The sequence below is a fragment of the Mangrovibacillus sp. Mu-81 genome, from assembly GCF_036867415.1.
In the GTDB taxonomy this organism is placed as follows: Bacteria; Bacillota; Bacilli; order Bacillales; family Bacillaceae_B; genus Rossellomorea.
Genome location: NZ_JBAJHU010000007.1, coordinates 115,344 through 197,424 on the forward strand (window position 1 = coordinate 115,344; position 82,081 = coordinate 197,424).

The window sequence follows — 82,081 nt, forward strand, 5'->3', positions numbered from 1 at the left end:
CACTATCACAAAACCTACTAATCCAAGAAAATAGAAAATCGTATGCCACGAAGCGAAAGGCATCAGAAGGATAACCCCGCCAGTAATCGGAGCAACCATTGGCGCAGTTGCATTGATCACCATTAACAAGGCGAAGAATTTCGTCAGCTCCCTCCCGCTGAATACGTCACGTACTACTGCACGTGAAAGGACGATCCCCGCTGAAGCAGTGAACCCCTGGATAAAACGCGCTGCAATCAGCACGGAGATATTCGGTGCAAGCGCACATAGAATGGAAGATACGCCAAATAGAAAAATAGAGATTAACAGTGGCTTCCTTCTCCCTTGAGCATCACTGATCGGTCCGATTACCACCTGGCCGGCAGCAAGCCCGATCAAGCATGCCGTCAAACTAAGCTGCACCATTGAGGCACTGGCATTCAAATCGGACGCTATACCCGGGAAACTCGGCAGATACATATCAATGTTAAGGGGACCGAGGATTCCGAGCATTCCCAGAAGAAACGCGAATCCGACCCGTTCTTTACCGGTTGGTTGATGGTTCATTTGAGTAAACACCTTTCTGAAGATGAAGTTGCGTCGTAATAAATCTTTGTTGATTCTAGCAGAGGAAAGAGGTGTTTACAATTGTTTTGTCTTGGATTTATTAGTTGATGGCCCGTCCAGTTTTATAAAATGGACAAAATGCAGGGACAAAGCGCCCCTGCATTGTCAAATTTCTATGTTTTCTATAAAAGGAGTTGGTTTTCCTACACTGAATAAGTGGAGTTCATGCATCGCCCTTGTACAAGCGGTGTAAAAAAGGCGGCGCAGGCTTTCATCCCCATACTTATGCGAAGATGCATCATAGATGATGACGGCATCGAACTCGATCCCTTTTGCCAAATAGGACGGGATGACAACCACACCCTGTTCGTATTCCAAAGAGCCGATTTTCATGAGCTTGAGATTTCCCATATCACTTAATTCTGCAAATGCAGATTCGCTTTCAGCAGCTGTTTTGCATATGATTGCAATGGAACCATAAGAACGTTTCCGCAGTTCATCAATTTTAGATATTATCCTGTGATGTAGTTCACGATGGTCCTCTACCTCCGTCAGCTCCGGCTTTTGTCCTTCCCTTTCAAAAGCTGTTATCTTGTGCCCATCCGGTACAAGGTTTTTCGTGAATTCAATGATCGGCCTGGTTGACCTGTAGCTTTGTGTCAGCATGATCGCATCGGTGTCGGAAGGGCCGTACAAGTCTGTCAATATGCTGAAGTTCCCTTGTTCACTGGCATGGGCAAAGATGGCCTGGTTGAAATCTCCGAGCACCGTCATTTTCGCTGCCGGAAACAACCTCTTCAGGAATTCAAATTGAAAAGGGGAATAATCCTGTGCTTCGTCTATTAACACATGCCTGATCGACGTATTCGTCTGAAAGCCGAGAATCAGTTCCTTTAATAGCAGGAATGGAGTCGCATCTTCATAATTCAACTTCCCTTCAGAAAGCATTCGAACAGTCAAACGGCAAATCTGCTCCCATTCTTCAGGTGGTGCGCCTGCCATCAAGGAGTGGATAGCAGTTGGTTCGTCAAAAATTTGAAGGTAGATCCCTTTTATATCTACATGAAGCAGTCTATCTATCTTTTTTCGAAGCCTTTTAAACCTCTTGCGGACAATCAAGCGTGAAAACGCAGCGTACTCTGCTTCATAATTATCAAACAAACCTTCATTAGTTGATTTATTCTTTTGTAAGTGTTTATACACTTTTTCATATTCTTCTTTGCTCAACAGCTCGATTTTTTCCTCAACCCACGGTTTGGTCCTTTCCCGCTTCTCTGCTTCATCAATATGTTTATTCAGCCATTCGTTCAGCATCTCTATTCTATTGTGAAATTTGAGACCTGTATCATGAGTATAAAATTGTTCTGTAATTTGTTCCGCAGTGACAATCGATTCACCTCTGAATTTGATCCCCTTGAACTTCATTCCGAATGATTCAAGTGACTTCCGGTACGCTTTGATCGCTTCAAAGAATCTGGTCGATGCCTTGAACCGGATGCTCTCGGCCTTCGCCCTATATAAAGGGGAATCCATTTCTTTCAACATATATTCCAGCTGGTCATATGGGCCCTCGAGTTGGAATTCTGTGCTTAATCGATGATTCAAATACTCCTGGAAAGTCACTTGTTCCATGTTTTCCTCACCGAGTTCAGGCAGTACATTGGACACATAGCTGTTGAACATGGCATTGGGTGAGAATAGTATGACCTGATCTGCATTCAGAGTGCCTCGATACTTATAAAGCAGATACGCTATGCGCTGCAGTGCGGCAGATGTCTTTCCACTCCCCGCTGCACCCTGGACGATGAGCAGCCGCCCCTTATCGTGTCTGATAATATGATTTTGCTTGCGTTGAATGGTTGCAACGATGCTGTGCATATAATTGTCAGTTCTCTTCCCCAGTACTTGCTGCAGAATTTCGTCCCCGATCGTCAGGCTGGTATCAAACATGGCATCAATACTTCCATCCTTGATGATATATTGCCATTTTTTCTCCAAATTCCCTTTAACTGTGCCCCCCGGAGTTTCATATTCAGCGGGGCCCGGGGAATAATCATAGTACACACTTGAAATAGGTGCCCGCCAGTCATAAATTAGAAAGTCTTCACCAGATTCGTCCGTTATTGTGGCAATGCCGATATACACCTGTTCCGCTGACGATTCACCGTCTTCCAGAAAATCAATGCGCCCAAAATATGGTTTTTCTTTCATGCGCCGGAGAGAGGAAAGTTTTTTCACAGCCTGACTGTGCGTGCTATGACTTACAGTCAATACCTGTGCTTGCTGCCTTAAACTGAGTACCGTCTCCAGAAAGTCATCGAAAGTGTCAGTATTCACTTTGACCTCATCCCAGAAATTTTTGCGGATTTCCCTCACTTCATCTTTCCTACGTCCGGTTTCTTTGGTCAGACTTCCAATTTGATCATTGATTGTTTCTAATACTTGATTCACACGTTCTTGTTCTTGCACAATTTCAGCTTTCATTCAAGCACTCCTTTTCAAAAAAATTGGGGGTTGACTCATTAAATGGTTTTGATATATAATTAATATTGAGGGAATATGTTTTATTTTCCCATTTTATGTGTTTCTGTTCTAATTTATCACACTTCCAACTCTATATCAATAGAATTTTTACGACTTCCAGAAGATTGAACTTCAATATTCCGGAAGTTTTTTATATCCGACCAGGACAAATGCTTCCAACATGCATTCTCCACCGCGCATCCTTTCTGTTCTATCGTCAATTAATGCATTGACAAACATAAGGTGAAATAAATAAAAACACAGACTTCCCCTCCTGGCGAAGAAGGGTTTTCCTGTGTTTTTATTACTTTTAAATGTTGATCTTGACTTCTATGTTACTTTTTATATTGGCCGATGGGCATGTCATCATATCTTCTCATAGCCCAATGCAAATCTGATTTCCTTCAAACCCAACACTGCTTTACCACACTACACTACATCTTCAGATCACGCTTTCTGTAATACCAAAAAGTAGTCACTGCCAAAACGAAGATCATCACGGAGGATAATGCTACAAAAAAGGGTTCGAGACCATCATCGAGCAAATTTTTTGCTTCAAAATATTTAAATGGAGTGAAGTATTTTAACGCTTCTATTTTTTCGCTCAAGTCGATGGCAAATGATAGTATGAATGTAACTAACAGAATACTGGTTGCCCAGACGGATGCTTTACCAGGACGCTTGGTGACTGCTGCAACTGCTGTGCCGATCACAAGGAATAATACCTGCAGGATGAACATACCCGCCATGAGTCTGCCGATACCGCCTGTGATGCTCTCTCCTTCGGCAAAATGTCCCACGATCACAAGGGAGACTCCAAAGGTGACAAAGGTCAGTATCAATGAATTCGTCAATGCGGCCATTATTTTCACTGCCACCACCTTCCTGCGGGTCACCGGCTTAACAAATAAGAATTCAACTGTCTTATCCCGTTCTTCTTTTGATAGAATCGATGCCCCGAGCACGGCCGCATGGATCGTCGCAATAAGGATGATGTACAGGAACAACAACCCGTAGTATCCAACGGCAGTAGACATATCCAGACCACCACCGCCCATAAACGATTGCATCGCTTTCGGCATACTTTTCATCAGGTCATTTATTGACTGTCCAGATGAAGTGAAAGCTCCGTATTCGCTCATGCCTGCACCGATCAGCGCAACCATCCCGATGCACCAAAAAATTAATGATTTACGATGTGCCTTCAATTCTCTCCAATAGATATTCACGGCTGCCCCCTCCTTTTATACCGTGTGAATGTCTTTTTTCTTATAGACAATGAAGCTCACAATGAATGCCAGAACAATAATGATGAATCCAACAACCAGGAATGGCCATTCATATGTCTCTTTCTTCATCACATACGCATAATCCACATATTTGAACGGCGAGAAATAGCGCCCTGATTCCTCGAGGCCCGCCACCATGCCTAGTACGAAGAATCCGAATACCACGCCAAGCGAGACGCTGATGACAGATTTTATTTTCGGAAAAAGAACCGCAAGCATTGTACCCAATGCAAACATGATTAAACTGATAATCAAAAGGCTCAGAGAGATTAATAGAAATGCAGTCAAACTGAATTCCCCGGACGCTACCGCCTTTGCAATAAGAACAGCCGCCCCCAGGTACACAATGTTAGTAAACAGAATACATGTTAATGCAGCAAGTAATTTGGAAGCGAGTACATTCGTACGTGTTACCGGTTTTGTCAAAAGGAAATCCGCCGTCTTCTCCCGGACTTCTTTCGAGGAAATGGAAATCCCGAGCGTCATCGCCTGGATGGCCCCGCATAGAGCAATGTACATAAACGTATAGGAATAGTAACCATTGACAGAGCCGATGGTTTCCACCTGTAACCCCAGTGCTTTCCTCACACCTTCCGGAAAACCTTCCAGTGCCTTTTTGAACTCATCAATTTCTTTTGCAATAGGGGGGAACATTGACATGAATAGCAGTGCGAGCCCTGTGAGGGCAAGTGTCCACATGAGTGTGTTTTTACGATAAGCTCTCAGTTCAAACAAGTACATATTCATGGAGGAATCACACCTCCTTTTCGTAATAATGCATAAATATTTCTTCAAGATCCGGTTCTTCAATCCACAGGTTGGCAATGTCGATCTCAGCGATTTTTTTCATGATTTCATTAATGTCGCCCCTGAATAGGAAGCTGATGTGGTGTTCGTGAACCTCCAGATTATTCACTCCTGTCAAGTCAAAATATCCGGCGCTGATATCGCTTTTCACTTCCAATTTGAATTTCTTGTGATTGTTTTCCTTGAGTATACTGATTTTCTCAACCTGGACGATCTCACCTTCCTTGATGATCGCAACCCGGTCACACATACGCTGCACCTCGCTCAGGATATGCGAGGAAAAGAGGACTGTCGCTCCTTTCCGGTTCTCTTCCTTCAATAGATCAAAAAAAGTCTGCTGCATGAGCGGGTCAAGTCCGGAAGTCGGCTCATCGAGGATGATCAGCTTTGGTTCATGAACGAGACCCTGGATGATGCCGACCTTTTTTTTGTTTCCAAGTGAAAGATCATCGATTTTCTTCGTCAGGTCTAAATCCAGTTTCTCCGCAAGTTCCCTGATTCTTCCACTGCAATCTTTTTTATAAAAGCTTGCAGAGTACTTCAGTAAATCCATGACCTTCATGTTGTCATAGTAGAACACCTCGGATGGAAGATACCCCACATCTTTTGCAATATCAGGAGCAAACTCGACACAGTCCTTCCCAAAGATTTTCGCGCTGCCTCCTGTCGGGTGGATCAAGGAAAGAAGTGTACGAATCGTCGTTGATTTCCCTGCTCCATTCGGTCCGATGAAGCCGAAAATTTCCCCTTCTTCCACGTTGAAGCTGATATTGTTAATGCCCCTTGATGAGCCATATGTTTTTGTCAGTCCGTCTATTTCGATTACATTCATCAACTGCCGCCTCCCTTTTTCAGGTCTATCTTGCCTATATAAATGATTATCATGAACTCTACTGGTGCAGAATTTCAGGTCTGAGCTTTTTTCGCATCAAGTCGAACGAGCTGCCGACGGACAGTCGGATAACCTAATTTTTGTTGCTTACCACAATAGAACCTTATTTATAAAATGATTTCTTTAGAAGATCCGTATAGGAATCAAGCTCTGCAAGGACATCCTCTTTATAGATATCAGCAACCGACATTGATTTTGCTTTTGCCTGCTGCTGGTTGGCAAATCCTTCAAATGTCCAATAAATCACCTGAATGGCCTTCGCCGCATCAATGCCTTCCCGGAATTTGCCTGCATCGATATTGCTGAATAATTTTGTGAAGCTGCTGTCTGTCAATGACTCCCTTATCGTCTCAACCTCTTCCTTCACTTCCGCTTCATCTTCATGAAAAACACTGTTCAGAAAATTGATTAAATCGGGGTATGTCTTAAACAATTCGAGCTTGATGACCGACACCTGCCGGATGATTTCAAAGATGTCCCGTTCTTCCCAATCCAGGCGGGCATATATCTTTTCTGCAAACATATCGGAAAGGTGTTCATACAGAGACAAATACAAATCTTTCTTACTTTTGAAGTAATGAAACAAAATACCCTTCGAAATTCCGGCTTCCTTCACGATTGCGTTCGTCGAAGCTCTCTTATACCCATTCTCCGAGAACACCTTCGTTGCCGCATTGATAATTCTGTCTTCTTTTTCTGAATCTATATTTAATGAATGGAACAAAATGAAAGGATCCCTCCTTCAACGGACAAGTTATTGACCACTATGGTCAATTCCATATTACACCTTTTGACCAGGTTGGTCAATGAAGAATTTGAAGGCACGCCCCAGAGTTAATCACCACATTAACGTGGTCCGGGACGCACCTTCAATTTATGGTGCAGTGCAGTATTGGTCAACGATCTTGAGCAAGCGCCCGCTTCTCTCAGATGAGACGTTTTCTGAGAGTCTTGCCCCAGCAATGATTGGCCCCCAATCGAGTACTTGTTCTTTTTGCAGTCCACTCTTTTGGCAGTAGAGCCGTAAATACAATTCAGCGAGTTTTGATGAAACCTGGGAATATAGAAGATAGGACCTGTAGACATCTGCAGGTATATTGCCGCTGCTTGAATCAACCCAGTCGATAATTGTCACATCATGTTTACTCATGATTAAGTTATTGAGGTGGAAATCTCCGTGGCAGAGTCTATTATTGTTTGACATGGATGCCAATTTCCCTAATAAAAGATATTTTTGTTTTTGCGACAATTCCCCCGAAGCATTAATCTGTCTGGTTAATTTTTCAGACATGGGCTCAAGTGAATCAGCGGAATTTGTATGGATCTTCAACTGAACGTCGACAGAAAGACTCATGAAATACTCTGCACTTGCCCTGTCTGCCTCAGCGAGCTCTCCCAATGTCCTGCCTTTAACATATTCCATGATGATCGCCTGTCTACCGTCTATTTTCGTGACACCTACTATTTCTGGAACCGGAAGACCGCATGAATGTGCAAGGATCTGTTTATTTGCTTCTACGGCAGCTTCTCCTTCAGGTAAGTGACTGTGGAAAACCTTGACCACCCTGTTTTCATGGAGATAGACTTTGGCGGTATTTCCTGCAGCGATTGGATCGGTTAAATTCATTGCTTCTCCCCTCTAATCTTAACTAAGGCTTATGAAATAGCTTTCGCTGTTTCATATAATCGACCGCCTTGGTCTTATTTTTCTGGTTGGCGACATGTGCTGTTTCGTTTTTTTCTCTATAGAAGGCAATAAACCGCTCCTCGTGAAGTACTCCCTCTGCAATAGCTTTTTGGACAGCACATTGAGGCTCAGTTGTATGAGTACAATTTGAGAATTTGCATTGAATGGACAGAGCCTTTATATCTTCGAATCCTGCCTCTGTATTTTCTACGGAATAGACCATGTCAAAATCATCTTTATTAAACTTCATATTATTATTCACCTTTCATTCTTAAGGAAGTTTATGCGAATTTTTCTGGATTTTTCACTTTTAAAGCCAGTATCAACCCGCATTGCAAACAAAAATCAGCCTCCACTTCTGAACTTTTAATTATCGCTCGTTTCTTAAATAGTGAACCATACCCTTTAAATTCTCCCGTTCTCATTTCATTTGAACCACAAGCAGGACAAGTATCTTTTATCATGACATTCCCTCACCTTTAGAATGAATTTGATCATGTACGATGTAATTATTTTCAGCTGAAAATAAAGGGTACTCCCTTTGACCTTCACTTCTGATTCAAAAAAACCCTTGATTTCAATGGATCTCAAATACTTTTTCCCTCTTCTTCATGACATACATATTCCATCTTAAGGAACTCAAAAGTATCACCATTCGTATTCTGATTAAAAGTTTCCACATCCTGAAATCCAATCTTTCTGTAAACCTTTATTGCCCTCTCATTGAATCTGGCGACGGATAAAGTGATTTTCACAGGGCTAAAACGGAATTTCACAAATCCCATCCCAGCCGTCAGAAACTTTGAGCCCCTGCGGTTGCCGGTCAAATCCGGCCTCATGCCAAGTCCGATATCATAGATTCCGGCACCCGTTTTGTTGATGCTGAAAAAGCCGGCCAGTCCTTCGCCTTCATAAACCGAGAACATTGTGTCACCTCGTGATTCGGGGTCTAAAAAGTCGACAAGATCTTCTTTATCCGATTCCATATCGTAAAAGGAATACTCTCCTTCATAGTGCCAATGGTAAGCAATGAATTCTGCTTGAGACTGTGTCATCGGCTTAAATGTATAGGTCACTGTTATCCCCTCACACTTTCTCTAGACATCGTTTAATGCTTTCCTGGATTGATCCATATTTTGACTCCGCACTTATTTTCACATAAAAACTTTTCAAAAAAGCCTTGCAGTTAAATACAAGGAACCAATACTCTTCTTCTGAAAGTTCTTCTTTTTTGGTTTTCAAATCTTCCGGTACGTTCTGTAATAGGCTTTCGATTTCTTCCACGTTCAACCCATTATTCAGCATTTCAATGATTGGGGTTACCATCCGTTCGTCCTCATGATGGATATAGACGGTGTCAGATACAAACATCTTATTCCAGAGCGGTTCGAGTATTTCAGGATACAGGTCATTACTGATTTTTGGATTTTTGACAAGTTCATCGAACGTGTCGGCTGCATGCGCAACACTGTGTGCCCATCCTTTGCCAGGGACATATCCCCTTAAATCCTTCTCTTGATTTAAATATATGATCAACTGATCCTTTACCTTTTCAATTTTCGTATGCGTCAGTAAGTTATCCTTATTATCTTTGTATAAAATAAGCGCCATCAAGAGAGTAGTAAAAGATCTTGTAAACACGGAATCCGTGCCATTTTCACCCAATCCCTTATGTAAGAGCTCATTTAAACATATATCCAACAATTCTATTAAAAGATCAGATTCTATTTGGTTATCCTCAATGATCATTCGGAAAAAAGTGGTGTAAATCAGTTTATCCCTAAGTTCAGCATCCGTTGATCCGATATGCGTTATCATAGATTCTACGGATAATAATTGGTCAACGTCATTCCATGTATTTTCACCTGAATTAATTTCAATCAAAATTTTCTTTAGTTCGTTTTCATTAAGTACCCTTTTATTTAATTGAAGTTTCATAGACATTCTCCTTTTTAGTTATGATTCTGAGAGGACGAAAAAAAGCTCAATACCAATTATTTCAAATATTGTTAATTTTCTCAATGATTAATTCAAAAAAAGAAGCTTACTATTTTATTTTCAGCTAAGCTTCTTTCGTACAGAGGCGATTGCTCCCCCTTATATTTTGCTATTGGCTAATACTTCCGGATTCTGACATGACCGGGCTTTTTACAAATTTCACAAATAGAAACCGGATGAACGGTCCCATGACGATCAGCTGCAGCGGGAGGGAAAAGATAAAATTCTTGAATGCAGTCGATGCGTAATGTTCCAAAATGGACCCTTCAGAAAGTCCGGTAAATATATAAGAAGTTACCAAACCGAATAAGGACATCAAGCAGACCATTCCTATCACCATACAGCAGGACATGGCCAGGATCGCATTCAGCCCATTCGATTTATCAAAACGCAGTAAAGAAGTAACTTTATGTGCTACCGGTCCTACTACGAAAAGCTCCAATAAGAATGCCACCGCAAACCCTAAAACGAATTGCATAAAGATTCCTTTAATTGATATGATTCCAATCAAGTCATTGATGACTAAGTTGTACAATGTCATGACGATTACCATCCCTGTACACATCATTAATCCAAAATAAACGCTCTCTTTCTTCGTTGTAGGCAAATTCCATCATCCCTTCTGTTAAACACTTAGTCATTATAGCTATTTAAGAACGGTCTTCATAAGTGAACGTTGTGTGAACAATTTTTTGCCGGGTGAAATCAATTAATCTATTCTAAACGCACGCAATATGGATTATTTTTTCCATAAAAAAGAAGAGGCTGGGACGAAACAAAAAAACAACTGCCTAAAGGCGAACATTAACAGTGATGACCACTGAATACCGCTAATGATTTCCGTGCAAGACTTCGCTTTCCGCGGGTAGTCCGTGAGTCCCCTAGGCACAAAGCCTGCGGGGTCTCACTTGTCTAGCTGCAGGTCTTTGAGCAAAGCCCTTCCGCTTTTCAATAAGCTACTTTTCCCGCAGGAGTCTTCATCTTGCACTCCAATCAACCGCTCGAACAAGCTATTTACAAAATGGATATTTAAACAAAGCTAATAAAACCCGAACTTACTTAAACTTAGAGTTCAAATTAGTTCGGGTTTTATTCAGACTAAAACACTTTTGTCCCAGCCTCTCCTCCAATCATTCAGATACCGGGAGTTGAATCAAGTTCCGGTCAATAAAGGGGGCAATCGCGATGATTTCCCTGAGCCCTTTTTTCGAAATCGCATCCAGGGCAAGTTCGTTCAAAAATTCTCTTTTAATGAAAGGTGCGATGGATACAAGGGATCCTATTCCATGAGATTCATAACTTAATGCTGCACATGAGCTCAAAACATCTTTCCCGATAAATGGCGCCATCGCTGTTAATCCTGCCAAGCCGTTTGCCTCAAAGTTTTTTCTGGCGCATTCATCAATGACATTCTGACTTATGAATGGCGCGATGGCAGTCAGACCTTCCAAACCGTTTGCTGCAGCTTCCTTTTCCGCACACTCATCAATTACCTTCCGACTGATGAACGGGGCAACCGCCGACAGGACACTTAAATCTTCATTCTCTATGGACTTGATCGCACCAGCATCCAAGATTTCCTGACTGATGTAGGGTGCGATTGGCGCGAGTTCCTTAAGTCCGGTAGATTCAAGTTTATTCTTTGCTAGATCGTCAATTAACTCCTGGTTGATGAATGGAGCAACCGATACAAGATCTTCAGGAGAAAAATCACCTTTGAGCGTCTGATAAACCATGTCTGCCTGATCTTGGGTCAAAATAGGGGCAGCTTCAATAAATTCCTCTTTCCCGATTTGATTTGATTCTATTAACGTGTCATTTTCGACTAGATCCCTCACAAGCCTCGTCCCTTTGCTTTCAGTCAGGATTTCATCAATGCTGACTCCAAAAATCACAGCAAGCTCAGGAAGCTTTGATATATCCGGCATCGTCTGCCCCCGTTCCCAGTTACTGATCGCCTGAAAGCTCACACCCATCAAATCAGCCAGCGCCATCTGGGTAATCTTCTTTTCCTTCCGTAACAGCGCGATTTGTTTTCCAACTTTTTTCATATCAAACAATGCAATCACCTCATTTCAAAGAATAAATCAAGTGTAACGTGCCACGGGACGTATTGGTATCAAGTGATAGTTGAGTTCCTCCATTTGTTTTCAAGTTTGAGTTGATGTAAATGTAACATGTGTACCTGCTGAGTTATTCTAATACTTTTTTATTATTCTATGAGCTTTCGAACATAATCTTTGACTTTTTCCAATAAACCTATGGATTTCAAGGAATAATCTATGAGTTCCAAACAATAATCTCTGGATTTCCCAATTAACCGCATCCATCAATAAAAAATTCAAAGCCAGTCCCTCCTCGCACCCAGGGACTGGCTTGTGTTTTGTTCACTATCTGATTATCTATGCTGGTCAATTAGTATCGGATTCCCATCAGGGTCTTCCAGCGTGATGCTGGCAGGACCTTCAGTTGTTTCGTCAGCTTCTGTCAAGAGGGTGAGCCCCTTTGCTTTGAGCTCTTTTTGGAGATCTCGAATATCTGTGAATGATTCCCGGTTTTCAGCTTCCTGGTTCCAGCCAGGATTGAATGTGAGAATGTTTTTTTCGAACATTCCTTGGAATAATCCGATGATATGTTGATCGTTTTTCAAAATCAGCCAGTTTTGGGAAATGTCTCCTCCAAGCGTTTCAAAGCCCAATTTCTCATAAAATTCTTTGGATTTGTTAATGTCTTTTACACTTAGACTTACTGAGAATGCTCCTAGGTTCATTTGAGGACCTCCTGGAAATTGAAATTATTACCACAATTCAAGTGTACACTATTGCACGGAATAAGACACATGGATTTTCAGGAGATTCATCAGACATTCTATCATTTACGAGCTTATTTAATAAAAAAATTACCTGTAATACTTAAACCGTCATTCTCCAACTGGACAACGACAGCCATCTTTCCTTTTCCCGGTATTCCGGCATGATTTTTCCGACGAGCCTCCAGAAGGATCGGTCATGATTCAGATGGACCATATGGCACATTTCATGGACCACCACGTAATCAATGACTTCCAGCGGGGCCATGGCCAGCTTCCAATTGAATGTCAGCTGCCTTCTTCCGTCGCAAGTGCCCCATGTCGTTTTACTGTCAGAAATGCGAATGGAGCGCGGTTTCGTTTTAAAGTGGTGCTGATGGAAAGTGATGCTCTTTTCAACTAAAACTTTACACTGCTGGTAATAGAAACGTTTTAGAGCTTGCTGGATACTTTTATTTTCAAGCTGTTTCACATGAATATGCAGAGTATCTTTTTCAAACTGGACGTAATCTTTATTAATTGATCTATTTTGATGAACTTGTATAGGATAGGCGTTTCCAATATATAGAAAAGGCTCCCCATGAGCATAAACCTTTTCCTGAGGCCCATTCAACCGGGTCTTCATTTCTTTTGATTTATTCTGAATAATCTCCCATTTATCTTCTAGCATCCTGTAAAGTGCTTCTTCCTGTGTTCCTTTAGGTGCGTGGATTTCTACTGTTCCATAGATGTCCAGATAGATTTCTGTGGTAGACCGGTTTTTGTAGTTGCATTTAAAATGAAGTGTTTCACCTAAGTAGGTATGGAACATGTCCTTCATGCCTTATCCTCTGTATTTCAAAGTCAGGCCTTTTAGGAAATTTCGTGCATAACGGTCCCCGCACACCTTGTAATTCTTATGTCCTTCTCTTCTCAGAAGACCGCTTAATTCCCCTTTTGTAATCTTGACACCAGCTAACTCCAGAGTGTCGATCATGTCCTCGCCTGTCAAGGATAGTGCAATTTTCACTTTCTTTAAGAGAAGATTATTCACATGTTCATAGGACAGTTCCGGTTTATCAGGCTGCCCTGGTTTCGGATCTTGTGTTCCTCTTTTGAACGTAATCAAGCCATTCAAAAAAGACTCGAACATCTCGTCATCACAGGGAATATGACCTTCATCCTCAACGATTTCATGATTTTCAACATCTTGTGACTTTGTCAGCACCTTCAGCACTTCTTCTTTCGTAAGATCGAGGCCTCCAAGATTGAAGATTTCAACCATTTCTATATTTTTTATATCCAATGCATATCGAAGACGAATCAAAATATCATTATTATCTATATTCATTTTTAACCTCCTAATATCCCAAGGCAATCGGCAATCCTATAAGGATTTATCCTGCCCCGATACTTCCCTTTAGCACTTTAGTTCACTGGGAAGAACAGTATTTAAATACAGTGTTGGCTTTAAGTTTTTAGCTTAACACGTTGAGGGGATGTTTGATAGGATTTCTTACAAGGATGGGGACGACTCTATGCTTTTGAAGCAAATGAGCCGTCCCCATGTTTTTTTACTATCAATTTTTTTCGTCCCCAGATCTCTATTTTACAAGATCACTCGTCTTTCAGTCCATTCAAATTATAGCGGCGCATTCTGATGAATTTGACGGTATTGACAACGATGGTCTTGGCAACCGCATAAGTTGGAATGGCCAGGATCATACCGAGTATGCCTGCGAGATTGCCTGCCACCAGTAACAGGATGATGATGGTGGCAGGATGGGTGTCAAGGCTTTTCCCAAGGATAAGCGGTGATAGTACATTACCTTCAATTTGCTGGGCAATCAGGATGACGATCACGACCAGGAGAGCCTTAGTCGGTGAATCGAACAGTGCAATGATGACAGCAGGGGCCGCTCCAAGGAAGGGTCCAAGGTAAGGAATGATATTCGTGACTGCCCCGATCAATGCCATGACCAATGCATATGGAAGACCGATGATCAAGTAACCGATGAATGTCAGGGTACCTACGAATAATGCCACGAGAAGCTGCCCCTGGATGTAGGATGCAAGCGTATTATTGGTATCATGCAGCGTCTCTAATCCTTCTTCGCGGTATGCTTCGGGCATGAACCTCGCGATGGCGTTCGGCAGTTTGTGTCCATCTTTGAACATGAAGAATAGCAGGAATGGAACCGTAACAATGGTAATCGCTATACTTGTCAGAATGCCGAACGCCCCTGTAATGGCCGTAGTGATCGTATCAGGCAGCGTATTTGCATATTCGCCCAGCCGTTTCTCTATATCCTCAAGCGGGACATAGTCCTGATTCATCATCCACTTGAACTGTTCAGTCTCGGACAGATACATGATGAAATCGCGCGTCTGCCTTACATAGTCAGGTACATCATTGATAAGACCTGTAACCTGACGGCTGATGACAGGTGCGATATTACCGATGATCAAACTGATCGCACCGATAATCAGCCCGTATAAGACGAGGATGGCCACTGTCCTTGGCAGTCTTGCTTTTTCCAATAAATTCACCAAAGGATTCAACAAAAAATAGAAGAATCCGGCGATGATGATCGGAAAGAAGATCGTTGAAAACAGGACTCCGATCGGTTGGAATAAAAATGGTACTTTCGTTGCTACATAAATAATGGTCAATATTATCAGAATTTGCAGGCTCCATTTGTAAAGTTTGTCCTTCTTTGCCAATCGTTTCACCCCTTCTTATGTATGAAATAAGCAACCGGTCTTATACCAGTTGCTGTCTTCGATCTTTATTGCTTCGTTACTTCTAAATAGCGAAGCTGGATACCATCTTTCTCAATGACTTTGAAACGGTACCCCTCTTCTTCAATGAAGCTCCCGATCTTAGCGTTCAGTTTATGTGTCATGAACCAGCCGCCAATCGTGTCGATGTCGAGTTCTCCAATGTCGATCGATGTATTCAGAAGAGCGTTGACCTCACTGATAAGAACTTTTGAATCCAGCAGGTAGTGACCATCTTTCAACTTCCTGATTTCTGCCACTTCATCCTCATCAAACTCATCGCGGATCTCACCGACAATTTCTTCCAGGATGTCTTCTACTGTCACAATTCCTGACGTTCCTCCGTATTCATCGACAAGAACAGCGATATGGACACGCTCTTTTTGCATTTTCACCAGCAGGTCATGAATCGGAATCGTTTCTATAACCGTTATGATCGGATTGATGAAGGAACGCAAAGTAAAATCCCCCTGGTCCGGATCATTGACCATGGTCTCTGTCAGGAGTTCCTTCATATTAACGAATCCTTTAATATTATCTTTATCCCCGTCAACGACAGGGTAACGGGTAAAGTTCTCTTTTCTTATTATATCCATGATTTCCTGGAGATTAACCTCAATGGAAAGGGAAACGATTTCTTTGCGCGGTACCATAATTTCCTTGGCGATCCGCTCGTCAAATTCAAAAATATTATTGACGTACTTCAACTCGTTCTTATTGATTTCCCCGCTTTTGTAGCTCTCAGACAGAAGGATCCTGATTTCCTCTTCGGTATGGACCTCTTCATGCTCAGATGCAGGCTTCAGTCCGAAGACACCGACGAAGATACGCGCAGAGCCGTTCAGGAACCATATGAATGGGTACATGATCTTGTAAAACCAAATAATCGGACCTGCGAATAACAGTGTGACGGCTTCGGCTTTCTGGATCGCTACTGTTTTCGGAGCAAGTTCCCCTACTACTACGTGCAGGAATGTCACAAGGGCAAAAGCGATCCCGAAGGACAGGATTTGAGTGACCGCTTCATTTAGCTCAAAATAAGCAAATAGCGGGTGGAGTATCTTCTCCACTGTCGGTTCCCCCAGCCATCCCAGGCCAAGTGCCGTGATTGTGATACCAAGCTGGCACGCTGATAAATACTCATCAAGATGAGACACGACTTTCTTAGCGGCGATCGACCCTTTTTTACCTTCGGCGATGAGCTGATCAATCTTGGATGAGCGCACCTTTACAATAGCAAATTCAGTGGCCACGAAAAATGCGGTTAAAGCAATCAATAATACAATTAAGATTAAATTTACAGACGTTGTCAATTAGCAGCCTTATACAAAGATAAGGCTTACACCTCCATCATGATTAGTTTCATTCACAAAGTGAACGGCTGGATTGATGAAAGCGTGCATGACTCTCTTGAAGGGATTCCATAGAACCTGACCTGAGAAGCAATACGTACAGCTTTCAACAGTCCGGATTGATCCATTGAACCATTTGTTACACAACATATATTTACTGATTCGCTTCTCAGCTTCTCTGTCCCATTTTCATCCCCCCAAGCAGAAAAAAATAATATAAATCGATTTTACTTAATTATAAGTATGGAATCAAATAATCTGAAAATCTTTTTTTCTAGTATGTCACAGTCATTGTATAGGATTCCATTTTTTTCAAAACATAAAAATCAAATATCTGTTAATAGGAATATCTATTAACACTTATTCAATCGTCGTTTGGTGCTTATTCCCCGCCATTCCGGTTTAAAAACATATATGACACCATTCCCAATAAGAGAATCTTGTTCTGTTCAGAAAGACGATCGGACATCTCAATGATATCGTTATAAACACCGCGGAAGATCGTTGTGTATTCATGAGGGAATCTCCCATTATAGAAGTGTGCCCAAAGGTGACCGTTACCATCATGAAGGGTGAAGTCACCTGTGAAGCCGGAGCTTTTGACTTTTAGAAGTAAATCTCCTTCATTACTCCTCAGTTCCCCTTTTATATGAACCAGGCTCTTGAAATCTTCCTGGATGTATGACCCGGCCGGTTCCCCGCCAGGACCGAAGATTTCCACTATACTTTGTTTGAAGCCTTTTCGAACGCATTTAAATACAACATTCCCCTTGCTTGAGGTGAAGACGATTTCAATCGGGAAAAATGTGATCAAAGAAGTCTTATAAAAGATGACCGGGTAAGCCCACCAGGGAACCTTTTTCAAATGGACTGTGCCTATGAAACTACCGGTCTTTTCGAATACAAGCAGTCTTGGCAGCCAGGAAGCGTCCTTTTTTATCACAATATGATTCAGATCCACAATGTCTGCCTTTGATTCAGGAATGGCTGCATCCTTTACTTTGTTGAAATTACGCCGGCTGGCGATTGCCATTCCAAGCATCATAAATGAAGGTAATAACAGCAGAACCGACTCCATCCATTGCTCAGCCGAATCGGGTTTGGTCATCGCAACAAACCCGCCTCCAAACATCAGGAGGGCGATGAATACGATACTGGCAGCCTTTTCCCTTCGTTTGTACATATTTGCAATCATAATAGATCCTCAACATAAAAGATAATCCGGTTCGTAACAGGATCGGTCATTCTTAGCTCAATCAGTGAAATCATGCGATGGCACTCCTTTATTCACTAGTTTCATATGTACAACTTTCTATAAATCTTCTACATACCCCTTGTACTCACTACCCGCCAGTATCTCCCCGGCATCCATATCTGTCCATTCATTTATCGGCATATCTCCATTGTCTTTTAGGTAACTCTGCAAAATAAGAAAGCCCATCCGGTAGTTAGTCCACTTTGGAATGTTCATGGAGGCATATCCACTTTCCCACACATAGTAAATCTCGAACTGAGACGTACTGCCGTAATCTTTTAATAGAGAAAAAGAAACTTCAAGCCCCTTATCATCGCCCTTTTTAGTCCAAGGGACTTCAACTCCCCTCAAAAACGACAAAGTCCAACAAAGAATCATAACCTAAACCGGCCTCCATCAGTACCGAATGGTGGTATTCATGCGCAGTCGTATACGACTGCCTTCCAACTTGATAAGAAGGGGCAAGCATGAGCAAAATCACGTTATCATCCAATGTCCAAGCCGCGAAGCCACCCATGCCCTTCATCGTGGCTTCAGGATTGACCGGCAGGATATAGACGGTTATGTCCCCACCCTCAAAAATCTTGATGATAAACCGTCACTGACCATGATATCCCCATCAAAGTTCTTTAAAATCCCGGACAGAATCTTCATTAATGTCGACTTCCCGGCCCCATTTGGGCCCACCAATCCATAGCAGCTTTTCTTCTTCAATTGTAAATTGAATACCGCTCAGTGCTAAGTTCGATCCATATCGCTTACTGACGTTGACAACTTCAATCAAAGCACGCACTCATTTCATCACTTGGAATTTAATAAAAGTATTACGGTTTACTGGATATACGAATAGTGCATGGCAAAAGTTTCAAGCAAGCAGTATTTTTACTTATTCTTGAGAACAACCATTGATTTTTGCCTTAATTCAAATTTCCAAACACGATTATGTTAAAATTAAGTACACATTCATCAGAATAGGAGAATGACCATGAAAAAAACGTTAGATCACATCGGCGTAGCCGTCAGAAATATAGAAGACACCATTCAATTCTATGAAAATGTACTCGGGGCAACCCTGATCGACAGATACAGAAGTGATGCTAAAGGCGTCGAAAGCGAAATCGCAATTATGGAAGTGGAAGGTGCAAGGACAGAATTGCTTGCCCCGACGAATAATGTGACATCGCCTATTGCCCGCTTTATCAAACAAAAAGGGAAAGGTGTGCATCATATCGCTTACCGTGTAAATAACTTGGATGCTGCGATGAAAGAATTGGAACAGCTGGGAATTCGAGTTCTACAGGACAGTCTCCGAATCAATAAGCACGGAAGGCGATTGATTTATTTAAATCCTGCTGATACGGAAGGCACGATTGTGGAATATTGTGATTATCCGGATTTGTCATGATGTGAAAACAGGTTTAAGGAATGGTTTGCTTGATTTCATTCCGTACCTTGTCTTAATCATAATAACCAATCCCCTAACAGCGTTTCACCATCGTCTCTACCATCAACTTCATGAAGGAAACTGTCCTCTGATCTTCATTCCCTAATTCTCTCTGAATCCATTGAAACTCATCTTTTAAAAGAATCGCAATGCATTGAGCAGCCCTATTGTGTTGAGACGGCGTCATCAATTCGTAAATTTCAAGGATTTTATCCTGTTTCTCATTAGGCAAATCCCTATGGATGGTTTTTAATCCAAGGAGGGCTCGTTCACTTGCATACCCCGCCAACAGGATCGTCGCTACATTCCTCATAGAATGACGCAGCATTTCAGTAGCCCACGTATGATTTCCTCTGTCTGCTGCTTTATTATGTTGAAACAGAAACCAAGAGGCGTCCAGCACACAGTTCCGGAAATCTTCATTGGTAATCGTCAGATGTTGAACTGCATTATATTTTTCCATGAGGTTGTCTGGATCATAGAGGACCTTGAAGAAATCCTTCTGTTGTATCGTTTTTTCCGTCACGGTGAACAAGTCGATATGAAGCCAATCATCATAGATTGCAATAATTTGTGGAGCAATGATGAAAATATCATCGTAGAATATTAAGTCTTTATAAGCTTTGAGGTGATCGAGCCGCCTACCCAGAAAAGCCTTCTCCTCACCTTCTTCTACCAGGCAATAGAGATCTATATCAGAATACTGATCATGCTCACTTCTCCCCATTGATCCCTTCAAGAAGATACTCAGGACACTTGGGTCCCCTTTTAAACTGACAGCCACTTTTTCTACCGCGATTTCCTGCCTCATTTCCCTTCTCCCCTCTGTTCATAATAAATATCATGCCATTATACCAATTATTGGTTACGTTTCATAGATGTGAGAGAAATAGATTAATATAAAAGGATTTATGGATATTTATGTTAAAATTAGAAGGAAAACCAGAAACGAGATGATGGTTCATGCTGAACTTTGATTGTCTGAATGAAATAACAGACATACAAAAATGGCAAGAAGCGTATACAGTGGAAATTGACAAACTCGATCAACTGTACCAAGAAGAAGAGCGTTTATATTATGAGATGTATTCAGAAGGAAAACAGTCTAACAGACTAGGTGAAATTACCACATTAAAGTATGAGTTAATGACAAATGAAAGACTTCTTGCAACATTGTCATCATGGAGAAAGAAGCTTTGGGAGGATGAAATTTGGAATAGGAGACTGGATGTATTTATATCCAAAATGAAACTTGAATCGCTGGATAGTCACCCGGAAGTTATAGAGATCCAGCAAAAATTACAAAAAAACTTAATGGAATACACGGTTGATTTAAATGGGAAAGAATATAATCTTGGTTTGGTTCATTCAAATATTATGGAGAATCCCGACAGGGAGCTTAGGAAGAAGCTGTTCCTTGAAGCGAAGAAAATCGGCAGAAATAATGAATCGTTATTTAGAATATTGATCCAAACCAGAAACAAATTAGCAAGAGCCCAGGGGTATACGGACTACTATCATTTCAGGTGCAGCATAAAGGAAATGAACATGAAAACATTCTTTAAGGAAATGAAAGAGTTAATCAAACATTCAGAAGAAACAATAGCTGAGTGGGATCAAAGAATTATCGAGAAGTTTGGATGGGAAAAGATTCATCATTATGACCAATATTTTTCAGCTTTTCATTTCAATACAATTCATAGCACTGCTTTTACCTCAGATCGTATGGAAGAGGTGCTAAGCGATATAGTGAATGGCCTTGGACTCTCTATGGATCAGTTACCGGTAAAGATTGAGTGCATGGAGATACCCTATGGCGGTTTCTGCATAAATATCAATCCGGACGATCTTCGTCTGATTGTGAATAAACGAGATTCCTATTCAGTTTTCTTGTCAGGAATACATGAATTGGGTCATGTACTTGATGGGCATTTCAGTTCATATCATTATCCTGAACTTTACCGCTTCTATTCATCCATAGCCGCAGAAACAGTCGCAGAATTATTCCAAACCATAATGACGGACCATGATTTTCTAAAAAAGAATTTTGACATACACGATGACGTATTTTCGCAAATAAAAGAAATCAATCAATTAACAGATATCACAATGTTAAAAATGAATTATTATTACAGTCTTGTGGAATTCGAATTATATAATGCTCCCGAGCGACCTATGCAAGATATAGCAAATGAGTCATACCGAACTGTATTCGGGTATGAGGGAGAAACATTCCATCCTGCCAGTGAGATGTTTTATATTGAAAACCCGGCATTTTTCCAAGATTACAATTATGCTTTGGCGATTCGGGACATGATCCGTGACAAATTCCAGGTAACAAGCATCTATAAAGAAACTTACTTATTTCAAGAGCTTATTAAAACGTTCATTAAACCAAACCAGCAATACACTTGGAATCAACGCTTAGAAAAGCTTTGTGGTGAACCTCATACCTTCGCGTATTTGAGGAATTCATTGGGAAGTGTGACAAATCAATAACTGCCAATCTATTTAGCATACTCAGACCAAAACGATATGGACAAATCCAACTCATTGCAGTAATGAATAATAATAGCGTGCATCCTGAAATGCAGCGGTCACATCAATGGATGTGACTATGCTGTTGTAAAATGCGATACCTGCTAATGAAGCAATGATAATGAGATGGCTTCCTTTAAACATTTGTTTATTTTTCTTAAAAATAACGAGTGTCGTAATCAATACGAGCAAGAAGTAGACGGCCGAAATGATTAATTCAAACAGGTGTAAATTGATATCTTCGACAGAATTTCTAAAACGTTCCAGTTCTATTTCATTTCCTTTGGTCTCTTTAATAACCATAAGATGATCTTGATGTCCGACACTCCAGGTAAAAGAGTTATTATCTTTTATTACGGAATATTGGTAGCCTCCAGCTTTTTGTGAGGCTACTACAAATGGGGCAGCCGCAAACGTTTTAGGCATGAGTAAGACAGATGCCATCATGAATAATATTATCATTTTAGTTTTCACATACTTCGGCTCCATCCTTATCTAACTATAATTCATTTGTACACTTTCATGAGAGATTAATGCTAAGCGAGATAAGTCAATTCATCTTAATAATAATACTCCCACTGAATCATTATTGTATCATGATTTTGGATTATAAGTTCTTTGAATCAACAAACTTCCCCACTATTTCGAAAATTGCATATCTAATAATCACAGGGAAGTCCCCCATTTTTTCGGTCATGATGTTTTTGATTAAGCTTTCCTTTTATGAAATAATAAAAACTTATTCAACAAATTTCATTGAAGATATTACTACTATATTAATTCCCCCCGGACGATGGAGGTATCATTTTGTTCGCAAAGCTTACCAGATTAAAATTACAAAAAACGTCAATTAAACAACTTTTCTTCTACATAATCCTCACACTTAGTGCTACCACTTCACTATATTTCGTTTTTCATAATCATGACTTCTATGATCGCCCAATTGCGGAAGTGATCAATACTAAGACAGAGAAGACAACTGAAATGACTGACATGAACGGAAATAATGATCGGCAGTACTTCCAGAAAATCGTTGCCGAGATGAAAAACGGAGAGTATAGCGGTTTCGAAATTCAATTAACTAATGAGTATTCAGACTCCGGTGCATATGATCAAGAGTATCAGCCTGGGGACGAATTATTCGTTTCGGTTGACGATCTAAAGGATGATAACAAAGTTCTGACCGGCTACATAGAAGACGTTAAGCGGGATAAATACCTGATGATCATCGGTTGGGTTTTTATTCTCCTCTTATTGTTTGTAGGTAAGAAACAGGGGTTATTCTCCTTGATCACTCTGGGCGTGAACTCCATCATATTGTCTTATGCATTGGACATTTACCTGAGATCCGAGGGTATCAGCCTAATGATTGTATGCGGTATCGGCGTCATATTTTTTACCGCCATATCTCTGTTATTGGTGAATGGCTTTAATGAAAAGACTTATGCCGCAGTGGCGGCGACGCTGATTGTCACATTCACGACACTATTGATCAGCTTTATCGTTGTGAAGGCAACCTCCGGAAATGGGCTCAAATATGAGGAAATGCAATTTTTAACCCGTCCGTATGAAATGGTGTTCATGGCGGGAATCCTGGTAGGCTGTTTAGGTGCAGTGATGGATGTGGCGATTACACTATCCTCCTCCATCTTCGGTTTGTATGAGAAGGATCCCGCAATTTCCATTAAAGCCTTAAGAAAGTCAGGGTTTGATATAGGCAAGGATATTATGGGGACGATGACGAACATCCTATTTTTCGTTTATATAAGCGGTGCCATCCCCATGCTCATATTATTTTTTAAAAATGCTTCACCACTTGGTTTCACACTATCCATGAACCTTTCACTGGAAATGGCAAGGGCTTTGACCGGCGGTATCGGCATAACACTGGCAATCCCGATCGGCATCTATACTTCCATCTTTTTTGTCAATCGAAAGAGGGCTGGACAATGACTGTACAACTGTGGCTTGCAGCCATTCTTTTCATATTAATGGTAGGAATCGGAGGGAAAAAGGGAGCAAGGTCCTTTGTTGCCTTATTCCTGAACTTCGGGGTGCTCCTTTTAGCCATCATCCTGATGAATGATCCACACATGAATCCAATCATCCTGACGCTATTCGCATGCGTCCTGATCAGTTGTATTTCCCTGTTTTTCATCAGTGAAATCAATATCAAGACGGTGACCGCTTTCATTTCCACAATCATCACTACCGGTGCATTGCTTTTCTTCATTCTGATGTTGACCGACATGGCTATGATCCAGGGCTTCAGCGAGGAAGAAATCGAAGAAATCGGTGCGTTTTCCCTTTTTGTTGGAGTGGATTTTGTGAAAATCGGTGCAGCTATGATCATCATGAGTACGATCGGCGCTATCATTGATTTATCGATTTCCATTTCATCCCCGATGCGCGAAATCTATTTTCACAATCCATCAATCAGCAGAAAAGACCTTTTCATATCTGGACTGAGTATCGGAAGGGATATCCTCGGGACTAGCACCAATACATTGTTCTTTGCCTTCTTCGGAGGATACATGGCCCTTCTGATCTGGTTTAAGGACTTGTCCTATTCCATAGGAGAAATCGTCAATTCCAAGGTATTCAGTTCGGAAATGATCTTTATTGGATCTGCCGGCATCGGGGTAGCATTGGCAATACCGGTCACTTCTTGGATCACGGCTTATTACTTGGTAAAGAAGCGTTCTGGATAGCAGGGACGCCTCTGCAGTAATGGCTGAATGCTGCACTGATCAATACACCCTAAATAATGTCATCTGGACAAGGATAAAAATTAAAAAGTGACGGTTCTCTTCAGCAGAAGAACCGTCTTAACGCCTCATTCCCAAAGACCACCAAAATACTTCCGCCCCTGCTCCGCGTACTCAGCAGTCATCGCATCGGCTTTCGTTTCATGGATAGTACCTTTCGGATGTTGAGGCGGTGCATAGATCGAGTATAGCTTCAGTTGCTCATTACCGGTATTGGTGAGGTTATGCCACGTCCCAGCTGGTATCACAATCGCGAAATCTTCCTCCACGTAACGCTTGTATCTCAAGTTATTCTCGCCATCTCCCATCTGAACAAAACCCTGCCCTTGTTCGATACGAAGGAATTGATCAAGCTCAGGATGCACTTCAAGTCCAATATCTTCGCCGACATTGATGCTCATCAACGTTACTTGCAGATGTTCGCCGGTCCAGATTGCTGTACGAAATGTATTGTTTTGCACTGTCGCGTCGTCTATGTTCACTGTGAACGGCTCAGGTCCGAAATCCAGTCGATTCCCCCCCGTTGTTCCCATGTGGCTTAACTGCTTTGCATGTTCCCATTCCCTCTTGCAGGCTTCCGAAAACACTTCATAAATCTCAGGATGCTGGGTGATCAAGGTGCCCACCCTGTAGTGTTCATAGCTCTCCAATTCTGCTTCATAACCTTTTTCTAAGCCATCCTGATAGCTTTGAAAAGGAATTTGCACAAACTGATACGTAGGCTGCACACCCGTCATTAAAGTGTAAAAATTCGTCAATTGCACCCACTGTTCTCTTTCGTTTTCAGCTATCTGAACAAGCTGATTTCTGTGCTCTTCATCTGGCGCTGCATGGGCTAGCCGGCTGTAAAAATCAACTGCAGAAGCCTTGCCTATGATACCTTGGAGGAGGATCTCCGCTGTCTGCTGATGGCTTCCCTGACCTGCCGCCATAAAGTTCAGGTGGTTTTGATTCAAGTAAGTATGATATGGATCATGCATCTTCACTCATCCCTTTCAAATTTCCACTCGATATCATATGCTGAACTTGGGCAGATGTGCTATTGCTAAAAATCGAAAATCGTCCATCTGTGCAATAAAGACACTGATGGACGGTTTCATTATATGATCTCTTTCTCATTCTTTGCCTCCGACACTGGAAAGGACAAAATAATTGAGGTTCCTTTATGTTTTCTGCTCAAAACTTTCACCACCCCGTTCATTCCATCGACCAATTGAAAGACGGTCATCATTCCAAGACCCGTCCCATTCTTTCCTTTTAGTGAAAAGTAAGGTTCTCCGAGTCTGGTGACTTGTTCCTCGGTCATCCCGATTCCGTTGTCAGTGACAACAATATACAGCCTGCCATCTTCTTCATAGCTGATGATTTTCAACGTCCCTCCTGATTCCATTGCTTCGATTCCGTTTTTCATGACATTGATCAGAACCTGCTGCAGCTTGTTGGGATCGCCTTTAATCAAGCGATGATGTAAGAGTTCTGCTTCCACAATGATGCTTTTCTTGGTTGCAAGCGGCATGATGATTTCTTTTGACCTCTTGATTTCTCCAGTTACATCGACATCGATTTCCATTTCGGGATGAGGTTTGGCGAAGTTCAGGTATTGATTGATGACTTCAGTCGCCCGGTCGATTTCGCTGACCGCTATTTTTGAAAGCTCTGTGTTGGTTGGCGCATCCGATGGATTCTCGTTGATCAATTGCAGAAATCCTTTCACTGTAGTCAACGGATTCCTTACCTCATGGCTCATACTCGCGGCCAAGTGGCTGACAACTTGCATCTTTTCGTATTTAATCGATTCTAATTGAAGAATATAAGTGGTCCGTATCATTTCACACAAGTAAAACACAAAGAACGTGGAAGCTGTCAAAGTGGCTGAATAGATAAAGAATGAAGAGTAATCACTGAACCCAAAGAACAACGAGGGCATCAAGAAACCGAGTATCGAATAACAGAATGAGAAAAACGTAAACCAGTAAACCCTTCTCACCCAAGGTTTTGCAGCCAGTTTGGGGGACAAATAATAAATAGCAAGACATGATACGAATGTGAGCGCCACCGTAATAATGAATCCGGAGCCCATGAACGGCAAACGCACCGCGATCATTGTCACCGCAAGCCACGGAAGCACCTTTCTCCCTCCATATATTCCACCCAATAGAAAAGGGATGAATCGTAAATCATAGATAAATCCGTCGTTGAATTCAACGGACAATAAGAGACTCAAAAATATCAGGAAGGTAGCAATAATAAACACCGGAAACGATTTAATCTGTACTTTATAGACTCTTTTATTTGATAAATGATAGAAGTTTACTAATAATATGATGATTAGTATGACAAGAAGGTTGATCAGTAAACCGTTTAATAACTCTGAATGGCTCATGGGAATGCCTCCGTTATTTCAGGTCAGAATAAATTCGAAATGTAATACAATCAATATCAATTACTATTATAACGGAGATTCAATAGTTTAGTAGCGTAACTTTTGTGAGAAGCCCGTTCCTCTAAACTTTGCGGCATTTTCGCACTGGGATAATCCTTTGATCTAATCTGTTTTTCCTCCTGCCGGCAGCCATAGGCTGACTGATGTGCCCCATCCCGCTTTACTTTTCACGACCATTTCCCCACCGTAGTCTTTAATTAGCTTGAAACAGATAGTGAGACCGATTCCTGTCCCTTTTTCTTTATTAGTAAAATAAGGTTCCCCTATGCGGGAAAGTCGTTCCTTGGTGATCCCTTTCCCATTATCTGTAATACTGATGCGAATCTTCCCATCAACAGCATCCAGCTTAATTTTAATTGCACCTTTTTGTGAGAGTGCTTCGAGGCTGTTCTTAAGGATGTTGATCACCACTTGTTTGAAGTGAGATTTCGACATTGCGGCCAATGCGGTTGATTGCAGTCTGCTGGTGATTATTATTTCTTTATTCTGCTCAAGTGATGCTCCCTGAAATAGTTTGGATACATTCATAACTTCCTGGTAAACATCGGCGTTAAGGTCCTCCTGGTCTATTTCTGTTGATGCCTTGGCTTCAGGTTTTGCCAGGAGGAGGAGTTCTTTCAGTACCTCATTGATGCGGTCGATTTCCTCGAGAACAATTTTTTTATACTCACCATTTGGATTTTTTTCTTTTGAAAGCTGCATGAAGCCTCTTACCGTCGTTAATGGGTTGCGGATTTCGTGGGCGATGCTGGCAGCAAGCTCACCGATGACCTTTGACTTTTCTGAAGAAAGCTGCAGAAGTTCATTTTCTTTTTGATTGGTATAATCGATTCCATAGAAAAGGGTATATTCTTCCTCGTTTTTATAAGCGAGAAACTTGAAACCGAACTGTATGTAATGAACCACCCCATCCATCAAGCTGATTTTCTGAAGTTTGCCTGTTTCGAACTTCTCATCATTCCTTCCCTTCAAAAGGATAGAGAAATCCTGTCCGATCACTTCTTCTCTGGTAATTGACAGGAGCGTGCACATGGATGTATTGACTTTGATGATTTCATTGGCTTTATTCAAGACGACCAGGTAGTTCGGATTGATGTTCATAACTTCTTCCATCAGATCACTTTGCTTTTCAAGATTTTGATTTGCAAGATTCAGCCTTTGTGATTGCATCTGAAAGAAACCAAGGAATAAAATGATGGCAACCAGTATCGAATTGAAGCTGGACACGTACAAAGGAATCACACCGAACCCGCTGATCACCCCATTGATGAATACAAACACGGCTCCAAGCGCAAGCTTCGTGAAGAATAGCTTATAGAAAGCGTTCTTGAGCTTTGAAGTAAGAATTAGGATGAACAATGTATGGATGAAAACAAAGACGATATTAATTAAAAATGTAGAATTCAATTCTCCGTATTCCGGTATAAGATGGGAAGGTGAAAAGGCAGTCTCCGGAATTACAGAATACGAGACGATTCCGATGCTCGTGAAATTGATGACATAAACAATCAAGCTGAATACACATACAACAACAAGCCCTGCTTTGGTGAAAATTTTCCTGAAGGCCCCCAATTCCTTATTTATTTTGATGATAAGGTAAGCAAAATAATACATAAGAGGCATAATCATAATCGGTCCGATCCTGAATAGACGGAATGCTCCATCAATGACTTCTTCCGACATGAAATCATTTGCATAAAGGAATGCAATATCGATTTGCCAAAAGCATAAAAGCACTAGAAAAATGGACAATCCATTGGTTATTTCGCTTTTCGAATAATATAATAATGATCCTGATATAATCACTGGAATCAACGATATCGCAATTAATAGAACAAATTCCATCTATCTCTCTCCCTTATTTACCATCATGCAGCTGTTGATTCCCCCATACCCCTGGGATGTGATCAATACACGCTCGACGTCTTCGTTTCTGGTTTCTTTCACAACCAACAGTCCGTCGATGGATTTCTGCCCGTATCCGATAACAGGAGGTATGAACTGACTTTCTATACTAATAAGGCTTGATATGAGTTGAAACATTCCGGAAGCACCCATTGCATGACCGACCATCCCTTTAATGGAGGTAATCGGGATATTCTCATTCAAAAACTTCTCTTTATATATATCGGATTCGAGCTGATCATTTTGACTGATCCCCAACGCCTGACTGTTTATGTATGTGGGCATTCCCTCCAACAGGCAATGGTCAACGGCTTCCCTTAGCTTTATTCCGGATGAATCTGATTTATATGGAGAAACGGCATCCTGGTTTGTCATAGCCAATCCGATTTCCCCGCGTATTACACCACCGCGCCGCTTGGCGACTTCTTTCCTTTCCATCACCAATACCCCTGCCCCCTCAGACATTGAAAATCCTTTTCCTCCTGAGAAAGGGCCACATGTGCAGGATTCATCCGCACTACCTAAAACGTGTAACCGGGAAAAACCTTCGAAGACAACATCTTCCAAGGTAGAATCCGCTCCACCCGCTAAACAAATATCCAACTGACCGGAATCAATCAGCATCTTCGCAAGATTGACTGCATCCAAAGCCGAAGTACAACTGTTATTCAATGTATAAGATAGACCGTTTATATGAAAAGCCGCGCATATACTTGAAGCAAGGGTATAGGCATTCATGTTCCCTATGGCAAATGGATGATTTTTCCCATTTGCTGAAGTAAGTATATCAGAAATCGCCCCTCCGGAGGAACCGACGACCACACCAACCCGCAATCCCTCCCTGGGAAGCTCTGACATGGCAACAGCTTCACTGGCAGCATGCAGCAGCATCTTCGCTGTCTTCGGCAGCCTTTTGGAAAAAGATAAGAGTCCATCGAAAATAAGATCATTTTCGGACACTCTTCCTATATAAAGCTGCCTTCTATGAATCTCTTCCTTTTTCAGAACATTTCTCTTATGGAGTAAAATATCCTTAAATTGATCTGTATCGGACATCCCCGGGCCAATGATCCCATACCCCGTTATGACAACATTCCCCATCTAACCCCTACTCTCTCCCTGTTTCTACTATTAGTTTACTGCTATTTCCGACAAAACTATATACCTATTTTTCCAGGGAACACAAATACCCCTTCCGGAGAATGTTAACTACCTTGCTGACAATCTCGGGACGGGTATTTGTGTACTGGCAAGTTTCAGACAAAGAAACAGCGGGAATATGATTCTTATTAACAACTATTTAAATATCATTGGCTAGGAGGAACTTCAATGCTTGGAACAACAGGATTCTCTTTATTTCTCATTCTTCCTTTGATCTTGATTTTAATTCTTATTGGGGTAACGATAAAGTTTTTCAAGTATAAATCGAAGAAGGATAAGGACTTTTGATTGGTCCTGCATACTTTAAGAGGACAGGTCAGCATGCAAGTCAGCCGGGTGATCTGTCCTCCTTTTATTATTGAAAAATTGTGTTCTATAAAGATGGGGGTGGGTCAGGCAACGTATTTGCAAGAATTATATAAATCAGTATATTCGCGGGCAAAATAATGAATAAAATTCTGACCATGAAAGAAGAGACACCGAAGTACTCAGCAATCCCTCCACACACACCGGAAATCGACTTATCGGCGGTTGATTTTCTTAGTTTTTTGTTTATATTGATTCCCCCTTAGCTTCTCCTATTTTCAATCTGTTATCGATATACTGACTAAATGTAAAGAGTTCCTTTTTGGTGAATTGAACAGAACCTTTCTCACCACAATAAATGGTCATAACGCTCTTAATGGTCCTTTGTATCTCATCAGGTAATCCTGACAGACCCCACGTACCCGCTTCATGCTTTGATACAATCATTTCGCTTTTAACGTATAGATAAACTCTCATCATATTTAAAACACAATAAATTGGATCCTCTTCAATCTTTTCTAAACATTCTAAGTAATCTCCTTTAATAGAAGAAAGGTAATCCTGTTCTGGAATGAGAGGAAACACGTCAACTATTGGTTTCCCTTCGATACAAATCCCTCGATGATTTGTGATCATGATGTGTGCAGCCAAATCAGAATCGTGCTGTATCTGTTCATTTATATATAAATTTGCACTTTTTGACATATCATTTTTGTATCGTTCTCTCCAAAATTCACTGTAATGAAATTCATAATAGAGAGGGTGAATCCAATTCCCAATATGTTTTTCATTCAGGAAACTTATTTCTACAGGATACGGATTGGCAGAGTAATGTAAAAAGAACTTTGCCAGCTCTCTTTTTGTCTGAACACTAATGGATTCGCTAGTGACAACCAATATGTCTATGTCACTCCGGCTCGGATTATACCCTCCCATGGCTAATGAGCCGTGCAAATAAAAACCTACAAAATCGTCATTTAACAAATTTTTGATACCATTCAGTAAATTCAGAACAAAATCTTTCACTTTAATTGGACAATCTAGCCAATTGTATGGCATTTTGCAAACCTCTTTCTGACCATGCTATATTATCTGATTTAGTTATGGCCGGTTAAACGCTGTGGCAGATATTTTCTGCTAAATCTTTTTCACAAGAATTTTAAATCCTTTCACTGAATATATTAATGCAATGACGTGCCTTTGGAATTATAAATTCTCAATAGGAACCCCTGCTTCGATGTAACTTCTGATCAGCTGCCATTCGTTTTCAACCGATTTCTTGAATGTGTCAAAGAATATATTCGCTGTTTCTAGGGTTTTTCCTTCAATGATGATGGTTGCTGAGAGTATGGCAAGCATTTCATTTTCTCTTAGAGTGATGATGGAGACTTCGTTAATTTCCCATTGTGCTCTGTTTTCCTTTATAAAATTAAACCCTTGTTTCCAGCCATTTATCGATTCTTCATAACCAAAGTCAACTATGTCACCGCCGGTGATCTCCCTGGCTTGATAATCATTGGATATGAACTTTTCCATACTCATTATTGATGACTGTTTCCAGGCATCAATAAATGTATCGAGAAACGGCCTGAATGTGTCGTGGTTCATACTTCCCCCCTTAAAATACTCTATTCCATTCACCCTCATCACATTTTTCTCGCTTTAATAATCATTGTAGTAGGAAATTTCTTTGCCTTGTATAAAGAGTAATAGCGATCAGAGACTTCTGCTTCCATTGCTTGATGGATTTCTGAGACATCGCTTTCTATGACCGATTCAATCGAGAACCCCGCTTGAATCAATTCGTTGATGTATGTGCTCATTTTTCGTTTTGGAATGACTACGGGGGCATCTTCACCTTTGAAGTTGGGGTAGGTTGTCACTCCTTCCTTTTGGTAGGATCCGTCAAGGCGAATTTCACCATTGTCACTTTTCATATGGGGGTACAAGGGATGATCCCAGCTGAAGATGAAATACCCGCCTGGCTTTAAATATGAGTGAATCAGTCGGTATGTACAAGATAAATCGGTTGTCCAGCCTACTGCGTAGATAGAATACACCACGTCGAAATACGACTTTGACAGACCTATGTCCTTTTCCATTGGAGCGCAATACAGTTTGTGACTATGTTCTTTCAGCGTTTCTTTCGCCGCTGCGATTTGATTAGAAGACAAATCGACACCCCATAATTCACCGGCACCCTTCTCTGCCATATACAGCAAAGAGTGTCCGCTCCCGCACCCTATTTCGAGTACTCTCTTTTCTTTTAAATCTTCAAACAGGCCTAATTCGTCTTCCGTTTGCGTAAATGGGCCGTAACTGGGCAGGGCATCAATCCCATTGAAATGATGGGCTACTTTATCCCAGCTCTTTTTGTTTTGATTTAGAATCGTTGTAGTCATATTAACCCCTCCGCCTATCATATCTGAAACTAGTATCCTAATTTTACCACAAACTCAACTAAGAAAAGGGACAGCCTTTTTCTTTTTTTAAAAGACTGTCCCTTTCTCTATTTATATATGCTCAAGAAACATGATCAATCGCTGACCCGCCAATCCCGACTTCTCTTCCAAACAGTCGAGAGTATACACCCTTGGTATTTAATAAAAGATCTGCATGTTTTCCTTGTTCAACGATTTTGCCATCTTCCAAGACCACAATTTTATCCGCAGCCAGGACGGTTGATAAACGGTGGGATACGATGATAATGGTTTGATTTCTCCCTGCTCGGAGCACTGTCTCATTGATCTTAGTTTCAGTGATAGGATCGAGAGCGGAACTTGCTTCGTCAAGGATGAGAATCGGTGAACCTTTAAGGATCGCCCTTGCCAGTGACAGCCGTTGCTTTTGCCCGCCTGAAAAGAGACTTCCCCTTTCACCCACCTCGGTGTCGAGCCCTTTCGGCAGGGTTTCGATCAGGTCACCGAGTCCGCTGTCATTCAATGCTTTCATGCATTCCTCATCGGTTGCATCGCGTTTGCCGATTCTCAAATTATCCGCTAAGGTACCACTTCTCAATAGGACGTCCTGGGTCACAATCGCCATTTGGGAACGCAGCCAAGCAGTGTCCCATTCCCGGATGTCGCGGCCGTCTAATTCAATGGTGCCGGCACCGTTATCATAAAGCCTGAACAACAGGTCGACAATCGTGGATTTCCCTGAGCCGCTCGGGCCGACCAGCGCCAACTTGTCACCAGCATTAATGGAAAAAGAAATTCCCTTTAACACATTTTCATCCTTTCCTGGATAAGCGAACGACACGTCCTCAAGTCGAATGTTCCCATTTGCCCGGTCACCATGGAGTCCTGCTGACACCTCTGCTTCTGAAGCTTTTTCAGACAAGAGGAGTTCACTGCGGTCCAGTGCCGGCCCCGTTCTTCTGACAGACAACCAGTTTCGGAGGAGGCGCTGCATTTCATTCGCAGCGATGGTCACAAGCCCTCCAGCTGTCAGCATCTGTCCGCTTGTCAGGCCTTGATTCCAAATTAAAAGAGTACTGATCAGATAAACAAGTCCGAGTGCAAAACCGTTATAACTTGCAATGACAACAACCGACTGCATCCGTGCCTTCAGTTCCTTGATAGAGTGCTCGACGAATTTGTCGCGGATCGAAATGACACTATCAACCTCACTATCAGAGACCCCCATCACACGTGATAAATGAACACCTGTCACAGATTCTCTCAATCTCTCTAGATATCTCGATGCTTCTTTTCTGGCATCTGCTGAAGCAGACCTCGTTCGTGCTCCTACATAATTAGAAGTCCAGTAAAATAACACACCGAGAACAACGCTGGTAATCATCAGATACGGATGGATCCACAGGAGTACCAGGCTGTAAATGAATACACCTTGCACACTAGCCATGAAGGTAGATCCTTCCCAGGCAAGGAAGTTGTGGAGTGTATCCGGATCATCAGACACCCTCGCAAGCATTTCCCCTGTGGAATTGTTATGGTAAAACGAATACGGCAGAATCTGGAGGTGACGGAAAAGACGCAGCTTCTGCCAATTGGTCACGGTCTTCGCTGTCTGATGACAGAAATATTCATCGATGACCATCATGACCAGATCAAGTACGGCAGATAGAATCAAGAGCCACATTAATCCCCATAGCCAGTTATAATTTTCATTGGGTATGATCGTATCAACAAGCCAGCTAAGAGCGAGCGTCGGGATCAGCGCAGAAAACACCTGGCTGATGGCGATGACGATCGAGTCTGCGATTACCCATTTTTTATATGGTCGCAAAAAGGAAAGTACCCTTCTGCCGTCACGATTGTTCTGTTTGGAGACCGCATTCACATTCATCCGATCATCTCCTTTTCTAGCTCGCTGTATTGTGCTTTATATAGTTCATAGTACTTCCCTCTCTGTAGGAGCAGTTCCTCATGTGTTCCTTTTTCAGCCACTGTTCCCTGATCAAGAAGGATAATCAAATCTGCGTTTCTGACCGTCACTAGCCGGTGCGCGATCGTGATCGTCGTCCTGCCGGGAATCATTTGTTCAAGGGACGCCTGCACCCGTTCTTCCGTTTCACCATCCAGTGATGAGGTCGCTTCATCAAAAATCAATACTGATGGCTGTCTTAGGATCGCGCGGGCAAGTGCCACCCGCTGCCTTTGCCCTCCAGAAAGCTTCAAGCCCCTCTCGCCGACAATCGTTTCATACCCTTCTTCAAGTGAATTGATCAATTCCTTTAACCCAGCCGCATCCACAGCCCGGTCCAGTTCATCAATCGTCGCATCAGATTTTCCATATAAGAGGTTTAGGCGCAGAGTGCTGTTTAATAGAAACGTTTCCTGGGATACAACGCCGACCTGCTTTCTAAAGCTGTTTCGATTATATTCAAATAGATTCTTATCATCGATTAGAACTGAACCTTGCTGAGGTTCATACAATCCGAGTAAAAGCTGGACGAGCGTGCTTTTACCGCCTCCGCTCGTACCTACGATCCCGATGTGGTCACCCTCTTTAAGAGATAAGGAAACACCTTTCAGAATCTGCTTATCAGTTCCCGGATAAGCAAACCAGAGATTCTCAAGTTGGATTTTCCCATTTACTTCATCAATAGAAGGAAGCTTAAGATCATGTTCCTCAGGCAGATCAAAATATTCATAGATTCGCTGCAGCGCAGGAATCGCCTGCTGAATCGTCAAAGCATGCTCTGCCATCGAACGGACGGGCAGGAACATGATGGGAATGAAACTAAGACATGCAACGAGCGTACCGATTGTGATCTTCCCGTCCCAGATGGCCATTCCGCCAATCAGCATCACGACACCGGGAGCAGCAATATTGAATAAGTTTCCAAGGCGCCAATTGACCTTGCCGATCAATGCCGCACGGATCGAGAACGTTTTCCAACCCGTCAACTTCTTTTCCTGGGTTCTCAATTCTTGATCCTGAGTTTGATAGGTCCTCACTAAACGGACGCTCTCTATACTTTCCTGGAGGTGCTGATACATATCTGCACTCATCTCGCGCTGGACCGCACTCATCTTCCGCATCTTTTTACCGAGCGTAAAGGACGGGACGATATAGATGGCAAACACCGCAAACATCACGACCGCCGCCGGCCAGAATAATACAATTACAGTAGAGAACGCGGCAGCCGCTCCAACGACTTGCTGCAGGATACGCGGCACAACCGTATTATTCAAGTTCTGAATCGACTCGACATCATGCGTCAGACGGAATAACATATCCCCCCTCGGTGTCTTCGAAAAAAACGACATTGGCGTCCGGTGCAGCCTGCTGAACGCACGAATCTGCATATCCGTAATCACATCCAGCCCGATTTTCACCTGCACATATTCCTGCATCGTCTCAAACAGGGATTTCCCGAGGTATGCACCAAGGATCCCCCCGACCACCCAGAACAGAAAATTCAAGTCTCCTCCAACGATTACATCATCAACCAGCCGCTTTACAAGAATGGATGGCACAACTGTAAAAAGACCGCCTATAACGGAAAAGACAAGTGCAACAAGCAGCATTCTCCAGTACGGTTTAAAATGGTTTATAGTAGTCTTTAATAAATTCATGTTGATCCCCCTCACAAGATTCAATTTTATACCAATAAATGAAAATATTCACTAAAAACTGAATTAATTATAGTCATGAACAATAATAGTTATTTTCAGTGTGCCTGTGCTAATCAATCCGCTCACTGGCTATATTTTTTATATTATCCAATATGGAAGTGGATCTCTTCATTCTATTGGTCAAAGGTTTTCTACAACTTTTGAGGGAGAAGGTTTGTATAAGTTCAGGCATACAAAAAAGAACGGATCTCCCACTTGTCATAGGCAAGCAAAAGACCCGTTCCTATCCAACCCATTGAGGGGAAGACACTTCATATAAAACTAAAATATACCATGTTCATTCAGCGAGTTCTCCGGGACCGGTTGACCTACATCCCAAAGTTCAGCAATCCTGTCATTTTCAAATCGGAAAATATGAATGACAACCGCTCCAAGATCATCTGGATTCTGCTTCACATGTGAATGAACTGCAACGGTATCTCCCTCTTCGATCGCCCGTTTCACTTCAAAAGTCTTGTCCGGGTTTGCAGCAGCGTTCTCTTCCATCGCCGCCAAAAGTGACTCTGCATCTCCGCGAAAATAGGGATTATGATGAAAAAAGTCAGGACCGGCGTGACTTTGGAAGGCTTCCCGAACGCTCCCTGATGCTGCTAGTTGAAGAAACGACACTGCTCTCTCTTTCTTTGTTAGCGTACGATCAACCTGAACTGTTTCTTTCATTTCAACCATCCTTTCTTTACTATCTATTTTAAAGGAAATATACGGTTTAAGCGAATATTAATTCGGTTGTCACTTAACTAATGCAGCACGAAGGTTCACTCCAAATTCCATATAGCCTTTTAAACAAGTCAACATATATACCCAGCCTTCTTTGTTGTCCAATAATTGATCGATCAGATACTCATCATCCCCATTAAATCCTTCCTCGTTCACTTCTACGATCGTGCCTCCCTTTTCTGCAGGATAAAAATTAATTGTCACCAGACGACTGCCTGCCCATTCACTTTTTCATTCTTATGGATTTCTTTGATATGTATATCTCCCTGCGCATTATATTCCTCGTATTTTAGTGTGATCGTTTTCCCTTCTTCCCACCTTTCAGAACTTGAAGAAAACCAGAAGTTTCCGATTTTCAACGGATCAACAAATGCCTCAAAGATTTCATTTGCCTGTTTTTGAATGTGGATTTTAGTTAGATTGTTCATTTTTTAACAGCTCACTTTCTTACTTATTGGGTTCAAACACTATTCTATACAACTACATATTGGATATATCTAATGCCAGATACATCAGGGATAACGAGTTGCGAAAAATAAATGTTGTGGTTACTTATTCTTCAACATGCAGATATAATCCTACTAGAAAAAGTACCTTCATAAATTTTTCAGGGAAAGGGGTAAGATGTTTAATGGTTTCCTCCTCTGGCCTGCCATCCACTCTGTTATTCAAATTGCATCGTGCGGGACAGGCTCACCTTCACCATTGAGAACATCTTTACCCGTTTTAAAAAACATGACCACAGGACACTTATTCAAGTTTACAATCACTTATTTTCCAAACTAACCTCAAACAAATCAATTATTTCTATGAATCTTTCAGCTTCTCTAAATGTATGATCTGCTAAAAGAGGATGAATATTACTCTTTATACGGCATGCTTCAATTAATTCCCTTGCTGTTTTCTTGAAGTCCCTTAAGGAGGCAACTGAAACTCTATTCTGGTTTAAAAACTGACTTAGGATCGGTTTGGTTTCAGATTGGGGGCGCATAGAACTTAAATCAAGTGCCTGAAACACCAACTGATCGAAATCATGGCTGAATTCCCTTGCTTGTTCTACCAGTTTTCTTTCTGACGGATCTAATAGGTGACCTATAAACTTTGCATGGTCTGCCATTATCTTTAAAAAGAATACATTCTCTTCAATCACGGTATCTGGTTCCGGTACCAGCTTGCCTTCATTGAGTTCTTTTAACCGATTGGCGAAGTATGCCGCTTCTCTGCTAATATGATCCACTAATAATGGGAAATTGTTGGTTCTGATTTGGCAATTAAGAGTTAACCGCAATACCTTCCGTTTGTAACTCCATATTGCCGCTGCAGCTTGATAAACCTCACTATTAAATGCCTGAACTTGGTGCAGATCTGAGTTTACTGAAAATCCAGTCAGCTTTTCTTCGATTCTCTCAAACATTGAGATATACTGCCGGGCCTCTTCTATCAATTGTGACTGTTCATAAGTAAAACCCAAACTCAAAAATAAAGCATGCTCTTTCATAATCCTTGACCAGAAATGTATTTCGTCCAATGATCGTTCAACAATCGGATTAGCCATGCAATACCTCCTTATTATCATCTCCTTTCAACTATATGTTATGATTTATTGTCCTCATTCCTTTTTCTCGTTAATGGAAATAATACACAATCTTTGATCGTATCACTATCCGTCAGAACCATTAATAATCGTTCAATTCCAAATCCCCAACCAGAAATAGGCGGCATTCCATACTCCATAGCTGTTAAATAATCTTCGTCCATCTCCATAGCTTCCAAATCCCCATTACTTTTCAAAAAGGCTTGAGCCTTGAGCCTTTTTCTTTGTTCAATCGGGTCGACCAACTCAGAATATGCGTTTATGATTTCAGCACCATTCACGACAAGTTGGAACCGGTCAGTTAGTGCTGTGTTAGCATCATTTGCTCTAGCGAGAGGTGATAAATCGATAGGATGCTGGATTAAAAATGTTGGTTTAACCAGTTTTGGCCGGCACGTTTTCTTATAAAGATAATCAATGTAGTTACCCCTGCCCAAGGTTTCAATGTCAGGATGATCTAATTCAATTTTTCTCCTTTTCGTTTCTTGATGTAATTCTGCAACAACAGGATAGAGGTCAATATCAATCCCTGTTTCTCGCATGATTAAATCCCTGAAGGAAATGACGTCCCATTCAAGTGAAAAGTCAATTGTGCTCCCTTGGATTGTGATAGTCGTTGCATTGAATGCTCGATCCAGAATGAATAAAACCATATTCCGCATTAGTTTCATTGTATCTTCATAATTCCAGTAGGCTGCATAACCTTCGACCATAGTAAATTCTTGTAAATGTTGAGGACTGACCCCTTCATTCCTAAAACACTTTGCAAATTCAAACACTTTGGTAAAACCGCCTACGATTAACCTTTTCAAGTAAGTCTCGGGTGCAATTCGTAAATTCAACTCCGTATCTAAAGAATGATGATAAGTCATGAAAGGTTTCGCTAATGCACCAGAAGAGGTATGTTGCAATACCGGTGTTTCTACTTCAAGGAATTCTTCATCCTCAAAAAACCTGCGGATCGCACGTACCATTTTACTCCTGGTGAGTAATCGGCTTTGTGTGTCTTTTGTCATCATCAGATCCAAGTAACGCTGTCGATATCGAACATCGATATTGTTTAAGCCGTGCCACTTTTCCGGAAGGCTTCTCAAAGCTTTCCCAAGGAAATCATAACTTTCAATACGTAAGGTTTTTTCGTCCGTCTTCGTCGTGTACATCCGGCCTTCTACACCAATAAAATCACCTATATCAAACAATTCTAGAAATCGCTTAAATAGTAACTCACCAATCTCTTCTTTTTTTAAAAGAAGTTGTAAGCTGCCCTGAATGTTTGAAATAGTTATAAAGGTTAGTTTTTTAAAGTTCCTGATACTCATTATTCTTCCTGCAACTCTTACAGCAGAAGTTCCGTTTTCTAGCCGTGAAGCTTCACTAAGTTCATAATTTGTGGAAAATCTATCAGGAAATACTGGAACCCCCTGTGACTTTAACGATACTAATTTCTCAATTCTACCTACTGATTGTTCATGATTCATGATTTTTCCTCCAATATTAATAAGGTTTTCCGCCTTTGGAATTATTCTTAATCAACAAAAAAACCCTCACCCCCAAGATTATTCATCTTGAGGACGAGAGTTTATAGCTCCGCGGTACCACCTCAGTTTATTGACATGTCGCCATATCAACCTCTTCGGGTACGGCATTTTATTTAACTTTGAATATACCCTATCTCTTTAACGGGAGAAACCGTCGCAGTATCACTAAGTAATATCTTAGATCCGTGCGAAGCTCCAAGCCTTTTTTCGTTAAGATCATTATTACTCCTTTTCAGCAACTGGAGCTCTCTGGAAATAATGCATCAAAATTACTTCTCTCTTCACAGCCTTATATTGGAAAATTAAAAATAGTTTAAACTAGATGACCTGAGTTGTCAAATGCTATTATGGTGATTGATTAGACCCCGCAAGGCATTACAGGCAAATGAACTCTCCTACTTTTGTTTAATATTTTTGAAAAATGTTTGAATATTTAGACAGTAGTTAGTATAATAGAAAAAAGGTCAAGGAGTTGAATTATCATGAAAAAACATTTGCTTCATTCCCCGCAGCCTGAAACCAACAGCATAGACTCTTTACTGGCAGAAATGGTACTGGACGAGGCTCTGATGACATTTCGTAAAGAGCAAATTACACAACAAATTGACATCTCATTACGTAATCGGAACAAAGAAGAATTCCAGCGATTGACAGATGAATTAATACTCATTCGCAATACAAAGCAGCGGTATTAGAAAGTATCAGGTAAACGAAGCCAGTTGGCAATTTAATAGATAGACATTTTGTAAAAAATACAATAAGGGATGGTATCCTTGCTTTATACAGCAGGAGTGCCATCCCTTTCTGCGTGATCCTGATAGGGTTTTTCCTGATTCAGGAAAGGAATAATCTCCATCTCTCCTCGATACCTTATAGAAAGACCTCTAAATACAATGTGAGGAGAATGCACAATGAAGAAAATTATTTTGTTTGCCGACCCGGGCATTGATGATTCGATTGCCATCATGTATGCCCTCCTTAATCCTGAAATAGAAGTCCTTGCCATCGTATCGAGCTATGGCAATGTCGATAAAGAACAAGCTACTGAAAATATCGCTTATTTACTGGAACTGGCGGACAGAACCGACGTCCACATAATCGGAGGAACCAACGCACCATTATCTGGCGAGATCCCCAAGTTTTATCCTGAAATCCACGGACAGGAGGGACTTGGTCCCATCCGCCCGCCCGAAGATCTTTCGTTCGAACTCACCAACTTCTCAAAGATCTATGACATTATCGAAAATAATAAGGATGTTACAATAGTGGATGTAGGACGGAACACATCCCTTGCATCCCTATTTCTCCTGGGGGAAAACCTTACGGATGCCGTACAGGAATTTTATATTATGGGCGGCGCATTTATGGTACCGGGGAATGTGACCCCTTCAGCGGAAGCCAATTTTTACGGCGACCCCACTGCTTCCCATTTGGTCATGACGAACTTTGACAACCTTTATATCGTACCGCTTAATGTTTCCAACAAAGCCATCGTGACAATGGAACATATTCTGGCCATTCTTGAAATGACCAACCACCCGCTTGTGCAGATCATGGATGAAGTCATGAAATACTATATCGACGCTTATAAAAAGCTTGTTCCCGGCATCGAAGGAGCCCCGTTGCATGACGTAGTGACCCTCTCCCTAATGGTGAACCCCGACATGGGCCGTACGATCAGAAGGGAAGTAGAAGTTTTGACCTCGGGAGAAGGAAAAGGCACTTCCATTGCCGATTTCAGGGTCAGCTCAACGCCTTCAGAAAAAAATAGTAATATCTATCTGGAGGTTGACTATGAGATGTTTTTGAAGGATTTTATGAAGGTGATGAGTTCTGCAGGGAAATGATATACTCCCTCACCATGAATCAGAGAACGATAGTTCAGCCTGAAGTCATATATTGAATCATAAATCAAAATCCATGCACAAACATATCCTATAAGGTCAAATTCTTCAAAGGTGGTGGATCATGTGAATCACATTGTAAAACGCGGTGAAACACTAACCCAGATCTCAAGGGACTATCGCATCCCGCTTCAAACCATTATTCGGGCAAACCCGGCCATTAATCCCAATATCATCTACCCCGGCCAGCCAATCGTCATACCCGGTTTCCCCTCACCTGATACCCTACCATATAAAATTGACGTGTCTGTAAATAACCGGACGTTAAAGCTGCTCAGGAAGAATGGCACACTGCAAAAGCAGTATCCGATTGCGGTCGGTAAAATACTGACGGGCACACCGGTAGGTAACTACATCATCATTAATAAGGCGCCGAACCCAGGCGGACCATTCGGCACCATGTGGATGAGTTTATCAAAAGAGCATTATGGCATTCACGGAACCAATGACCCGAGTTCAATCGGGAAAGCCGTTTCGAAAGGATGCATCAGGATGCAAAATAAAGATGTAGAAGAATTGGCTCGGACAATCCCGATTGGTACACCTGTATTCATTCATCCGTGATCATGCATGTAGTGACTTGAACTCTTCGTTAGTAATTTGAAGGCAGAATTTGGGGGATGAAATATTCCTCCATCTATCTTTCTACCATCAGAAATACACCTCTATTACTCTTCTCAAAAGCAGCTGCACCGCTACAGTCTTCCATTTACCAAGCGTTCCCTTCGTAATAACTCAATAAATAAAAGGGATAAGTTTCTTAGTCCCTCTTTCATATTGGCGAAACGGTTCCCCATATTTCCCCCGCATATATCGGTCGTGAACCGGAATATTATAAAAAACAAATAGGCAGAACAAAGCAATTGGTATTATTATTGACCAGCCATTTCTAGTCAATAAAGCAAAGCCGCTCACCCATACCAGATCACCGAAATAATTGATATGGACGGCATATTTGAACAAACCCCCGGTATAAAGCTTTCCCTTGTTCCTCTTATCTTGTTTCCAGACATCCCTTAAAATTTCTGATAAGGAATTGATCCCGGAACCAGCCAGAAATATAAATATAGCAAAAGAGTCGATCGAATCTATCGGTTTATCTACAATTCCGCCCAAAATAGAAAACCCAATGAAATAAAGAGCAAAAGCAAATGGCACATTCAAAGCCTCTCCCCAGGTAATCCCCCTTCTCAATAGAAAAAACACCATGTAGTTCATCCGAAAGAAGGTAATGATACTAAAAGCGAATAATACGATATTTCTGGTCACATCCCCCTTAGGAAGATGAAAGAATTGATTGCCTTCCATGAACAGAAACCAAAAGGCGATAAGCAGAAAAATACACTCCAAAATCAATATGAGAAACCTTTGAGGCATTGATCGGTCTGTTGAACCATACATATTAACCCTCCTATATCAAACAAATATCACTGACATCTTAGCATCCATGATAATGAAGAAGTAGTTATGAATATCATATATTTAGAAGATAAAATGGCAGTAAGAATAAGAACTATCGTGATAATCAGTTTGACCCTGCTATGTAAATGTGGAAATCATCAAGCATGGAGCAAGGAATCAACAATTAAATCGCGTGTTCTCTCAGGAAATTACGAAAGGGGCTGGCGTGACCTGATTTTGACCCATTTAGACGGTTCTTCCTCAAAGAAACCGTCCAGCTTTGGATACCTGTGCTTCCCATCAGGACACAATGGCCAACATTATCGGGACCGTTATGATACTCATTAATGTAGTGATAAGTGTACTGGCAGATACTAAATCAGGTTCCGTATTGAATTGAAGGGAAAACATTGTTGTATTAGCAGCAGTGGGCATGCTTGCCAAAATGATGAGAATCGAACCAAGCATAGGCGATATCGGAAGAAATGAGACTACGACTAGAGCAATGAGAGGTGAAGCCACCATCCTCATGACGACGATAAAAGATAATGCGCTTCTTTCTACCTTTTTCCCTCCAAGCGTAGCAAGCTGCATACCGAGTACCACCATGATCACTGGAATCGTTGCCTGTGATATCAAATCAATGGTTTGATTCATGAACAATGGTACATCCAGTTGAAGCAACTGAAATCCCAGTCCAAGGAATGCACCGTGAAGTATCGGCATCTTGACAATTTTCATCCAGATTTCATTGGGATCCCTTGTTTTGTCACTGCCGCTCACAGCATAATATAGCCCGATGGTATTCATAAGGAACGACTGAATCACCATCATAATGACCGCATAGCGAAAACCAAGTTCACCGAACGCGAACAGGATCACAGGCACCCCGTAGTTACCGCTATTCATAAAGACCCCGGAAAGGATCATGGCTGACTCTTTAGCTTTTGAATAATGTCTGAGGCCCGCCACTATCTTAATCAAAATGATTAGTATTACACAGAGGGCTGCACAAAAGAGAAAAATATAAAAATAATCCATGTTCAGGTCATTCTCGTAAAATGTCTTAAATGCGAGAAAAGGATACATTAAATAGATGGCCATCTTCGATATCGAATTGATTTCGAAGCCCAATTTCTTTTGGCCTATATAACCAACGGCAAAGACTAATAATGCAGGCAGTACAATTAATATGACGTCCATTTATTTCACCACAATCCAATAGAATAAAAGATAGGCTTGACTACTAGAGTCAAGCCTTAGTGTATCACAATTACAAGAGTGGTATAATCAATCCTGCTAGCAGCAAGATCAAGGCACCGCCTAACCGTGAAGAAATTTGTGCGAATGGCATAAGCTCCATTCGCTTTGATGCTGATAAGACAGCAACATCTCCAGTCCCTCCCATATTAGCCATACATAATCCTGCTGTAATCGCTGCTTCAATCGGATAAAAACCAACAAGCTTGCCCAGAATCGCCGCTCCGATGATCGCCCCTACGACCACTCCGAACACAGTTAATATATACTGAAGAGTCAACGCTTCAAGAACCGTATTTAAGTCAGTATAAGCGACACCGATTCCAAATAATAGGGCGAATGTCCAGTTACTTGCTACAAATTGATACCACTGACTCGCCCCTTCTACTACATTTGATGGAATGATATTAGAAACCTTGGCTGCTGCCACGAGAATGATCATGATAGCATATGGATGGAGCGGAAGAACCGACCCCAGCAATGTTCCAACTGTGAAGAATGTAAGGGCAGCTATAAGTCCTACCCCCATCTTTTCGATATTGTATTTTTGTTTCGTTTTTTCATAGGTGAAGCCTTTCATGAGCTGGCCATTTCCGGTCAAGGAAGGGACTTTCCTTCCGATCATATCGAGCACGGATGCTAAAATGATCGCAAAAACATTCCCTAATGCAAGAGCCGGTACAAGCATCGAAATATAGTAGCTCGGATCATTTCCCATCATTTCAGAATAGATTTGACTCATCGGAACCGCACCAGCTCCCATTCCTCCGCCCATAATCGGCATCGTTATGACAAGAATGGCCTCTTGGAGCGTAAAACCTACAAGGGACCCCAGTATTCCGGCGATAATGATGGCGCCTGCAACCGCTCCAAATATCGGAAGGAAATATCGCAGTCCCACTTTAACAAGGACTTTCGAATTCATTCCCAATATACTTCCTGTGATTAAGGCAGCAATATAAAAATTCAAGAATCCGCCTGATTTCATAAAGTCTGTCATTGACGTGACCGTTGCTTCAGGAAGTAAACCCGCGTAGACCATAAATGCAGATCCGAAAATCGCAATGATTGCCCCTCCGCCTAAGAATGTTTTCACGATAGGTGTCCGGTCGCCTGCCCAGCCAAATAATTCACCGAGTACCATCATGACAAGCAGACTCCCGATCATTCCTCCTGGAAGATTTCCTGTATACAAGCTTATGAGGGTAACGCCCGTGAAGATCAGAAACCACAGTATCGGCATATTGAATATTTGAATCGATCGACCTTCTGTAAATGCAGTCCTCTCTTGTGCTTTCTCATTCTTATATGCAATTGTTGATGTTGCTTGTCCCATCTTGTTCATCCCCTTCTCCCCAAAGTAATCGCTTACAATGTAATCATCATATGAAAACGTTTTACAATTTCAAAGATTATGAAATTATTGTTTAACTTTTGAAATTAAAAAAAGCAGTCGAATGGACTGCTTACAAATAATGATTGATACGGGAGAGGTTCAATTTATTGAAGGAATACTGATAGACCGGCCTGCCGATTCCATAAACCAAGGTTTCATCAACAACCCCAATATCTTTTAAAAAAGTAAGATATTTCCTTATTGATACCCGTGAAATGGTCGAAACCTCGGCAATATCATCTGTTGAGAATGACTCATCCTCAAACTTTAATGTTTCTTCGTAAATGACTGATAACGTGCTGGTCGTCAACCCTTTTGGTAAAGGCGTTTTTGTTTCAGACTCTTGTACATCTTTCAATAAAAGCAGATCCAGTTCATTATGATCGATGGTTGTTTGCTTTTGAAGCATCCGATTATTTTCCCGATAAGAAATTAAAGCTTTTTTAAATCGTTCAAATTCGAAAGGTTTAATCAAGTAGTCAACCGCTCCCATACGAAGAGCGTTTTGAATGTTATTCACTTCGGATGCAGCGGTGATGAGAATCACGTCTGTTTTACGCTGTTCATCCCGTATCTGCTTCAATAAATCCATACCGGTTTGATTTCCGGGCATATAAACATCCAATAGAATCAGATCGATCTTGTACTCCTTTAATTTCTTCTTCGCATGTTCGATCGAATTCGATATTCCTATTAAATAAAACCCTTTTATCCCCTCTAAGTAGGTTTGATTAAACTTCGCTACCATGGGATCGTCTTCCACAATCAACACGTTAATCATTCTTATCCCCCTCCTCGTATGCAGTTTGAACATATACTGTCGTACCTGAACCTTTCTTTGATTCTACGTGAAGGTTACCATTCAGTTTTTCCAAACTTTTTTTTACCAGGAAGAGACCGTAGCCTCTTCCTTCTCCCTTTAAAGAATATCCTTTAAGGAAAATATCCTGGATAATGTCTTCGGAGATGCCTTTTCCCGTGTCAGTGAGTATCAGTTCAAACCGGCCATCCTGATAGAATAATTCCATCAGCACCTCTTTATCTTTACAGTCGGTTGTGGCTTCGATGCTGTTGTCCAATAGGTTTCCAATCACAGTGATCAACTCATGAGTAATGGCGGGGTCCCTTGGTTCCGGGATAAAGTCGTGACATTCTATGAATAAGGCGATACCCTTTTCCCTTGCATAGCTCAGTTTCCCCATAATAAAACCGGCCAGGGCAGGATCCTTGATTTTAGAAGTAACGGTGCTCACTTCATCGACTTGGAAAGAAACAAGCTCATTTATATAACGATTTAATCTTATATACTCTTTCATCTTCATTAATCCAAGAATCACATGCATCTTATTCATGAATTCATGTGACTGCGCACGCAGCGCTTCTGCATAAGACTTTGCCCCAGTCAACTCCTCAGCTAAAAGATTCACTTCCGTCTTGTCCCTGAAGGTAGAAATCGCACCAACCACTTCTTTGTTCACAATTAAAGGAACACGGTTTACCAGAATAGATACTCCATTGATCGTTTGCTCTTCATCCAGTTCAGGTTCCCCTGTCTCCATGACTCGCTCAAGCCCGGTCTGAGGCATGTATTCTTTGATAGGCAATCCAATTGGATCGGAATTTAATCCCGCTTCACTGAAAATCTTCAGTGCAGACTTATTTACCAATGAGATGGACGTATCCCTATTAACAGCCACGACTCCTTCATGGACTGATTGAAGCATGGTATTTCGTTCTTCTAATATCTTGGCAATCGTGATTGGCTCTAATCCAAATAATATCTTTTTTATGTATCTTGCAATAATGACCGCTCCGATGATTCCGACAATGATCCCAATGACAGATCCCACCAAAATATTGCGGTGACTTTGCTTTAAGGCTTCCTCCACACGATTCAGGGAAATTCCGACAGCAACGGCTCCAATTTGCTGATTATTTTCATTATAAACTGGAGAAAAGGCTCTGACTGACTTTCCCAGGGTCCCTTTTGAAATAGACATACTTTCCATACCTTGTAGTACGTCCTTCTCATCCCCGCCGACAAAGTGTTTGCCGATCCGTTCAGGATCAGGATGGGATTTACGTATTCCCTCCATATCCATCACAACGACGAATAAAACTTCAGCTGATTTTTGGATATCAAGTGTATATTCTTGTATTTTATTTGTATCGTCTTTATTTTCTAAACCATTCTTTACGATTGTTGAATGGGAAACCGTGCGTGAAACGACCTTTGCCTTTTCTTCAATCGAAGCTTCAATATTATCGTTGATCGTCCTTGAAATAAGCAAATCGGTTATCACAAGGGAAACCAGGACAATGATGCATACGAAGAGAATGATGATGGTGCTTAGTTTAAGCTGTTTCTTTTTCACAGGAGTCACTCCAGTGCATGTTAATATAATTCTCTATTCTACATGATTTATCAAGAATAACCAGAGAGGTGCTCCCTTTACTCTTGCCAGTAATAAGTAGTATACTGATAATGCCTCTCCCGAACATTCGCTTGTTGCGGGACACTTAACCACTGTACGGACGGGAGGGGCCTCGTTTTAGTCAAGACATCATGCTTCAGTGAATTTCTGTAATGACACAGGATTCATTGAGGCTTTTTTTAATTCTTCGCAACATAGTAAAAAGCCAGTCCCCGTATGAGAACTGGCTTATCTTGTGAAATTGGAGCCACATTTGCCGTAATGTTGGATAAGAAAGTTTTAAACCACCACTCCTCAAAGTGGGTGTTTGCAGAAGACTTCCTGTCGTCCTCTATCGTGGAGGCATGACATTCCGGCTTCGATATAAAACTCCCTGTTACAGTTTAAAGGTTAAAACTTCGTTATGATTACGTACAACGCAGCTTATAGTTTATATATTATATGATATTGGTCGAAGTTTCAACTGTTAAATCATCTTATCATGGATGATTATTCGTCGAAAACTTCCACTTTCTCCATTACATCGCCATTTTTCATCGACTTCACGGTATCGATTCCTGAAGTCACTTTACCGAAAACAGTATGAACACCGTTTAAATGAGGCTGTGGGTCATGAACGATGAAGAATTGGCTTCCTCCTGTATCTTTACCTGCGTGTGCCATTGAAAGGGAACCTTCCTCATGCTTGTGAGGGTTTCCTTCCGTTTCACATTTGATCGTGTAGCCTGGTCCACCCATGCCGTTCCCATCTGGGCATCCGCCTTGACTGACAAATCCAGGAATTACACGGTGGAACGTCAATCCATCATAAAAACCTTCTTTTGCTAATTTCTCAAAGTTTTCAACTGTTGCCGGTGCTTCATTCGGGAATAAATCAAATTCAATCTTTTCCCCTGTTTGAAATTGTATGTATCCTTTTTTAGCCATTATTAACAACTCCTAATCATATATTCATACATATTTTATCACTGTGTGTTTTCATTGTCACTTCTAAGATAATACCCGCAAGCAAGTCTGTGCGCAAGGTCTGACTTTTGTCCTGAATCTCGAATAAGATTGAACAACAGTCATGAATGTAAGTTCTTACAGAATAGAATAGTGATAGCCATATTCAAAGGGGGATTCATTTCATGACAGAGCTTTTGAATGATGTTACGATTCATAATCAATTGACGGTTCTTGTTCCTGTACTGTGGGTATTGGGTTTTGCATTGAAAAAGACACCTCATATTCCTGATTGGTTAATTATCTGGATATTGTTAGCCGTTGGAGTTGCGGCGAGCGGATGGCGTTTAGGCTTCGATTTTAACGGGATAGCGAATGGGTTCATTTGTACTGGAGCCGCCATCACCACTCATCAATCCATTAAACAGACCTTTTTTGCACGGGTGGAGGATCAAGACATAAGACCAACTAATAAAAAGTAACAAAATAAGGACCGAAATAATTGCCTTTTCTGGATGGGCTATTTATTTCCGGTCCTGAATATCTATCTGGACATGACGTCGATAAACTCTCTCATATAGTTGGGTAAGTCCGGCGGTCTGCGGCTCGAGATGATGTGACCATCCACCACAACAGGTTCATTAACCCAAACAGCACCGGCATTTTCCATATCATCTTTAATGCCCGGGGTACTGGTGACTTTGATTCCATTCAGGATTTTTGCTGAAATCAATACCCATCCTGCATGACAGATTTGGCCGATTGGTTTGGCATATGAATTCATATCTTGAACCATTTTAACCACTTCAGGAAATCTCCTTAGTTTATCTGGAGACCATCCTCCGGGTACTAATATGGCATCATACCTTTTTGGATCGACCTCACTAAATGACATGTCGGATACAATCGGCACTCCATATTTTCCGATATACTCTTCGTCCGCCTTTTCTCCGACGATATGTACTTCCGCACCTTCTTCCCTCAAGCGAAGCACCGGATACCACAGTTCCAGGTCTTCAAAGTCCCCACTGACCAGCTGAATGATCTTTTTGCCTTTGAGTTTCATCATTACATCCCTCCCTTTCTTCCATTGTCCTTACAATCATTCCACTTTGCAACTAATAGACCTTAGTTATAAGGACTGTACTTTTTTATTGATTTAATGAGTACATTGGTTTGAAAATAAGAAACGCAAACAAATATAACTGTCATAATCGCCATGCACATATACAAGATGGGTGTAAATGGTTTTCCAGCTAACTTTCTCATTCAATTCACCTTCCTGAAGTTAAACGTACTGTTATTATGCCAATTATTAGCAGGGCTATGAATAATCTCTTTATACAAGTGTTGTTGCATTTATAAGGCAGTAAACAACGGTTCGATTAAAATGTTTAAAGAAATGCATCAAGGGAATAACAAAAACAACTAAGAAGCAAATTAAGATTCATTTTCTAGGAGGAGAGTATATGAAAGTAAATAAAACCTTATTAGTTGGAGCTACTGTTACAGCAGGGTCTTTAGGCTGGTTATTGTCTTCTAAAGAAAACAGAAACCATCTGCACAATATGAAGGAAGGAATAATGACGAAGATCAAAAAAAGGAAAGTTGAAGACCTGCCTGTAGAGAAAGGCGGTAATCCCGACCCGGAGAATATCGAGGATAATTCAATGGTCAGTGAAGGTGCAATGACTTCAGTCCAATATTATAATGAAAAGAAGCAGAATTAATGAGGTTAAAGCAGCAGGTGGTAACAGCCCCTGCTTTATTTTTTTGATGTGTATTTGATTTCAACTCAGTATAAAAAAATGCTGATTCATTTTTATTGAATCAGCTTTTTTTATACTGAGTAACACGGGAGTTTTGTTCAATAGAAATACATATATCTCTTTCCGAATCCATTAAATGGGCCCCCGCCTACAATCTGCCCTCCTATAAACCCTAATCCGAGTCCAATCAATCCAGCGCTTAACGGGTTTAAACCATACCCATATCCGAAACCAGTGCCAGGACCTTGTATCGGCGGAGGGTATCCCTGAAATCCGAAACCGTATCCAGGAGGTCTTCCTGCGGGGCCATATTGAGGATATCCTCCTTGGTATGGCTGATTTACAGCTGGGAATCCTTGGTTTTGATAAAGGTTTTTTCTATATAAATAATGTTTACAATTCATAGCTGCCACTCCTCTTTATTAGCCTATTATCAAAACTCGAATCCGGAAGGGCTTTTGACCAGTGCCAATAAGTTATTGGTTTATCCTGAAAATTGGAGAAAAAAAGAAGTCCAGAATAATCTGGACTCATTAAACAGTTATGCAAAAAGGTTCTTTATTGACTTAAATAAATCGGCTATCGCATCCAATAATCCCGTGAAGAAGTCAGATACCTTCTGACCGAAGCCTTCATCATTCACGATATCTTTGATGGTTGATTGTATGTCTTCAGTCAAATCCTGAAGCTGCTGTTGAACATTATCAAAGTCGATATCGAGTGACCTGATCTTGTCAAATAAATCAACAAGTAATTGTCGATCTTCAGGACTGAGTTTGATGTTCATGCTCTGAAGCTTTTCTTCTACAATTTTTTCTACTTCTTCTTTTGTTGCAGGATCCTGTTCTGAAATTTCCTTTTTGATTTCAGTCAAAAGTTCACTAACTTTTTCTTTGTCGATACCCGCATCCTCAGCAAGCTGGGTAGCTACATTCAACTCTTCATTCGCTACTTCCATACGTACTGAATCCAGCTTTTCACCACTTACATCATATGCTTTATAGATTCCAGTCAAAGCTGAATGACCGCTTACCTTCACAGGAGATGCAACCTCTACGTTTGCATTTTCCACCCCAGCCGTAAGCAAGGCATTTGCATACATTGATTCAGTTACTTCTGTAATCTTTTCAGGAGTGACAATTTCCACATTCAGCCCTTGGCCTTTTTCTTGCCTGGTTATTTTTGCTGAAGAAAACATTCTGGCATTTCTGTTTTCTCCCTCGATATATTTCACAAGGTCTTCCCCTGTTGCTGTAAATTCTTCTACATCTTCATTTTCGTCAAGACCAAGTTGTTCCTGTACGCTCTTCTTTTGCTCCGCGGTGAGTGTTTCACCATAAACGACTATCGGAACTCCGAATTTTTCATTAATACTTTTTTTATCACTGTTGTTATCTGACGCCGCTGCCGGATGTGCTAAACCAATTAGCAATAGACTGATCAGAACTAGACTAAATATCTTTTTCATGTTGATTCTCCTTTTTTACTGCTGTCAAAGTTTATCCTATTACAGATAAACTTTTATCCATTGTACAAGGCTATTCTTCCATAAGCATCCTTCTCAGGTCTTATTTTTTGTACAATGTAATAGACGTTTATAAAGAAAAAAAGTTTCAATCTTTTTCATTTCATGTTTTTATAAGTAAATAACAGGTAGAATCCTCCTCCGTCTTTGTTTGAAATTCAACCAATAAAAAATACCCCTCCAAAGCTTCGATAATGGATTAACGAAACCGTAGACGGGTATGTTGAAAACTCTTATAGGATATCAAGCCAAATCTTAAGGGCTGTGCCAAGGATTAATACTGCCAGAATAGTTTGCAGTAATTTCGTATTCATTTTCTTTCCTGATGCTGCACCCAGCGGAGATGCAATTAAACTTGCAACGACCATGATTAATGCAGGCGCATAATCTACTTGACCTGTAGTGACCTTCCCTACAGTTGAACCGATAGAAGAGATCAAAGTAATAGCAAGAGAAGATGCTATAGTCATTTTAGTAGGGATTTTAAGCACAACAAGCATGATTGGTACTAATAGGAATGCTCCTGCAGCACCAACGATCCCTGCTCCAACGCCGACGATTAATGACAATCCGGCCGCGAGCCATTTATTGAATGTAACATCCTCAAACTTGATATCATCAATCCCTTTTTTCGGGATAAACATCATGATTGCAGCTGTTAATGCAAGAACGCCATATACAAGGTTTATTCCATCCTCGCTCATTGAACTTGATTCATATCCACCGATAAAGCTTCCTACCAAGATGCTCACACCCATATAGGCGATGAGTGTCTTGTTTAAATATCCGCCTTTCCGATAGGCCCATACCCCTCCGAGTGTTGCAAAGAATACTTGGACTGCACTGATGCCAGATACTTCATGTGCGGAAAATGACGCCACTCCAAGGAACGGTGGAATATATAGAAGCATTGGATACTTGATTATACTGCCTCCGATCCCTACCATTCCGGAAATGTATGAACCCAAAAAGCCAACTAAAAAGATTGTTATGATAAATGCCAAATCCATCGTACAGCTCCTCCTTTACTGTTTAATGGGAACCAGATACAACTGGCCCCCATTTCTACATCATTTATTGAAACTCAGTTTATCGAACTGCACAACGATTAGGTCCGATTTCCATTTCACGCTGTTTTTCTTCATCAGGAGTGAGTTTACCCATATTTGTCTCACGAATTTCTTTATATGCATTTGGCTGAGGAGGAAGATTTTCAGAAACTAATTTTCTGAATTCCCCTTCATCAGAAATATTGAGACCGTGGTTTTTCGCATATAGCGTACCGAGTTTATCTCCTACAGTACCATCTTCATTTAATTCATCTATGATCATGAAGTGTGCAGGCAGAACGATCAGGTCCATAGATAAGTTCTTATAGCGTTTGTATAGACTTTCTCTTAAATCTGATACCCAATCCTGTGCTTTTCCGGCCAGGTCTGGCCTTCCGATGCTGTCTACAAACAGGATATCTCCTGATAATAAATATTTCTCATCGATCACAAAAGAAGTAGATCCGATGGTGTGACCTGGAGAATATAAAGCATTGATATCGATTGTTGAGTTACCGATCGCCACTTTATTTCCATCTTCTAGTGCTGCATAGTCGAAAGTAACGTCTTCAGCATCTTTAGGTGGTAACCAATATGCTGCATTGGTCTCTTCTGCAATTCTACGACCGCCTGAAATGTGATCCGCGTGTAAATGCGTATCAAAAATATTTGTAATGATTGCATTCTTTGCTTCTGCAAAATCGATAAAGATATCAGCCATGCGCGTTGCATCTATAATTGCTGCTTCACCATCAGAAATAACCATGTAAGAAAGACAACCCTTACCTAGACGGACGAATTGATAAAGTTCACCGCCTCCCGTCAGGTCACCGACTTTCAATGGCTCAAGATGTTCACTCCATGCCTTCATTCCGCCTTCTAAATAAGATGCATCTATCCCTGCGTCTGAAAGCATTTCTGCCACCATTACAGATGACCCTTCTTTCGCACATACAACCAGGATATCCTTATCGCTTGGAAGCTTTTCTACTATTTCTTCCACTCCATCTAATAGATCGAAGTAAGGAATGTTCAGGTATTCAAAAGAATTCCCGTCAATTTTCCACTCTTCAAACGCATCCGTGTTACGTACATCTAAGATAAACAACTCTTCTTTATTGATCACTTTTTGTGCTGTTTCTTTAGGACTCATAGCTTTAACTGACATTATTTCTACCTCCCATGTTAATTTGCACTCATCTTTATTTAATGTCCGATTCTACGTCGCCTGACCATTCGCTCATCCCAGGGACAACGTTTATCACGTTGGTAAATCCTTTTGCAGTTAATAACTGTGCAGCCATGTCACTGCGGGTGCCAGTACGGCATACAACATAAATGTTCTTATCTTTCGTTAGTTCGTCAGCTTTCGTTTCTAATTCCCCAAGGGGAATAGACACTGCTCCGGGAATGTGTTTGAAAGCATATTCTGCTTTTTCACGGACATCAAGCACTAGCGTATTTTCATCCCGAAGCATAGTCTCCAATTCCTCATTATTCGTTACACCTTCATACTTTCGTTCAACCTGCTCTTCCCCGCTTGATTTACGAACGAAATGCATTAAAATATCCCCTTCTTCAATTGTGCCAAGGTATTCATGCCCGGCGCTTGCTGCCCAAGCTTGCAGATCCGCTTTGGAACCTTTATCAGTTGCCTGAACCTCAATAACCTGACCTGCTTCAAGATTGTTTATGGCTTTCTTTGTTTTTACGATTGGCATCGGACAAGCTAATCCTTTTGCATCTAATACAACATTCACTTCAATATTCATTCAGAAACCTCCAATTACCTCATAGGGTATATTTTTCTTTAAAAAAATTTATATGAATAAGTTTACATTCCCGTTTTCAGCATCCGCTAAGTAAGCAGCTACGCCTGCATATTCAATATCATCCATTATCTCATCTTTATGAAGCCCCAATAGATCCATTGTCATTGTACATGCAACCAGTTTTACTTCCTGCTCTTTAGCCATGTCGATTAAATCTGGCAACGGCAATGCATTATGCTTTCTCATGACACCTTTCATCATTTTCGGTCCCATACCCGCAAAGTTCATATTGGACAACCCTAATTTATCTGCTCCGCGCGGCATCATTTTACCGAACATTTTTTCCATGAAATTTTTCTTTACGGGTACCATTTTTTCTTTTCTTAGAGCATTTAGACCCCAGAACGTATGAAAAATCGTTACCTCGTGATCGTATGCTGATGCACCATTTGCAATGATATAAGCAGCCATTGCTTTATCGTATTCTCCGCTAAAGAGAATAATATTTGTTGTTTTTGTCTCAGACATCTGTTTTCCTCCTTTTATACAATAGGGGGTATTACACCCTTTTAAAAAATTTATCCTTTTTTAATCCAGAATGTAAATACATCGTTTTCTTCTTTAGACTGTACAAGTTCATGTCCAGTTGAGTTAGCCCAGGCAGTTAAATCACTTTTTGCACCCTTATCTGTTGTTTGTACTTCCAAGATCTGTCCTGTCTCAATTTCCTTAATTGCTTTTCTTGTTTTTACAATCGGCATTGGACATGCTAATCCTTTTGCATCTAGTACTTTAGCTGCGTTCATTCATAATTCCTCCTACTAATTGTTTTTAAATACCTTTACGGGTATGTTAAATGATAAAAAAAAGTTGTCAACTCATTTTATTATCTGCTTTTCACTAACAAGTTCACTGCTTCTTTCACAAGTTCTTCTGTATTTTCTCCTGCTTCAAGTGAATCTCTTACGCATTCAACAAGATTTAAACTTACAACCAATCCTGCCGAACGATCAAGAGCTGTTTTAGCGGCTGAAAGCTGTGAAATCACATTTTTACAATCTTCACCTTGCTCCATCATTCGTAAGATTCCCCGAAGCTGTCCTTCAACCCGTTTTATTCGATTTTTCACTTGAATATTGTATTCCATAATGATTCCTCCCAGTACATGGCTTTTTGCATTGTATTTCCTGCTACATCCACTACAATATACCCCTAAAGGTATTTAGTCAAGCAATTCAACCAAGATAATTGCTTTCATGCAAAAAAAGTCCGGAAGAGCTCCTCCTCCGGATCACAAGTCTTTCTCCCTTTACTTTGATTAAAACTTATACGGTATTTGCCAACTCTTTCTGTAGATGCTGAACGAATTTTTCAAGGTGATCGACTGAGCATACATCTTCTTCCAATAAAGGAATTTCGAATAAGGTCTGTTCTTTAAACTTTCTCTTTATCAACTGCAGGTAACCTTTTTCCTGTTCTTTTCTTTTCTCCAGGAATTGTCCGTCTGCAGAGAGAGGAAGAACTTTATTCACTATCAGACCTTTTATCTTCAACTCATGTTTATTCATCATTTCTATTGCTTTTTCCGTTTCAAGAATGGGGAGCCTTTCAGGAATTAAAACAAATATAAAACCTGTTATTGATGAATCTAAAAGGATAGAACGTACACTTGCAAACTTGTCTCTTCTATTCTGCAGAACATCATAAATCGGATCTTCCACCGGTTCTCCATCATTTAACAATTGAGAGTAATTCTTATTAGTTTTCTTCCTTCTTTCAAGCATACCGTCCATCCAGATACCCATCAGTTCTGGAAGCGAAAGCAGCCGGATTGTATGTCCTGTCGGTGCTGTGTCAAAAATTATTTTATCAAATTCTTCTTTTTCGTCTAAAATAACAGACACAATCCGATCGAACAATGCTGCTTCTTCCGCGCCAGGTGCAGATGCAGCCATATCGATTTGACGATGAACCTCATTGATCATTGCCGGCTTGACCATCCCTTTTAAATTGTTCTTAACTCCTTTGATATATTGACGCGTTTCGATTTCAGGATTGATTTCTAGTCCCCACAAATGCTTAAGTAAAGGTGTTTTTTTCTCGCCGATTTTCTTATGAAAAATATCACCTAGATTGTGAGCGGGATCTGTAGAGATAATGAGTGTCTTCAAACCACTTTTTGCAAACATCACTGCTAATGCAGAAGCGGAGGTGGACTTTCCAACTCCTCCCTTTCCCCCTACAAAAAGAATAGTCTGGTTAAGGATCTCGTTCATTTAGCTTATCGCCCCTTTCCAAGCATCAACAGCATCTGATTCCATCAAGCGGTGAATGGTCCATACCCATACGTAAATGCCAATCATGAAATTTCTCAATCATATATGGATACAGTTCCAATGTGTAGTAAAAAACCGGATTTGGAAGCCCGAGCATATCAGAATAGAGAAGTAAAAAGAACAAGTCATCTTCATCTCTCAGTTCCCTGGCAATTTCTGTTTTATGGGGATGCTTGATAATCTCGTCATAAAGATTGATGATTCGTTTGAATTTTTCTTTCATTGTTGAATCAATCAATAGGCACCCTCCCTAAAAAATTTCACCATATAATGGTATACCAACCCTAGAGTTCACAAATTCATGCCACTTCAGTAACTCTTTCGGTTATTTAACTTTGTTTAAAAGGACTCCCTGTTCATTTAGTCAGGCAGTGAATTGAGTCGGATCTTCCCCCTTTTTAGAGAGCGATGAAGCAGCTGTAATCAATATCCAAAGTGTGAATATCAATATGATGCTGCCAAAGATAAATAACAGCATATTTCCTTCTGTTTCCCCTATACCGGACCATTCAAAAATTACCTGATTAATCATTGCCCACAGGGTCATGAACATCAAAAACAGCATCGGTATCAATGTAGCAATATAATTTCTTCCCTGTCTCTTGAGCCAGATGGTGATCAACAGCAAACTGATTCCCGCCAGTAATTGATTCGAGGTGCCAAAGAGCGGCCACAGAAGATATCCTCCGGATCCGAATCCTTTTGGACCTTGTGGAAGAAGTGTCAAAGCTGCGCTGGATACCACGGCTATAGTGGTAGCGACATGGGCATTCGTCAAAGGCGTTACGTTATATTCCTCTCCCAATTCAGAAATAATGTACCTCATTAACCTTACGGAAGAATCAAGAGTGGTAGCCGCAAAACTCACTATGATGACGGATACGATGGTTGCTGCAATATCGGCTGGAATTCCCAGACCTGCAGCAAGTTGTCCTGCACCTTGGATGAATACGCCCAAACCTGCACCGCTTGCTGCTGCAAACCCGCTGTATGTAGCTTTGAATTCTTCGACATTCGGGAAAAATGTGATGCATGCAATAATGGCAATCAGTGCAAGTGCCCCTTCACCAACAGCCCCTAAGTAGCCTACAAACCTGGCATCCGTTTCCTTATCCAGTTGTTTGGATGAAGTACCGGATGATACTAACCCATGGAAACCTGATATTGCCCCGCAGGCAATGGTTATGAATAGTAATGGAAACCAAGAAACATCGGCCGAACTATTTGTCATCGGCGCTGTAATCTGAGGATTTGTAAATAATAACCCTAAGTACAGTAATCCGAGACCGACTACTAATTGGTGTGAATTGATATAATCCCGTGGCTGCAATAACTTCCATACAGGCAAGGTTGATGCAATATAAACATAAATCATCAAGATGATGATCCAGACAAAGAATGCCATACTTGTGGCACTTAATCCAAACAGAGCAGATGCCTCTTCACCGCCAAAATATTTAACCAGGTCGACCTGAAGGAATTCAACCCTGCTTGCCACAATGGCAGATAAATACATCACTCCTAGTGCGACAATGGAGGGAAGAAGCATACTTCCACTCCGTTTATACACTCTATATCCAATCCAAATTGCCAAAGGTATTTGGATGAAGACTGACAGCACACTTGCTGGAAATGTAATGAATAAGTTCGCGATGACCCACGCAAAAACAGCGTTTACCATAAGGACAAGGATCAATATAATACACAGAAAAAGAACCTTCGCTCTTTTGCCAATCAGTTTACTGGCCAAAGTTCCCACCGATTGTCCTTTATTTCTGACTGAAAGGACAAGCGTTCCGAAATCATGGACACCAGCCGCAAAGACCGTTCCGAGAATGACCCACAGGAAAGCCGGCAGCCAGCCCCAATATACAGCGATTGCCGGTCCCACTATCGGTGCTGCACCAGCTACCGATGTAAAATGATGTCCCCAAAGAATGAACTTATTCGTCGGGACAAAGTCAACACCATCTTTATACTGATGAGCAGGTGTGACGTAATCGGGATCCAGTCGATAGATTCGTTCAGCAATCAATGTTGAGTAATATTTGTACCCCAATAAAAATACAATACCTCCTATTAAAGCCAGCCAAATTCCACCCAAAAAATCTCCTCCTTCAAACTTGAATACACCCATAGCATTCGCTAATTATTCATGATGCGAGTCAAGCGGATAGAAATTACTGAATATTTAGAATGTATGCGCTTACTTCATTTTACATTGGCCTTTCCAGGAATTCAACGGGAATTTATCATAGTCAAACATATATGAAAGCAAACAGGTTTACCCAGATGCACGTATAAGCGAAGCAACAAAACAGCCGGATTCCATAGGGGACCCGGCTGCATCTATTAATTCACTATAATACTATCTTCATCCGTTGGGTCCACTGCCTGCGGAATATCAACGGTAGTCCTTAATATGGTTTGATTTGATTCCGTAGTCTTAGGATGATCACGGTCTGTTGGAAATTGAAAACTGATTGCTTTCTTTTCCCCCGCTTTAATTGTTCCGATATCTTTTAAGATAATTGTCTTTATCTCTTTTTCGTGGTAAGGGAAATCACTATCTTCCTTATCTTCTTCATATTTAAACAAAAGGAGCAATTGAACTTCATTTACCTGCTGATCTGCCATTCCACCTTCAATTATTACTTCACCATTGATGTTATCACCAGCTGTAATGGTTGCGTTTGGAACAACGGTATCTACTTTTACATGTCCGATCCCGATACTCGACAGGAATTTTTCTAACATGGATATGACCACCTTCCGCAAAAAAGTATTGTTATCTATTTACTTTGATCAAATATAAATACCTATACATATATTGCTAAAATTATGAAGAAACTATCAAAGAATCTTTATGAAAGAAGGGATATTAATGAAAAAAATGATCTTTACACTCATTACCGCCTGCCTGCTCACTTTTAATTTCCAAGGTTATGCATCTGCTGAAAGTCAGCAGGTGGCTCCACAGAGAGTAAATTTATCGGATGCACAGAAGCAGGAACTCGACAAATTACATCAGGAGCTGTTCACTACAAAAAAAGAACTGATTAATAAATATGTAGAGTACGGCGTGTTCACCAAGGAACAGGGAGATATGATGATCCAAAAAATGAACGAGCGCTACCAAAAACTGAAAGAAAATGGATTCATGATGAGATGGCACCATCACCAAGGTAAAATGCTCCACCCACAAAAAACCAATTAGAAATACCAGGCTGGTTCGATGCTCTGCATCTTTCCAGCTTTTTTATTCATCTAGAGAGACTTCAATATTTTTGCTACCAATTGGATTTCTTCCATAGTTAGATCGTAGTGTGTGACAAACCGTACAGTATCCACTCCAAAGCCACCGATTAATATCCCTTTATCTTTCAGGACTTGAACAAACTCTTCTGACGAATACCCTTTTCCCCGAACGTTCGCTACTACAATGTTCGTCTCAACATCATTGACCACCTTGATTCCATTACAGAGCTGTAAAGCTTCTTTTAGTACAACTGCCTTTTCATGATCTTCCACCAATCTTTCTCTCATGGTTGTCAATGCAACCAATCCCGGGGCGGCGATCATGCCTGCTTGCCTTAATCCACCTCCAAGTCTCTTTCTCCATTTTCTTGCTCTCTTTATAAATGAATGATCACCCGCAATGATCGAGCCGACCGGTGCTCCCAATCCCTTCGACAAGCATACCTGCACAGTATCGCAATTGCTGGTGAATTTCTTGATATCCATATTACTTGCGACAGCAGCATTGAATAGTCTCGCGCCATCAACATGGACAGGTACCGAATTCTTTCTGGCAACAGAGTATATAGCCATCATATTTTCAGGTGAAATAATTGCACCTCCAGCACGATTATGTGTATTTTCCACACAAATCAAGCCTGTTTCAGGAAAATGCTGATCCTCGTCCCTCATTGCAGCTTCTATACATGCAGGATCCATTGCACCATTTACACCCCGTATTGTTCTCGTCTGGACTCCTGCAAAAGCTGCCACCGCACCTGATTCATAATAGAAAATATGTGAATTTTCTTCTAAGATGATTTCATTTCCTGGACGCGTGTGTGTCAGAACAGCAATTTGATTTCCCTGTGTGCCGCTTGTAACGAATAGTGCTGATTCCTTTCCCAATATCCTTGCAGCTGTCTCTTCCAGCTTAATAACCGTAGGATCTTCCCCGTAGACATCATCTCCCACTTCCGCATCAAAAGCCGCCTCTCTCATTTCACGTGTAGGCTTTGTTACAGTATCACTTCGTAAATCAATCATGTTACTTCCCTCCTGACCACATTTTTCATCCATCACATTATAACAAACTTTCAGGCTGGGATTAGGTTAAAGTGTACACTTTCTAAAAAGAAGGCACTACCATATACCCACATAAAATATAATTATAGGAATATTCTTAACATTTCGTTCATTTTTATGTTACTATTTTAATAAACTTAGAAGTTGTTCGGACAAGCTGGAGCAATTCTCTGTCCTATTCGGAAAAATCCACTACGCCGCAGCCCGCCAGTTGAATATTAACTGCTGAAGGAGTAAGAATACATGAACATCGGTTCGAAAATCCGCTTTCATAGACAAAAAAGAAATTTAACACAGGAAGAATTATCAAAGGGGATTATTTCCGTATCGTATCTTTCCAAATTGGAAAACAATCAGGTCACGCCTTCTGATGACATTATTCAATTAATTTGTAAGCGCCTCGGTGTGTCTTCACTTCAGAATGATGAGCAGGAGCTGAATCAGCTCCTGGAAAAATGGAATCATTCTTTATTGTGGAAAAAGCTTGACGAAGCGGAGAGCTATCACGAACAGATAAAAAAATTGTTGGAAAATACAGAAGAACTTACTCCTCAGCTGTTTTACAAAATCTTATGCTTTCGTTTTCAACTGATTCATTCTCATCTTGAAAGTGCCCGGCAGACTCTATTTCATATTCATTCCCATTACAAAGAATTATCTGATACATTGAAATTTTATTATCACAAGTATAAAGGCAATTATTATTATCTCCTCCATCAATACGATAAAGCCAGGGCAGAATTAAAAGAGGCAGAAACATATTATGTGTTGGGAAGCGTGATCAATGAGGAAGAAAGAGCTGATTTATATTATTTATTCAGTCTAGTATTGACACGTTTAAGTGTATACAGGCTTGCCATTTACTATGGTGAAAAATCTCTTTCTATCTTCCAGGGTGTCTACTTTCAAAAAAGGTGTGCAGAAGTTCACTTATTGCTAGGGATTTGCTATCGCAGAATCCGCTACAGTGACGAAGCCCTCAAGCATTATGAATGGGCAAACTCCATCAGCATGTCGATTCATTATAGCAGCCTTAACTCCATGGTCGAGCAAAACCTTGGATACTTGAAATCCGTCATGAATAAGAGTGAAGAAGCAATCCATCACTACTTAAGGAGTATTGACTTGAAAGAATCGGACGTTGAAGGAAAGCTCAACTCCATTTTGGCGCTTGTAAAGGAATACTTTAAATTAAACCGATTCAATCAGGTCCGCCGCTGGCTGCCGAAAGGGTTGCACTTATGCTCGAAAGATGTTTTCCCTGAAAAATATTATCAGTTGTCCTACTTTCAATATGCTTTGAATGATTTCCCTGCCGGATTTGAGCACTTTATGAAAGAACATACCCTCCCCTTCTTCAAACAAAGCGGGGAACATCTTTTATATGCTGAGTACTCTAAACTCTTTGGTCAATATTACCAAGGGGTTAGAAAATATAAAAATGCTGCATTTCATTTAACCGAAGCAAATTCCATTTATGAAGAAATGCTGTCTTTATAGGAGGTGATTTCATGAAACAGTTAAAGCGATTATTCATCGTGACCAGCTTAACGGCTATGGCCCTCGGCGGAGTGGTTGTCGTCAATTCCCCTGAGGAAGACTTCCCGCCGTTCAGTGTCAAACAGTAATCATACTTTAAAGAGACTGGTCTATTTAGATCAGTCTTTTCTATTGAGGCAGTTAAACCATCTCTGACCACTCTTTGAATAAATCTATCCCTCAACAATAATTGGAAATTTTCTGAACAAAGTTATATAGTTAGTATTGAATACATAAAGGGGGAATTAAAAATGGATGCACGTTATAGAGAAAACTTAGAAAGATATGCCAGCCTGATTGTGCAAGTTGGCCTGAACCTTCAAAAAGACCAGGAGTTACTGATTTCCGCACCAATTTCCGCTTATGAATTTGTCCGTAAAATTACGGAGAAAGCATATGAAGAAGGTGCAATCCATGTCATGACTGATTTTCATGATGAAGAATTAAAGAAGATCCGATTGAAGAAATCCAGTGAGGAAGGATTAAAAGTATTCCCTCATTGGAAACAAAAGGGGTATATTGAAATGGCGGAGAATAACGTTGCCCTCCTGAATCTTATCGCTCCGAATCCAGCACTGCTGAAAGATATCGATCCTGGCAGAGTGGCTGTCTTGAACAAGGTTGCTGCGGAAGCATCGAAGGATTTTTCTTCTTATATAGGCGGAGGGAAAATAAGCTGGCTGATAGCAGCTTATCCAACAGAAGAATGGGCTGCAAGTGTTTTTCCTGATCTCGGGAAGGAAGAAGCAATCGATAAGCTTTGGCAGAGTATTTTCTATACAACCCGGACAGATCGTGAACAAACCGTTGAATTATGGGAGAACCATATCACTGAACTGAATGAAAGAGCACGAAGCCTGAATGAAGCGAATTATAGAAAACTTCATTATAAAGGACCTGGTACTGATTTGACCATTGGGTTCAGCCCCCAAACTAAATGGATTAGCGCTCAATTTACTAATGACAAAGGGATCCCCTTCGTACCGAATCTGCCTACCGAAGAAGTCTTCACCATCCCGGACAAAACAAGTGTGAATGGCGTCGTTCGTTCTACAAAGCCACTTAATTATGGCGGAACCCTCATAAAGGACTTTTCGTTGACCTTCACTAATGGCAAAGTAGTGGATTTTTCTGCAAAGGAAGGATACGATACCCTCAAAAATCTATTGGAAACAGACGAAGGTGCATCCTTTTTAGGTGAAGTTGCGCTAGTTCCTCATGATTCACCTATTTCAAATACAAACATCATATTTAATAATACACTGTTTGATGAAAATGCCTCTTGTCATATCGCACTGGGCCGGGCATTGTCTGTGTGCGTCGATAATGGGAAAGAACTTGGTTCCGAAGAGTTAAGAAAAATCGGCTTTAACGAAAGCATGATTCACGTCGATTTCATGATCGGATCCAAAGAGTTGAGCATTGATGGTGAAACGGAAGACGGCGCCCTCCACCCTGTGTTCAGGAACGGCGACTGGGTATAACCTGTCTATCAACAAATAAGGACCTTTTTAAAGGTTCTTATTTTGTTTACCATATATTACATCTATTATGACAATAAAATTTCTTTTATAACATTTTCAATACCTTCCAAATCGCTTACAATAAAGATAGAGTATTTTAAGGAGCGATATCATTTGTCAATCTTCACGAATAAACATACGTTTTTTTGGAGTGGACTTTTGTTAGTCACTCTTTTCATATCATTTATCTTATTCAAAACGTCTAATGTTCAATCAAGTGAAAAACCATTAACAGCTGAGGAGAAATACCCTACTGTTTTTGTACATGGATATAAAGGAACGTACAATTCATTCAAAACAATGCTCGACCGCTTTGAACACCATCATGGCTGGGGAAAAAAAACGTTGGAAGTGTATGTTTCCGACAATGGAAGTGTCTCTTACAGAGGAACTATACCTAAAAACCCTTCAACCCCTCCTCTCGTGCAGGTCATTTTCGAAGATAACCGTGCTGCTCTCGATAAACAGGCGATTTGGCTGGAAAATGCCGCGAAGCTCTTGCATCATCGTTTCGAAGTAGAGAACATGAATATTGTGGGTCATTCGATGGGCGGTCTGGCCACTACAAAATTTTTAGAAAACACCAATGGCCATTCTTTTTTACCAAAGACACATAAATTCATTTCCATTGCCACTCCATTTGCCGGTGTTACTAAAGATTCTTATGATCAAATCAATACCGGTGCTGCCGTCATTGATCTGAAGCCGGGATCCAGAGCCATTAAACACATCTATCTTAACAGGCATTTAATCGACCCTGCTATCAAAGTCTTATCCATCGCAGGCTCTGGTGATGATGTGGTGGATGTACCAAGTGCCACAGGAAGTGAAAAGATCTTCGATAGGAATGAATTTACTTCCACCATTGTTTACGACCCTTCCATCTCACACAGCGGTTTACATGAAACTACTAAGGTAGACCGACTTGTAGGTGACTTCTTATGGAGCAAACGATAACCTTCCAGTCTTACCTTGATAATCGGGGTAAGATTTTTTTCTATCTTCTGTTCCCCTGCTCCCTTCCCTCCCTGAACGGAAGACAGTTGCGTTCTACCTCCAGAAGTTCTATACTACACAAGACTAATGATACGTAAAAGGATGAATGGCATGACATCAGAATTCACTTTGAAAGCAAATCCTAAATACATAAAACAATTTCAAAAAGGATTTCCCCTCTTAAATAAGGATAACGTAAATGGAATACAGGGTAATCTGGACGAAGGCACGATCATTAATCTTGTTGACGGAACATACCGATTTATCGCAAAGGGTTATTATGGTAAACAAAACAAAGGAATTGGATGGCTCGTAAGCTGGAAAGAGCACGAACAGATTGACGTGGACTTCTTTCACCAGAAATTGGACTATGCAGTCAATCAACGACTTCATTTCTTATATGATGAAGAGACCACTGCATTTCGTGTGTTTAACAGCGAAGGAGACGGATTCGGCGGAATCACACTGGATTACTTTGATGGTTACTACCTGATTCAATGGTACAGTGAGGGTGCATACTCGTTCAAAGAGGATATCATGGCAGCAATTAAGAAATTGCCGAATTATAAGGGATTGTATCAAAAAAAGCGTTTTTCCGTGGAAGGAAATTATCTCGAAGAAAATGATTTTGTTCATGGCGAACAACCTTCATTTCCCCTCCTTGTGAAAGAAAACGGAGTGAACTTCGCTATTTATCTTAATGACGGTGCCATGGTCGGGGTGTTCCTTGACCAGCGTGAGGTAAGGAAGCTGATCCGGGATAAGTATTCTGATGGTAAAAGGGTACTGAATACCTTTTCCTATACAGGGGCATTTTCCGTCTTTGCAGCTCTTGGAGGCGCAATAGAAACAACAAGCGTTGATTTGGCCAATCGGAGCCTGAGTAAGACGATCGAACAATTCAGCATAAATGGAATCGATTATGAAGCTCAGAACATTATCGTGGATGATGTATTTAAATACTTCAAATATGCAGTGAAAAAAGAACTTTCATTTGATATGGTCATCCTCGACCCGCCAAGTTTTGCACGGTCGAAGAAACATACCTTCTCTGCTTCAAAGGACTATAAGGATCTCCTCAAAGAAGCGATCGCCATTACAGAAGACCATGGCATTATTGTCGCGTCTACAAATTGCAGTACGTTCAATATGAAGAAGTTCAAAAGCTTTATTGAAAATGCATTTAATGAAAGCAGTGGATCTTATAAGCTCCTGGAAGAGTTCACACTACCTGAAGACTTTAAAACGATTAATCAATATAAACAGGGTGACTACTTGAAAGTAGTCTTTATCCAAAAGTTATAATTCACCCATCCCCGGGGAGTTAGTTTTTAACTCCCCATTTATCATTTCCCACTCCATCCACTTCTTTATTCTGACAACATGTAAACCAGTCTGCATTGGGGTACACTTGAGATGTGTCATATTTTTTTGAGTGCCACCCGCTCTTTCGCTGCCATAAGTACTACTTTTAACCCCGATGAAATGACAGATTATTCTGTCATTATTTCCTCGGAAACCGCAGAATACGACAACGATTACACTTTTTGTAGAATACCATCGAAAAAGGAGGACTTCTGTTGGATAAAGCAATATTTCTGGACCGTGACGGTGTCATTAATGAGGTAAAAACAAAAAGAGTGAAGTTTGTAAATAAACCAGAACAATTTTATTTCCTTGAAGGTGTAAAAGAAGCAGTAAGATTATTGACTGAAGCCGGATACAAGCTATTTGTTGTCACCAATCAGGGTGGTGTCGGACTTGGATACTTATCTCATGAACATCTTCAAACCATCCATGATTATATGGTGGCGGAATTGGAAACAGCTGGCGGCCGGATCTATGAGGTCTCCTGCTGCATCCATAAACCTCAAGAAGGGTGTGCGTGCAGAAAGCCCGAGCCAGGTATGATCATGGAGCTTTCTGATAGATACCATCTTGACCTTTCTGCTTCCTACATGATAGGCGACAGGGAGCCAGATATCGAGTCAGGTCGAAAAGCAGGATGCAAAACAATATTAATAGCTGATGAATCATCTCCTTTATATCAGGCAGATTACGTGTTCGCATCCCTTTTGGAAGCTTCACATTTTCTCGTGTCCCGCTGAATCCTTTTTCGTTTCCTCCCCTCCATATTTACGTAAACAAAGCCTCTTTCCCCGTATCTTGCATGCAGGGGAAGAGGCTTTGTTTTAACGATTTCCAAATAGGGAATTCTATGTTAGAGTACTATGGAACCAGGTTCGAAAAGGAGTGGTTTTTATTGGAACAGCAGGAACTTCTGCAAATTGTCAAAAATGTGTATCCATTCGATGTACTGACAGAAGATCAATTACAATATATAATTTCAGGGTCTACATACACCACCTTTAAGAAAGGTGAATTTCTTTTTCATGAAGATGATACCCTTGAAGATCTAGATATTTATTTTCTCGTATCGGGCTTGGCGAAGAACGTACTCCACCGTTCAAACGGTAAACAATATTCGTTGCGCTTTTATTACCCTGGAGACCTGATTGGCATCATGATCATGCTTACAAGCGGGGAGATGACTTTTTCGGTACAGGCCATGGAAGAATGTAATGTTTTCCGTATCCAGAAGCAGCGTTTTCTTGATTTGATGACGCAAAATAGTGATTTCTCAAAAATTGTATTTGACAGCATCGGAAATCGAATGAAAACGTTATATGACGAAATAAAATCTAAATCATCCGATAGCGATGATGAAAACATCACACTTTTCCGTACAAAAGTGCATAATTTAATGGATTTCCCCTCCTTTATTGGTGAAGAAGATACAATCCTGCATGCTGCAAACTTAATGAAAGAAAGAGATACCTACGGTTTGGTGGCAGTTGATACAAATGGAAAGATGAAGGGAATTCTGACTCAAAGGGAAATCCTTGCCTATATTACTTCACCAGGTGGTTCGGAGAAAGTCAGGGACTGGATGAAACTGAATCCTTTTTGGATTCGTGATGAGTCGTTTGCTTATGAAGCATTGTCTTATTTCAAACATGAAGAAGTGGATTTCGTCCCCATCATCCGTAATGAATCTGTCGTCGGGGTTCTCACAAGCAGCTCATTTATCAATATCCAGGACTCCAATTATCTTGATTTATCCTATAAAATCCAAAAGGCTGTCAGCCGTGATGAATTGGTCCGACTGGCTACTGTGAAAAATGATACCTTTCAACAATTCATCGGAGACCTCTTCCTGCAGGACAGTCCAGGTTACGATGTGTGTGAAGTAATCAGTAACTATAATGACAGGCTGCACAGAAAGATCATACAATTGACAGAGAAAGAAATGCGTCAAGAAGGGTATGGGCGGGCACCAATCAATTATTGTTTTATCGTGATGGGAAGTCAGGGCCGCAGTGAGCAAGGCTTCCATACCGATCAGGATAACGGCATCATTCTTGATGACTACAGCCACTTATCAGATATGAAAAAGGTGGATACCTACTTTCAAGCATTCACAGAGAAGTTAAATCGTAAGCTTGAAGCTTGCGGTTTTTCTGAGTGCACTGGCGGAATCATGGCAAAAGAACAAAAATGGAAGCGTTCGTATACTGATTGGAAGATAGCAATCGATGAATGGCTCCATGAAATGGACGCACAGGAAATTCAAAATACTACGATGTTTTATGACTTCCGACCTATTTATGGGGATTATTCCATTGCTGAAGAGATCAGGAATTACCTGGCTGAAAAATCAAAACGTTCCCTCAATTTGCAGCAATTGCTGCGAAAAGATGCACTGCGGTTCAAGCTTCCTGTCGGCCCGCTGGGAAGAGTGAATTTAAAGCCTAAAAATCATTTATTCAATATTAAAAAATCCGGTCTCTTGCAAATGGTGAATATGATCAGAATTCATTGTGTAAAGTATGGCGTAAAAGAAGTAAATACGATTAAACGAGTGAATGCTTTAAAGAACATGCAGGCATTCCATCCGAGGGATGCTGAAAATGTGAAGATGGCCATGCATATTTTCCTAACCCTCCGCACCAAGCAAAACCTTAAAGAATTAAGGGAAGGAAAACAGTTGAGCAATGAAGTGGATGTTCGAGATTTAACTAAAGAGGACCGGCAAAGATTGAAGGAAGCGGTACAAATAGCCAACCGGTTACAGCAAGTGATGGAAATAAGCTTCAACAGAAATCGGGTGGTCTGATGAATGATATAGGAATAAATGTGGGATTCCGTATCCTTAAGTACTATCTGTGGCAACAATTTTTCTTCAGGGTTCAGGTGAATCGGGAAAAAGTAAGGCCGTCCTATATTAAAGTCGGTGATTCCTTAAAAGAATTCGAAACAGAAAAACCGACACTTCAACAAATGCATTTGTATCATTGTACCTTCACCATTTTTGATTTGGAAACTACCGGATTCTTCCCGGAAATAGGAGACGAAATCATTTCAATCGGAGCAGTTAAAGTGTTTGAAGGGAAAATACAGCAAAAAGAAACGTTTTATCAGGTCATCAACCCTCTACAGACAGTATCAAGGGAAACAAAGAAGTTCACCGGCCTCAGACGTAAAGATTTTCTTAATGGGGTTACTCTGCCTGTCGCGCTTAAACATTTCCTTGAATTCAGTAAAGGTACAATTTTGGTTGCACATCCAGCTAGTTTTGACATTAATTTCCTTCAACAGAGACTGAATAAATGGGAACTCCCCTCTTTCCAGCCTGAGTATGTAGACTCATTTGCCCTGGCTAATGCATTGCTTGGGAGGAAGGATTGCTACTTGGATGCATTGGTGAATAGATTCGATATTCCAAAGCGGACCCGTCACCATGCATTAAATGATGCGGTCATGACAGCGGAAATTTTCGAAGAACTTCTTAAAATTTGTTACCGCCAAGAAGTACATACCATTAAGGGAATGCATGAGCTGATCAGTGATCAAAAAGAATAGCAATAGAAAAAAGACTCTCGGAGATGAGAGTCTTTTTTCCTGTTTATTCCTATCGCGTTTGTCCTGTACCATGCATCATATATTTCACTGTTGTCAGCGCAGGAAGACCCATAGGTCCTCTGGCATGTAATTTCTGGGTTGAAATACCGATTTCAGCACCAAATCCAAGTGCTCCTCCATCAGTGAAACGCGTGGATGCATTATGATAGAGCGCTGCTGCATCTACTAACAGCATGAATTTTTTTGCAGTTTCTTCATTTTCAGTAATAATCGCTTCTGAATGCTTCGTTCCATATTGTTCAATATGATCGACTGCATCGTCAAGTGATTCTACCACCTTCACTGCAATGTCGAGACTTAAGTACTCATTCGCCCAGTCTTCTTCACCTGCAGGTTTGGCACTGGAAATGGACTGAACCACTTTATCATCACCATGGATGGAAACGTCATATTCAGCCAGCTTTGCTGTCAATGCATCTTTGTGTTTGTTAAACCATTCCTCATGGATGATAACTGTCTCTGCGGCATTACACACTGCAGGCCGGTCAGTTTTTGAATTAATGAGGATATTCAATGCTTTGTCAACATCTGCATCTCTATCGATGTAGATGTGGCAATTTCCTACACCCGTCTCAAGAACAGGTACAGTTGCATTGTTTACAACTGCATTGATGAGCGCTCCACCGCCGCGCGGGATCAGCACATCGATATGTTCTTTCATCGTAAACAGTTCATTTGTTGCATCACGATCTGTCGTATTGATGAATTGAACCGCTTCTTTAGGGATATCCGTTTCTTCCAATGCTTCATGCATGACATCGACAATTGCTTTATTGGATGTAATGGCATTTGAACCGCCTTTAAGAACAATGGCATTACCTGACTTCAATGCTAAACCTGTAGCATCCACTGTTACATTCGGACGTGCTTCATAAATCATGCCGATAACACCTAATGGAACAGTTACTTTCTGTACTTGAAGCTGGTTTTCAAGTGTCCAGTCGGACACTATTTTCCCAGTGGGATCTTCTAAGTCTGCGACTTGTCTAAGGCCGTTTGCAAAGTCTTCTACACGTTCTTTTGTCAATGAAAGACGATCCATGAATGCTTCTTCAAATCCTTTTTCTCTGCCTCTTTCAAGGTCTTTTTCATTTTGATTCAAAATTCTTTCATAGTTGGCGTCCAAGTGATCAGCAAGTGTATGCAACGCTTTATTTTTCTGATCAGTTGTTAATAGACTTAATGTTTTAGAAGCTTTTTTTGCCTTTATCGCTTGTTTTTTCACATCGGTTTTTTCAATAGTTAAAGTCATCAAATGCCTCCTGTTTTTAATTGTAGTAGTTACGATTCTTGTTGGTTGCTGTTTGTATCCTATACTCCTGCTGGAATCGGTAAATCGATGTGGCATACCAGATGATCGATTTCAACAGCAATTTGGTCGTCTTCAATTTCAGTTGGGTTTTTCAGTTGGCCAGAACGGTAATTCACCATCCCCAAGCCGATTTCTTCATTTCGGTTGTCAAGGATTCTCACGACTGCCCCTTTATCAAAACGTCCTTTTACCGTATATATATCATTGATTGTAAGGCTTTCCTTCTGTTCCAGGATGCGTTCTTTTGCATCTGTGTCAATCATGATCTCACCTTCTGGACCAGAATTGAATGCGATCCATTGCTTTTTTGAATCCAGGTTCACTGCATCTTCACCAGATTCGAAATAGGTTCCTTTCGCAGTATGCTGCACTGCATCGTATATGATATTTGTGTTGCCGGATTTCCCGAGAAAAGCAGGGATACCTGATGCCATGGTAATTTTAAATGCATCGATCTTAGAGCGCATGCCCCCGGTACCGACTGAACTTCCCGGTTCTCCAGCCATATCTTCAATTTTATCGTTAATCTCTGTTACACTTTCCAGTAATTCAGCTTCTGGATTCTTACGGGGATCAGAATCGTATAATCCATCAATGTCAGAAAGGATGATTAATTGATCTGCATCAACTAATGCAGCTACTTTCGCAGAAAGCGTGTCATTATCCCCGAATTTCAAACGATCGACTGTTACCGTATCGTTTTCATTAACGATCGGAATAATGCCTCTCTCAAGAAGTACATTGATCGTATTACGCGCATTATTGTAACGATCTTCATCTGAAAAGTCACTGCGAGTAATCAGAATTTGGGAAGCTACGTAACCATGCGATATAAATAGATCAGAATAAGCTTCGATCAATAAACCTTGCCCGATTGCAGCCGCGGCTTGCTTCTCCGGTAAAGAGCTTGGACGTGTTAAGCAGCCCAATTTGCGGTATCCGGCTGCGACCGCGCCTGAAGAGACAAGCAAAACTTCATGGCCGTCATCTTTCAAACGAACAACTTCATCTACCAGTCGTTCAAGCTTTCTACGGCTCATTTCTCCGTGCAAGCTCGTTAATGAACTGCTTCCAATCTTTATCACGATACGTTTCTTCTTATTATCTTGGGACATCCAATCACTCCTAGTAAAAAGGTCCGTCCCTCGTCCCTTTACTTTTGAGAGGGACGGACTTGTATTTCTTGTATTTCTTTCATAATGGTATTTGAATGTTAATAGAGGTTTTATAGTTGTGTATTAGTTTGTCACTAATTGTCGGGACTGTAATTCGGAGCTGATTTCTTTTGATCTTTTTTCTGCTCCTTTTACAGCTTCTGAGATAGCCTTCCCTCCGCCAAACTCTGCTAGTGCATCAAGTCCGGCAGCTGTCGTGCCATTAGGGGATGTTACGTTTTCTCTTAGTTGTGTTGGTGTTTCTTCCCGTTCAAGCATCATTTTTGCCGCTCCGAAGATGGTTTGTGCACCAATTTTACGGGCAAGCTTCGGATCTAATCCCGCTTCTGCACCGGTCTTTTCGATATGCTCCATAAGATAATAGAAGTAAGCGGGGCCGCTGCCTGCAATTCCGGTAAATATATCCATCTCACTTTCATCAATTACATATACTTCTCCGATACTTGAAAGCAATTCCTCAGCGTTCTTCATATCATCTTCTGACGTGAATCTGCCGGAACTGATAGCTGTTGCAGACTCTTTAAGCATACTTGATGTATTCGGCATCACACGGATGACTGATTGGCCGGCAGGAAGTTGTTCTTCCATATGTGAAGTGGTGATTCCTGCAAGTACAGACATAATAACAGTGTCTCTATTTACTAAATCATTAATGGAGTCCAGCGCTTTATCGATATCTTTTGGCTTCATTGCAAGAAAGAGAATGTCAATTTCATCAAAAGGCAGATCATCTTTCAGCATGGTGCGCACATCGTATTTTGCGTTTATCTCCTGAAGCCTTCCTTCGTTACTCCGATTTGAAACAATTATTTGATCACTTGGGATCTTGCCGCTTTGCACTGTTCCGGAAATCATCGCTTCCGCCATATTTCCTGCACCTAAGAAAGCAACTGTTTTATTTTTCAACAATCCTATCCACTCCGTTTCATTAATTTAATTAAAAGTTGTTTTTAGTCATGTTTAGTTGAATATTTTTAAATAATTGATTTGAATTATATATTTTGTCCTGTGTTTTGTTCACAACGTTTATAATCGTAACATGATGGTAAATGATATCAAGGCGATATACGGAAGTAGTAAGGAATTAGCCGAAAAAGGTAGTGGAAGCGTTATCATTTCATTTACAGTTATTCAAATACGCTCTGAGAGCTTTAAATCACCAATAATCACGTTTAATCAGCATTAGTTGTAAGATTTTTAAATTGCGGTGCCGATTCTGCGCTGAACTCAGCTTTTCGTCGGTTGCCGACAAAAAAGCCCGCCAGGCATTTTCAGCCTGGCGGGCTTTTCAACTTCGTTCATTTATTATTCGGTAACTTCTTTCGAGCTTTTTCCGCTCAGGAAGTCTTTCAGTGCTTGGATATTTTCTTCATAATCCAATTCAATGACAGAGCCTACGCCTTCGTATCTTCCAAATCCGTATGATCCTTCGACAGGAATCGTTAATTTGTCTATTTCATCACTGTTACTTAATAGTACATCTTTCACGAGTGAGATTTGATCGAGCTTTGACATGTTGGTTTGGATATATGGCTGTATGGAACCAGCCAGTTTAGGAAGCTTTGTGACACCGTCGAGGGTCAATACTTCTCCTTTTAAGGCCGAAATTACCTTTTGCTGTCTCTCAACCCTGCCGAAATCCCCCTCAGCATCTGCACGGAATCTCGCATAACCCAGCAGTTCTTTACCATTTAAGTTCTGTACGCCAGGTTCAAGTGAAACTCCTATATTTTCAGACATTGCTTTTTCAACATCCATTTCAATTCCTTCAGGAGCAAGAATATCAACAGATTGTTCGAAACCTTTAAAATCGACCATCATATAGTATTGGATATCGATATCAAAATTGTGCTTGATTGTTTTTCTCAATAATTCCGGTCCGCCTAAATAGAATGCAGTATTCAGCTTATAGTTTTGATAACCTGGAATTTCTACATAAATGTCCCTCATAAAAGAGACTAATTTTGTTTCATTTGTTTTAGGATCCACCTGGGCGAGCATCATCGTATCCGTCCGGGATTTTTCTTCTCCCCTGCTGTCAACGCCGAGCAGCAATACATTGATTTTCCCATTTTCGTCTTTGACCCCGTTAAATTTATATTCTTTCATGTTCTGCTTGCCATCAGCCATCTGGTACCCTTTATAGAATTGAAAAGCTGAATAGCCAAGTAAACATAATATGATTAATAATAGCACTGTGATAATTTTTCTTCCCCGTTTTTTCTTTCTCTTCTTGCGATCGAGTCTTGAATCCATTTTTCCACCTTCTTTGCAAAATAAAATGGCAGCAAGCTATTGAGAAATTTTACTCTACTATCCATTGTAACTCAATACACAGGTTATGGAGAGAAAAGCATGAAATTCCAGCATGATAAGAATATATAGTTTATAGTAACATAATTGTATCGATATAGCTCCATTATTCATGAATGGAAGCGAACTCCAAAGATCGTTCAAAATGTAGCACCGGTTTCATATTCGCCATTTAAAAAGCTGAGTCTGTGGATCATCGACTCAGCTTTGCCTTTCAGTCCTCCATTATATTATTGAGATTTGTTCATTCTGTTTCGATAGGATTCAATTGCATTTTTGGTTACTTCAAATATTCCTTTTCCGATCAGCCTGCCCAGGGGAGTGATGCTTCCGGCAAATGGATAGTCAATTCCTTGATGAGTTGAGGCAATCAGGATGCTATCTGTAGGTGTACCTGTAGCCAGGGTCCCGCTTCTGTGATCATATACTTCTTGCTCGTGCAGAGCCCTTACCTTTGCCTCAGTGGAAATGACAAGAGCCTCTATGAATGCTTCATCCGATAACTTCCCATTTATCATCACCCAGGTATTGATGGTCCCGGGCTTTATCTCCTCAGGAGACAATTCGCTGCCTGTAACGTCCACAGCATTGCCCACCCCTGCGGTCACCACTACAAAAATGGAATGTTCATTGAAACGATAGGACCCGTATTCGACATCCTCCAGGTTTACGGCGGTCATCATGCCGACAGTGAAAGATGGATCGATCTCACTATCTATAAGGAAGTTCATCATATCCTCCTTGTAATCCGTGCAATTATAATGGGGCGGGACATGACGGTTCACAAAGTTTTTATACCAGCCAAATCCCGAACCAACCACTCCTGATGACATACACTTCATCGGGAATGGTGAAGTGTATGTGATCGTATGGGAGGAAATATCCAAATACTTTTCAGCGGCTGACAAATGCCCGTCCTCAGCTTTTACGTCTGGGAGAATGACGATCTGCGGTTTGGCTACATGAGGATGCGCCTGTTTATGTACTTCCGTACCATATACTTCTTTAATATGTTGTTCCTTCAATACCTCTTCAGGGTGGTCCACCACTTTGGATAACCCATCCTGAAGCAGAAGGAGGCGGTCGCAATAAAGACTTGCAAGGTTTAGATCATGGAAAATGGAGACAACTGTCAGATTACGCTCTTCTGTTTGTTTCTTTAACAATTCAAGCAGGCTTTTTTGGAAGGATAGATCCAGATGATTGGTCGGTTCGTCCAACAGAATGACTTTAGGTTCCTGTGCAAGAGCCTGGGCAAGGAACACTCTCTGCTTTTCTCCACCCGATAATTCATCCAGTTTCCGTTTATGCAATCCTTCCACTCCTGTTTGCGTCATCGCTTCCTGTACAATCTCTTCATCTTGCAGAGAGATGGATTTAAATAAGCCTTTTTGATGTGGATAACGTCCAAGCATGACCGTTTCTTTGACACTGTAAGAAAAAGAATGGGACGAGTTTTGGGGCAGCACGGCTATCAGTTTCGCTAACTCTTTTGCTGAATAGGCACTGAGGGACTTCCCATTCAGAGTGACTTTTCCTGAAGTAAGAGAAAGAACACCAGAAAGTGCCTTTAACAACGTCGTTTTACCACTTCCGTTGGGACCTAAGATTCCAAAGAATTCACCTGTGCCTACGTGAAAATCGATTTTTTTCACTATGGTTTTTTCTTCATAACCTACAGATATTCGGTGAACATTCAGCATGTTAAGCTCCCCTTTTCTTAAGAAGTATATAGGCGAAGATCGGTGCTCCGATTAAAGCCGTAATGACTCCGATCGGCAGCTCTGACGGACTTATAACGGTTCTGGAAATCAAGTCTGCAACCACTAGAAAAGCACCGCCGGATATGACCGATAATGGAAGAACATGCTGGTGATTGTATCCAATGATCCTTCTTATAAAGTGAGGGATGACCAGCCCAACAAAACCGATGGTTCCTGATACCGCAACGGCAGCCCCGGTCAATATGCTACCTGCTATCAGAATCATATACTTCCTCTTCTGAACCGAGATTCCTATATGGCGTGCCTGGTCTTCCCCGAAGCTCATGCCGTTTAATTCCTTCGCATTTAACATGAGAATCAAGGTTCCGGCAATAAAAAAAGGAAAAATAATGAAAATATAATCCCATCCCCTCATGGATACGCTGCCTAGAAGCCAGCCGATGATCTGCCTTAATTCTTCTCCGGACAAAGCAATCATCAGAGAGATGACGGAACCGAGAAACGAACTGAAGATGATCCCGGTCAGAATGATTGTTTCCACTTTCATTGTGCGGTCAACTTTTCTCGCAAACGTCAGAACAAGGAAGACGGTGAGCAAAGAACCGAGGATACTGATGACCGGCAGCGTGAATAACCCCAGTAACGGGAGGTTTATACTGAAAAACAAAGTGAGTACTGCGCCAACGGATGCTCCGGAAGACATCCCCAGCGTGAATGGATCAGCCAGGGGATTTCTTAATAAACCTTGAAAGGAAGCACCAGCAATTGCTAAGGAGCTTCCCACTACCAGTGCCAATAAGACACGGGGTAAGCGAATGGAAAGTACTATGTTTGAGTGCATGGGATCGACATATTCCGGTAACACGCCGCCAAAAATCCCGGCACTGATAATTTTCAGAATATCGACAATAGAAACCTGTACTGTTCCAATCGATATCCCAAGCAGCAGTGACAGGACGAGTGCACTTACCGCTGTAAGATAAATAATCCAAATTCTATTCTGTAAATATCTCCGGATAAACAGATTTGGCAATTTCCTCTACTCCTTCTACCAATCTCGGACCGGTTCTGGTCACCAGATCAGAGTGTACATCATAAACGTGCTCATTTTTTACTGAATTGATTCCTTCCCATCCTGCACGTTCCATGACCTGTGCCTTTGATTTGTCATTATAGTAACCATAAGTAGTGATGATGACATCCGGGTTTGCAGCGATGACCTCCTCTTGATTGACTGCGATCCATCCTTCCTGACCTTTAAGGGCATTTTCCGCATTGATCAGTTCAAGCATTTCATTAATAAATGTATTATCTCCTGTTGAGTAAATGTCCGGTGCAGGAGCAACTTCGACATATACTTTTTTCTTTTCTTCAACTTCTTCAGCTTTTGCTTTTAACTCTTGAAGATCATCCTTCATGGAAGATACCAATTGATCAGCCTCTTTGGTTTTCCCTGTCAGTTTCCCGATATTCTCGATGATTGTGTATACTTCTTTTATTTTCTGCGTATCACGGATGACGAATACATTGATTCCAGAATCCCTTAATTGATCTAAACCTTCTTTTGCGCTCACTGCCGTTGACTCATGAGCAAGTACAAGATCCGGGTTCAGGCTGATGATTTTTTCAACATTGAATTCCATTCCCCCGATTTTTTCCTTTGAGGCAGCTTCCTCTGGGTAATTATCGAAATCCGTTACCCCCACCACTTCTTCACCAAGTCCCAGCTCGAATAGTATTTCCGTATTACTCGGGATTAACGAGATGATTCTTTCAGGCTCTGATTCCATAGTCATTTCATCGCCTAAAGCATCCTTCACTTTAATGGACTGATCTGCAGCTTTTTCTTGAGTCCCTTCCCCGGCCTTTTGATCTCCGGTTTCATTGCCGCAAGCAGCTGTGAATACCACCGACAACAATAAAACAATAAGCAGACTACTAATCTTTTTCATCGTTTCTCTCCTTCTTTCCTTATGGTAAAGTTTCCGAATGACATGTGCTTCTCTCCGGCCATTCTTCCAGCGATTGTGAAGCACCAAATAAAAAACATCCCCGAAAAGGAGATGCAGTGTAAAATGCATAAGAGTTTATTCATAAAAATAAAAAAGCCATCCATGCATGTTACACCTTCCTATCCGCGTAGTACCGGTGTTAATGATGTCAGGCAGGTCTCCTGGCTTATGGTCATTGCTTTCTGCACCTTCCCGTACATAAATACAGTGGTTCATTGCAGTTTGCTCCCATTTACAGTGGCGGGACCGCGTTGGAGTTTCACCAACTTCCCTTTTAAGAAGCTCGAGAATGCACATGATTCCGCTTCACCTAATCAAACAACTATGTAATTTTCCGTACACGAGAATTATACAGGAGCTTATATGCGCAGGTAAACATATTTTTGAGTATTTTCATTTTTTAAATGTCTGCCCGATATGATGTTACTTCATGTGTAATTTAATTGATTGTCAATCTTACATGAAAAGTGTTAAAATTTGTACATTATGATGATTCTTTATCACATTAAAGCAACAACAAATCAGGAGGCTTATGAAATGAAGAAAGAAATCGCTACCTTTGCCGGAGGGTGTTTCTGGTGCATGGTAAAACCTTTTGACGAATTACCCGGCATCATTGATGTTGTTTCGGGATACACAGGAGGTCATCTGGAAAACCCGACATATAAAGAAGTAAAAGAAGGAACGAGCGGACATTACGAAGTGGTACAGATTACCTTCGATCCTGCTGTCTTTCCGTATGAAAAATTGTTGGAACTTTACTGGCCGCAAATCGATCCCACTGATGTTGGCGGGCAATTCCAGGACCGCGGAGATCAATATCGCACCGCCATCTTCTATCACAACGATAAGCAAAAGGCAGCTGCTGAATCATCAAAACAAAGTATCGCAGAAAGCGGACGTTTCAGAAAGCCGATTGTTACGAAAATATTGCCGTCAGCGGCGTTCTATCCGGCTGAAGAGTATCATCAGAAATTTTACAAGAAAAAACCTGATGAATATAAAGCCGATCGTAAAATATCAGGCAGGGATGAATTTATCAGCAATCACTGGCAGCAATAACATTGTATGAAGGAAATCTCGTTTTCCATTCTAATTGGCAAAAAGGGGTTTTTTTCAGGAAAAGAGTAAACAAGACAAAGTAAAAGATTCCTGGCAAAGGTTAAATTTTGCCCTCCTCCTGATGATGACAAAGTAAATTACAAGATGACGAACAATGAGAAAGTCGAAAACACAGGGAATAAGGATGATAAAGGAATGAATATATTTATAACATTTGTACAAGTTAAGAAGAAGGGACCGGGAAAATCCTCCACCAAGAATGGCCATCAATCGCAAGATTTTCTCGGTTCTTCTATTTTTTTTTCGTACTTATTGTGCGTTCCATGAAACATGAAAATGGACAGTCTCTTTCAATTTATATCTCTTCTGATAGTAATGATTCAACCCCTCATTGCTATGCAGACAATCAAACCTTAGTTTCCCATAACCATTCTGTTGACAGAAGGACTCAGCCCATTTTAAACATTCGGCCCCCAAACCTTCCCCTTTCCATTCCCGCTTAACCACTAAACGATGTAAATACATACAACCTTCTTCAGCTGCTGCATCTCCCCACATTTCACAATCCCATTTATTCGGTGAGGATTCCAGCGTTAATGTTCCTGCTGCTCTATTACTTAATAACAATAAATATGTATTCCCCTTCTTGAGCGATTCAGTAATTTCTCCAAGATTTCCATCAATATCTGTCAGGTAATAATCCCATTGCTGAAGCCCTTTGGATTTCAGCCACCATGAGGCATCTATTAATAAGTCAATTATGATTTCCAACTCTTCTATTCCAACTTTCTTTATCATATAGACGAGTTTACTTTCCATAAAATCCCTCCTCAAGACTATTCTAACATATATCCATTCATGGAGGTCGTGCTTTATAAGCGTAAAATC

General features: G+C 41.0%; 83 protein-coding genes, 1 other RNA gene, 1 pseudogene, 1 riboswitch and 1 other annotated feature (1 of these 87 running past the window's edge). Of the genes and pseudogenes, 18 read left to right on the forward strand and 67 right to left on the reverse strand.

Annotation, left to right across the window (positions count from 1 at the left end):
* The 22 genes from V6B33_RS14995 to V6B33_RS22085 all read right to left on the reverse strand — a co-directional run.
* On the reverse strand, positions 1 to 546 hold the 5' end (the start) of the coding sequence (locus V6B33_RS14995) for a Bcr/CflA family efflux MFS transporter (protein ID WP_334218562.1). 672 nt of this gene lie to the left of the window's left edge; 546 of the gene's 1,218 nt are visible here — the first part of the coding sequence; it begins with the start codon at positions 544 to 546; the stop codon falls past the left edge of the window.
* Between the two features lie 165 nt (positions 547 to 711).
* Complete coding sequence (helD, locus tag V6B33_RS15000; protein WP_334218563.1) at positions 712 to 3,030, reverse strand: RNA polymerase recycling motor HelD; 2,319 nt, start codon at positions 3,028 to 3,030, stop codon at positions 712 to 714.
* Positions 3,031 to 3,503: 473 nt separating this feature from the next.
* Positions 3,504 to 4,298: an ABC transporter permease subunit gene (locus V6B33_RS15005; RefSeq protein WP_334218564.1), complete on the reverse strand. Its 795-nt coding sequence runs from the start codon at positions 4,296 to 4,298 to the stop codon at positions 3,504 to 3,506.
* Positions 4,299 to 4,313: 15 nt separating this feature from the next.
* Positions 4,314 to 5,105 carry an ABC transporter permease subunit gene (locus tag V6B33_RS15010; protein WP_334218565.1) on the reverse strand — a complete coding sequence of 264 codons (792 nt, stop codon included), beginning with the start codon at positions 5,103 to 5,105 and terminating at the stop codon, positions 4,314 to 4,316.
* A gap of 7 nt (positions 5,106 to 5,112) precedes the next feature.
* Positions 5,113 to 5,997: an ABC transporter ATP-binding protein gene (locus V6B33_RS15015; protein ID WP_334218566.1), complete on the reverse strand. Its 885-nt coding sequence runs from the start codon at positions 5,995 to 5,997 to the stop codon at positions 5,113 to 5,115.
* Positions 5,998 to 6,160: 163 nt separating this feature from the next.
* A complete protein-coding gene (locus V6B33_RS15020; protein WP_334218567.1) occupies positions 6,161 to 6,781 on the reverse strand; it encodes a TetR/AcrR family transcriptional regulator in 621 nt (206 codons plus the stop codon).
* A 150-nt stretch (positions 6,782 to 6,931) separates the two neighbouring features.
* Entirely contained in the window at positions 6,932 to 7,684 is a 753-nt protein-coding gene (locus tag V6B33_RS15025) for a phosphotransferase family protein (protein WP_334218568.1), read from the reverse strand.
* Positions 7,685 to 7,706: 22 nt separating this feature from the next.
* Positions 7,707 to 7,994 carry a hypothetical protein gene (locus tag V6B33_RS15030; RefSeq protein ID WP_334218569.1) on the reverse strand — a complete coding sequence of 96 codons (288 nt, stop codon included), beginning with the start codon at positions 7,992 to 7,994 and terminating at the stop codon, positions 7,707 to 7,709.
* Positions 7,995 to 8,025: 31 nt separating this feature from the next.
* Complete coding sequence (locus V6B33_RS15035; protein ID WP_334218570.1) at positions 8,026 to 8,208, reverse strand: hypothetical protein; 183 nt, start codon at positions 8,206 to 8,208, stop codon at positions 8,026 to 8,028.
* Positions 8,209 to 8,331: 123 nt separating this feature from the next.
* Complete coding sequence (locus V6B33_RS15040; RefSeq protein ID WP_334218571.1) at positions 8,332 to 8,820, reverse strand: GNAT family N-acetyltransferase; 489 nt, start codon at positions 8,818 to 8,820, stop codon at positions 8,332 to 8,334.
* A 10-nt stretch (positions 8,821 to 8,830) separates the two neighbouring features.
* Positions 8,831 to 9,682 carry a DUF2785 domain-containing protein gene (locus V6B33_RS15045; RefSeq protein ID WP_334218572.1) on the reverse strand — a complete coding sequence of 284 codons (852 nt, stop codon included), beginning with the start codon at positions 9,680 to 9,682 and terminating at the stop codon, positions 8,831 to 8,833.
* A 169-nt stretch (positions 9,683 to 9,851) separates the two neighbouring features.
* Positions 9,852 to 10,349 (reverse strand): hypothetical protein, encoded by a 498-nt coding sequence (locus V6B33_RS15050; RefSeq protein ID WP_334218573.1) that lies wholly within the window; start codon positions 10,347 to 10,349, stop codon positions 9,852 to 9,854.
* A gap of 523 nt (positions 10,350 to 10,872) precedes the next feature.
* Positions 10,873 to 11,793 carry a helix-turn-helix domain-containing protein gene (locus tag V6B33_RS15055; protein WP_334218646.1) on the reverse strand — a complete coding sequence of 307 codons (921 nt, stop codon included), beginning with the start codon at positions 11,791 to 11,793 and terminating at the stop codon, positions 10,873 to 10,875.
* A 347-nt stretch (positions 11,794 to 12,140) separates the two neighbouring features.
* A complete protein-coding gene (locus V6B33_RS15060; RefSeq protein ID WP_334218574.1) occupies positions 12,141 to 12,512 on the reverse strand; it encodes a VOC family protein in 372 nt (123 codons plus the stop codon).
* Positions 12,513 to 12,654: 142 nt separating this feature from the next.
* A complete protein-coding gene (locus tag V6B33_RS15065) occupies positions 12,655 to 13,362 on the reverse strand; it encodes a M48 family metallopeptidase (RefSeq protein ID WP_334218647.1) in 708 nt (235 codons plus the stop codon).
* Between the two features lie 12 nt (positions 13,363 to 13,374).
* Complete coding sequence (locus V6B33_RS15070) at positions 13,375 to 13,881, reverse strand: DUF1456 family protein (protein ID WP_334218575.1); 507 nt, start codon at positions 13,879 to 13,881, stop codon at positions 13,375 to 13,377.
* 266 nt (positions 13,882 to 14,147) lie between these two features.
* Positions 14,148 to 15,254: an AI-2E family transporter gene (locus V6B33_RS15075; RefSeq protein WP_334218576.1), complete on the reverse strand. Its 1,107-nt coding sequence runs from the start codon at positions 15,252 to 15,254 to the stop codon at positions 14,148 to 14,150.
* 65 nt (positions 15,255 to 15,319) lie between these two features.
* Entirely contained in the window at positions 15,320 to 16,624 is a 1,305-nt protein-coding gene (locus tag V6B33_RS15080; protein WP_334218577.1) for a hemolysin family protein, read from the reverse strand.
* Positions 16,625 to 17,045: 421 nt separating this feature from the next.
* Positions 17,046 to 17,858, reverse strand: a complete 813-nt coding sequence (locus V6B33_RS15085; RefSeq protein WP_334218578.1) for a hypothetical protein — start codon at positions 17,856 to 17,858, stop codon at positions 17,046 to 17,048.
* 117 nt (positions 17,859 to 17,975) lie between these two features.
* Positions 17,976 to 18,296 (reverse strand): DUF2268 domain-containing putative Zn-dependent protease, encoded by a 321-nt coding sequence (locus tag V6B33_RS15090; protein ID WP_334218579.1) that lies wholly within the window; start codon positions 18,294 to 18,296, stop codon positions 17,976 to 17,978.
* Positions 18,256 to 18,510, reverse strand: a complete 255-nt coding sequence (locus tag V6B33_RS22080) for a DUF2268 domain-containing putative Zn-dependent protease (RefSeq protein ID WP_442915543.1) — start codon at positions 18,508 to 18,510, stop codon at positions 18,256 to 18,258. The genes V6B33_RS15090 and V6B33_RS22080 overlap by 41 nt, the downstream gene beginning before the upstream one ends.
* Positions 18,480 to 18,605, reverse strand: a complete 126-nt coding sequence (locus V6B33_RS22085; RefSeq protein WP_442915542.1) for an ATP-binding cassette domain-containing protein — start codon at positions 18,603 to 18,605, stop codon at positions 18,480 to 18,482. The genes V6B33_RS22080 and V6B33_RS22085 overlap by 31 nt, the downstream gene beginning before the upstream one ends.
* A 298-nt stretch (positions 18,606 to 18,903) precedes the next feature.
* Here V6B33_RS22085 and V6B33_RS15100 point away from each other — a divergent pair, with 298 nt between their 5' ends.
* Entirely contained in the window at positions 18,904 to 19,323 is a 420-nt protein-coding gene (locus V6B33_RS15100; protein ID WP_334218581.1) for a VOC family protein, read from the forward strand.
* Positions 19,324 to 19,396: 73 nt separating this feature from the next.
* Here V6B33_RS15100 and V6B33_RS15105 read toward each other — a convergent pair whose 3' ends face one another.
* The gene (locus V6B33_RS15105; RefSeq protein ID WP_334218582.1) at positions 19,397 to 20,173 is read right to left on the reverse strand and encodes a nucleotidyltransferase domain-containing protein; all 777 of its coding nucleotides are present in this window, start codon (positions 20,171 to 20,173) and stop codon (positions 19,397 to 19,399) included.
* A gap of 152 nt (positions 20,174 to 20,325) precedes the next feature.
* On the opposite strand from V6B33_RS15105, the gene V6B33_RS15110 reads away from it, so the two are divergent.
* On the forward strand, positions 20,326 to 21,861 hold the full coding sequence (locus tag V6B33_RS15110) for a hypothetical protein (protein ID WP_334218583.1): 1,536 nt from the start codon (positions 20,326 to 20,328) through the stop codon (positions 21,859 to 21,861).
* A gap of 51 nt (positions 21,862 to 21,912) precedes the next feature.
* Here the strand turns inward: V6B33_RS15110 and V6B33_RS15115 are convergent, their stop codons facing one another.
* On the reverse strand, positions 21,913 to 22,374 hold the full coding sequence (locus V6B33_RS15115; RefSeq protein WP_334218584.1) for a hypothetical protein: 462 nt from the start codon (positions 22,372 to 22,374) through the stop codon (positions 21,913 to 21,915).
* 333 nt (positions 22,375 to 22,707) lie between these two features.
* Between V6B33_RS15115 and V6B33_RS15120 the strand changes: the two genes are divergently transcribed.
* A complete protein-coding gene (locus tag V6B33_RS15120; protein ID WP_334218585.1) occupies positions 22,708 to 23,853 on the forward strand; it encodes a YibE/F family protein in 1,146 nt (381 codons plus the stop codon).
* Positions 23,850 to 24,611 (forward strand): YibE/F family protein, encoded by a 762-nt coding sequence (locus tag V6B33_RS15125; protein ID WP_334218586.1) that lies wholly within the window; start codon positions 23,850 to 23,852, stop codon positions 24,609 to 24,611. The genes V6B33_RS15120 and V6B33_RS15125 overlap by 4 nt, the downstream gene beginning before the upstream one ends.
* Before the next feature lie 125 nt (positions 24,612 to 24,736).
* Here the strand turns inward: V6B33_RS15125 and V6B33_RS15130 are convergent, their stop codons facing one another.
* The 14 genes and pseudogenes from V6B33_RS15130 to lysS all read right to left on the reverse strand — a co-directional run bounded on the left by V6B33_RS15130 (position 24,737) and on the right by lysS (position 40,379).
* Complete coding sequence (locus V6B33_RS15130) at positions 24,737 to 25,648, reverse strand: cupin domain-containing protein (protein ID WP_334218587.1); 912 nt, start codon at positions 25,646 to 25,648, stop codon at positions 24,737 to 24,739.
* 119 nt (positions 25,649 to 25,767) lie between these two features.
* A complete protein-coding gene (locus tag V6B33_RS15135; RefSeq protein ID WP_334218588.1) occupies positions 25,768 to 27,051 on the reverse strand; it encodes a HAMP domain-containing sensor histidine kinase in 1,284 nt (427 codons plus the stop codon).
* 162 nt (positions 27,052 to 27,213) lie between these two features.
* Positions 27,214 to 28,956, reverse strand: coding sequence for an ATP-binding protein (locus V6B33_RS15140; protein WP_334218589.1), 1,743 nt, complete (start codon positions 28,954 to 28,956; stop codon positions 27,214 to 27,216).
* Complete coding sequence (locus V6B33_RS15145) at positions 28,957 to 30,117, reverse strand: beta-ketoacyl synthase N-terminal-like domain-containing protein (RefSeq protein WP_334218590.1); 1,161 nt, start codon at positions 30,115 to 30,117, stop codon at positions 28,957 to 28,959.
* A gap of 433 nt (positions 30,118 to 30,550) precedes the next feature.
* On the reverse strand, positions 30,551 to 30,739 hold the full coding sequence (locus V6B33_RS15150; RefSeq protein ID WP_334218648.1) for a PspC domain-containing protein: 189 nt from the start codon (positions 30,737 to 30,739) through the stop codon (positions 30,551 to 30,553).
* Positions 30,730 to 31,542 carry an aminoglycoside adenylyltransferase domain-containing protein gene (locus V6B33_RS15155; protein WP_334218591.1) on the reverse strand — a complete coding sequence of 271 codons (813 nt, stop codon included), beginning with the start codon at positions 31,540 to 31,542 and terminating at the stop codon, positions 30,730 to 30,732. The genes V6B33_RS15150 and V6B33_RS15155 overlap by 10 nt, the downstream gene beginning before the upstream one ends.
* Positions 31,543 to 31,689: 147 nt before the next feature.
* Complete coding sequence (locus tag V6B33_RS15160; protein ID WP_334218592.1) at positions 31,690 to 32,091, reverse strand: flavoprotein; 402 nt, start codon at positions 32,089 to 32,091, stop codon at positions 31,690 to 31,692.
* Positions 32,092 to 32,129: 38 nt separating this feature from the next.
* Entirely contained in the window at positions 32,130 to 32,885 is a 756-nt protein-coding gene (locus V6B33_RS15165; protein WP_334218593.1) for a class I SAM-dependent methyltransferase, read from the reverse strand.
* 121 nt (positions 32,886 to 33,006) lie between these two features.
* Positions 33,007 to 34,794, reverse strand: coding sequence for an ABC transporter ATP-binding protein (locus tag V6B33_RS15170; protein ID WP_334218594.1), 1,788 nt, complete (start codon positions 34,792 to 34,794; stop codon positions 33,007 to 33,009).
* A complete protein-coding gene (locus V6B33_RS15175) occupies positions 34,791 to 36,530 on the reverse strand; it encodes an ABC transporter ATP-binding protein (protein WP_334218595.1) in 1,740 nt (579 codons plus the stop codon). The genes V6B33_RS15170 and V6B33_RS15175 overlap by 4 nt, the downstream gene beginning before the upstream one ends.
* Before the next feature lie 321 nt (positions 36,531 to 36,851).
* Positions 36,852 to 37,259: a nuclear transport factor 2 family protein gene (locus V6B33_RS15180; RefSeq protein ID WP_334218596.1), complete on the reverse strand. Its 408-nt coding sequence runs from the start codon at positions 37,257 to 37,259 to the stop codon at positions 36,852 to 36,854.
* Between the two features lie 60 nt (positions 37,260 to 37,319).
* Positions 37,320 to 37,735: pseudogene (locus tag V6B33_RS22090) on the reverse strand (SRPBCC domain-containing protein).
* A gap of 338 nt (positions 37,736 to 38,073) precedes the next feature.
* Positions 38,074 to 38,862: a DUF2935 domain-containing protein gene (locus tag V6B33_RS15195; RefSeq protein ID WP_334218599.1), complete on the reverse strand. Its 789-nt coding sequence runs from the start codon at positions 38,860 to 38,862 to the stop codon at positions 38,074 to 38,076.
* 38 nt (positions 38,863 to 38,900) lie between these two features.
* A complete protein-coding gene (gene lysS, locus V6B33_RS15200) occupies positions 38,901 to 40,379 on the reverse strand; it encodes a lysine--tRNA ligase (RefSeq protein ID WP_334218600.1) in 1,479 nt (492 codons plus the stop codon).
* Between the two features lie 86 nt (positions 40,380 to 40,465).
* Positions 40,466 to 40,733, reverse strand: a binding site (T-box leader).
* 188 nt (positions 40,734 to 40,921) lie between these two features.
* Between lysS and V6B33_RS15205 the strand changes: the two genes are divergently transcribed.
* The 3 genes from V6B33_RS15205 (at position 40,922) to V6B33_RS15215 (ending at position 42,907) form a co-directional block, all read left to right on the forward strand.
* Positions 40,922 to 41,134 (forward strand): IDEAL domain-containing protein, encoded by a 213-nt coding sequence (locus V6B33_RS15205; RefSeq protein WP_334218601.1) that lies wholly within the window; start codon positions 40,922 to 40,924, stop codon positions 41,132 to 41,134.
* A gap of 216 nt (positions 41,135 to 41,350) precedes the next feature.
* Positions 41,351 to 42,286 carry a nucleoside hydrolase gene (locus V6B33_RS15210; protein ID WP_334218602.1) on the forward strand — a complete coding sequence of 312 codons (936 nt, stop codon included), beginning with the start codon at positions 41,351 to 41,353 and terminating at the stop codon, positions 42,284 to 42,286.
* Between the two features lie 123 nt (positions 42,287 to 42,409).
* The gene (locus tag V6B33_RS15215) at positions 42,410 to 42,907 is read left to right on the forward strand and encodes a L,D-transpeptidase family protein (RefSeq protein WP_334218603.1); all 498 of its coding nucleotides are present in this window, start codon (positions 42,410 to 42,412) and stop codon (positions 42,905 to 42,907) included.
* A gap of 171 nt (positions 42,908 to 43,078) precedes the next feature.
* Here the strand turns inward: V6B33_RS15215 and V6B33_RS15220 are convergent, their stop codons facing one another.
* From V6B33_RS15220 to V6B33_RS15250, 7 genes are all read right to left on the reverse strand, one after another.
* A complete protein-coding gene (locus tag V6B33_RS15220; protein WP_334218604.1) occupies positions 43,079 to 43,744 on the reverse strand; it encodes a methyltransferase family protein in 666 nt (221 codons plus the stop codon).
* 300 nt (positions 43,745 to 44,044) lie between these two features.
* Positions 44,045 to 44,947, reverse strand: a complete 903-nt coding sequence (locus V6B33_RS15225) for an AEC family transporter (protein WP_334218605.1) — start codon at positions 44,945 to 44,947, stop codon at positions 44,045 to 44,047.
* A gap of 70 nt (positions 44,948 to 45,017) precedes the next feature.
* On the reverse strand, positions 45,018 to 46,340 hold the full coding sequence (locus V6B33_RS15230; RefSeq protein ID WP_334218606.1) for a 2-hydroxycarboxylate transporter family protein: 1,323 nt from the start codon (positions 46,338 to 46,340) through the stop codon (positions 45,018 to 45,020).
* A 130-nt stretch (positions 46,341 to 46,470) separates the two neighbouring features.
* The gene (locus tag V6B33_RS15235; RefSeq protein ID WP_334218607.1) at positions 46,471 to 47,181 is read right to left on the reverse strand and encodes a response regulator; all 711 of its coding nucleotides are present in this window, start codon (positions 47,179 to 47,181) and stop codon (positions 46,471 to 46,473) included.
* A complete protein-coding gene (dcuS, locus tag V6B33_RS15240; RefSeq protein WP_334218608.1) occupies positions 47,174 to 48,775 on the reverse strand; it encodes a DcuS/MalK family sensor histidine kinase in 1,602 nt (533 codons plus the stop codon). Before dcuS ends, V6B33_RS15235 begins: the two co-directional genes overlap by 8 nt.
* A 300-nt stretch (positions 48,776 to 49,075) precedes the next feature.
* Positions 49,076 to 49,263: non-coding RNA, 6S RNA (gene ssrS, locus V6B33_RS15245), on the reverse strand.
* 61 nt (positions 49,264 to 49,324) lie between these two features.
* Entirely contained in the window at positions 49,325 to 49,762 is a 438-nt protein-coding gene (locus V6B33_RS15250) for a peptidylprolyl isomerase (RefSeq protein WP_334218609.1), read from the reverse strand.
* Positions 49,763 to 49,965: 203 nt separating this feature from the next.
* Here V6B33_RS15250 and V6B33_RS15255 point away from each other — a divergent pair, with 203 nt between their 5' ends.
* Positions 49,966 to 50,262: a phage holin family protein gene (locus V6B33_RS15255; protein WP_334218610.1), complete on the forward strand. Its 297-nt coding sequence runs from the start codon at positions 49,966 to 49,968 to the stop codon at positions 50,260 to 50,262.
* Between the two features lie 62 nt (positions 50,263 to 50,324).
* On the opposite strand, the gene V6B33_RS15260 is transcribed toward V6B33_RS15255, so the two are convergent.
* Positions 50,325 to 50,846 carry a type 1 glutamine amidotransferase domain-containing protein gene (locus V6B33_RS15260; protein ID WP_334218649.1) on the reverse strand — a complete coding sequence of 174 codons (522 nt, stop codon included), beginning with the start codon at positions 50,844 to 50,846 and terminating at the stop codon, positions 50,325 to 50,327.
* A gap of 403 nt (positions 50,847 to 51,249) precedes the next feature.
* Between V6B33_RS15260 and V6B33_RS15265 the strand changes: the two genes are divergently transcribed.
* The gene (locus tag V6B33_RS15265; RefSeq protein WP_334218611.1) at positions 51,250 to 51,510 is read left to right on the forward strand and encodes a hypothetical protein; all 261 of its coding nucleotides are present in this window, start codon (positions 51,250 to 51,252) and stop codon (positions 51,508 to 51,510) included.
* Positions 51,511 to 51,647: 137 nt separating this feature from the next.
* On the opposite strand, the gene V6B33_RS15270 is transcribed toward V6B33_RS15265, so the two are convergent.
* The 12 genes from V6B33_RS15270 to V6B33_RS15325 all read right to left on the reverse strand — a co-directional run bounded on the left by V6B33_RS15270 (position 51,648) and on the right by V6B33_RS15325 (position 60,988).
* Positions 51,648 to 51,953, reverse strand: a complete 306-nt coding sequence (locus V6B33_RS15270) for a hypothetical protein (RefSeq protein WP_334218612.1) — start codon at positions 51,951 to 51,953, stop codon at positions 51,648 to 51,650.
* 137 nt (positions 51,954 to 52,090) lie between these two features.
* The gene (locus tag V6B33_RS15275; RefSeq protein ID WP_334218613.1) at positions 52,091 to 53,017 is read right to left on the reverse strand and encodes a DUF1002 domain-containing protein; all 927 of its coding nucleotides are present in this window, start codon (positions 53,015 to 53,017) and stop codon (positions 52,091 to 52,093) included.
* 290 nt (positions 53,018 to 53,307) lie between these two features.
* Positions 53,308 to 54,084, reverse strand: coding sequence for a sulfite exporter TauE/SafE family protein (locus V6B33_RS15280; RefSeq protein ID WP_334218614.1), 777 nt, complete (start codon positions 54,082 to 54,084; stop codon positions 53,308 to 53,310).
* Between the two features lie 79 nt (positions 54,085 to 54,163).
* Positions 54,164 to 55,291 carry an MBL fold metallo-hydrolase gene (locus V6B33_RS15285; protein WP_334218615.1) on the reverse strand — a complete coding sequence of 376 codons (1,128 nt, stop codon included), beginning with the start codon at positions 55,289 to 55,291 and terminating at the stop codon, positions 54,164 to 54,166.
* A gap of 34 nt (positions 55,292 to 55,325) precedes the next feature.
* Positions 55,326 to 55,895, reverse strand: a complete 570-nt coding sequence (locus V6B33_RS15290) for a sulfurtransferase TusA family protein (protein WP_334218616.1) — start codon at positions 55,893 to 55,895, stop codon at positions 55,326 to 55,328.
* 48 nt (positions 55,896 to 55,943) lie between these two features.
* Entirely contained in the window at positions 55,944 to 56,423 is a 480-nt protein-coding gene (locus tag V6B33_RS15295; protein ID WP_334218617.1) for a DsrE/DsrF/DrsH-like family protein, read from the reverse strand.
* 50 nt (positions 56,424 to 56,473) lie between these two features.
* Positions 56,474 to 56,701: a sulfurtransferase TusA family protein gene (locus V6B33_RS15300; protein ID WP_334218618.1), complete on the reverse strand. Its 228-nt coding sequence runs from the start codon at positions 56,699 to 56,701 to the stop codon at positions 56,474 to 56,476.
* A gap of 80 nt (positions 56,702 to 56,781) precedes the next feature.
* Positions 56,782 to 57,042 carry a metal-sensitive transcriptional regulator gene (locus V6B33_RS15305; RefSeq protein WP_334218619.1) on the reverse strand — a complete coding sequence of 87 codons (261 nt, stop codon included), beginning with the start codon at positions 57,040 to 57,042 and terminating at the stop codon, positions 56,782 to 56,784.
* Between the two features lie 178 nt (positions 57,043 to 57,220).
* Positions 57,221 to 58,171, reverse strand: coding sequence for an ArsA family ATPase (locus tag V6B33_RS15310; RefSeq protein ID WP_334218620.1), 951 nt, complete (start codon positions 58,169 to 58,171; stop codon positions 57,221 to 57,223).
* Between the two features lie 25 nt (positions 58,172 to 58,196).
* The gene (locus V6B33_RS15315; protein ID WP_334218650.1) at positions 58,197 to 58,454 is read right to left on the reverse strand and encodes a cory-CC-star protein; all 258 of its coding nucleotides are present in this window, start codon (positions 58,452 to 58,454) and stop codon (positions 58,197 to 58,199) included.
* A 141-nt stretch (positions 58,455 to 58,595) separates the two neighbouring features.
* Positions 58,596 to 60,335 carry a carbon starvation CstA family protein gene (locus V6B33_RS15320; protein WP_334218621.1) on the reverse strand — a complete coding sequence of 580 codons (1,740 nt, stop codon included), beginning with the start codon at positions 60,333 to 60,335 and terminating at the stop codon, positions 58,596 to 58,598.
* A gap of 248 nt (positions 60,336 to 60,583) precedes the next feature.
* Positions 60,584 to 60,988, reverse strand: a complete 405-nt coding sequence (locus tag V6B33_RS15325; RefSeq protein WP_334218622.1) for a sporulation protein — start codon at positions 60,986 to 60,988, stop codon at positions 60,584 to 60,586.
* A 127-nt stretch (positions 60,989 to 61,115) separates the two neighbouring features.
* Between V6B33_RS15325 and V6B33_RS15330 the strand changes: the two genes are divergently transcribed.
* Complete coding sequence (locus tag V6B33_RS15330; protein ID WP_334218623.1) at positions 61,116 to 61,448, forward strand: YckD family protein; 333 nt, start codon at positions 61,116 to 61,118, stop codon at positions 61,446 to 61,448.
* A 50-nt stretch (positions 61,449 to 61,498) separates the two neighbouring features.
* Here V6B33_RS15330 and V6B33_RS15335 read toward each other — a convergent pair whose 3' ends face one another.
* Positions 61,499 to 62,515 (reverse strand): threonine aldolase family protein, encoded by a 1,017-nt coding sequence (locus V6B33_RS15335; protein ID WP_334218624.1) that lies wholly within the window; start codon positions 62,513 to 62,515, stop codon positions 61,499 to 61,501.
* A 282-nt stretch (positions 62,516 to 62,797) separates the two neighbouring features.
* Here V6B33_RS15335 and V6B33_RS15340 point away from each other — a divergent pair, with 282 nt between their 5' ends.
* The 7 genes from V6B33_RS15340 (at position 62,798) to V6B33_RS15370 (ending at position 71,535) form a co-directional block, all read left to right on the forward strand.
* Positions 62,798 to 64,054, forward strand: a complete 1,257-nt coding sequence (locus V6B33_RS15340) for a helix-turn-helix transcriptional regulator (protein WP_334218625.1) — start codon at positions 62,798 to 62,800, stop codon at positions 64,052 to 64,054.
* Positions 64,055 to 64,344: 290 nt separating this feature from the next.
* On the forward strand, positions 64,345 to 65,577 hold the full coding sequence (locus V6B33_RS15345) for an aminopeptidase (protein WP_334218626.1): 1,233 nt from the start codon (positions 64,345 to 64,347) through the stop codon (positions 65,575 to 65,577).
* A gap of 198 nt (positions 65,578 to 65,775) precedes the next feature.
* A complete protein-coding gene (locus V6B33_RS15350; RefSeq protein WP_334218627.1) occupies positions 65,776 to 66,573 on the forward strand; it encodes an alpha/beta hydrolase in 798 nt (265 codons plus the stop codon).
* 150 nt (positions 66,574 to 66,723) lie between these two features.
* Positions 66,724 to 67,917, forward strand: a complete 1,194-nt coding sequence (locus V6B33_RS15355; RefSeq protein WP_334218628.1) for a class I SAM-dependent rRNA methyltransferase — start codon at positions 66,724 to 66,726, stop codon at positions 67,915 to 67,917.
* A gap of 275 nt (positions 67,918 to 68,192) precedes the next feature.
* The gene (locus V6B33_RS15360; protein WP_334218629.1) at positions 68,193 to 68,720 is read left to right on the forward strand and encodes a D-glycero-alpha-D-manno-heptose-1,7-bisphosphate 7-phosphatase; all 528 of its coding nucleotides are present in this window, start codon (positions 68,193 to 68,195) and stop codon (positions 68,718 to 68,720) included.
* A gap of 155 nt (positions 68,721 to 68,875) precedes the next feature.
* Positions 68,876 to 70,789: a DUF294 nucleotidyltransferase-like domain-containing protein gene (locus V6B33_RS15365; protein ID WP_334218630.1), complete on the forward strand. Its 1,914-nt coding sequence runs from the start codon at positions 68,876 to 68,878 to the stop codon at positions 70,787 to 70,789.
* Positions 70,789 to 71,535, forward strand: coding sequence for a 3'-5' exonuclease (locus V6B33_RS15370; protein WP_334218631.1), 747 nt, complete (start codon positions 70,789 to 70,791; stop codon positions 71,533 to 71,535). The genes V6B33_RS15365 and V6B33_RS15370 overlap by 1 nt, the downstream gene beginning before the upstream one ends.
* 49 nt (positions 71,536 to 71,584) lie before the next feature.
* Here V6B33_RS15370 and V6B33_RS15375 read toward each other — a convergent pair whose 3' ends face one another.
* The 7 genes from V6B33_RS15375 to V6B33_RS15405 form a co-directional block, all read right to left on the reverse strand.
* Positions 71,585 to 72,847, reverse strand: coding sequence for a glutamate-5-semialdehyde dehydrogenase (locus tag V6B33_RS15375; protein ID WP_334218632.1), 1,263 nt, complete (start codon positions 72,845 to 72,847; stop codon positions 71,585 to 71,587).
* 59 nt (positions 72,848 to 72,906) lie between these two features.
* Complete coding sequence (gene proB / locus V6B33_RS15380) at positions 72,907 to 74,022, reverse strand: glutamate 5-kinase (RefSeq protein ID WP_334218633.1); 1,116 nt, start codon at positions 74,020 to 74,022, stop codon at positions 72,907 to 72,909.
* A 123-nt stretch (positions 74,023 to 74,145) separates the two neighbouring features.
* On the reverse strand, positions 74,146 to 74,991 hold the full coding sequence (gene proC / locus V6B33_RS15385; RefSeq protein WP_334218634.1) for a pyrroline-5-carboxylate reductase: 846 nt from the start codon (positions 74,989 to 74,991) through the stop codon (positions 74,146 to 74,148).
* 396 nt (positions 74,992 to 75,387) lie between these two features.
* Positions 75,388 to 76,338 carry an LCP family protein gene (locus V6B33_RS15390; RefSeq protein WP_334218635.1) on the reverse strand — a complete coding sequence of 317 codons (951 nt, stop codon included), beginning with the start codon at positions 76,336 to 76,338 and terminating at the stop codon, positions 75,388 to 75,390.
* A gap of 287 nt (positions 76,339 to 76,625) precedes the next feature.
* A complete protein-coding gene (locus V6B33_RS15395) occupies positions 76,626 to 78,098 on the reverse strand; it encodes a heme ABC transporter ATP-binding protein (RefSeq protein WP_334218636.1) in 1,473 nt (490 codons plus the stop codon).
* Position 78,099: 1 nt separating this feature from the next.
* On the reverse strand, positions 78,100 to 79,152 hold the full coding sequence (locus V6B33_RS15400; RefSeq protein ID WP_334218637.1) for a FecCD family ABC transporter permease: 1,053 nt from the start codon (positions 79,150 to 79,152) through the stop codon (positions 78,100 to 78,102).
* The gene (locus V6B33_RS15405) at positions 79,115 to 80,071 is read right to left on the reverse strand and encodes an ABC transporter substrate-binding protein (RefSeq protein ID WP_334218638.1); all 957 of its coding nucleotides are present in this window, start codon (positions 80,069 to 80,071) and stop codon (positions 79,115 to 79,117) included. The genes V6B33_RS15400 and V6B33_RS15405 overlap by 38 nt, the downstream gene beginning before the upstream one ends.
* A 194-nt stretch (positions 80,072 to 80,265) precedes the next feature.
* A riboswitch (cobalamin riboswitch) is annotated at positions 80,266 to 80,460 on the reverse strand.
* 160 nt (positions 80,461 to 80,620) lie between these two features.
* Here V6B33_RS15405 and msrA point away from each other — a divergent pair.
* Positions 80,621 to 81,193: a peptide-methionine (S)-S-oxide reductase MsrA gene (gene msrA, locus V6B33_RS15410; protein ID WP_442915544.1), complete on the forward strand. Its 573-nt coding sequence runs from the start codon at positions 80,621 to 80,623 to the stop codon at positions 81,191 to 81,193.
* Between the two features lie 309 nt (positions 81,194 to 81,502).
* Here msrA and V6B33_RS15415 read toward each other — a convergent pair whose 3' ends face one another.
* A complete protein-coding gene (locus tag V6B33_RS15415; protein ID WP_334218640.1) occupies positions 81,503 to 82,012 on the reverse strand; it encodes a GNAT family N-acetyltransferase in 510 nt (169 codons plus the stop codon).
* Between the last annotated feature and the right edge of the window lie 69 nt (positions 82,013 to 82,081).

Coding starts and splice junctions, on each gene's coding strand:
- helD (WP_334218563.1), bottom strand. CDS start 3,030: ATGAAAGCTGAAATTGTGCAAGAACAAGAACGTGTGAATCAAGTATTA.
- V6B33_RS15010 (WP_334218565.1), bottom strand. CDS start 5,105: ATGAATATGTACTTGTTTGAACTGAGAGCTTATCGTAAAAACACACTC.
- V6B33_RS15015 (WP_334218566.1), bottom strand. CDS start 5,997: ATGAATGTAATCGAAATAGACGGACTGACAAAAACATATGGCTCATCA.
- V6B33_RS15025 (WP_334218568.1), bottom strand. CDS start 7,684: ATGAATTTAACCGATCCAATCGCTGCAGGAAATACCGCCAAAGTCTAT.
- V6B33_RS15030 (WP_334218569.1), bottom strand. CDS start 7,994: ATGAAGTTTAATAAAGATGATTTTGACATGGTCTATTCCGTAGAAAAT.
- V6B33_RS15035 (WP_334218570.1), bottom strand. CDS start 8,208: ATGATAAAAGATACTTGTCCTGCTTGTGGTTCAAATGAAATGAGAACG.
- V6B33_RS15045 (WP_334218572.1), bottom strand. CDS start 9,682: ATGAAACTTCAATTAAATAAAAGGGTACTTAATGAAAACGAACTAAAG.
- V6B33_RS15055 (WP_334218646.1), bottom strand. CDS start 11,793: ATGAAAAAAGTTGGAAAACAAATCGCGCTGTTACGGAAGGAAAAGAAG.
- V6B33_RS15060 (WP_334218574.1), bottom strand. CDS start 12,512: ATGAACCTAGGAGCATTCTCAGTAAGTCTAAGTGTAAAAGACATTAAC.
- V6B33_RS15065 (WP_334218647.1), bottom strand. CDS start 13,362: ATGTTCCATACCTACTTAGGTGAAACACTTCATTTTAAATGCAACTAC.
- V6B33_RS15070 (WP_334218575.1), bottom strand. CDS start 13,881: ATGAATATAGATAATAATGATATTTTGATTCGTCTTCGATATGCATTG.
- V6B33_RS15085 (WP_334218578.1), bottom strand. CDS start 17,858: ATGATTGCAAATATGTACAAACGAAGGGAAAAGGCTGCCAGTATCGTA.
- V6B33_RS15090 (WP_334218579.1), bottom strand. CDS start 18,296: ATGATTCTTTGTTGGACTTTGTCGTTTTTGAGGGGAGTTGAAGTCCCT.
- V6B33_RS15100 (WP_334218581.1), top strand. CDS start 18,904: ATGAAAAAAACGTTAGATCACATCGGCGTAGCCGTCAGAAATATAGAA.
- V6B33_RS15105 (WP_334218582.1), bottom strand. CDS start 20,173: ATGAGGCAGGAAATCGCGGTAGAAAAAGTGGCTGTCAGTTTAAAAGGG.
- V6B33_RS15110 (WP_334218583.1), top strand. CDS start 20,326: ATGCTGAACTTTGATTGTCTGAATGAAATAACAGACATACAAAAATGG.
- V6B33_RS15125 (WP_334218586.1), top strand. CDS start 23,850: ATGACTGTACAACTGTGGCTTGCAGCCATTCTTTTCATATTAATGGTA.
- V6B33_RS15130 (WP_334218587.1), bottom strand. CDS start 25,648: ATGCATGATCCATATCATACTTACTTGAATCAAAACCACCTGAACTTT.
- V6B33_RS15135 (WP_334218588.1), bottom strand. CDS start 27,051: ATGAGCCATTCAGAGTTATTAAACGGTTTACTGATCAACCTTCTTGTC.
- V6B33_RS15140 (WP_334218589.1), bottom strand. CDS start 28,956: ATGGAATTTGTTCTATTAATTGCGATATCGTTGATTCCAGTGATTATA.
- V6B33_RS15145 (WP_334218590.1), bottom strand. CDS start 30,117: ATGGGGAATGTTGTCATAACGGGGTATGGGATCATTGGCCCGGGGATG.
- V6B33_RS15155 (WP_334218591.1), bottom strand. CDS start 31,542: ATGCCATACAATTGGCTAGATTGTCCAATTAAAGTGAAAGATTTTGTT.
- V6B33_RS15160 (WP_334218592.1), bottom strand. CDS start 32,091: ATGAACCACGACACATTCAGGCCGTTTCTCGATACATTTATTGATGCC.
- V6B33_RS15165 (WP_334218593.1), bottom strand. CDS start 32,885: ATGACTACAACGATTCTAAATCAAAACAAAAAGAGCTGGGATAAAGTA.
- V6B33_RS15170 (WP_334218594.1), bottom strand. CDS start 34,794: ATGAATGTGAATGCGGTCTCCAAACAGAACAATCGTGACGGCAGAAGG.
- V6B33_RS15175 (WP_334218595.1), bottom strand. CDS start 36,530: ATGAATTTATTAAAGACTACTATAAACCATTTTAAACCGTACTGGAGA.
- V6B33_RS15180 (WP_334218596.1), bottom strand. CDS start 37,259: ATGGTTGAAATGAAAGAAACAGTTCAGGTTGATCGTACGCTAACAAAG.
- V6B33_RS15195 (WP_334218599.1), bottom strand. CDS start 38,862: ATGGCTAATCCGATTGTTGAACGATCATTGGACGAAATACATTTCTGG.
- lysS (WP_334218600.1), bottom strand. CDS start 40,379: ATGAATCATGAACAATCAGTAGGTAGAATTGAGAAATTAGTATCGTTA.
- V6B33_RS15205 (WP_334218601.1), top strand. CDS start 40,922: ATGAAAAAACATTTGCTTCATTCCCCGCAGCCTGAAACCAACAGCATA.
- V6B33_RS15210 (WP_334218602.1), top strand. CDS start 41,351: ATGAAGAAAATTATTTTGTTTGCCGACCCGGGCATTGATGATTCGATT.
- V6B33_RS15220 (WP_334218604.1), bottom strand. CDS start 43,744: ATGTATGGTTCAACAGACCGATCAATGCCTCAAAGGTTTCTCATATTG.
- V6B33_RS15225 (WP_334218605.1), bottom strand. CDS start 44,947: ATGGACGTCATATTAATTGTACTGCCTGCATTATTAGTCTTTGCCGTT.
- V6B33_RS15230 (WP_334218606.1), bottom strand. CDS start 46,340: ATGGGACAAGCAACATCAACAATTGCATATAAGAATGAGAAAGCACAA.
- V6B33_RS15235 (WP_334218607.1), bottom strand. CDS start 47,181: ATGATTAACGTGTTGATTGTGGAAGACGATCCCATGGTAGCGAAGTTT.
- V6B33_RS15250 (WP_334218609.1), bottom strand. CDS start 49,762: ATGGCTAAAAAAGGATACATACAATTTCAAACAGGGGAAAAGATTGAA.
- V6B33_RS15255 (WP_334218610.1), top strand. CDS start 49,966: ATGACAGAGCTTTTGAATGATGTTACGATTCATAATCAATTGACGGTT.
- V6B33_RS15260 (WP_334218649.1), bottom strand. CDS start 50,846: ATGAAACTCAAAGGCAAAAAGATCATTCAGCTGGTCAGTGGGGACTTT.
- V6B33_RS15265 (WP_334218611.1), top strand. CDS start 51,250: ATGAAAGTAAATAAAACCTTATTAGTTGGAGCTACTGTTACAGCAGGG.
- V6B33_RS15270 (WP_334218612.1), bottom strand. CDS start 51,953: ATGAATTGTAAACATTATTTATATAGAAAAAACCTTTATCAAAACCAA.
- V6B33_RS15275 (WP_334218613.1), bottom strand. CDS start 53,017: ATGAAAAAGATATTTAGTCTAGTTCTGATCAGTCTATTGCTAATTGGT.
- V6B33_RS15280 (WP_334218614.1), bottom strand. CDS start 54,084: ATGGATTTGGCATTTATCATAACAATCTTTTTAGTTGGCTTTTTGGGT.
- V6B33_RS15285 (WP_334218615.1), bottom strand. CDS start 55,291: ATGTCAGTTAAAGCTATGAGTCCTAAAGAAACAGCACAAAAAGTGATC.
- V6B33_RS15290 (WP_334218616.1), bottom strand. CDS start 55,895: ATGAATATTGAAGTGAATGTTGTATTAGATGCAAAAGGATTAGCTTGT.
- V6B33_RS15295 (WP_334218617.1), bottom strand. CDS start 56,423: ATGTCTGAGACAAAAACAACAAATATTATTCTCTTTAGCGGAGAATAC.
- V6B33_RS15300 (WP_334218618.1), bottom strand. CDS start 56,701: ATGAACGCAGCTAAAGTACTAGATGCAAAAGGATTAGCATGTCCAATG.
- V6B33_RS15305 (WP_334218619.1), bottom strand. CDS start 57,042: ATGGAATACAATATTCAAGTGAAAAATCGAATAAAACGGGTTGAAGGA.
- V6B33_RS15310 (WP_334218620.1), bottom strand. CDS start 58,171: ATGAACGAGATCCTTAACCAGACTATTCTTTTTGTAGGGGGAAAGGGA.
- V6B33_RS15315 (WP_334218650.1), bottom strand. CDS start 58,454: ATGAAAGAAAAATTCAAACGAATCATCAATCTTTATGACGAGATTATC.
- V6B33_RS15325 (WP_334218622.1), bottom strand. CDS start 60,988: ATGTTAGAAAAATTCCTGTCGAGTATCGGGATCGGACATGTAAAAGTA.
- V6B33_RS15330 (WP_334218623.1), top strand. CDS start 61,116: ATGAAAAAAATGATCTTTACACTCATTACCGCCTGCCTGCTCACTTTT.
- V6B33_RS15335 (WP_334218624.1), bottom strand. CDS start 62,515: ATGATTGATTTACGAAGTGATACTGTAACAAAGCCTACACGTGAAATG.
- V6B33_RS15340 (WP_334218625.1), top strand. CDS start 62,798: ATGAACATCGGTTCGAAAATCCGCTTTCATAGACAAAAAAGAAATTTA.
- V6B33_RS15345 (WP_334218626.1), top strand. CDS start 64,345: ATGGATGCACGTTATAGAGAAAACTTAGAAAGATATGCCAGCCTGATT.
- V6B33_RS15355 (WP_334218628.1), top strand. CDS start 66,724: ATGACATCAGAATTCACTTTGAAAGCAAATCCTAAATACATAAAACAA.
- V6B33_RS15370 (WP_334218631.1), top strand. CDS start 70,789: ATGAATGATATAGGAATAAATGTGGGATTCCGTATCCTTAAGTACTAT.
- V6B33_RS15375 (WP_334218632.1), bottom strand. CDS start 72,847: ATGACTTTAACTATTGAAAAAACCGATGTGAAAAAACAAGCGATAAAG.
- proB (WP_334218633.1), bottom strand. CDS start 74,022: ATGTCCCAAGATAATAAGAAGAAACGTATCGTGATAAAGATTGGAAGC.
- V6B33_RS15390 (WP_334218635.1), bottom strand. CDS start 76,338: ATGGATTCAAGACTCGATCGCAAGAAGAGAAAGAAAAAACGGGGAAGA.
- V6B33_RS15395 (WP_334218636.1), bottom strand. CDS start 78,098: ATGCTGAATGTTCACCGAATATCTGTAGGTTATGAAGAAAAAACCATA.
- V6B33_RS15405 (WP_334218638.1), bottom strand. CDS start 80,071: ATGAAAAAGATTAGTAGTCTGCTTATTGTTTTATTGTTGTCGGTGGTA.
- msrA (WP_442915544.1), top strand. CDS start 80,621: ATGATTCTTTATCACATTAAAGCAACAACAAATCAGGAGGCTTATGAA.
- V6B33_RS15415 (WP_334218640.1), bottom strand. CDS start 82,012: ATGGAAAGTAAACTCGTCTATATGATAAAGAAAGTTGGAATAGAAGAG.